At 38.0% G+C, this 96,385-nt stretch carries 70 protein-coding genes and 2 tRNA genes; 42 read left to right on the forward strand and 30 right to left on the reverse strand.

What is annotated here, in order from left to right; translation table 11 throughout:
• Positions 1-117: 117 nt before the first annotated feature.
• Positions 118-3,249, forward strand: a complete 3,132-nt coding sequence (rne, locus tag I6E85_RS04905) for a ribonuclease E (RefSeq protein ID WP_024590363.1) — start codon at positions 118-120, stop codon at positions 3,247-3,249.
• 1,071 nt (positions 3,250-4,320) lie between these two features.
• Here the strand turns inward: rne and yejK are convergent.
• A complete protein-coding gene (gene yejK, locus I6E85_RS04910; RefSeq protein WP_024599121.1) occupies positions 4,321-5,337 on the reverse strand; it encodes a nucleoid-associated protein YejK in 1,017 nt (338 codons plus the stop codon).
• A 62-nt stretch (positions 5,338-5,399) separates the two neighbouring features.
• Here yejK and I6E85_RS04915 point away from each other — a divergent pair, with 62 nt between their 5' ends.
• The 8 genes from I6E85_RS04915 (at position 5,400) to I6E85_RS04950 (ending at position 13,248) form a co-directional block, all read left to right on the forward strand.
• A complete protein-coding gene (locus I6E85_RS04915; RefSeq protein ID WP_002961475.1) occupies positions 5,400-5,612 on the forward strand; it encodes a DUF1414 domain-containing protein in 213 nt (70 codons plus the stop codon).
• Positions 5,613-5,617: 5 nt separating this feature from the next.
• Entirely contained in the window at positions 5,618-7,114 is a 1,497-nt protein-coding gene (locus I6E85_RS04920; RefSeq protein ID WP_024590451.1) for a DUF3413 domain-containing protein, read from the forward strand.
• Positions 7,115-7,200: 86 nt separating this feature from the next.
• Positions 7,201-7,680 carry a DUF4124 domain-containing protein gene (locus I6E85_RS04925; RefSeq protein WP_024590452.1) on the forward strand — a complete coding sequence of 160 codons (480 nt, stop codon included), beginning with the start codon at positions 7,201-7,203 and terminating at the stop codon, positions 7,678-7,680.
• A gap of 103 nt (positions 7,681-7,783) precedes the next feature.
• Positions 7,784-9,502 (forward strand): bifunctional isocitrate dehydrogenase kinase/phosphatase, encoded by a 1,719-nt coding sequence (aceK, locus tag I6E85_RS04930; RefSeq protein ID WP_024590453.1) that lies wholly within the window; start codon positions 7,784-7,786, stop codon positions 9,500-9,502.
• Positions 9,503-9,521: 19 nt separating this feature from the next.
• Entirely contained in the window at positions 9,522-10,460 is a 939-nt protein-coding gene (locus I6E85_RS04935) for a LysR family transcriptional regulator (RefSeq protein ID WP_002961484.1), read from the forward strand.
• Between the two features lie 177 nt (positions 10,461-10,637).
• Positions 10,638-11,081 (forward strand): PA2169 family four-helix-bundle protein, encoded by a 444-nt coding sequence (locus tag I6E85_RS04940; RefSeq protein ID WP_002961486.1) that lies wholly within the window; start codon positions 10,638-10,640, stop codon positions 11,079-11,081.
• A 314-nt stretch (positions 11,082-11,395) separates the two neighbouring features.
• The gene (locus tag I6E85_RS04945) at positions 11,396-11,791 is read left to right on the forward strand and encodes a biopolymer transporter ExbD (protein ID WP_024590454.1); all 396 of its coding nucleotides are present in this window, start codon (positions 11,396-11,398) and stop codon (positions 11,789-11,791) included.
• A 134-nt stretch (positions 11,792-11,925) separates the two neighbouring features.
• A complete protein-coding gene (locus I6E85_RS04950; RefSeq protein WP_101162806.1) occupies positions 11,926-13,248 on the forward strand; it encodes an IS4 family transposase in 1,323 nt (440 codons plus the stop codon).
• A 53-nt stretch (positions 13,249-13,301) separates the two neighbouring features.
• Here I6E85_RS04950 and I6E85_RS04955 read toward each other — a convergent pair whose 3' ends face one another.
• Genes I6E85_RS04955 through I6E85_RS04965 form a run of 3 tightly spaced genes read right to left on the reverse strand, consistent with a single transcriptional unit; the run spans position 13,302 to position 17,989 of the window.
• Positions 13,302-16,337, reverse strand: a complete 3,036-nt coding sequence (locus tag I6E85_RS04955; RefSeq protein WP_101163967.1) for a TonB-dependent siderophore receptor — start codon at positions 16,335-16,337, stop codon at positions 13,302-13,304.
• A gap of 9 nt (positions 16,338-16,346) precedes the next feature.
• Complete coding sequence (locus tag I6E85_RS04960; protein ID WP_007585689.1) at positions 16,347-17,426, reverse strand: FecR family protein; 1,080 nt, start codon at positions 17,424-17,426, stop codon at positions 16,347-16,349.
• Positions 17,423-17,989, reverse strand: coding sequence for an RNA polymerase sigma factor (locus I6E85_RS04965; protein WP_007585687.1), 567 nt, complete (start codon positions 17,987-17,989; stop codon positions 17,423-17,425). The genes I6E85_RS04960 and I6E85_RS04965 overlap by 4 nt, the downstream gene beginning before the upstream one ends.
• 108 nt (positions 17,990-18,097) lie before the next feature.
• Between I6E85_RS04965 and I6E85_RS04970 the strand changes: the two genes are divergently transcribed.
• Positions 18,098-18,613 carry a DUF2937 family protein gene (locus I6E85_RS04970; RefSeq protein ID WP_024590457.1) on the forward strand — a complete coding sequence of 172 codons (516 nt, stop codon included), beginning with the start codon at positions 18,098-18,100 and terminating at the stop codon, positions 18,611-18,613.
• On the opposite strand, the gene I6E85_RS04975 is transcribed toward I6E85_RS04970, so the two are convergent.
• Positions 18,593-19,480, reverse strand: a complete 888-nt coding sequence (locus I6E85_RS04975; protein WP_197236670.1) for a LysR family transcriptional regulator — start codon at positions 19,478-19,480, stop codon at positions 18,593-18,595. The two genes, I6E85_RS04970 and I6E85_RS04975, sit on opposite strands and share 21 nt — an antisense overlap.
• Before the next feature lie 122 nt (positions 19,481-19,602).
• On the opposite strand from I6E85_RS04975, the gene I6E85_RS04980 reads away from it, so the two are divergent.
• From I6E85_RS04980 to I6E85_RS05015, 8 genes are all read left to right on the forward strand, one after another.
• Entirely contained in the window at positions 19,603-20,253 is a 651-nt protein-coding gene (locus I6E85_RS04980) for a peroxiredoxin-like family protein (protein WP_007585680.1), read from the forward strand.
• Complete coding sequence (locus I6E85_RS04985; protein WP_024590458.1) at positions 20,253-21,020, forward strand: haloacid dehalogenase type II; 768 nt, start codon at positions 20,253-20,255, stop codon at positions 21,018-21,020. Before I6E85_RS04980 ends, I6E85_RS04985 begins: the two co-directional genes overlap by 1 nt.
• Positions 21,021-21,240: 220 nt before the next feature.
• Complete coding sequence (locus tag I6E85_RS04990) at positions 21,241-21,849, forward strand: PilZ domain-containing protein (protein ID WP_007585675.1); 609 nt, start codon at positions 21,241-21,243, stop codon at positions 21,847-21,849.
• Between the two features lie 57 nt (positions 21,850-21,906).
• Positions 21,907-22,962 (forward strand): agmatine/peptidylarginine deiminase, encoded by a 1,056-nt coding sequence (locus I6E85_RS04995; RefSeq protein WP_197236671.1) that lies wholly within the window; start codon positions 21,907-21,909, stop codon positions 22,960-22,962.
• Positions 22,959-23,852 carry a carbon-nitrogen hydrolase gene (locus I6E85_RS05000; protein ID WP_024608294.1) on the forward strand — a complete coding sequence of 298 codons (894 nt, stop codon included), beginning with the start codon at positions 22,959-22,961 and terminating at the stop codon, positions 23,850-23,852. Before I6E85_RS04995 ends, I6E85_RS05000 begins: the two co-directional genes overlap by 4 nt.
• 59 nt (positions 23,853-23,911) lie before the next feature.
• Entirely contained in the window at positions 23,912-27,385 is a 3,474-nt protein-coding gene (gene mfd / locus I6E85_RS05005) for a transcription-repair coupling factor (RefSeq protein ID WP_197236672.1), read from the forward strand.
• Complete coding sequence (locus tag I6E85_RS05010) at positions 27,385-28,221, forward strand: peptidoglycan binding protein CsiV (protein ID WP_024608292.1); 837 nt, start codon at positions 27,385-27,387, stop codon at positions 28,219-28,221. Before mfd ends, I6E85_RS05010 begins: the two co-directional genes overlap by 1 nt.
• A gap of 19 nt (positions 28,222-28,240) precedes the next feature.
• Positions 28,241-28,495, forward strand: coding sequence for a hypothetical protein (locus I6E85_RS05015; RefSeq protein ID WP_007585664.1), 255 nt, complete (start codon positions 28,241-28,243; stop codon positions 28,493-28,495).
• Between the two features lie 49 nt (positions 28,496-28,544).
• Here I6E85_RS05015 and I6E85_RS05020 read toward each other — a convergent pair whose 3' ends face one another.
• The 3 genes from I6E85_RS05020 to I6E85_RS05030 all read right to left on the reverse strand — a co-directional run bounded on the left by I6E85_RS05020 (position 28,545) and on the right by I6E85_RS05030 (position 33,493).
• Positions 28,545-29,897 (reverse strand): hypothetical protein, encoded by a 1,353-nt coding sequence (locus tag I6E85_RS05020; protein WP_007585662.1) that lies wholly within the window; start codon positions 29,895-29,897, stop codon positions 28,545-28,547.
• A 104-nt stretch (positions 29,898-30,001) separates the two neighbouring features.
• Positions 30,002-32,452 carry a TonB-dependent receptor gene (locus I6E85_RS05025; RefSeq protein ID WP_007585660.1) on the reverse strand — a complete coding sequence of 817 codons (2,451 nt, stop codon included), beginning with the start codon at positions 32,450-32,452 and terminating at the stop codon, positions 30,002-30,004.
• Between the two features lie 615 nt (positions 32,453-33,067).
• Positions 33,068-33,493, reverse strand: a complete 426-nt coding sequence (locus tag I6E85_RS05030) for a hypothetical protein (RefSeq protein WP_007585651.1) — start codon at positions 33,491-33,493, stop codon at positions 33,068-33,070.
• Positions 33,494-33,831: 338 nt separating this feature from the next.
• Between I6E85_RS05030 and ccoN the strand changes: the two genes are divergently transcribed.
• From ccoN to ttcA, 12 genes are all read left to right on the forward strand, one after another.
• Complete coding sequence (gene ccoN, locus I6E85_RS05035; protein WP_007585649.1) at positions 33,832-35,265, forward strand: cytochrome-c oxidase, cbb3-type subunit I; 1,434 nt, start codon at positions 33,832-33,834, stop codon at positions 35,263-35,265.
• Between the two features lie 12 nt (positions 35,266-35,277).
• Complete coding sequence (ccoO, locus tag I6E85_RS05040; RefSeq protein ID WP_010554062.1) at positions 35,278-35,952, forward strand: cytochrome-c oxidase, cbb3-type subunit II; 675 nt, start codon at positions 35,278-35,280, stop codon at positions 35,950-35,952.
• 6 nt (positions 35,953-35,958) lie between these two features.
• Positions 35,959-36,144, forward strand: a complete 186-nt coding sequence (locus I6E85_RS05045; protein WP_010554061.1) for a cbb3-type cytochrome c oxidase subunit 3 — start codon at positions 35,959-35,961, stop codon at positions 36,142-36,144.
• Positions 36,141-37,175, forward strand: coding sequence for a cytochrome-c oxidase, cbb3-type subunit III (gene ccoP, locus I6E85_RS05050; RefSeq protein ID WP_024590464.1), 1,035 nt, complete (start codon positions 36,141-36,143; stop codon positions 37,173-37,175). The genes I6E85_RS05045 and ccoP overlap by 4 nt, the downstream gene beginning before the upstream one ends.
• 149 nt (positions 37,176-37,324) lie before the next feature.
• Positions 37,325-37,816 carry a FixH family protein gene (locus tag I6E85_RS05055; protein WP_010554059.1) on the forward strand — a complete coding sequence of 164 codons (492 nt, stop codon included), beginning with the start codon at positions 37,325-37,327 and terminating at the stop codon, positions 37,814-37,816.
• An 8-nt stretch (positions 37,817-37,824) separates the two neighbouring features.
• Positions 37,825-40,200, forward strand: coding sequence for a heavy metal translocating P-type ATPase (locus I6E85_RS05060; RefSeq protein WP_024590465.1), 2,376 nt, complete (start codon positions 37,825-37,827; stop codon positions 40,198-40,200).
• Positions 40,197-40,364, forward strand: coding sequence for a cbb3-type cytochrome oxidase assembly protein CcoS (gene ccoS / locus I6E85_RS05065; protein ID WP_002963071.1), 168 nt, complete (start codon positions 40,197-40,199; stop codon positions 40,362-40,364). The genes I6E85_RS05060 and ccoS overlap by 4 nt, the downstream gene beginning before the upstream one ends.
• On the forward strand, positions 40,357-41,028 hold the full coding sequence (locus I6E85_RS05070) for a sulfite exporter TauE/SafE family protein (RefSeq protein WP_007585638.1): 672 nt from the start codon (positions 40,357-40,359) through the stop codon (positions 41,026-41,028). The genes ccoS and I6E85_RS05070 overlap by 8 nt, the downstream gene beginning before the upstream one ends.
• A gap of 67 nt (positions 41,029-41,095) precedes the next feature.
• Entirely contained in the window at positions 41,096-41,833 is a 738-nt protein-coding gene (locus I6E85_RS05075) for an FNR family transcription factor (protein WP_007585636.1), read from the forward strand.
• A gap of 237 nt (positions 41,834-42,070) precedes the next feature.
• A complete protein-coding gene (locus I6E85_RS05080; protein WP_024590466.1) occupies positions 42,071-43,222 on the forward strand; it encodes a right-handed parallel beta-helix repeat-containing protein in 1,152 nt (383 codons plus the stop codon).
• Between the two features lie 356 nt (positions 43,223-43,578).
• Positions 43,579-44,505 carry a universal stress protein UspE gene (gene uspE, locus I6E85_RS05085; protein WP_007585634.1) on the forward strand — a complete coding sequence of 309 codons (927 nt, stop codon included), beginning with the start codon at positions 43,579-43,581 and terminating at the stop codon, positions 44,503-44,505.
• A gap of 170 nt (positions 44,506-44,675) precedes the next feature.
• The gene (gene ttcA, locus I6E85_RS05090; protein ID WP_007585631.1) at positions 44,676-45,590 is read left to right on the forward strand and encodes a tRNA 2-thiocytidine(32) synthetase TtcA; all 915 of its coding nucleotides are present in this window, start codon (positions 44,676-44,678) and stop codon (positions 45,588-45,590) included.
• A 68-nt stretch (positions 45,591-45,658) separates the two neighbouring features.
• On the opposite strand, the gene I6E85_RS05095 is transcribed toward ttcA, so the two are convergent.
• The 10 genes from I6E85_RS05095 to I6E85_RS05140 form a co-directional block, all read right to left on the reverse strand.
• Positions 45,659-46,720 carry a hypothetical protein gene (locus tag I6E85_RS05095; protein ID WP_024590467.1) on the reverse strand — a complete coding sequence of 354 codons (1,062 nt, stop codon included), beginning with the start codon at positions 46,718-46,720 and terminating at the stop codon, positions 45,659-45,661.
• 55 nt (positions 46,721-46,775) lie between these two features.
• Positions 46,776-47,846, reverse strand: a complete 1,071-nt coding sequence (locus I6E85_RS05100) for a hypothetical protein (protein ID WP_024590468.1) — start codon at positions 47,844-47,846, stop codon at positions 46,776-46,778.
• Between the two features lie 562 nt (positions 47,847-48,408).
• Positions 48,409-49,734, reverse strand: coding sequence for a PAS domain-containing methyl-accepting chemotaxis protein (locus I6E85_RS05105; protein ID WP_007585625.1), 1,326 nt, complete (start codon positions 49,732-49,734; stop codon positions 48,409-48,411).
• Positions 49,735-49,922: 188 nt separating this feature from the next.
• The gene (gene recD / locus I6E85_RS05110; protein WP_024590469.1) at positions 49,923-51,977 is read right to left on the reverse strand and encodes an exodeoxyribonuclease V subunit alpha; all 2,055 of its coding nucleotides are present in this window, start codon (positions 51,975-51,977) and stop codon (positions 49,923-49,925) included.
• A complete protein-coding gene (recB, locus tag I6E85_RS05115; RefSeq protein WP_197236673.1) occupies positions 51,974-55,552 on the reverse strand; it encodes an exodeoxyribonuclease V subunit beta in 3,579 nt (1,192 codons plus the stop codon). Before recB ends, recD begins: the two co-directional genes overlap by 4 nt.
• Positions 55,539-58,838: an exodeoxyribonuclease V subunit gamma gene (gene recC, locus I6E85_RS05120; RefSeq protein WP_197236674.1), complete on the reverse strand. Its 3,300-nt coding sequence runs from the start codon at positions 58,836-58,838 to the stop codon at positions 55,539-55,541. The genes recB and recC overlap by 14 nt, the downstream gene beginning before the upstream one ends.
• A 160-nt stretch (positions 58,839-58,998) precedes the next feature.
• Positions 58,999-60,060, reverse strand: a complete 1,062-nt coding sequence (locus I6E85_RS05125) for an alkaline phosphatase D family protein (protein ID WP_197236675.1) — start codon at positions 60,058-60,060, stop codon at positions 58,999-59,001.
• Positions 60,057-61,184 (reverse strand): alkaline phosphatase family protein, encoded by a 1,128-nt coding sequence (locus I6E85_RS05130; RefSeq protein ID WP_024590473.1) that lies wholly within the window; start codon positions 61,182-61,184, stop codon positions 60,057-60,059. The genes I6E85_RS05125 and I6E85_RS05130 overlap by 4 nt, the downstream gene beginning before the upstream one ends.
• A 73-nt stretch (positions 61,185-61,257) precedes the next feature.
• Positions 61,258-63,627: a TonB-dependent receptor gene (locus tag I6E85_RS05135; RefSeq protein WP_024590474.1), complete on the reverse strand. Its 2,370-nt coding sequence runs from the start codon at positions 63,625-63,627 to the stop codon at positions 61,258-61,260.
• Positions 63,628-63,829: 202 nt separating this feature from the next.
• Positions 63,830-64,873 carry an alkene reductase gene (locus I6E85_RS05140; RefSeq protein ID WP_101216168.1) on the reverse strand — a complete coding sequence of 348 codons (1,044 nt, stop codon included), beginning with the start codon at positions 64,871-64,873 and terminating at the stop codon, positions 63,830-63,832.
• A 238-nt stretch (positions 64,874-65,111) separates the two neighbouring features.
• Between I6E85_RS05140 and I6E85_RS05145 the strand changes: the two genes are divergently transcribed.
• Positions 65,112-65,501, forward strand: coding sequence for a DUF2750 domain-containing protein (locus tag I6E85_RS05145; RefSeq protein ID WP_007585609.1), 390 nt, complete (start codon positions 65,112-65,114; stop codon positions 65,499-65,501).
• A 68-nt stretch (positions 65,502-65,569) separates the two neighbouring features.
• On the opposite strand, the gene I6E85_RS05150 is transcribed toward I6E85_RS05145, so the two are convergent.
• Positions 65,570-66,439, reverse strand: coding sequence for an alpha/beta fold hydrolase (locus tag I6E85_RS05150; protein WP_024590476.1), 870 nt, complete (start codon positions 66,437-66,439; stop codon positions 65,570-65,572).
• Positions 66,440-66,544: 105 nt separating this feature from the next.
• A complete protein-coding gene (locus I6E85_RS05155; RefSeq protein ID WP_024590477.1) occupies positions 66,545-67,870 on the reverse strand; it encodes an OprD family outer membrane porin in 1,326 nt (441 codons plus the stop codon).
• 658 nt (positions 67,871-68,528) lie between these two features.
• On the opposite strand from I6E85_RS05155, the gene I6E85_RS05160 reads away from it, so the two are divergent.
• Entirely contained in the window at positions 68,529-71,207 is a 2,679-nt protein-coding gene (locus I6E85_RS05160) for a CHASE domain-containing protein (protein WP_024590478.1), read from the forward strand.
• Positions 71,208-71,447: 240 nt separating this feature from the next.
• Here I6E85_RS05160 and I6E85_RS05165 read toward each other — a convergent pair whose 3' ends face one another.
• The gene (locus tag I6E85_RS05165) at positions 71,448-71,978 is read right to left on the reverse strand and encodes a hypothetical protein (RefSeq protein ID WP_182721299.1); all 531 of its coding nucleotides are present in this window, start codon (positions 71,976-71,978) and stop codon (positions 71,448-71,450) included.
• 279 nt (positions 71,979-72,257) lie between these two features.
• On the opposite strand from I6E85_RS05165, the gene I6E85_RS05170 reads away from it, so the two are divergent.
• Together I6E85_RS05170 and I6E85_RS05175 are read left to right on the forward strand one after the other, a co-directional pair.
• The gene (locus I6E85_RS05170; RefSeq protein WP_197236676.1) at positions 72,258-73,640 is read left to right on the forward strand and encodes a hypothetical protein; all 1,383 of its coding nucleotides are present in this window, start codon (positions 72,258-72,260) and stop codon (positions 73,638-73,640) included.
• Positions 73,641-73,835: 195 nt separating this feature from the next.
• On the forward strand, positions 73,836-74,492 hold the full coding sequence (locus tag I6E85_RS05175; RefSeq protein ID WP_197236677.1) for an inovirus Gp2 family protein: 657 nt from the start codon (positions 73,836-73,838) through the stop codon (positions 74,490-74,492).
• Positions 74,493-74,682: 190 nt separating this feature from the next.
• Here I6E85_RS05175 and I6E85_RS05180 read toward each other — a convergent pair whose 3' ends face one another.
• Genes I6E85_RS05180 through radC form a run of 4 tightly spaced genes read right to left on the reverse strand, consistent with a single transcriptional unit; the run spans position 74,683 to position 76,430 of the window.
• Complete coding sequence (locus I6E85_RS05180; RefSeq protein ID WP_197236678.1) at positions 74,683-74,922, reverse strand: hypothetical protein; 240 nt, start codon at positions 74,920-74,922, stop codon at positions 74,683-74,685.
• 31 nt (positions 74,923-74,953) lie between these two features.
• Positions 74,954-75,514, reverse strand: a complete 561-nt coding sequence (locus tag I6E85_RS05185) for a tyrosine-type recombinase/integrase (RefSeq protein WP_197236679.1) — start codon at positions 75,512-75,514, stop codon at positions 74,954-74,956.
• Positions 75,515-75,524: 10 nt separating this feature from the next.
• Positions 75,525-75,944 (reverse strand): DUF2787 family protein, encoded by a 420-nt coding sequence (locus I6E85_RS05190; protein WP_197236680.1) that lies wholly within the window; start codon positions 75,942-75,944, stop codon positions 75,525-75,527.
• Positions 75,945-75,956: 12 nt separating this feature from the next.
• Positions 75,957-76,430: a DNA repair protein RadC gene (gene radC, locus I6E85_RS05195; RefSeq protein WP_197236681.1), complete on the reverse strand. Its 474-nt coding sequence runs from the start codon at positions 76,428-76,430 to the stop codon at positions 75,957-75,959.
• Between the two features lie 125 nt (positions 76,431-76,555).
• Here radC and I6E85_RS05200 point away from each other — a divergent pair, with 125 nt between their 5' ends.
• Entirely contained in the window at positions 76,556-76,753 is a 198-nt protein-coding gene (locus I6E85_RS05200) for an AlpA family transcriptional regulator (protein ID WP_055015691.1), read from the forward strand.
• 35 nt (positions 76,754-76,788) lie between these two features.
• On the opposite strand, the gene I6E85_RS05205 is transcribed toward I6E85_RS05200, so the two are convergent.
• Complete coding sequence (locus I6E85_RS05205) at positions 76,789-78,708, reverse strand: hypothetical protein (protein WP_197236682.1); 1,920 nt, start codon at positions 78,706-78,708, stop codon at positions 76,789-76,791.
• A 306-nt stretch (positions 78,709-79,014) separates the two neighbouring features.
• Between I6E85_RS05205 and I6E85_RS05210 the strand changes: the two genes are divergently transcribed.
• From I6E85_RS05210 to brxL, 7 genes are read left to right on the forward strand one after another with little or no spacing between them, the layout of a single operon-like run.
• The gene (locus I6E85_RS05210) at positions 79,015-79,899 is read left to right on the forward strand and encodes a WYL domain-containing protein (protein WP_197236683.1); all 885 of its coding nucleotides are present in this window, start codon (positions 79,015-79,017) and stop codon (positions 79,897-79,899) included.
• Entirely contained in the window at positions 79,892-80,680 is a 789-nt protein-coding gene (locus tag I6E85_RS05215; RefSeq protein WP_197236684.1) for a BrxA family protein, read from the forward strand. The genes I6E85_RS05210 and I6E85_RS05215 overlap by 8 nt, the downstream gene beginning before the upstream one ends.
• A complete protein-coding gene (locus I6E85_RS05220) occupies positions 80,658-81,206 on the forward strand; it encodes a hypothetical protein (protein ID WP_197236685.1) in 549 nt (182 codons plus the stop codon). The genes I6E85_RS05215 and I6E85_RS05220 overlap by 23 nt, the downstream gene beginning before the upstream one ends.
• Before the next feature lie 9 nt (positions 81,207-81,215).
• Positions 81,216-84,920: a BREX system P-loop protein BrxC gene (gene brxC / locus I6E85_RS05225; protein WP_197236686.1), complete on the forward strand. Its 3,705-nt coding sequence runs from the start codon at positions 81,216-81,218 to the stop codon at positions 84,918-84,920.
• A 2-nt stretch (positions 84,921-84,922) separates the two neighbouring features.
• Positions 84,923-88,603 (forward strand): BREX-1 system adenine-specific DNA-methyltransferase PglX, encoded by a 3,681-nt coding sequence (gene pglX, locus I6E85_RS05230; protein ID WP_197236687.1) that lies wholly within the window; start codon positions 84,923-84,925, stop codon positions 88,601-88,603.
• Between the two features lie 12 nt (positions 88,604-88,615).
• A complete protein-coding gene (locus tag I6E85_RS05235) occupies positions 88,616-90,868 on the forward strand; it encodes a PglZ domain-containing protein (protein ID WP_197236688.1) in 2,253 nt (750 codons plus the stop codon).
• 17 nt (positions 90,869-90,885) lie between these two features.
• Positions 90,886-92,937, forward strand: coding sequence for a protease Lon-related BREX system protein BrxL (gene brxL / locus I6E85_RS05240; protein WP_197236689.1), 2,052 nt, complete (start codon positions 90,886-90,888; stop codon positions 92,935-92,937).
• A 363-nt stretch (positions 92,938-93,300) separates the two neighbouring features.
• Here the strand turns inward: brxL and I6E85_RS05245 are convergent, their stop codons facing one another.
• From I6E85_RS05245 to I6E85_RS05260, 4 genes are all read right to left on the reverse strand, one after another.
• Positions 93,301-94,542 (reverse strand): integrase domain-containing protein, encoded by a 1,242-nt coding sequence (locus tag I6E85_RS05245; protein ID WP_197236690.1) that lies wholly within the window; start codon positions 94,540-94,542, stop codon positions 93,301-93,303.
• Between the two features lie 186 nt (positions 94,543-94,728).
• Positions 94,729-94,818 (reverse strand) — tRNA-Ser (locus tag I6E85_RS05250).
• A gap of 175 nt (positions 94,819-94,993) precedes the next feature.
• Positions 94,994-96,034 (reverse strand): quinolinate synthase NadA, encoded by a 1,041-nt coding sequence (nadA, locus tag I6E85_RS05255; protein WP_010554042.1) that lies wholly within the window; start codon positions 96,032-96,034, stop codon positions 94,994-94,996.
• Positions 96,035-96,175: 141 nt separating this feature from the next.
• Positions 96,176-96,251: transfer RNA gene (locus I6E85_RS05260), tRNA-Lys, on the reverse strand.
• Positions 96,252-96,385 lie beyond the last annotated feature (134 nt).

The raw sequence follows: 96,385 nt of genomic DNA on the forward strand, positions 1-96,385 counted from the left end.
AACAGAGCCGTTCCGTTAAAGACCCAGTCGTGAGGCTGCACATTCTAAAAATAGGGACAACTGAACAGGCGAGAAAAACATCGTCATGTCAGCGACATAAATAAGTAGAGTAACAATATGAAACGTATGCTAATCAATGCAACGCAGCAAGAAGAAATGCGCGTAGCACTGGTTGATGGCCAGCGCCTTTATGATTTAGATATCGAAAGCCCAGGTCACGAACAGAAAAAAGCCAATATTTATAAAGGCAAAATCACTCGCATTGAACCATCTCTTGAAGCAGCATTTGTTGATTACGGTGCTGACCGCCATGGTTTCCTTCCTTTAAAAGAAATTGCCCGTACTTACTTCCCTGCAGGTTACACTTTTCATGGTCGCCCTAACATCCGCGACGTAATAAAAGAAGGTCAAGAAGTTATAGTACAAGTTGATAAAGAAGAGCGTGGCCAAAAAGGCGCTGCGTTAACTACTTTTATCAGTGTTGCTGGTAGCTACTTAGTGCTTATGCCTAACAACCCTCGTGCTGGCGGTATTTCTCGTCGCATTGAAGGTGATGAACGTACTGAACTTAAAGAAGCATTGGGTCGTTTAGAACTTCCTAAAGGTATGGGCTTAATTGTTCGTACAGCGGGTGTTGGTAAATCGTTTGAAGAATTAAACTACGATTTAAAAGCATTATTAGTACATTGGGAAGCAATTAGACAAGCAGCCGATAGTGCTAAAGCGCCATTTTTAATACACCAAGAAAGCAATGTAATATTCCGTGCGATACGCGATTATTTACGTCGTGATATTGGCGAAATTTTAATTGATAAACCACGTGTTTTTGAAGAAGCTAAAGCGCACATTGAGCGTTTTCGTCCTGACTTTATGAGCCGTGTTAAGCTTTATCAAGGTGACACTCCTTTATTTACGCATTACCAAATTGAAAGCCAAATTGAGTCTGCGTTCCAGCGTGAAGTACGCTTGCCTTCTGGTGGTTCAATTGTAATTGACCCAACTGAAGCACTAACGTCTATCGATATCAACTCGTCTAAAGCAACTAAAGGCGGCGATATTGAAGAAACAGCACTTAATACTAACTTAGAAGCGGCCGATGAAATTGCACGTCAATTACGTCTTCGTGACTTAGGTGGTTTAATTGTTATCGACTTTATCGATATGACGCCTCCACGCCATCAACGTGAAGTAGAGAATCGTTTAAAAGATGCTGCTCGCCCAGATCGTGCTCGTGTTCAAATTGGTAAAATCTCACGCTTTGGTTTACTTGAAATGTCGCGTCAGCGTTTGCGTCCTTCATTAGGTGAAGCAAGCCAAGGCCCATGTCCACGTTGTAGTGGCCAAGGTACTATTCGTTCAAACGAATCAATTGCGCTTTCTATTCTTCGTTTAATTGAAGAAGAAGCAATTAAAGACAACACAGCACAAGTAAATGCACAAGTGCCTGTTGCCGTTGCTGCTTATTTATTAAATGAGCAACGTCGAAGTGTTCACCGTATTGAAAAGCATCACAAATGTGACGTAGTGATTATTCCTAATCAACATATGGAAACACCACATTACGAAGTTATGCGTTTACGTAAAGACGAAACACTTGAAACGGTAAGTTACGGACAAGTTGTTGCGCCAGAACCTGAAGCATTTGAGATGTCAAAATCACCAAGTGCACCAGTACGTGAAGAGCCAATGCTAAAAGGTGTTGTAATGCCTTCTACACCGGCTCCACAAGCAGCGCCTACACCAGTAGCTCAGCCTGTAGTAACAGAGACTAAAACTGAAGGTGGCTTGTTTGAAGCAATCACTAAATGGTTTAAATCGTTATTTGCAAGCGAAACAGTAGAAGAGAAAAAAGAAGCTGTAGAAAAAGAGCAGCAAGAAGCGCGTAATAACGCTCGCCGTGGTAACGATAATCGTCGTCGTAATAACAACCAACGTCGTCGTAATAATAACCCGCGCACTAATAAACCACGCAATGAGCGCCCTGCAGCTGAAGAGGAAGTTAAAACAGACTCAGCAGCAACAAGTACCGAGACTCAAGAGAGAAACGAGAACCGCAATAAGCGTCGTCGTAACCCTAACTCTCGTAAGCGCCCAGAGCATAAAAGCGAAGAAAAAGATCAAGTTAAAACTGAAGCCCCTGTAAAAGCAGAAGTAGAAGTAGAAACTGATTCTAAGCCAGCTCAAGCTGTAGAGCCTAAAGAGCAAAAGCCTAAAGTTCGCCGTCAACGTCGTAACATACGTAAAAAAGTACGTCTGCAAGATGAAAACGCTGAGCAAGCTAACTCAACAGAGCAAACACCTGAACAAGCGGTAGTTACTGACACTCCACAAGTTCAAGAGCAAGCACCTGTTGTAGAAAAGCAAACACAAGCTCCGGCAGAAAAAACAGCTCACATTAAAGAAGAGAAAGTTGACGTTGTTGATTCTAACGATGAAGCAGCAACTACTGAAGACGAGCAAGAGCAAACACGTACGCGTTCACGCCGTTCTCCTCGTCATCTTCGTGCATCAGGTCAACGTCGTCGACGTCCTGAAGGTGAAGCAGAAGTTAAATCTGACGAAGCCCCTGCATTTGTTCCAGTAGCTGATCAAGCTGCTGCAGAATATGAAGCAGAACTTAAAGCTAAATCTGAAGAAACACCTGTGGATGCAGCGCAGCAAATTGAACAAGCCGTTGCAGTTGAAGACTTAGCAAAAGTTGAAGCTGTAGAAGAGCCAGCTAAAGTTGGAGCGCCTGTAGTAACTGAAGAGCCAGCTAAAGTTGAAACTCCAGTAGCAACTGAAGAGCCAGCTAAAGTTGAAACTCCAGTAGCAACTGAAGAGCCAGCTAAAGTTGAAACTCCAGTAGCAACTGAAGAGCCAGCTAAAGTTGAAACTCCTGTAGTAACTGAAGAGCCAGCTAAAGTTGAAGCGCCAGTAGCAACTGAAGAGCCAGCTAAAGTTGAAACGCCAGTAGTAACTGAAGAGCCAGCTAAAGTTGAAACGCCAGTCGTAACTGAAGCTCCAGCAAAAACTGAAACTCCTGTTGTGACTAAAGCACCGCATGTTAAAACAGCGGTTACTCAAGGGTCTGCAAGTGCGCCAATGGCACAGCCTACTCCTGTAGCTGATAGCGAAGTAAAACATACATCTGTAGCAATGGCTCACGATAAACGTGAACTAGTACCAGACAGTGGTTTACGTGCGGGTTCTATCAAACCTGCTGGTCGTGCAAGTTCTGCAATGACTAAAACATTGAGTGTTGATTAATTACTAACACTTATTTAAAAGCCCCGCTATTTAATAAATAGCGGGGCTTTTTTGTTTACATACTTTGAATAATTATTAAAGTTTCTTCACGCCCATAATAAGCGATTTATTCACAAAGAGATTAAGAGACGCTGCGCTTTTAGAGGTAGTAATAAGGCTAAGTCTTGCTAATAAAGCATGGCTTGTGTTTTCTCATTTACTCCTCTTTCACTTCTCTTTGTGAAATAGATCTTTAAGTGGTTTTGTTAGCAAAGAAATTAAATAAACAGAAGCGGTGCTTCTTGCGTAAGCAAGCTTCACGCCTACAGCCGGAATTAAATATCCAGTACAAATTAACCTGTAGAAGCACAACTTATTGTCGTGACGAGTAACGTCCGTAATAAGCGATTTGTTCACAAAGAGGTTAAAAGACGCTGCGCTTTTAGAGGTAACAATAAAGCTAAATTGAAAAAGCTCCGCTAATAAACCATCGCTTGTGTTTTCTCATTTACTCCTCTTTCACTTCTCTTTGTGAAATAGATCTTTAAGTGGTTTTGTTAGCAAAGAAATTAAATAAACAGAAGCGGTGCTTTTTGCGTAAGCAAACTTCACGCCTACAGCCGGAATTAAATATCCAGTACAAATTAACCTGTAGAAGCACAACTTATTGTCGTGACGAGTAACGTCCGTAATAAGCGATTTGTTCACAAAGAGGTTAAAAGACGCTGCGCTTTTAGAGGTAACAATAAAGCTAAATTGAAAGAGCTCCGCTAATAAACCATCGCTTGTTTTTTCTCATTTACTCCTCTTTCACTTCTCTTTGTGAAATAGATCTTTAAGTGGTTTTGTTAGCAAAGAAATTAAGTAAACAGAAGCGGTGCTTTTTGCGTAAGCAAGCTTCACGCCTACAGCCGAAATTTAACACCGTGAATAAGATTAGCTTGTGTTTCTCACTTACTCTTCTTTCACTTCTCTTTGTTCAATAGATATTTTAGTGGCTCTGTTCCGATTCAATGAATTTCGATACCAGTAAAAAAAAGCGCAATATAAATATCGCGCTCTTGAATCAACTTTCAACTCGCTCAAATGAGTTTACTCTTTTTCATTTTCCATAAAACGTTGTAGCTGATCTTTTAAGTTTGGCGGAATACCTTTAATCACTAGTGTATCGGTTGCTTCGTTGTACGTTACGCGCTCACCTAAGTGTTTACGTTCAAAACTTACACTTACACCACCACCAAGACCTGAAAACTTAACCATACTGGTTACTGTTTTTTTATCAACGGGGAAAGTTTCTTCCAAGTCATAGCTTTGCTCTTTGCAAAAACTATCAAACGGGCTGTCATCGCCTTTTGTAAGCGTTGCAGATAGATCGCTCACACTTGCATCTTCGCCTGTGGTTACGCAATCATTACAGTAATCAAATACTTGTTTACGTAAATCGTCTTTTTCTGATTTATCAAACTGTTGCTCTGATAAATAATCCTCTACTGCGCTAAGCATTACTTGGCTTTGCTGTTTTGAATCAATACCCTCTTCACAGCCTAAAAAGTCTAAGAAAAAGTCAGCAACTTTACGACCCGCACGTCCTTTGATAAACGAAATATAACGATTATCTTCTGCTTGCGTATCCCACGCTGTTAAATCGATACGAGCAGCGAGTTGCATGCGAGATATGTCTAAATGGCGAGAAGCCGCTAAATCAAGCTCAGACGTCATAGAGTAATGCTCTTTAATGTTAATCATCGCAATTAACATGTAATCGGTAGCAACATACTGATAATGACAAAATACTAAATAGCCTGTTTCACTAAATGCATACTTATCAAGTTCTTCTTTTAAAACCGTTGAGGCTTGCTCGGTCATATGCCAAAAGCCTAGCTCATCGTTACGGTAGCTTTGCATTGCAGATGCTACAACACTGTTTTTATCACCACTGAAAGCACAGTAACCTTTACCTGGCTTACCATTGTATGCATGATGTAATTGTTCGATAAAAACGGCTACTTTATCGTTAATTACCATCTCATCATTTCGAAGGTGAATTTGCGTATCGCCGTCTTTTTTGTCTACATAATGAACGACTAATTTTTTAACGTCTGTTGTCATCTTTGTTTTTCACGCCTCTAGTGTTAAAATACGAGAATATAACTATTCTATTGAACCAACTAATGCCAATCTTATCAAAATACTCTAATGAAGAAGTAGAACAAATCGTCGATCAGCTTATTGATGTGCTAACTAAACACAATGCGCCGGTTGATTTAAGTCTTATGTGTTTAGGAAATTCTATCACGCATATCTTAAAAGAGCATGTACCAACAGGGAAAAGACAAGCTGTAACCGAGAACTTTGCAAAAGCGCTCGCGCAGTCGGTTAAGTAAAATTTATGAATTTATCGCAGCACAATCAATTTTCATCAAAAGCGAGTCAGCTGCTAAGTTGGGGGCATTGGTTTACCTTTGCCAATATCGGCTTAGCCCTACTTATTAGCTTAAGTTATTTATTTGCAGACTCGCCACCTACAAGCTTTTTAGGCATTACTTATATGCTAGTTACTTGGCTAAGCCACACTAGTTTTATAGCCTTTTTAGCGTTTGTGCTGACGGTATTTCCGCTTAGTTTAATATTTCCCTACCCACGGCACATTCGTGGCATGGCCGCTGTTATAGCCACTGTAGGTGCTTCATTGCTTACTCTTGATGCTTATGTTTATGTTAATTTAGGTTATCACCTAAGTATATCTGCCTTACCTGAAATCATTTCATTGTTGTGGCATCGTTTAACAAGCTCTCCTGCTTTAACAACCATTTTAGCCAGTGGGATTGTTATTGTTATTTTAGGCTTTCAGCTACTTGTCAGTAATTACACATGGCACCACCTTGAGCGTTTAAAGCAATATAAATTTGCACGTTACGCAATTTCTTTCTTAATCGTGTGTTTTTCGCTTAGCCACAGTATTCATATTTGGGCTGACGCCAATTTAAACTTTGACGTAACAAAACAAGATAATGTTTTGCCACTTTCATACCCTACTACCGCTAAAAGCTTGTTAGCTAAAAATGATCTGCTAGATATAGAAAGCTACGAGCAAGCACACAACGTAAAAATTAACAACCAAAATATTAGTTATCAAATGCCAAGCCCGCTTGAAAAATGCGAGGACTACACACAAGCCAATGTAGATATATTTGTATTTGAAACCCAACAACAACTCGAAAAGTTTGTTGCCGAGAATAAAAACATGCACAAAACAGAGCAGTTTTTACAGCCAACAAATCATGACGATACGTTATTTAGCTTAGTGTATGGTTTACCCGCTTTTTATAAAGCAGCAATTTTAACCGAGCAGACACTCCCAGTTTGGCAAAGTCAGCGCCGTAGCATTGAAGTAACTGGCATTGAAGAACTAAGCTTTATTAATGATCAAGCACATAGCTCTAGTGCTATTCGAGTAATTAAAGCGAGTGATACCCCTACTGTTCGAGATGATGAAACACAGGTTTTTGCTTTTAGTCTTGCCAATAACAAGCAAGAAGTAGTAACCACCTCAACTTTATACAGCTCTGACAAACGTATTTCTAAAGTAGATGGGCTAATTCAACCTAGCGATTTAATTGCAACAAGCGTTGGGCAATATTTAAATTGCAAAGCTATTGCCAAGCAAACAATGCTAGGCGTTAATCTATACAAGAAAAAAGACGATATGGGCGTGAACTACTCTCAGGGTGTTGTTATAGCCTATAAAAAAGATAGGATTACCTTAATAGATTCAGATGGTAACTTTAAAAACATTTCCGCCGCTGAAGGTTTTTCTATTGAACAAGGTTTAGATATACCATTTTTAGTACAGAGTATTAAAAAGCTCAAAACCTTTACCCAATAACAGTTATCCTAACCTAGCTTGATATACCACCAAGCTAGGTTATAGTTTTATATTGTTGTTAGATATAAAAACCAAGGATGACATGTATGTTTAAAACTTCTCGTTATATTCTCCATTCTAGCTTTTTACTTATCAGTTTTTTTAGCTTTAGCGATACCACTTACTACAAATGTGTAACAGAAAAAGGCACTGTCTTTTCTCAACTCCCCTGTGACGACGAAGCAACGACTTATAAAGTTAACACAACGGGTAATCAGTATTCTGGTCCTAAGGTTGACTACACTAAACAACTAAACGAACTTGAGCGTGAAAGGCTTCTATCTGGCTTAGAGGCAGAGCTTCGCAGTAATAACCATAAACTAACAATACTTGATCGTAATAAAGAGCGTGCTGAATACAAACAACAAGAGCGGTTAAATCATATCTTAGCCATTGATGATAAAAAGCGTATTACTAAAGACATTACTAAGAAACTAAAAATAATCAATAAAACATATAAGAAAAACGTATCGGCTGTGACTAAACAAATTAAAATTCTCGAAAAAAAGATAGCTCAATTCCAATAAGTTACTCTTAGTTAGTAAGTAACATTTATCTTGGTTTTAAACTTAAAATAACATACCCTTAACACAATAGAGTATAAACTCTAGGGACTTTTAAGGAGTGCAAATGCAACCTCGCCATATTGCTGAATTAATTTTAACGGGTTTTAAAAGGCACTATCAGTTATTTCAAAAAACAACAGCCAAAGCCCCTCTTGCCTTTGCAAAAAAAGATTGGCAAGCAATTAATGATATCAGCCGTTTGCGTATCAGCTATTATGATGATCGTGTTAACGAAACCACGCAAGCGCTAAAAAAAGAAACCCCAACCGAACAACTCGATGAAAGCATATGGCTTGAAGTTAAAAAGATATATCAGCATTTTTTATGTTTTCATCCCCAAGCAGAGCTCGCCGAAACTTTTTATAACTCTGTATTTTGCCGGCTGTACCATAGGCGCTATTTTCATAATGACTTTATATTTGTAGAAGCAACCTTAAAAGATGCTCCTTCAGTGCCTGTTGAGGCCGAATATAGAACATACTTTCCAGTAGTTGATGGCCTCAAACCAACAATAAAACGCATTATTAGTCATTTTGATTTTAAGGCCCCATTTGTAAATTTAGAGCGTGATATTCGCCTCCTTGTTAAAGCTTTTTATAAACAAGCCCCCGATACACATCACCAACCTTGGCAAATGCGCTTTGATATTTTACACACGCCTTTTTATCGAAATAAAGCAGCCTATATTGTTGGTCGTGTTGTTTCAAAAAGTGGGGTTCAGCCCTTTATAATCGCTGTATTACACGATGAAGATAACGGATTATATTTAGACGCACTTTTAACTAAGTCATCTCAAATGCGTGTTATTTTTGGCTTTGCCCGCGCTTATTTTATGGTAGAAACTCACGCACCGTCAGCACTTGTCCGGTTTTTAAATCAACTTATGCCAAACAAAACACTTGCTGAGCTCTATAACGCAGTGGGTTTTCATAAGCAGGGGAAAACTGAGTTTTACCGAGAGTTTTTAAATCACTTATCTCACTCTAGTGATGAGTTTACAATTGCACCGGGGACTCCCGGTATGGTGATGATGGTATTTACTCTCCCCTCATTTGGTTATGTTTTTAAAGTAATAAAAGACAAATTTGGTGAGAGTAAACCCTTCGGCCGTGATACCGTATTAAAGCGCTATCAACTGGTAAAAAACCATGATCGCGTTGGGAGAATGGCCGATACCATAGAGTATTCTAACGTCGTATTTCCTTTGGCGCGTTTTGATAGTAATTTACTTGCGCAATTACATAAAACAATTGGCTCATCAATGGTAATTGAGGGCGATTGGTTGATCATCAAGCATTTGTATATTGAACGGCGAATGACACCTCTTAACTTGTTTTTAGAAAATGCTGATGAAGAAAGTGTCGCCGACGCGATTGAAGAATATGGGCAAGCCCTAAAAGAAATGATTGCTGTTAATATATTCCCTGGTGATATGCTCTTAAAAAACTTTGGTGTAAGTAAGCACAAACGTATTATTTTTTACGATTACGATGAAGTTCAATATCTAACCGATATGAACTTTAGAGCATTACCAAAAGCAAAGAGCTATGACGACTATTTAATGGATGAACAAAGTTACTCTGTTGCACCACAGGACGTATTTCCTGAGCAACTTTGTACATTTGTAATGCCAAACCCTATGTATAAGAAGTTTTTACTCAGCACTCATCCTGAGCTTATAGATGTTAGCTTTTGGAAGCAGGCACAACAAAATATAAAAAATGGTCAGGTAAGTCATATTTACCCATACCCGACAGCACAGCGCTTTATTCACCACTGGTAAGCGCTAAAGGACACACACAATGAATATAAGTAAAATAGATTTAAATTTACTCGTTTACCTCGATACATTGCTTCGAGAATGCAACGTAACACGCGCTGCTAATCAATTGAGTATAACTCAACCTGCAATGAGTAATGGCCTTAAACGTCTTCGTAACTTATTTAACGACCCTATTTTAGTTCGTACCAGCGATGGTATGGTGCCTACCGAGCGTGCTTTGGAGTTACAACCCGTTATTCGTGGCATATTAATGACCCTTGAAGAAACTCTAGCTCCTAATCGAGAATTTGAGGCAAGCCAGAGTAAGCGTGTGTTTAGAATAATGGCCAGTGATTACGCTGCAAGTACATTAGCACCAAAGCTTTTAAGTAAATTGCACGAAGAAGCCCCCGATACTACTTTAGATATACTCACACCAAGTGATGTCACCTTTCATGATGTAGAAAACGGTAAAGTAGATATGGCAATCAACCGTTTTGAAAACTTACCGCAGTCTTTTCATCATAAACGTATTTGGAAAGATAGTTTTTGCTGCTTAGTAAAAGCCGATAATCCTATAATTGAAAACTTTAGTCTCGACAGCTATTTAAAAGCGCGCCATATATGGGTAAGCAAAACAGGTTTTGGTGTAGGTGTAGGCATGGACCCTAAAGATGTGCAAAAACTTGGCTGGGTTGACGAAGCACTTGCGCACTTTGGTAAGCATCGTAATATTGCCACTTTTACGCGTAACTACCATGTGGCAATTCATTTAGCTAAAGAGAAAAATTTAATTGCGACCCTTCCTTCAAAAGCCGCAAATATATATTTAGATGATCCGGGGCTTAAAATTTTAGAGCCACCATTTCCAATCCCTCCTTTTGAGCTTGATATGATTTGGAGCCCACTGTTACATCGCGATGCGAGTCACATTTGGTTACGTCAAAAAGTAGCTGAAGTAGCTGAAGAGCTAAAATAACTTTATTACACAATATAATGTAAAAATTGCTAGGTTAATTTTTTGCCTGTTAACTTAGCATCTTACTGAAACAAAATTAAACCAATAAAATCAAATAACTACACAACCATTGAAACGTGGAACATACATTGCTTTTATTAAATTGAACTATACATTCATTTAATTAAAGAGGTCATTATGAACACCCATCAAGGATCAGAAGTAAATCATATTACTGACATCATTCAAGTTATGAACAGCGGCATCGATTTTTATCAAAAAGCACAGGAAAAAGTTGAAGACCCTGCTATTGGTGCACTTTTTCAGCGTATGATAGATGCCCGAAAAGTGAGTGTTGAGCGCTTGCAGCCATATGCAATTAATGAAAAAGGCGAACGCGAAGATGGCTCATCTTTCGCAGTTGAAGCACGACGTGCGTACACAGCCCTATTGACTACTTTCACCTCACACAACGACAGCACGTATGTAAAAGAGCTTGAAGAGGTAGAAGATAAAACCCTTGAAGAAATTAAAGCAGCAATGGATAAACCGCAACCAGCTGACTGCGAAGCTGCACTGGCTAAAACATTATTAACAATGCAAAGCTGCCATGCAGAAATGAGCCGTATGCAAAAGCATTAAGCTGACATAGTGCATAACTAGAACCCAGCCTCGAGCTGGGTTTTTTATTGCCTCTAATACCAATCTACATAGTTTTTTAAGCAATTTAACAAATTGCATTACATTATAACGATACTAAATAGACCCCATATATAAGCAGAACGGTATAAACACCACCTTATTTCACCACATTTTAAATACATAATTAATACAAATATTTAATGTTATTAGAATATTTATTTAACCACGCTTTATTTTTGCTGTGCTAATTTTGTTAATATGTACCTAAAACCTTGCTGTGGCGCCGCAGCATTTAATTAAAAGTAAGGTCCAATATAAAAAACAAACTAACCAAACTACAAAATAATGCTGATGTAGATATGACCCCGATGTTAGACATAGTGTTCATTTTACTAATTTTCTTTATTGTAACTACATCTTTTGTAAAACCTGTGGCTATTGAATTAAACCGACCACTCGACAGCCCTCAAATAGATAAGCCTGTTAAAAATGCTTTATTTAGAATTGATGAAAGTAACGGAATATATTTTTCGGGGAGGTTAATTGATTTAGAGCAAGTTGCGACTAATTTAGCGATGTTCGCGGCTAAATATGAAATAAGTTCGGTACTTATAACCGCAGACGAAAACAGTACACATAATACTTTAATGAGTGTAATGAATAATATTAAGCAATACGATGATTATTCAATAAGTTTGATTTCTAAATAAAACAGCCCAATATAAAACCAAAAAAAGGGCCTTACGGCCTAATGCCGATCAGTTAAGAAAATGACCGATTGACCGATCCAAACGATCATGCAAAATCCGTAGTTAGGAAACTAACTACGGATTTTTTTGTGAATATAGAACAAGCACTGCAAGCAACACTTGAAGAAAGCAGCCGATACCATACCTTTGAAAAATTATCAGAAATTCTTGACCCTGAAATCATTGAACAAGGTTTTCAACAAGCTGGGATTGCAACCGTTCGTAAGCGAAGGTTACCGCTTGAGGCCGTTTTGTGGTCAGTTATTGGCATGGCATTGTTTCGAAAAGAATCGGTTTGGAATATCGCTAATAAGCTAGATATCATGTTACCTGGCAAGAACCAACTCGTTGCTCCAAGTGCGATGGTACAAGCGAGACAAAGGTTAGGTGATGATTCCGTTAAACACGTTTTCAATAAATCTGCTCAATCAATGTATAAGCAACAGTCATTCGAAACATGGAATGGCTTGAACCTATTAGCTGTTGACGGTGTTGTGTGGCGAACAGCCGACACGCCTGATAATCGTAAAGCCTTCTCTTCTGGTAGCAACCAATACGGTGATACAGCCTTTCCTCAAATACGCATGGTCTGTCATATGGAATTGACCAGCCATCAACTGCTCAGTAGCGAGTTTGATAACTATAAAACCAACGAGATGAAATTAGCTGAGCGTTTAATTGAACGTACACCAGATAATTCACTGACTATGTTTGATAAAGGATATTATTCTTTAGGCCTGTTAAATCGTTGGCACCAAACTGGGAAGATGAGGCACTGGCTGATACCAGCAAGGCCCGACTTACAGTATGAAATCATCTCCAGCGCGGGTAAAAATGACCATATCATTGAATTGAAAACAACAAAGCATGCACAAAAAAACTTTCCCGATGTTCCTGAAACGATTAAAGCGAGATTAATCAGTAAAACAATAAAGGGCAAAAGCTACCGTATATTAACCTCGATGACGGATAGATTGCGTTATCCAGGTAATGAAATTGTTGAATTATATTGTCATCGTTGGGAGATAGAACTTGGGTTTAGAGAAATCAAACAAACCATGCTTGATAGCGCATACCATTTAAGAAGCAAGCGTCCAGACATGGTGCGTCAGGAGCTATGGGGCGTGTTACTCGCCTATAATTTAATACGAAGAATAATGACGATGGCGGCGACAGTTACAGGGATATGGCCTAACCAGCTTAGTTTCTCTAGCAGTTCGATGGCTGTCATTCAGTATTTCTCGTCAGTATCTATAATGAGTCCAGGGAACATTCCAATACACTGGCAGCACTTACTCAATACACTGGTCTTATTTAAGCTTCCAGCTAGACGAGAGGATAGAAGATACCCCCGATGGGTTAAGCCAAAACCATCTAAGTATCCCCATAAAAAGAAAAATGCCAGTCAGCTTAACTGACTGGCATTAGCCTTACGGCCCTTTGAGTTAAATAACGAAAGGGAGGTTATTAATTAAAAACGGTATTCTGCGCCTATGTAGTAGTAAGCACCGTTAAATCCAAATGGAGCAGAACGACGTGAGTAGTCAAACACACCTGAGCTACTTATTACTGTGTTGCCACTAGCATCCACAATAGTACCTGAGCGAGAGTTACCTATTTCATTTTTATCTGGGTAAACATCGAACAAGTTATTTGCACCAATGTTTACCGACAAATCTTCAGTAACGAAGTAGTTAACTTTAACGTCAGTTAAAATTTCTGCGCCATACGTTTGACGACCACCATCTTCTACTGTGTACTCACCAAAGCGATTAAGTGACAGGTTAACTGTCCAATCATCACGTTGATAAAGTGCACTTAAGTTAATACGATCCTCTGGTTGCCACTCTTCAATAATAGAGATGTCTTCAGCTGAAAATATATCTTCTACGTTTACTGTCTCAAGGCTTGAGCCAGCAGGCGAAAATAACGATACAACATCTGTTTTAGTAAAGTTAGCTGCAAGTGTAAAATCAAGCGTGCCGCCTAAACCTTCAGTGTTCCACGTTGCTACAAAATCAACACCACGAGTTTCTGTATCAGCACCATTTAAGAAGAACTGACCTACGCCAGCACCCGCACTATTTAGTGCAGCATCAAGGCTTGTAGATAAACCTTTACCTAAGCGGTCACTAATTACAATACGGTCGTCAATATCAATTGAGTAGTAATCAACGGTTACATTAATATTATCTGTAACGTTATATACAATACCTAAACTACGGTTTTGTGATTTTTCTTCTTTAAGCTTTGGAATACCTAAGCTTTGCGCAAGTGTTGAATCATTTCTAAATGTACCAACCTCTTCTGCAACTAAATTACCATTAGTACCAACAACAAATTGCGTACTTACGTTATTAAAGTAAAGCTGTTGCATAGAAGGCGCTCTAAAACCTGAGCTTAATGCACCACGTAGTGAAATATCGTCGGTTACAGACCAGTTACCAGCAAGCTTAAAGTTTACTGTATCACCGAAGCCTTTGTAGTTATCGTAGCGAAGTGCACCCGATAAAATTACATCTTCAATCACATAAGCTTCTGCATCTATGTAAAATGAAATTACATCACGCGATTCATCAACTGATGACGCAGGAGCTGAACCACCAAAACCTTGTGAACCACCTGATGCATTTTCAGAACCAACACCACCACTTAAGCCGTTGTAAATACTTACACCGTTGGTTGTATCGTAATCGCGGTATGCGTACTCATTACCTTCTAAAATGCGATATTCGTCAGTACGGATTTCAGCGCCCATTGCTAAAGAATAATCATCAAAGTTTTGCGTAAAATCAATATTGATTGTTTGCAGTGATAATTCCATGCCGTAAGCGTACGCTTCACGTGGGATTGTTGTACGAATATCAGCAGCACTTAAACCTTGGTCATAACGTAAAAAGTTAGCGTATGAGGCATTGATAGTGTCACTTGTCGTGTAATCAATGCTGTTTTCACCATAGGTGTATGATAAATCAAGGCTTGCATCGTTATCAAACTCAGTTTTATAACCAAAGTTGTACGAGATATCGTCGATAGTTGTATTAATTTTTGGTAAGAAACCTAGCGGAATCGTCGCATCATTATCTTGTAGTACTGGGTTACCACCTGCATTTGCATTATGACGGAAAAATGCAGCCGACTCATTTTCACGTGTTGAGTAAGTAATAAAGCCGTAAAGCTCGCCATCACCTAACTCGTAACCGGTATTAATTGTTAAACCAAACTGCTGAGAATCAGCATCACCAATTCTGAATGTATCACGATCGGCTGTCAGCTCACGCGGATCGCCAGCAAGTAAAGTGCCGTCACTTAGTTCTGTACAACCATAAAACTGACAAGAGCCATGTAAACCTGCACGGTTAGTCGGTGCACGGTCACGGTAATTAATCGTTGTATTTAAATAACCGTCATCACCTAGCGCAAAGCCTTTATTAAAATCAAGGTTAATGGTTTCGCCATCGCCTTCAGAATATTGACCGTAGTTAATAGCCGCTTTGCCACCTTCGCTACCATCTTTAAGCACAATATTAATAACACCTGCAATTGCATCAGAACCATACTGAGCAGCAGCGCCATCACGTAATACTTCAATGCGTTTAATTGCAGAGGCTGGAATTGCATTCATGTCAGTACCTGCGGTACCACGCCCAACAGAGCCATTAATATGAATAATACTTGCTTGGTGACGACGTTTGCCGTTAATTAAAACCAATGTTTGATCGGGGCCCAAACCGCGAAGTGTCGCAGGTCTTAAAGCATCAGTACCGTCACTAATTGCAGAGCTTGAAAAGTTAAATGAAGGGGCGATAGACTGTAGCATACGACCAACTTCTGTTTGGCCTGTATTTTCAAGCGCTTCTGCACTTAAGATATCTACTGGAACGGGTAAATCTTCAACTGAACGTCCTGCTACACGGCTACCGACAATAGCAATTTTTTCAATTTTTTCTTGAGCGACTTCTTCTGCTGCGTTTACACCTTGCGAATTTACTGCAAGTAAAGCTGGTAATACTGCTGCACTGACCGCTGAAAGCTTCATCATGTTGTTATCATTCCTGTTGATTTGTTTGAGTTTTATACTCAGTAAACCATTTTGATCAACAACCGCATCGAGCTCAGTCCCACCTAATAATGCCTCTAGAGCATCTAGCTGAGTGTAAAATCCATAAACTGAATTTGCGTCATACTGCTTTGCCAACTCATAAGAAAACACCACGGTTTGCTCTGTTTGTTTAGCATATTCAATTAAGGCTTTGTCTGCTCGCTGCGCTTTTATATCAAATTGCACCATTTGCCCAGTGGTTTGAGTTGCTGCTTGCACACTCAAGCTAAAAATAGCCGGTACAAGCACACTAAATCCACTCAATAAATGCGTTTGGTTACTGCGCAACTTATATAAACAGCTGACAAACAAAAATCCTCTATGGTTTTGTTTCTTTTTTTTAATGTTTTTTTTACGTTCAATCTTTATTGATGCAACTTTATCTAACATTAGTTTGATTTGCATAACGTCTACTTATGATTCTGTATGGTGTTTTAGCGTTACTACATGCTCACCTAAACGCTCATGATCAATCGAAAAATTAGTTTGTAAACTCTCAAGTAAACCTTCAACGTCACCCGCTTTAAATACCCCAGCTACTTTAATACTGGCAAGCTCGGCTGATGAAAGCTCAAAACGTGTGGCGGTATAGCGACTTACTTCATTTAAAGCATCGCTTAGCTCTTCTCCATTAAAAATAAGCATGCCATTTTGCCATGCCAAATCGCGTTGTACGTCGTTCATTGAAAGCTGGGTAATTGGCTTTGTAACACTCTGCTCTATAATTACTTTTTCGCCTGAGGTAACAATATTGGCATTAATTTGACGAATTTTTTGCGTGCTGTTATCTGCAAGCTGATAATCTTTAAAGTCATTTGCATCAACCGCTACACTAGGGTCGGTGATCATCACTTTGCCTTCGGTAACAACAAGCTCTAAATCTGATGAGGTATTACGCTGTACATTAAACACGGTACCGAGTGCGGTAAAGCTTTTGTCGCCGGCCATAACACTAAACGGACGCGTGGCATCTTTTGCTACATTAAAACGCCCTTCTCCACGACTAAGTAATAACTGCCTGCGGCCTTTGCTATAAGCAACTTCTAGCAAGCTATTAGTATTAAGCTGCACTATGGTGCCATCTGGCAACACATACGTTGCTTGCTCGCCTACTTTTGTTTTGTAAATTTTAGTGTAATTAACTTTTGCAAGCTCTTGGTTATAGCCATTTTCTAAATTAATTAATAAGTAGCTGCATACCATTAGTGCTGCAAATAAACTCGCTGCAATTGAGTAAGAAAACATCCACTTATTTTTTGATGCTTTAGTATTGTTACGCTGAGGAAATAAATGACTTAATTCATTTAATACCGAAAGCTCATCCCAAAGCTGAGCAAGCTCGTATATAGAGTCTTGATGGGCGATGCTTTGCATCATCCATAATTTAAATTGCTCTTTTTCATCATCAGTTAAACCACGATCAATCGCGCTTATCCAATCACATGACTTTTCTAAAATTAAATCTTTTGAATTAAATTGATGAACATTACTCATTCTGCGACCCTCTTAACTGAGATAGGGTGTGCTTGAGCTTTAGGGTTTGTTTGAGGGCTTTGCTCATGTTCACGCATGTACGACATGGTTTGTAACAACCCTTTGGCAATGTGTTTTTCAACAGTGCTTTGGCTTAACTGCATTTGGTCTGCGATCTCTTTTTGGCTCATGCCGTAAACTTTTTTTAATATAAAGCATTTACGAATCGATGAGCTTAGTTGCTCAGTAGCTCTACAAAAAAGTAAAAAGCGCTCTTTAGATGTGTATTCATCCTCAAGCTTCATTGATTTGAGTAATACCGGTAATTCGTTATCGTTTTCTAACGAATCATTAAATTTGTTGTCCCACTTAGCTATATGGTTAAGTGCTAAGTGTTTTGCTGTTTTAAGCATGTAACTGCGGGTAAACTGTATATCTTGCTTTAAATCAGCTTCGTAGCTTTTTACAAAGGTTTCTTGCACAATATCTTCTACATCGTCGGGTTGAACAATGCGCGATACAAAACGTTTGAGCTGTTTAGATATATCAACAAATGTTGACGTGAATTTTACTTTTTTCGTCATCCTTAACATCCACCTGTTGTTATTTTTATTACCGACAGGTTACGAGTTTTTGATATAAAAACAAGCTCAAATGTTAATTCTGGGTTATTTAAATGGATAGAAAGATAAATGAGTAAATTTTTAGATTACATCCGGCTTAGTTTCTTTGCATTCGGTTTACTACTTGGAGTGCAAATTCCTGCATTTGTAAGCGATTTTGGCCAAGCATTATCAGCCCAATTAATTGAAGCTAATAATGCTATTGCGCCTTTTAAAAGCGATGCAGCTAAGTATTTTAATAATGATTTAAATAAGCTAATTAAACACTATAAAAATATTGATGATGGGATTGTGAATAAAGGTGCAAGTAATATCAGTACACTTTACACACGACAACAAGACTTACAAATCGCTGTAAATAGGTTTGCGCAATCTCCATATATTTTTACTATGATCAGTGGCATGAGTGATGTAAAGCAACAAGTGTGGCAACGCTTCGAAGGTCAAATCATTTTAAAAAAAGACTCTATTATAGCCGCCATTGTTGCAGCTATTATAGTTGCCTTACTTGCCGAACTTACTGGTTATTTGTTTTTAACTGGAGTAAAACGCTCATTTAAACGCTTATTCGCAGCTCAAAAATAGTGATTTCATAAAGTCATAAAATACATCGGTTTTGCGGGTAGTTAAGCTATTTTGCGGACGCAAAAACCAAACTGGTGCATCATCTTGTGCCATGACACCGGGCATAACTTTAACTAAAATGCCATTTTTAATATCTTCATGAATAGCTATCATTGATTTAATTGCAATGCCATGACCTGCAATGGCTGCTTGAGTCATATTATCGGAATTAGAAATAGTAAAGCGTGTTCTTGCATTAAAAGTATGTGTTTTACCTTGTTCATCAAAAAGCTTTAATTGGCGCTGCCACGGCAGGCAAACCCAATAGTGTTCGCTCAATTGAGCTAAGCTTTTAGGCATGCCATATTTTTTTATGTAGCTAGGAGCTGCGCAAAGTATACGTTTGTTGTTTACTATTTTTCGTGACAGTAAACCGGAATCATTTAATTGTCCTACACGAATTGCCACATCTTGTGCGTCATCAACCACATTTACAAAATGATCAGTAATTAAAAAATCAAGTTTTAGTTCAGGATAGGCCTGCTCTAACTCATTAAGTCTTGGCATTACGTATTTTGAAAAAATCCAAGGGGGCATAGTCACGCGTAATAAACCACTCACAGATGAACTACGCGCACCAATACTATGCTCAGCGTCGTGCAGCGCCTCCATTATAGCGCCAACTCGCGTATAAAATATTTCACCTGCGGGAGATAACCGTACTCGTCGGCTATCTCTAAAAACAAGTACTGTTGCAAGCTCACGTTCTAATTTACTTAAGCGATGGCTTACCGTTGCAGGCGATAAACGCTGCTCGCGCGCAGCAGCAAGCACCCCTTTATTTTCAACTACTGCTATAAATGTTTCTAGGTCGCTTAAATTATACATAAAGATGCCATTGTGCACTTTTCAATGTTTAACATTTTCGAATGAAGCTTTCAGTTTTGCAATGTTTATTTAAATATGTAAAACACTATAATTGCAAATAGTCTAATTATTGAGGTTCAATCATGAGTTTAAAAGCGCAAATAGATGCCTATAACGTACAAAAAGATGCCAAGTTACCGGCTGACGTTTTAGCATTAATGAACACTACAAACGAAGAGCTTATTGCACAGCATATTAAAGACAATGCGTTGCAAATTGGTCAAAAGGTAGAAAACTTCAGCCTAGCCAACCATAACGGCGAAAACATTGAGCTTGCGGATTTATTAAAAAAAGGCCCGGTAATTATTAGCTTTTATCGTGGTGGCTGGTGCCCATATTGTAATTTAGAGCTAAAAGCACTTAATGACTACTTACCGCAATTTAAAACTCAAAATGCTCAGTTAGTCGCAATATCACCACAACTGCCTGATGAAACTCTCTCAACTGCACAAAAAAACGATCTTGAGTTTGACGTGCTTTCAGATGTTAGTAATAAAGTAGCTGAGCAATTTGGTTTATTGTTTACACTTGATGAGCGTATTCAAGCGTTATACACACAATTTGGTATTGATTTTGAACACTACTACGGCGATAAAAGCTTTAAATTGCCGCTACCGGCTACTTATGTGATAAACCAAGAAGGTGTTATTACATACGCATTTTTAAACGAAGACTACACCCTACGCGCAGAACCTACTGATATTATGGCAGCACTTGAATCGGAGAATAACTAATGTCTATTTTAAAATCGTTAAAAACACTTACTCTTTCACTACTTGTAGGCACAAGCCTTGTATCTGGTTATGCAGTCGCTGATGAACCAAAAGAACAAGTAAAGCCCAAAGTGCTTATTTTTGATGTAAACGAAACCCTACTTGATTTAACGTCAATGCGTACCTCTATTGGTAAAGCACTAGGCGGGCGTGAAGATTTATTACCACTATGGTTTTCGACTATGCTGCACCATTCATTAGTAGATACAGTAAGCGGTAGTTATCACGACTTTGGGCAAATTGGGGTGGCATCACTTCTTATGGTTGCTCAAAACAACAATATTGATATTACAAGTGAACAAGCTAAAACAGCTATTGTTACGCCTCTTTTAACGCTTCCTCCACACAGCGATGTTAAAGAAGGACTGGCAAAACTTAGAGCTCAGGGCTATAAATTAGTAAGCCTTACAAATTCTTCAAACAAAGGTGTAAAGGCACAGTTTGAAAGCGCTGGTTTAATGTCTTACTTTGATGCACGTTACAGCATTGAAGATATTAAAATTTACAAACCAGACTTACGTGCTTATGAATGGGTACTTAAAAAGCTAAATGTAGCACCAAATGAAGCTATGATGGTTGCAGCCCATGGCTGGGATGTTGCTGGCGCAAAAGAAGCAGGCTTACAAACCACTTTCATTGCACGCCCAGGTAAAGCACTTTACCCATTAGCTAAAAAACCAGATCACGTTGTGAAAGATTTACATGAATTAGCCGCTCTACTTAAATAAGTATGCGCTGATGAATCAATACCCAAGCGGCCAATGTTAGGATGACATTGGCCGCTTTTTTATAACTACCCCTAAATATGTCTTAGTGTATTTATTTTCATAATCAGTATGTTAAAAATTGAATGTAAACAAAGCATTTAGCCCACTATGAGTTATTTTATCTGCTAGCAATTTAGTACTCACAACGCTACTATTAAATAAATACGTGGTGGAGAACATAATGAATAGTGAAAGATTAGGTGAGTTTGAACAGTACTTTCAAATTAATGAAAGTATAAGAGTGAATTTATTCGCCGTATCGAACGGACAAGTTCCTAAATCGCAGCTTGAGCTAGAAGACGATATCCCCCCACTATTTAGATTAGCAAATGAAGTAAGTGAACTTGAGCAAAGCTCGTTACGACCACTGCGTAACTTGGGCGATATAGCACAAGAGCTAGCTACATTTTTACAAGCGCAGTCACGTAAAATAGATTTAATAATGAGCCATATTTTGGCCTCAGAACAAGCCCAAGATAATGCAATACAATGTGATAGCTACGGCGGTGGCGGTATTCGCTTTACATCACCCGAAGTACACTCAATTGGCCAAGCGTTTAGAACAAAACTGTTTTTGCACCACGAAGCCTCTGCGGTTTATTGTTACACCGAAGTTGTGGCAGTAGAAAAACAAGATAGCGAGCATTATCAATACACCATGCTCTTTACCGCAATTAGAACCACTGACCAAGAACTTATTGTTAGAGCAAGTTTACATGCTCAAACCCGCCAACTTAAAAAACGTCAAGAACTTGATCAAAACCAAGCCGATCTAAACAGTGATAATTAGCTGACATCTTTATGTAAAATGCTAAACTAGCGTCATCTTAATTAGTATATAAAATTCATGAACTTTAGACTTTTACCAGAATGGGCCGAGCAAGACGCTGTTATGCTTACATGGCCTCATAAAGACACAGATTGGGCTGATAATTTAGCACGTGTAGAACCTGTATATATTGAGCTTGCTAAGCATATAACAATGCAGCAACAGCTTGTTATTGTGGCGCATAACAGTGCCTTAAAAATGCATATTACAGCATTGCTAAATAGCGCTAACATCTCTCTTAATCGTGTTCATTTTGTAGTAACGCCTACCAACGATACCTGGGCGCGCGATCATGGTCCGCTTACTTGCGCCGCTATTGATTCACCAGAGCAGTTAAAAGTATACGATTTTACTTTCAATGGTTGGGGCAATAAATTTGAAAGCGCATTAGACAATCAAATTAATCGTACTTTGGTAAAAGAGCTAAGTAGCACAAACAACCAATATCAAGCGCTCGATATGGTACTTGAAGGTGGCGGTATTGAAATAAACGAGCATGGTGTGTTGCTAACAACCAGCGAATGTTTGCTTAACAAAAACCGTAACCCAGATTTAAACCCTGCTGACATAGAAATACTTTTAAAAGAGCACTTGGGAGCAACACGTTTTTTATGGGTTGATCATGGCTATTTAGCGGGTGATGACACCGACAGCCACATTGATACCTTAGTGCGCTTTGCTCCAAATAATACCCTTGTATATGTGCAGTGTGACGATAAAACTGATGAGCACTTTAGCGCACTTGATGCAATGGAAAAACAACTAAAAGCCTTTAAAACTGCCGATAACACCCCATATAACTTAATTGAGTTACCGTGGCCAAAAGCCGCGTATGACGATGAGCAAACACGCTTACCGGCTACCTACGCTAACTACTTAATTATTAATAATGCTGTGCTTGTGCCAACGTATAATGATGCCAATGATGAACGTGCTCTAGCACAAGTTCAAAAAGCATACCCACAACACACTATTATTGGCGTTAATTGCCAACCAATTATTGAACAATTTGGCAGCCTGCACTGTATTACAATGCAATTACCTCGTGGATTTTTAGCTGGAGCAGCACAATGACAAGCCCTGCAAAATTAACCGTTGCGTTAGTGCAACAAAGCAATACCGATAACGCTCAGCACAATATGGCAAAATCAATGAGTGCCATTCGTGAAGCCGCTCAAAAAGGTGCAAAACTGGTTGTACTTCAAGAGCTACACCGAAGCCTCTATTTTTGCCAAACCGAAAATGTTGACGTATTTGATTTAGCCGAAACCATTCCAGGCCCTAGCAGTAACGCCTTAGGTGAGCTTGCTAAAGAGCTAAGCATTGTTATTGTGGCCTCTTTATTTGAAAAACGCGCTACGGGCCTTTATCACAACACCGCGGTTGTATTAGAACAAGATGGCAGTATTGCGGGTAAATACCGCAAAATGCATATTCCTGATGATCCAGGTTTTTACGAAAAATTCTACTTTACCCCTGGTGATATCGGTTTTGAGCCTATTCAAACCTCGGTGGGTAAATTAGGCGTGCTAGTATGTTGGGATCAATGGTTTCCTGAAGCTGCCCGCTTAATGGCAATGGCAGGCGCTGAAGTGTTAATTTACCCAACCGCTATTGGTTGGGATCCTAACGACGACATTGCTGAGCAAACTCGTCAAAAAGATGCGTGGGTTATTAGTCAGCGTGCCCATGCTGTTGCCAATGGTGTACCGGTAATTAGCTGTAACCGCGTAGGTCATGAAAGTGACCCAAGTGCGCAAAGCGATGGTATTGCGTTTTGGGGGAATTCGTTCATTGCAGGCCCACAAGGTGAATTATTAGCTGAGGCTAATAATACTGATGAGCAAATTTTAGTGGTTGAAATTGATCAAAAACGCTCAGAAAACGTAAGACGTATCTGGCCGTTCTTGCGTGACCGACGAATTGATCACTATAAAGACCTAACAAAAATATACCGAGACTAAGTAAACTTAACTCAAGATGGCTCTTACTTGCTAAGAGCCAACTATAAATGGAGTAATAAATGGCGTTTGAGCAATGGGCAGCCTTGCCTTGGGTAAAATCTCAAAAAGATAAAATTCAATGGGGCCAGCTAAGCGGAAGTGGTTTAAGTATTGCCATTGCTGAAGGCGTTAAACAACAAGACAACTTAGTCTTGATTGTTACGCCTGATACACCAAGCGCACTGCGCCTTGAAACAGAATTAGAATATTTATTACCCGATAACCCAGTAATGGTATTTCCTGATTGGGAAACTCTGCCATACGATCACTTTTCTCCCCATCAAGATATTATTTCAGCCCGTTTAGCCACTTTAAACACCTTAAAAAAAGAACAACAAAGTGTGTTAATTGTGCCTGTATCTACCTTAATGTTGCGCACAGCCCCGGCCTCGTTTATTTACGGTTCAACAATAAATTTTAAAGTGGGCGACAAGCTAGACACACATAACTTTCGTGACAACTTAGAACAAGCCGGTTATTTAAATGTTCAACAAGTAATGGAGCACGGCGAATACGCTATACGCGGCTCTATCGTTGACTTATATCCAATGGGCAGCCCGCATCCATTTAGACTCGATTTTTTTGATGACGAACTCGACACAATTCGCTTATTTGATGTAGAAACGCAGCGTTCTGATGAAAAAGTAGATAAAATTGAGCTACTTCCAGCGCATGAATTTCCTACTAACGACGCTGATATTGAACGTTTTAGAATAAGCTACCGCGAAAAATTTGGTGCAAGCTCGCAGCAAGATTCTGTATACATGCAAGTAAGCAAAGGTAACTGGCCTGCCGGTATCGAATACTACATGCCGTTGTTTTTTGAAAAGCTAGCAACTATTTTTGACTACTTGCCAGATACGACAACTGTTATGCAGCTGGGTGATTTAGAGCACGCGGCAGACACCTTTTGGCACGATGTAAATGTACGCTATGAGAACCGCAGAGTTGACCCACTTCGTCCATTACTTGAACCCAATGCGCTTTATCAGCCTATTGAAGAGCTGTTTTCTAATTTAGGCAATTTTGCACGTATTCGTTTATCTCTTGCAAAGCTTGGTACTAAAGCGGGCAATAAAAACTTAAGCGTTAGCGAGCTACCAGCGATTAGAATTGATCATAAGCAGCATGAACCTTATGCCGCGTTTATAAATTATGTAGCAGAGCAAAAAAAGAAAAAAGGCCGCATATTACTCAGTGTTGAATCCGATGGTCGTCGCGAATCATTACTGAGCATTCTAAAACCAAGCGGTTTAAAATTTAAAGAATTTGAAACACTCGAACAATTTACAAAAAGCGCGAGTGATGTAGGTTTAATAGTAAGCCCGCTTGAACAAAGTGTAGTACTTGGTACTAAACCAAGCCTTTCTATTATTACCGAGCAAGAACTGCTAGGTATTAAAGTATCTCAACGCAGACGCCGCAAGCACAAGTACGAAGCCAGCCAAGATGCGCTAATCCGTAATTTAGCTGAGCTTAAAGAAGGCCAACCTGTTGTGCATCTCGATCATGGTGTTGGCCGTTACCAAGGTTTGCAAACAATTGATGCCGCAGGTGTAATTACTGAGTTTGTTACGATTACTTACGCAAGTGAAGCTAAACTTTACGTGCCAGTGTCTGCATTGCATATGCTGAGCCGTTACTCTGGCGGTGAAGAAGCTAGCGCCCCGCTGCATAAGCTTGGCTCAGATGCATGGGAAAAAGCAAAAAAACGTGCGGCTGAAAAAGTTCGCGATGTAGCAGCCGAATTACTCGACATTTATGCACAGCGCCAAGCAAAACCCGGTAATAAGTTTACTCTAGACGCCCCTGCATATCGCCAATTTAGCGATAGCTTCCCGTTTGAAGAAACTGACGATCAGCGCAACGCCATAGAAGCGGTGTTAGGTGATATGCAATCAAAGCAAGCCATGGACCGCTTAGTGTGTGGTGACGTGGGCTTTGGTAAAACAGAAGTGGCCATGCGCGCTGCTTTTGTAGCGGTTAACGATGATAAGCAAGTGGCAATTTTAGTGCCTACCACCTTGCTAGCTCAGCAGCACTATGAAAACTTTAAAGATCGTTTTGCTGATTTTCCTATTGAAGTTGGTGTACTTTCGCGCTTTAACTCCACTAAAGAGCAAAAAGACACGCTTGAAAAAATGGCAAACGGTAAGCTCGATATAGTTATTGGCACACATAAACTTATTCAGCATGACATTAAATTTAACGATTTAGGCTTACTCATTGTTGATGAAGAGCATCGCTTTGGTGTTCGTCAAAAAGAGAAAATTAAAGCCCTGCGTGCCGATGTAGACATACTCACACTAACTGCAACGCCAATACCGCGTACACTTAACATGGCCATGAGCGGCATGCGCGATTTATCAATAATCGCAACGCCACCGGCTAAACGTTTAGCGGTAAAAACCTTTGTACGCCAACGCGATGTAGAACTAATACGCGAAGCTGTACTACGTGAAATTAAACGTGGTGGCCAAGTTTACTTTTTGCATAACAATGTGGAAACTATTGACCGTGTTGCGCAAGAAATTAGTGAATGGGTGCCTGAAGCAAGCGTCACCTCAGCCCATGGTCAAATGCGCGAGCAAGAGCTTGAGCAAATAATGACTGACTTTTATCATCAAAAATACAACGTGCTGGTATGTACCACGATTATTGAGACCGGTATTGATGTACCAACAGCCAATACCATTATTATGGATAGAGCAGATAAACTTGGCCTTGCGCAATTACACCAATTACGTGGACGAGTTGGTCGAAGCCATCATCAAGCGTATGCCTATTTACTCACAGGTGACCCAAAAGCACTTTCTAAAGATGCGAGTAAACGCTTACAAGCAATCGAATCGTTAGAAGATTTAGGCGCAGGTTTTGCCCTCGCTACACACGATTTAGAAATTCGTGGTGCGGGTGAGTTACTTGGCGACGATCAATCAGGTCAAATGCAAACTATCGGTTTTAGCTTGTACATGGAAATGCTCGAGCAAGCTGTAAATGCGCTACGTGAAGGTAAAGAACCAACACTTGAAAACCTACTTCAAAAACAAACCGAAGTGGATTTAAAATTAGCTGCATTATTACCAGATGACTACATACACGATGTAAATGCACGCTTAGGCATGTACAAGCGCGTTGCAAGTTGTGCTAACCTTGATGACATGGATGAACTGCAGGTAGAACTTATAGACCGTTTTGGTTTGCTGCCTGATGCTGCTAAAAACTTATTTAGCCTGCAACAACTTAAAATGCAAGCCAGTAATTTAGGCATCACAAAAATTGAAGCAAACCCTAAGGGCGGTTACTTTGAGTTTAGCCAAGATACCAAGGTTAACCCTAGCTTCATCATTGGTTTGATACAAAGTGCGCCTAAGGTGTACAAAATGGATGGCGCAAATAAACTGCGCTTTGCAATTAGTGAAGCTAACGCTCGCGAACGCTTAAAAATGGTCACTGCAATGATTGCAGATTTCGAAAAAAAGGTTAGCCATTAATGTTGCTAAAAAAATCGCTAGTTATTTTATGCTGCTTGTTTAGCAGCACTGCATTTGCAGAACGCTGGTTTGAGGTTGAGGTGCTTGTATTTAAGCAGCGCCCTGCTCCGTATTTGCAAGAAGATTTTACACTTAAGCACAAAGCTATTGAGGATAAAAACTCTCTAGATTTAATGACACCTCTTTATACAGAGCAAGCAATGCAAGCATGTATAGATGGTGATGAGCGTTTTCAAAAACGCTCTTTTACCGACTCATTAGTTAATTCAAACCCACAATCGGGTGTATGCGGTGACAGTACAAACTACCTACAAAGCTACGATGAGCTACCTATAACACCTCTAGCACCCGCTAAAGATGATATGCAGCAAACTTATTTATTAGCGCCAGAACAACTGCAATTTAAAGCGCAGTACCGACAGCTAGATCGCAAAGGATTAACACCTATTCTACATACTGGCTGGCGCTTTGAAGGCGCAAGTAAATCGCGTGCTCCAAGTATGCATTTAATAGCAGGTAAACACCTTAAAAGTGATTCCAACGTAACCCCTAGCTATTCAAATCCTGATTTTGTAAGTTTATTAAACTCACAACCTGAACTGTTTAACGACCCAAACCAATCAAAAGCAGAATGGGAACTAGACGGTTTATTTAAAATACACTTACGACATTATTTATACATTACAGCTAATTTTGATATTAGCCAAAAACTAGAAAATGGCGATATAGAGTCAGCCCGCTTTTCTCAGTTTAGACGTGTAATAAGTGGTGAAGTACATTACTTTGACCACCCACGAATGGGCATGATCGTCCAAATCAGAAAATTCAAACATTAATACTAAGTAGGATATAACAATGAAAAAACTCCTTATCATCGCAGCTACACTAAGCCTTGCGGCTTGTTCTAAAGTAAGTCTTGAGAGTTACGAAAAAATCAAAGTAGGTATGGACAAGACTGAAGTTGAAACCATTTTGGGAAGTGCAGATAATTGTGTTGAAAAAACACTGCATACTAATTGTGTGTGGGGCGACGAAGCAAAAAATATCGAGATCACGCTAGTATCAAACAAAGTAACTTTATATAGTAAACATGGTTTAGCTAATAAATAAATTTAAAAAAGGGACTGATTTTATCAGTCCCTTTTTTAATTACTAAAATTCATTTTTTGGAGTAGATAAGCTCAATATTAACGATTTTACTACGATTTAACGTTATTTTATAGCGTTGGTAGAGTGTTCTATCTTCCTCAGTTAGCACAAGCACCATGTTAAGTTGATAGCGCCGTTCAACCGCCTGCTTAGAAATTTTATTACTATCTAAATGATATAACTTCCCTTCACCACGCTTTAAATAACGCGCAAATGGTGCAAGACTAAATTGCAGTGTTTGTTGCAGTGTATCGTAACCGGGTAAAAATTCTTTTGCACTAACACGTGTCTCACTTGCAAAGTGTAACCACTGCGCGGCTTGTTTATTTTGCTGACGACGCTTTGAAAAAATAGATCTAACTTCTTTAGGTATTTTTTTAAAGCGTGTGTATTCAAGCCAAATTAGCTGACTCGCTATTTTGTCTTTGGTAATACTATTTTTAAAACTAAATCGCCACTTAGGTCGCCCTTGTACAATAGCTCGCCAGATCATACGTGTAATGTCTTCTTTAAATATTTCACGTAGTCCGTAAATGACCCCCAAAATTAAAATAAGCGTCGCGGTGACTTCAGTAAACGTTGAGCGGGCATTAAGTATCACAACCATCACAAATGCCATGATAACAGCTGTTACAGTGCCTTTAACTAATCGTTTAAGGTAGCTGTTAAGAAAACGCGTTTGGCGCTGTAATATAACGCCATGCTCAATTAAACGTTGTAACAAGCGCATTTTATTTGTTATTCGATTTGCGTCTTGCATGGTGGTTTCAGAATTGTAGCTTTTCTCTGCTCGGTACGTATTTTCGTTTTTACAAAACTGCAGTAAATCGTTACGCTCTTTAGCATAATCGCTACTACGTGGGCCTTCATCTAAAAGCTTTAAAAATGATTGTTCGACATGCCAACTTAAATAGTTATCAGCATTGGTAAAAAATGGAAGTAGTTTTTCGTCATCTGGCGTGTAGCGACGCAGCTTTTTTAAAAGTCCTTCACTTTGTTCATATACTTCGTTAGCGCGTTTATAAAAGTCTTCTGCTTCATCAATTTTTAACGCGTCTTTAATGTCGGCATCAAGGGCTAAACGCACTTGGTAACAAAATAAATTAAGGTTTTGACGGTAATCTTGCTGCTCACCTTTGTTTTTACTAACAAAACGGCTTCGTACTAATGGCAAGTGTATATTGTTAGCATTGTAGGCTAAATGCGATTTAAAGTGGTTATTAAAGTAAGATTCTTCGGTAAGCGTTTGCGGATTAATCCCCATTTCATTAGGGATAGAAAAATACAGATCTATGCGCTGTTCAGAACGAGGAGTTAGCTCTGGTTCAATGACAAAAGATAAGTTTTCATCTTGTTTTAACAATCAGTTCTCCTTCTAAAATATCGTTTTAGTGTACTTGTCTCCTTCGTTTTGTTCAATAAAAAAGGCTCAGTAAATACTGAGCCTTAATACGATTAATGTGCTAGTTAAAACTTGTAGTTTACACTTGCAAAAACACGTGAACCAATTACATCATAAACTTCTGGAACAGTACCCATATCGTTACCACCTAATACTTTCTCAGGCTCTTTATCGAAAATGTTGTTCATGCCACCAGTAAATCGTAATGCATCATTCAAGTTGTAGCTCATTGAAATATCGTGGTAAATAACGTTGTCAGTACTAAAGTTTTCACCGTAGTAGTCACCATCCATTCCACGAAGGAATCTTGCGTTATAAAGGATATTTAATGAATCAGTTAGATCGTAATTAACTGAAAGGTTAGACTTTATTTTAGAGTAACCACCGATGTTGCCATCAATAGTACCTGTGTAATTAATGTCATCTTCTTCAAACTTAATTAAATAAGTTGTATCAAGGTTTATACGGTAGTTATCTGCAGAGTAGCTAATATTCCAATCAACACCTGACGTTTCTTGAGAACCTACGTTAGTAAGTGCTGAACTTAGGTTAGATAAGTCACCAGATTGTGTAATGTTTACTGATGAACATGATTCTGAGTCACCTGCAAAACAGCTATTCATTTCGTTTTGAACATCTAAGCGAGTAATCGCATTAGTAATATCAAACTTCCAGTAATCTAGAGTTGTTGATAAACCGTCAGCTACTTCCCAAACCATACCAAAAGTGAAAGAGCGACTTTCTTCGGCTTTAAGATCGTTATCACTTGTGTAGTTTACAAGTATTTGAGCATCTTGTTCGTTGCCCCATGGATCAGCTAGGTAATCGTACGAACCTGAGTTACCACCAAACAGTTCTGATACGTTTGGTGCTCTAAAGCCAGTAGCTAATACAGAACGAACCATAAACTCTTCAGTTACATTCCACGTTGCACCAAGTTTCCACGTTGTTTCGCCACCAAAGGTAGAGTAGTTATCGTAGCGAGCAGCACCTTCAAGGGTAACAGTCTCTAATACCGGCATAGATGTTTCAAAGTAGATAGACTGTACTGAGAAATCACCTTCAGTTGGATCTTGTTGTGCAGCTGTGCTCTCACCAAGCTGAGTAATTAGATCTGGTGTGTAGTAACCACTTTCAAAGCGGTTTTCTACACCGATTGCGTAACCAATATCACTTTCTGTTACTGCGCTATAACCAGCTGAAAGAATAAATTGCTCGTTACCACCTTCGTTTGACTCAGTATAAATTGAATCGTTAGATGTTAATAAGCTACGATCTAAAGAATCACCGCTGAACCAAAGAGCTTGGTTTGCATAAATGCTTTCTTCAACTCGACTTGCATTAATTGAGTTTTGAACTTTATCTTTTGAGTCATTACGACCGTAAGTTGCACTTACATCCCAGCTTGCATCGTTATCTAATAAACCTTGTAATGCAACAGATACACGGTAAGTGTCAGTTTCTTGCTCATAAATACGAGGACCAGCATCAACCATTCTTCTTCTGTACTCTAAAGAGTCAGCAAGATCGCCTGTATCTGCGTCACGGAAGCTATCTGTGTAAGTTGAATCCAAGCTAGAAGTACTTAAATCAATACTTGCTGGTTGTGGTGCAAGTTGTTGATTAGATTCACGACGTGTATACATCAAATCAACATTAAATGTAGTGTCTGAGTCTAGCTCTTTGTCAAAACTAGTAAATAAGCTGTATAGCTCATTAGGTGTTTGAGCATAGCTTGATGTTGTGAAGTCGTATGAAGTAGTTCTATCTGCAAAAACACCATTACCCTGGTAAGTTCTGCCGCCCAGTGTTCCTTCAGGGATAAATGAAGACTCGCCAGGCTCTACAAAACGACGATCCGACTGAATTACTTCACCACGGTTTGAGTATTGAGCACCAACAACTAAGTTGCCATCGGCAATATTCATTCCGTGTAATAAACTAACACCGTAGTTATTGCCATCACCTTTTGTAGTGCGGCTTCCTTCAACGTTTAGCTCTGAACCTTCAAAATCTTTCTTTGTTATAATGTTAACAACACCAGCAATAGCATCAGAGCCATATACTGCAGACGCGCCGTCTTTTAAGATTTCGATAGATTTGATCATTGCTACAGGAATGGTATTTAAATCAACAGAAGAATCTGCGCCGGTACCTGAAGAAACCATACGACGACCATTTAATAATACCAGTGTACGTTGCGAACCCATACCACGTAAGTTAACTGTCGCAGAACCACCTGAACCATTATTACTTGAAGCGCCTAAGCTAATACCAGCAGCTGATGGCTGAGTAGAAAGTATGTCAGCAACAGATGTGAAACCACTTTTTGCAATGAAGTCATCACCGATAACTGTGATTGGGCTTGCTGTTTCCATATCAGTACGGTTAATACGAGAGCCCGTCACCTGAATTTTTTCAATTGATGTAGCTGCTTCGTCAGCCGCTAAAACTTGCACACTTGAGAACATTGGTATTGCTGCAATTACAGCTAAGCCAAGAGTTGATTTTTTCATGAAAGAACCCTACTTGTTGAAGTTTACCTTTATTGGTAATGCTCACTTGTTATAAGAATAGTGAGTCAGATGGGCAACTTAGGCGCTTTTAACTGAACGAAAACTTAACGCCAGTACGCTTTTTATCAATCAACAAAATAGAACAACTCTTTTGGGGACATACGTTACAACTTGTTTCATTGTTAACGAATAAATACACTTAAATATCAATAGCATAAACAATTTAAGATACTTAAATAACACAGTTGAAACCAAACTGGTCAACTTTGTAATTCAATGTAACTAATCGAATTGTGTACCAAATTCAGATAAATTAACAAGTTAATCACAGCAAATTATTAAAACCGCAAAACTAAATGTTAATTACTAACCGAATTTACGCATGTTTGGTGCTTAAATAGCTTTATCTGACTACTTTGCGGTTTTTTTGATTAGACTTTTTGTTCAGCCACAATTAAAACTGTGTCTTTATTGAATTAGTTTCATATTATAAAAACTTATATTGGCTACTTGATTCAAATAGCAGTTTTAGTGATCTTCTCGCTTAAATAATCGTATGGATAACAATGCAAATTGCTAATGGTAAATGGATTGCATGAAAGTTAGGTATTAAGCCTAATACGTTACATAAAAAGAGTAATTTAGTGTTTGTATTAAAGAGGTTGTATTATCTTTGACTGTTAGCTCTAAATTCCAGAGCATATTTTGCTCAGAACAAATGCCAACCATGGTATTACTCTGCCACAGGCCATTATGTTTTTTAAATTGCTGAGGAATGTAACCCATATACATAGTAATGCCTTTAAGCTTGGCATCTTCAATTGTAAGGTTTGTTGGCAAATCACTAAAAATAGTAAATGGAGTTTCGGGAGAAAGAGTTTTCTCGCTTAACCATACTTTAACATCATTTGAAAAAGTACAAGGCAAATTGGCTGTGCATGTGGCATTTTCTAGAAACTTTTCATCTGTATTTTTGGAAAAATCACATGCTGTTAATAAAAAAAATACCGCCGTGAATAAACTTAATCTATATATAAGCATAACAATTTCGCACTAAAGAAAAACAAATACTAATAATCGCGACTGCAAATAACAAGTGCGAGTGTTACTATTAAGCCAAATTAGGCACAAACTGTATCAAAAAATAAACAACAAGCTCACAAACATTGATTGATGTCATAATTTTATGTAATTGACCTATCTTTTTTAGGCCAAAAAATTTATCATTTCACCCGCAAAAAATAAGGGTTTCTCAAGTTTTTTTCTGAAGCTTTCATGTATTGAAAGTTTTAGATAACACGCTTGAGAAAATAGTAGGCCCCACTTTTAAAGGTGGGTAATTCATTTCTAAACGCATTTATTGCAGCGGAAGCCAGAAAATGAGCCAAACAGTAGCATCACAAACTGAGTATAACTATAAGGTTGTACGCCAATTCGCTATTATGACAGTGATTTGGGGCATCGTTGGCATGAGTATTGGGGTTCTGATTGCTGCCCAATTAGCTTGGCCAGCACTTAACTTTGATACACCATGGTTAACTTACTCTCGACTACGTCCGTTACACACGAACGCAGTAATTTTCGCATTTGGTACCAGTGCACTTTTTGCGACGTCTTATTACGTCGTACAACGTACTTGTCAAACGCGTCTTTTCTCAGACAAACTCGCCGCCTTTTCTTTTTGGGGCTGGCAGCTAGTTATTGTATTAGCAGTAATTACATTACCACTTGGTATTACTAGCTCAAAAGAATACGCAGAACTTGAATGGCCAATCGATATTTTAATCGCTGTGGTTTGGATTGTTTACGCTATTGTATTCTTTGGTACTTTAATCAAGCGTAAAGTGTCGCACATTTATGTTGCTAACTGGTTCTATGCTGGCTTTATTATTACTGTTGCAGTACTACACATTGTAAACAGCATGGCAGTGCCTGTATCGTTAACTAAATCATATTCAATCTACGCTGGTGCGGTAGATGCTATGGTTCAGTGGTGGTACGGTCATAACGCTGTAGGTTTCCTACTTACTGCTGGTTTCTTGGGTATGATGTATTACTTTGTACCTAAACAAGCAGGTCGTCCAGTGTACTCATACCGTTTATCGGTAGTTCACTTTTGGGCTCTAATTTCATTATATATCTGGGCTGGTCCTCATCACCTTCACTACACAGCGCTTCCTGATTGGACGCAAAGTTTAGGTATGGTTATGTCTATTATCCTATTCGTACCGTCTTGGGGTGGTATGATTAACGGTATTATGACGCTATCTGGCGCGTGGCATAAACTACGTACTGATCCAGTACTACGCTTCTTAGTTGTTTCGTTGTCTTTCTACGGTATGTCTACGTTTGAAGGTCCAATGATGGCAATTAAATCTGTAAATGCGTTATCTCACTACACAGATTGGACAATCGGCCACGTACACTCAGGTGCACTAGGTTGGGTTGCTATGATTTCAATTGGTGCTATTTACCACTTAATTCCTGCGTTATTCGCGCAAGGTCGTATGTATAGCGTTAAATTGGTTAATACCCACTTCTGGTTACACACTGTAGGTGTTGTTTTATACATTGTTGCAATGTGGATTTCAGGTGTAATGCAAGGTCTAATGTGGCGTGCAGTAAATGCTGACGGTACATTAATGTACAGCTTTGTGCAGTCTTTAGAAGCGTCGCATCCTTTCTATATCATGCGCTTTGTAGGCGGTGTATTCATCGTAACGGGTATGTTAGTTATGGCTTATAACGTTTACCGCACTATTTCAGCTGAGAAAGAATCTCTGAAACTAGACGCGCAAGCACAATTAGCATAACGGAGTGAGATGATGAGCAAGAAAAATTCACAAAACAAACATGAGATAGTAGAAAAGAACGTTGGCCTTATGGCTATTCTGACTGTTTTTGCTATTAGCTTTGGCGCGTTAGTTGAGATCACTCCGCTAATGTTTCAAGACGATACAACTAAACCAGTGGAGGGTTTACGCCCTCTTAACGCTTTAGAAATGGAAGGCCGCGACCTTTACGTGCGTGAAGGTTGTTCTAACTGTCACTCACAAATGATTCGTCCTTTTCGTGATGAAGTTGAGCGTTATGGTCACTACTCTGTAGCAGGCGAATCAGTATGGGATCATCCGTTTTTATGGGGTTCTAAACGTACTGGTCCTGACTTGGCTCGTGTTGGTAAGCGCTACTCGGACGATTGGCATTATGCTCACTTAGTTGATCCACGTGCTGTGGTTCCTGAGTCAAACATGCCAGGCTTTCCTTGGTTAGCAGAGAATACGGTTGATACAAGCCTTACTCTGAAAAAACTACAACTTTTCCGTGATACTTTTGCTATTAACCCAGAAAACCCAAAACATCCGGGTTTAGGTTATGGCGATGATGCAGAGCTTCAAGCAGATGTTGATAAAGTTAATGCTATGAATGATGGCAAAGGCGCAACAGAAATCCAAGCTCTCATCGCGTATTTACAGCAACTTGGTACCCACTTGAAGTAAAAAATTATGGATTACGGAACATACAGAGGTATTTTGACTCTGGTAATTTTAGTATTGTTTATTGTGATTGTTGCATGGGCATATAGCAAGCGAAGCAAAACTCGTTTCGACAGCGCAGCTAATGCCATTTTTGAAGATGAAAAAAAACATGACAACACGCTCTCTAACGAGGAAAAGGAGTCTGAAAAATGACTAGCTTTTGGAGTATTTGGGTTATTGTATTAACCCTTGCATGCTTATGCATCATCTTTGGCTTATTAGTTTGGAACTTAAAAAACTATGCAGGCGTAGAAGAAGGTGAAAGCTGTGGACATGAATTTGACGGTATTGAAGAGCTAAATAATCCACTACCAAAATGGTGGACTTACATGTTTTTCGCAACTTTTGCTTGGTCGGTATATTACCTTGCAGCTTTCCCAGGTTTAGGTAACTGGGAAGGTTTTGGTAAATGGACTAGCTCTAACCAAGGTATTACGTCTTTAGCTGAATCTAAAAAAGCAGTTGCAGAGGCAAAAGCGGATGGTCGCTTTGTAAAACTTGATAAAGAGTACGAAGCTGCAGAAGAGCGCTTTGGTCCTATTTTTAATAAACTTGCACAAGTACCCGTTTTAGATTTAGTTAGTTCTAAATTTGAAGGTGATGCAGCGCAGCAAATAGCACTTGATAATGATAATAAACATGAGCAAACAGATGGCCAAGTCGCCATTGAAATTGGTCAGCGTTTATTCTCACAAAACTGCGCGCAATGCCATGGCTCTGATGCACGTGGTGGTACTGGCTTCCCTAACCTAACTGATAAAGATTGGTTATATGGCGGAACACCTGACAAAATTAAAGAAACACTTCTTTATGGTCGTATTGCAGCAATGCCAGCTTGGGGTCCTGCTCTTGGCGAACAAGGCGTTAAAGAAATGACAGCACATGTGCTGAGCCTTTCTGGTCGTACTGTTAACCAAAAAGACGCAGACGCAGGTGCCGCTAAGTTTGCAATGTGTGCCGCATGTCATGGTGCTGACGGTAAAGGGTCGGTTGCACATAACCTACCATTTGGCGCGCCTAACCTGACTGATAACATTTGGTTATATGGTGGTTCTCAACGTGCTGTTGAAGAAACTCTTAACCACGGCCGTGCCGGTGTAATGCCTGCATGGAAAGACATTTTAGGTGAAGATAAGATTCACTTATTAACTGCCTATGTTTACAGTTTATCGCAAGATAAATAAGCACGCGGTTAATAAAATGTTTATAAATTAATTTATTTAATTCAATAGATTAATCCAGATCAAAAAAGCCTCCACTGTGAGGCTTTTTTTTAGTCTTTTACGTATAATTCCTATAAAATAACGCTTCCTAAACTAATTTTAGAGACACTATGCAACCTACTCCGTGGTATAAAAATTTTTGGCCTTGGTTTTTAATCTTTTTTCCGTTAGTTGCCATTATTGGCTGTATTAGCTTATTTATTACGGCAATAGGTAACGGTCCAGATATGGTTGTTGACGACTACTACAAAAAAGGTAAAGCAATAAACTTAGAACTGACTAAGTTTGAAAAAGCAAAAGCACTTTATTTACATGGCGAATTGAATGTAACCAACGAGCGTGTAAGCTTTAAGTTTACAAAAGGCGACAGCAGTAACGTGCATGTATTAAAGCTCTCGTTTTACCATCGCACCATTAAAGCGCATGACTTTGAAGCAACACTTACTCCTAATGCCAATCAGGAATTTACTGCATTACTTAATGAGTATACACAAGGCGCCTACTCAGTATTTATTGAGCCAATAGATGGCAGTTGGAAAATGAAAGAAAATATAACGTTACCAACTGAACAAACCGTTTTAGTTACTCCTAATTATAAGTAGTAATAACTATGTCTAACTCTTGCTTTCATTGCCTTGAAAGTGTGCCAAACGGATTTAGCGCAAACGTTATAATTGACGATATTGCCCAGCCAATGTGTTGCATTGGCTGCCAAGCTGTTGCGCAAAATATTGTTGTTCAAGGTATGACCGATTATTATAAATACCGAACGGTTCGTGCTGGAAAGGTCGAACAGCTGGTACCTGAGCAACTCGCATTTATAAAAAGTTATGACAACGAAGACATTCAAGACGAATTTATAGCCACTAGCGATAATATCTCAGAGGTATTATTAAGCGTTGAAGGTATAACCTGCGCCGCTTGTGCATGGCTTATCGAAAAACAACTCTTAAATTTAACCTCAGTTAAGCGTGTTGATGTAAATACATCTACCAACCGCGCGATGATTCAATGGGATAAAACCAGCACCCCGTTGAGTGAGGTTATTACTTCCTTAGCTAAAATTGGTTATAAAGCCTACCCATTTCAATCAGATATTGAAGCTAAGCAAAAACAACAAACTGCCAAAGCCTATATTCGCCGTTTAGGTGTTGCAGGCTTAATGACCATGCAAGTAATGATGTTTGCGTTCGCCATGTACTTTGGCATGTTTTCAGGCATGGACAGTAACTTTGAGCAGTATTTTAGATGGATCAGCTTGGTACTGGCCTCTCCGGTTATTTTATATAGCGCACTGCCCTTTTTAACCAATGCTATAAATGGCTTAAAAGCAAAACAGCTCAATATGGATTTACCCGTATCGCTGGCTATTTTTGGTGCGTTTGGCGCAAGTTGTTACGCCACATTTATGCAAGTCGGCGAAGTGTATTTTGAATCTGTGTGCATGTTTACCTTTTTACTTTTATTAGGTAAGTACCTTGAATTTAGAGCGCGTTTAAAAGCGAGCGAATTTACTGCCAACTTACAAAAATTATTGCCATTAACAGCCCGCACTATTAACGAAAGTGGCGAAGAGCTTATAATAGCAGCCAAAAAACTAAAACTTAATGACGTAGTACTCATTAAAGCCGGCGAAACAATTCCTGCCGATGGCGAATTAATTAAAGGTAAAACTACGGTTGATGAATCAATGATGACGGGGGAACATCAACCCGTTACAAAATTTATTGGCCACAATGTCTACGCCGGCTGCGTTAACCACGACGGCGTTATTGAAATAAAAATTAATAAAATTGGCCAAAATACGCTTTTAAATCAAATTATACGCTTGCAACATAATGCATTAACTAAACGCCCTAAACTGGTTGAAATTACAGATAAAGTTGCGCAATGGTTTATAGCGTGCCTGCTTATATTTGCTTCACTTACAGCCATTGGCTGGTACCAAATTGATCCTGAACACGCATTTTGGATTACCATTTCGGTTTTAGTTGCTACCTGCCCGTGTGCCCTGAGCTTAGCTATACCTACCGCGCTTACATGTGCGGTGGCAACGCTTACTCGCAAAGGTGTATTGATAAAACAAGCGCATGTGCTCGAAACCCTCTCTCAAATTACTTTATTTGCATTTGATAAAACGGGCACGCTTACGCAAGGTAAATTTAGCCTTGATGAAGTAGATATAATCGATAAACAGTATACAAAAGCGCAAGTGCTAGATATGGCAGCCATGCTAGAGCGTTATTCTGAGCACCCTATCGCCAGTGCATTTGATGAGTTTACGCCAGCTCACCGCAGTCTTAATAACGTTGAAGTACATCCAGGGCTGGGAATTAGCGCACAAGATGCAACTAATCATTACGCAATTGGTAAAAGTGGTTGGTTTAATAGCAAAAAATCAAATGCACAAGCGAGCTTGTATATAAATAAGCAAGTTGTTGCACGTTTTTACTTTGTTGATAAAGTGAAAAGCGATGCTAAAAAGCTTATAGACTCACTTCAATCGCAAAACTTAACGTGTCACATGTTAACCGGTGACGCGTCAGATGCTGGGCAAAAAGTAGCTAAGCAACTTAAACTTGAAAGTGTGCAATTTGGATGTTCTCCACAAGATAAACAAACCGCCGTTGAGCAATGGTCTTCACAAAATGAAGTCGTTGCAATGGTAGGTGATGGTGTAAACGACAGCCCGGTATTTGCTAGTGCGCACTTATCTATTGCTATGGAAACCGGTGCAGACATATCAAAAAATAGCGCCGATGTAGTACTTCTTAATAGCGATTTAGCCTCCATTGGTCACTTACTTAATGTAGCAAAACAAACCAGACGTATTATTAAGCAAAATCTTGCGCTGTCTTTATTGTATAATGCTTCAATATTACCACTGGCAGCGTTGGGCTTAGTTGCTCCTTGGATGGCTGTTATTGGCATGTCTGCCAGCTCAATTATTGTGATTAGTAATTCACTAAGGCTATTAAAGTTATGAGCATAATTTACATTTTGATCCCTATCGCCATTTTGTTCGTCATTATTGCTATTGGTGTTTTCTTTTGGGCAGTGAAAAGCGAGCAGTTTTCTGACTTAAACAAGCAAGGTCATAGTATTTTGTTTGAAGATGACAAAGAGCAACATAACAAAAGTAATGATTGACCCTCTTTATACCAGCGCTTTTTTAATGGGGCTAATAGGTAGCGGTCATTGCATTGCTATGTGTGGCGGTATTGCAAGCTCATTACAACTAGCAAGTGACAAACGCAAAACATTTACCTATTCATTTGCTTATAATATTGGACGTGCTCTGAGCTACATGGCAGCAGGCGCACTTGTTGCTGGTATTAGCAGCCAATTTGCAAGGCAAAACACCTCCTTCTCTTTAGTACTTTCGTTCATTGCAGCTATTTTTATGCTCCTCGTTGGTGTGTATATAATGCGCTTGGGCCCTACTTTGCAATGGTTAGAGAAAATTGGTAAAACCTTGGTGTGGCAACATATTGTTAAGCTAAATAAATATTTAATGCCTATTAACTCTCCTTTTAAAGCCCTAGGTTACGGTGCGTTGTGGGGATGGCTACCTTGTGGGCTTGTATACTCAGCGCTTACATGGGCGATGACTAGCCCAAGTGCCCTAGACGGTGCCTTAGTTATGCTTTGCTTCGCTTTGGGTACTTTTCCCGCGATGATCACATTAGGCATTACCGCGCAAAAACTAAATACTATTATTAACCATCCATGGACCCGAATTGTATTAGGCAGTGTTATAATTTGGTATGGTATCTACTTATTGATTATTGCAACTGACAAACTGGTACATTAATCTATTCGCATTATTAACCTTTATGGTTATTTTGCAGTCGTGTATAAAAATTTAAACGGATTAAATTATGGATTTCTCTCAAAGTCGCGCTAAAGGTAATTGTGCTATTAGCTGTAATAACTGCAGTATTAGTCAATTGTGTTTGCCATTTTCACTTAATGGCCAAGAAATGGACAAGCTTGACGAAATTATTGAGCGAAAAAAACCACTCCATAAAGGCGACTATCTATTTGAATCAGGTGCACCTTTACAGGCTATTTATGCGGTTCGTTCTGGTTCATTTAAATCGTACACGCTATCGGAGCGAGGTGATGAGCAAATTACCGGCTTTCATTTAGCGGGCGACCTAGTTGGTTTTGACGCAATAAGTAAAATGACTCATCCCAGTTTTTCGCAAGCACTTGAAACGTCAATGGTGTGCGAAATCCCATTCGATACTCTTGATGAACTATCAGGAAAATTACCAAAGCTTCGCCAACAAATAATGCGCTTAATGAGCAGTGAAATTACATACGATCAAGAAATGCTGCTATTACTCAATAAAAAATCAGCAGAGGAACGCTTAGCTAGTTTCATTTATAACCTGTCAGAGCGTTTTGGTGAGCGTGGTTTTTCGCGTAAAGAATTTAGATTTACAATGACTCGTGGCGAAATAGGCAATTACTTAGGCCTAACAGTAGAAACCATTAGCCGTTTATTAAGTCGTTTTCAAAAAGCTGACTTAATTAAAGTAGAGGGTAAATTTATTACAATTTTAGATAATGATGCCTTGGCTAAAACCGCAGCAATAGTAAAACCTCGTTAGTACCTGCCTCGAATAACAATCCTTTACTCGTAATTGTTATGTAAATAAAGTGTAATTATTGCAATTACACTTACCTTCGACTAATACTTTAGAAGTGGGCTTAATTAAAGTTCTACAAATAAAGAACTTCATTTAACTCAGTACCATTATTTGGCGCAGCGCATTTTACAAAAGCAATAATGCAATTTTATCATCGTTAAAAACTTCTATTTTATTCACTAAATGAAAGGAAATATTATGCGTAATATTTTATGTCTCTTGTTTATTTTTTCTTTAGGTATATTCAGTGCTCAAGCATTAAGTTTCATGATTCCAGATGATGGGGCCGATGACTCTCAATCGTTAAAAGAATTAATTTTGAACACTGAGGAGAATGGTGAATTAATTATTGAACAACCAGGCGTTTATGATATTTGCTCAGCTATAATTTTTAAAAACATCAGTAATGTTGTTATCTCTGCAAAAAAGGGAGTAGTGCTGAGAAAGTGTGATAGATTTGAAGGTGAATATATTTTAGCTTTCTATAACTCACATTTTGTAACTATTGAAGGCTTCATCTTTGAAGGGCTAACAAAAGATAAGGTTAATTACGCTTGGGGCGAGCAAGGTTTACTTTTAGCTGGTTCTTCTGATATTTCAGTGCATCATAATCAATTTTTTAACTTCGGAGATGCAGCAATTAGAGCTACTTCTTCTCACTTATCTTCTTTCGAAGGACCTATTAATTCTTTCAGAATCAAGATTAGTAATAATTACTTTGAAAATATCACGCAAGTTACGACAACTCACCCTTGGAATAATAACTTTGGTGGTACGCATGATATTAGAGTTGAAAATAATACTTTCGAAGGCATGAAAGGCTCTTTAAAATTCGCCTCTGTAAAGCCAGTGTCTAAGGCTTTAGTAAGATATAATACGTTTAGAAATACAAAAGGTACTGCTATCGAGCTGACCTATTATTCAAATGTTAAAATCATTGCGAATACTTTTTTAGACACAAAAAAATTTATACTCAATGCTTATCCAAACAAGCCAAAAAGTGTGACAATTCCTTTTAATTGGGGGAGTATTTATTTTACGCATAACAGTATTATACGTTCGAAAGGGGGTATTAGAATACAATCTGATGTGACGGGAGAGCTCATTGACGATAATTACGTAAGAGGCATTTATATCAATAATAATCACTTTCTTGATATTGATATGACCGTTTACCCAGAAAAAAAATACTGGGATCTAATTAACTTATTTACTCGCGGTGGGAAAAATTATTTATTTTCTACAATTAAAGACAATACCTATAACCTACTCCCAGGGGTAAGCTTTGTAAAAGAAACTTACGGATTTTCCCAAGAAAATAATATATTACTGGAATCTAAGAATAATTAAAAAGTATAATTTTTTAGTTTAAAGTAACTTTTCAGTATATTTCACAGCCTTTGAGTTACTAAATTTTAGATATCCTTATGAGTTAAGGCTTCTTCAGTCTATTTTGGCCTTAGGTGAGACTGAGTCGATGCAACTTACGTACTACCAATGAATAGGAAATGGAAATCTATAAAAGGCAAACATGCACCGCAATTAAATCGCTATAAATTAAAAAAGAGCAAAAAAACATCAAGTATATTTAAAACTTGGAACGAAAATATTTTTTGATTTAGAACAACAATTTATATGCTACCCCTTTAACTGTTTTATATTTACGTTACACTAAATGTACACCCGTTAGGTAAATGGAGTAGCATATGAACACTATTAAACGCATTATTGCGGTTATTGACCCCACCAAAGATGATCAACACGGTTTAGCACGTTCAATAGATTTAGCTAAAAAATCTGGCGCAAGTATTACCGCCTTTATGACGGTTTACGACTTCTCTTACGAAATGACGACTATGCTATCTGGCGATGAACGCGAAGCAATGCGCGATGCCGTACTAAAAGATCGCCAGCTATGGCTAAACGATTTAGTTTCCCCTTACAAAGATATAAATATTGAAACCCAAGTGGTTTGGCATAACCGCCCTTACGAAGCCATAATCGATACTGTAATTGATGAAAAGTACGATTTAGTAATTAAAGGCACACATCAACATGGTGCACTTAAATCAGTTATTTTTACCCCGACCGATTGGCACTTAGTACGCAAATGCCCCGCTCCGGTATTATTTGTAAAAGAAATGGCATGGCCAGCAAACGGTAATATTTTAGCTGCTGTAAATGCGGTTAGTGAAAATGAAGAACATGTAGCACTTAATAAACGCGTTATTAAAGACGCACAATATTTATGTGAACTTGCCAACGCAAAACTTAATTTAGTTAATGCCTACCCTGCAACTCCTATTAATATTGCCATCGAAATTCCTGAGTTTAACCCAGGACTTTATAACGAATCAGTTAAAAAGCATCATCATGAATCAACCAATGCACTTGCTGCAGAGTTTAATTTAAACCCAGAGCAATGTTTTATTGAAGAAGGCCTGCCGGAGGATGTAATCCCTGATGTAGCGAAGCGGTTAAATAGCGAATTAGTTGTTATTGGTACTGTAGGCCGCACGGGCTTAAGTGCCGCTCTTGTAGGTAATACAGCAGAGCATGTAATTGATAGCCTAGACTGTGATGTACTGGCACTCAAACCCGATGGTTACGTGAGCCCTATGGCAAAGGATTAATTTTAAGCTTTATGTGCAAGTTATAAGCGAGTTATTTTTACGTGTTAATAAGGCACGTTTAAATCAATTTTAATTACATCCTAAACTCGCATATTCAGGTGGTTTGGGTATAATACGCCCCTTTATTTTTAGCAAATAACTTTGCTGTATTGTTTTACTAGGGGGCGTAATTGTCACACTCAGATCAAGCTAAAGCTCAATTTAACTTAAATAAGCTGCAAAAGCGTTTACGTCGCCAAACTGGTCAAGCCGTTATGGACTTCAATATGATTGAAGAAGGTGACCGTATAATGGTATGCCTTTCTGGCGGCAAAGATAGCTACACAATGCTTGAAATGCTTCAACATTTAAAACGTGTAGCACCTATAAAGTTTGACCTAGTTGTTGTAAATCTTGATCAAAAACAACCTGATTTTCCTGAGCATGTTTTACCCCAGTATCTTGATAAATTAAATGTTGAATACAAAATTGTAGAAGAAGATACTTACAGTATTGTTACCGATATTATCCCTGAAGGTAAAACAACGTGTTCACTTTGCTCACGCTTACGTCGTGGTATTTTATACCGCACAGCAAAAGAGCTAGGCGCTACTAAAATAGCCCTTGGTCATCACCGTGACGACATGATTGAAACATTGTTTTTAAATATGTTTTACGGCGGAAAGCTAAAAAGTATGCCGGCTAAATTAATGAGTGATAACGGCGAGCATATGGTTATTCGCCCACTTGCATACTGTAAAGAAAGCGACATAAGCCAATACGCATTTGTACAAGGTTACCCTATCATTCCGTGTAACCTATGTGGCTCGCAAGAAAACTTACAGCGTAAACATACAAAAACAATGCTCGCTAAATGGGATGCGGAGCACCCAGGTCGTATTGAAAGCATTTTTACGGCAATGCAAAACATAGTGCCTTCACATTTAGCTGACGCCGACTTGTTTGATTTTAAAAACTTACAAACCGGTGAAGTAATTGATGGTGGCGATATAGCCCTTGATAAACCAGATATTCCTAAAGTGCCTGTTGCTAATGAGCTTGATGAACAAGAAGCGCCAAGTGTAGTTACTATAAATCTAAGCTAACAAATTTAAGGGGGTTGTATTTATGTACAACCCCCTTAAATTTACCAATTCAGCATTGCGTTCTATTTTTAACTCTCAGCTAAGCCTTGTAAAAATTCCAAACTTAACTTTTCTTGTGCATTAGCCTGATATGGTAATTGCTGCAAGCTATCGTACGAAAAATCGTTAATATCAAAGTGACTTATTTCACTATTCCCAAAGCTATTTCGCTCACCTGGGCTTGGCGACATTCTCTCAATAACAAAGTCGCTTAAGCGCATATCTGTAATGCCTTGTGGTAGCACCGACCAATGAGCTTTCAAATTAAGAGTTTGGCTTCCCTTCGTTAACCGCTCTTTAGATACTAAATGAGCAAGTGGTGTATCGCCACTGTATAAATTAGCCCTAACACGATACAAACCACTTTTTACTACCACTATGTTAGCTGGCAAAATCATGTTTTCGTTTTGTGCATAAGCAGTTTCAAAACCTGTTAAAGTTGCACTCGGCGGCATATATTGAATTTGCGCAACTACGGGAACTTTTTTACCCGCAACATCACCCTCTACAAACACTTGTAAGCTACGAGGGTAATCTTCATCCTCTTCAAATGTAATAATTGCTTCACCGTCACGCGCATTGCCTGTATGGGTATTTAACACTTCTTTTGTATCAGTATTTGCAAGCTCAACGACCACTTTTCCAAGCCCTTGGGCGCTTATCTTTATTGTTATTTCTTCTGGGTATACAAAACGATATTGTTTAAGACTTAACGTTAAAGCATCGCCACTTTCATCAATAGGGCTCGATACCGGGTAGAATTGATTTGGCTTTAATCGATCTTCATCTAATGGACTCAATGGCTGAGAATAAGGAGGAAATTTAAGTGCACTTTCATATTGCATAACCACTTGCTGCGCTGCTTTTGTTAAGTCTTCATTAAACGCGATTTGTTTTTTTGATTGTGTTTTTTTTGCTGTAGGTACGTCTATAGGGATCACTTTTACAGGCGATAAATCAGCTACGCTCGCACTGTGTTTAACCTGAGGTGTTATTGGCTCAACAACTTTATGAGCATCATTTTTACCTGTAAACCATAGCGAGAATAAAATAGTGCTAATAATTAAAGCAACGGCATAAAATTTTTTCATTTTTATATTTCAATCTTTTATAAGGCGTATAGTTTTTAACTACACGCCTTGTATGTTATGGAATCACATTATAAATAAGTGCTGATGCGCTTAAATTATTTGAATCCTTAATATAACGATATTGTTTTTTCCAAAACCAACTACCTGTAGTTTTATCAAACGTATTAAAACCTACATTGTCACCTTCCACATTTACGTTATTCATGGCTATTGTTACATTACCTTTTCGCTGCGCGTTATGTATTTCGTTATGGCTATAACTGTCACTCATCATCATTGGATAATGGTTTGGCATAAAGCTACTTACTGCATCACCTTGCGATTTTAAATGGCCATTTGTATCAATACTGCTGCTACAACTTCCAAACGAGCCAGCCGAACTGGCACCACATGAAGAGTGCGATGCAACAACCGAATCATCATTGCCTTTTAAAAAACCACCCGTTAAACCCAAATATGCATTTCCATCGGCAACAAAGCGTAAACGAGGTGTACGTGCATCAGGAAATGGAGATATTTTACGTGCATTATTCACTTTTAAATCGTGTAATACACCAACGGCCTCGGTTACATCACTTCCTAGCCACCATTTGAGTGCTGCATCGACCGCAAAGTTCCATGATGCGCCAGTTAAAGCACTAACAGCTACGTCAGCCAGCTCACTTCCACCACCCGCGCCTGCTAAATCAAACGTAGCAACAATATTAAGCGGCTCTAAGCCTTCGTTTTCTAACCAGTTTTCTTGATTATCAATAATATGGCGTGCAACTAAGTCTCCTGTTGAATGTGTTACAAATACACAGCCATCACTGCATAAATTAGAGCGTGAAATTTGCTTTAGCTTTGGCCACACCCAATCGGTAGCAATTTTACCTTCAATACGCTCATAAGCAGGCCAATCAATTCGCTCATCTGCACGATTATTCCAGTACGATTGCCAATATGTTTCACCATCATTGATTACATCACTACCCGACTTATTTGTTATTTGCGAAGTTTGTAACCCATGAATTAATATAATTTTGTAGTCTTTACTCGCTGCAGAAAAGCTCATTAACATAGCTAACCCCGCACCAATTAGGTGGCTTGGCTTAATTAATTTGTGTGTACGCTTTGTGTTGTTCATACAATTCCTTAATGTTGTGTACTTAATATTTTATTATCATTTAAGGTATTCATGTTGGTTTACATAAGCTTGTCAGCTTAGGTGTTCACTAGGGTCTGTTGTTCTTTGCGGATTAAAATTTGTTCAAACTAGAGGCTATTTAATCACGGCGCGAGATTTGTAACCTAGTGGGCTAAGTAAAAACCGAGCAACAAAGAGTAAATAGCCTCTAGGAAGTATCCTTTGGGCAGCGTCTGTTTGGCATTAATGCTACGTTATCGCCTATTTATGGGGAACAACCACACTACTTAGGCTCTGCCTTGCCTAAATACCAAACAGACTGCTGCAAATTTAACCTTGAAAGATCAACAGACTCTAGTATTAGGAACAACGAACAAAAATGCAACAACTTATTATCATTTAGAGAAGAGAAGAAACTTATTTCATACTGATTAATGAGTTAATAGAGGTATAGTTGTTATATTTGAAATTATTAGATGGGTTTCAAGGGGTATATTGAGGGTAGTAAGATTAAAGCGGATACCATTGAAAGTGCCCGCTTTAGAATAAGGACGAAGCTAATCTAACCGTTAGCTTTAAGTTCACTGGTAAATTGCCCAATCGCATTTACAACTTCTTGTGCACCTTGTTGGATCTCTTGCATCACTTCACCAGATTCTTTAGATAACGCCAAGCCTTGCTCTGCCTTCTCTTTACCTTTTTCTATTACAGCCACCGTATTTTGGGTTTGTGATTGGTTGCGCTGTACAACTTCTACAATTTCTTCTGTTGCTTTTGAGGTACGCGATGCAAGCAATCGGACCTCGTCTGCAACCACAGCAAAGCCTCGCCCCTGCTCGCCAGCTCTTGCCGCTTCAATTGCGGCATTTAATGCTAATAAATTTGTTTGCTCAGCAATACTACTAATGCTTTGTACAATACTCGATATTTGTTGCGACTGCTGATCAAGCGCTGAAATTTCATTTGCAGCTTGCTCCATGTTAATAGCCAGCTCAGTCATTACTGCGACTGTATCTTGTATAACGCTCGCGCCTTGCTCTGCTTTTTTATCAGTTTGGGTTGAAGTGCTATAAGCAATTTCGGCAGCTTGTGATATCGCAATTTCTTGATTTACTTGATCAGTGATAACAGTTGCAAACTTCATCACTTTATAAAGCTCATTCGCGTCATTTGAGATTGGGTTATATGACGCTTCTAGCCAAACAATGTTGCCATGTTTATCTACGCGCTTAAAACGCTCAGCAATAAACTTACCTTCTCTTAATTTAGCCCAAAATTGCAGATACTCTTGAGAGTTATACTCTGAAGCCTCACAAAACGTACGGTGATGTTTACCTAGTATTTCACTTTCTTGATAACCCATTGCAGCTAAAAACTGATCATTTGCTTTTAAGACATGGCCCTCTAAATCAAATTCAATTACCGCCATAGAGCGATATATCGCTTTAATAGTATCGCTTTGCTCGCGAGAAGCCGTAATTGTTTTTGTAAGTACACTTCCGAATATAGAAAAATAGAGCAACTGATCTTGCTCCCCTTTTACTGGATGTACTATTAAACGTAACCATTCAGCTTTACCATCGCTGCGCATAACTTGCAATGCACCGCCCCAATGCCCTTCTTTTTTAATAGCTTGCTGTAGGCTTTTAAATTCTGAAGATTGACGAGACGAATCTGTAATAAAATCGTCAAAAGAATTATTAGTTAGATCGTCTTCACTGTAGCCTAGGTTTTCTAAAAACTTATCATTGGCGTGCGAAATTCGGCCATCATAAAGAATGTTTAGTACTAACATCTCTCGGTAAAGCCCTTCCCACACTTGTTGTAATGGGTAAAGTTCAGCTTTTAGAGAAGCTATTTCGTTTTGTTTATTTTTAGAAAAAAACATTAATATCCCTACTAATACATTCAATATATAATTAATTTTATTATAGAAGATATTATTTATAACGCGATAAATAATAAGAGCTTTAATTACTAGATTCAGAAAGTTTTAAAATAGCCAATACATAAACACTGGTATCTACAAATATGTGGATACATCAATAAAATAACTTCTATGTCCCAGCAGAACCTTTAATTCTCAAACTTTAATCTTTCATACAATCCAGACGCTCTCGATACGCTTTTATTCATTGCTAATTGCAGTACTTTTTTGTCAGCCACCAGCTCAAACTTATTTTTAGCGCGGGTTATTCCCGTATACACTAATTGCCTGTTAATACCCATGCGCGCTTGTTTTAGCGGTGGCAGTACCATGGCTGTGTAGCTAAACTCTGAGCCTTGTGATTTATGAATAGTCATTACATATACTTTATCGTGTGCAGGGAGTCGTGCTGGCGAAAATGCTCGTTGATTACCTTGCTCGTCAATAAATATGGCTTTGAGCTGATTACTTTCATCGGGCATTAAAATACCAATATCACCGTTAAATAACTTAAGTTGATAATCGTTTTGGCTCACCATAATAGGCATACCCGTGTAGTGGTGAGTATTAGGACTTACGGTAATTAAACCTTGCTGTTGCAACACGCGCTCTATTCGTTGATTTAAGCTATTAACGCCGTAATCGCCCTCTCGCACTGCAGCTAAAAGCTGATAACTAGCAAAAGCAGTATGCACCTGTGCAACATCTGCACCTTGGGCTATTAAGTTAAGGTATTTTGCATAATGACTTGCTGCACTTTTAACGAGCTTTTCAATCGGTTTTGCTACAAAGTCGTAATCTAAAATTACATCGTTAAAACGCCCTTCACTACTTTCTTGCTCTACGTAATTTAAAATACCGGTGTTATTGGTGTTTACCGCAAGTGCTAGTTGACCAATACCGCTTTGTGCGTCAAATCGATAACTGTGCTGTAAAAAGGCAATGCAATCTGCAAGTTTAAATTCACTCACGCTTTGCGATACGAGTTTAGGTTTATTATTAAAACATAAACTATTTAGCTCATCACAACGTGCTTGCGAGTAGCTTGGCGTTTGCCCAAGTGTTAAACCTTGGCATAAATCGCTCATTACACTGCCGGTATCTACCGAGGCAAGCTGATCTTTATCACCTAGGAGTATTAATCGCGCGTGCGCGGGCAGTGCTTCTATTAATTTAGCCATCAGCGATAAATCGACCATACTGGCTTCATCAATAATTAGTACATCTAAATGCAGCGGATTGCTTTTGTTATGCCTAAATTTATTAGTAAACGGTTTTACGCCCAATAAGCGATGAATAGTTTGAGCGTTTTGTGGTATCAGCGTTTTAATATTATCAGGAATAATTGTTAGTTTATTTTTAGCACCTAAGACTGACTCACTCAAGCGTGCAGCGGCTTTACCTGTAGGGGCCACAAGTTTAATGCTAAGGGGTGCTGTTTCATAAAGTGACTGTAAAATAGCCAACAACTTAGTCACTGTAGTGGTTTTACCTGTGCCAGGCCCACCCGTGATCACACTAAAGCCTTTGGTGGCGGCAATCGCACACGCCACTTTTTGCCAATCAGTTTCAATTGTTGAATCAGCAGGAAAATAGGTATTTAAAAGTTCAGCCAATACTTCATTATTAATATTGAGCTTTCGCTCGCTCATGCTTAATAGTCTATCCGCGAGTGTTTGCTCATAACCGGCAAGGCGCGCAAAATAAAGTCGCTCGTTAAACAGCTGCAGTGGTTTATTTTCGCCCACGCTTTCATGGCTTTGTAAATAATTAAGCGCCGTATGTACGTTAAAATCATCACTAAACGGGCTTAGCGTACTGGGTACATTGCCATCGAGTTTATTAAAGTCGCTTTTGCGCAAATTAAAAGGATTACTCCAATCAACTTCACTTAAGGTTAGGCAGCTATGCTGGCTTTGCTGCGATAAGCACAGCAATAAAATAATATAAAACAGTTCATTGTGAGTTTTCTCAATGTCATTAGCACACAGTAATTCTGCGAGTTTAACATCAACTACACGCAGTCGGTTTTGCGCTAATAAATACTCAAGTAACGGGACTTCGGTAATCGTATTATTTAACACAATGTCCTCTAATGGGGCATCTTGTGCTACATTTTTTAAAGTAAGAGGCTCTGCGGCTTCGTTATTAAGTGTCTCGTCTATATCGTCAAACAAGCCAGGTTGCTCATTTAAATCGCTCATAGCATAGCTCCTTGGCTAAATAAGCCATCTAAAATAATCACTTGTTCTTCAGTTAGCTTTTTAAAGTACACGCCTTGCCCTGTCGGCATTCCACGTAAAAACGTGTAATACACGCCGCCTAAATGGGTTTCTATCGAGTAATCAGCTATACGTTGTTTTAATAAACGATGCAGCGCTACCGTGTAGATTAAATACTGTAAATGATACTGATGACTGCTCATCGCTTGCTCAAGCATATCGCCTTCGTAATCAGCTGGTGTACTGCCTAAATAATTAGACTTATAATCTAAAATATAATATTTACCTTGGTAGCAAAATATTAAATCGACGAAGCCTTTTAACAAGCCTTTTACTTGTGAAAATTCAAGCTTACTTTGCGTAAAGCCAAAATGTTTCACCAGCATTTCGTTTAGCTTAGGTGCACTTAAGCTCTCAAGGGGTAAATTAAATTCCATTTCGACTAGGCAATCATTGGGTGTAAGCACACCCAATGAAAGAAGGCTGTTTTCTAGAGAGCTTTTATCTAGGGGGCACGCAAGAACATCGAGTACCCACTTTTCAGCCACTTCTCGCCATTGCTCACCTATGTGGTACTTTTCAAGACTGCGCTTAACTACCTCAGATAAGTTTTGCTCGGTATTAGTTGGGTGAACTATTGGGCTAATAAAATCTATTTGTTCAAATATTTCATGCAAACAGCTACCCGGCTTTGGCCCTTTAGGAAAACTATAAGGTGATGGCAGTTCGTCCTCTTGCACTGCAAACTCGTCTTTTTCGTGATCTTCATCACTTCGCCCTGGGGCTAATTGGTCGCTGTGCTTTTTAAAGCTCAACGCACTAAAGCTGGTTGCTCGCCAGTTACGCTCAATATTTGCCGTTACTCTATTAACACTTAATGTTTGCTGCGCAATTTTACTATTACTAAAACAAAGCTTTCCCTGTTCTAATAACGTTTGCGAGGTAAATTGCTGATAGCTCATCGCGCTATTAGCGTCGCAAAACTCACTTAAATGCGTGCGCCATGTTTGGCTACTGGCAAGCTCAAGCCCTGCAAATAAAACATGCCCTAGTGCACTACTTTGCATTGCTAAGCGGCTACTTTGCCCTTGCCCAATGTTATAAACACCAAGCGCACAAAAATGCACAGCGCGAGTAAGTGCTACATACAGCAGGCGTAAATCTTCAGCTAAGCGCTCTTGCTCTGCTTTTTGAAGGGCATCTTCGTCTTTACTTAAATCGTAAACTAGCTTGCCGTTATTGTGATAAAGCGCTTCTTTTGTTTCGCGATAGCCACTAGCAAACGGCATAAATACCAGTGGGTATTCAAGCCCCTTTGAGGCATGCATAGTGACAATTTTAACTAAGTTGGCGTCACTTTCTAGGCGCACTTGTACTGTTTCACCGTCTTGTTGGCTTACCTTTTGTGCAAACCATCGCAGTAAACGCAGCGTGCCTTCAAGCTCTATTTGTTTTTGCTGAAGTATTTCGCCCAAATGCCTAAAGTCAGTCAGCCAACGCTCAACGTTATATCCCAATCCTTGCCATTTAGCGCTAAGCTGGTTATGGCTCATTAAGCGCTCAAGCATTGCCATAGCGCCTTGCTTGTTCCAAATGTGGCTAAGTTGAGCAAAAAAGTTTAAATGCTCTTGCCATTTATTTTCATCATCGGCGAGTGCATGTATTTCGTTATAACTTAAACAAAATAATGGACCAGCTAAAACACCGCGCAGCAATGACTCATCATATTGTCCATGCAGCGCTGTTAAAAAGTTAAGTAGGTGATGACTAAGCTCTTGGCTAAAAACGCTTTCTCGCGATAAATACACGCTGGCTATTTTGGCTTCGCTAAGCGCTTTTTTCATTATTTGCGCTTCAACACGGTCGCGCACTAATATACAAATATCGGCAGCGCTTACAGGGGTACTGCCAATGCACGCGTCCCCTTGTTTTGCTTTTTCAAGCAGGGTCACTATTTTATTAGCAAAGTGAGTGGCTAAATGCGCTTGCCCTACACCTTTGTTAGTTGGTTTGTTTTTTTCATCGGCGGCTTCATCTACAAATACATTAAATTCGAATGCGGTCGCGGGTTTGCCATCAATTAAAAAAGAGTCATCCGCTTTTTTACCTTTAGCAGCTACTGCGTTAAACGGTATGGCGTCGTTATAAATAAAGCTGTTAGCGTGTTTGCCAAATAAACTATTAACGCTATTTACTATATCGGTGCTTGAGCGAAAGTTAGTACCCAGCGTAAATTGCTGATCAGTCTGTACTGCCTCTTTTGCGCCAATATACGTAAAAATATCCGCGCCCCTAAAGCCATAAATAGCCTGTTTAGGGTCGCCTATCATGGCAAGCGTGGTATTTTGTTGCCCATAAATTTTACTAAAAATACCGTACTGAATCGGATCGGTATCCTGGAACTCATCAATCATGGCAACCGGAAACAACTGCGCAATTTTTTGCGCCAGTACGTCGCCTTGCTCGTTATTAAGCGCACTGTGTAAATTGGTCAGTAAGTCATCTGGGGTGATCACGCTTTGCTCTTGCTTGCGCTTAACTATTGCAGCTTTTACCCAGCGTGCTGCATGTTGTATAACTGCTATTTTGAGCCCTTGGTTTATGGTGTTATTAAGGGCGGCAAGCTCGTCAAATTGACTCAGCAATGGATGCACAAATAATGGCTGATTTTTTTTATAGTTGCCTGCATCGCTTAGGCTTTCTGTACTCCACACTTCAAACGAATACTTGCTAGTGCCAAATTCAAAAAACAAATCACCGCCTAAACAAAATGCCTCAAGCGCACCAAGGCTGCCTTTTCGTGCTGGCGTTTTAGACCCGCTTAAACCCGAGCCTTTTATAGCACCTATAAACTCTTGCTCTAACACCGCTTTTTTAAATGCAGGTACACGGGTTATGTACTCATCACGCGCCTTCCATACATCGTCTAATTTTATTTGTGGCGTAATGTGCGCATTAGCTTTGTTTAAAATGCTCGCCACTTGAGCGAATAAAGCCTCGGGTGCGGCAAATACATCTAAAATAGCATCGGTGCGTTCTTTGTTAAGTGGGTATACAAACGCACGCCAAAAATCTTTAATGGTTTCGAGTAATATGTCGCGCTCATCTAAAATAAATTCGAGATTAAACGCCACACCCGACTCAAACGCATGTTGTTTTAGCATCCGCTGACAAAAGCCATGAATAGTAAAAATAGCGGCTTCGTCCATTGATTTAGCAGCTGCATCGAGTAAATCAAACGCGCGGTGTTTATCGTCAATTTTGGCAATTACGCCTTCGATGAGTTCGTCGTTTGGGTTTTGCCCAAGCAGTGCGTCGCGTGCAGCAATAATTCGGCTGCGCACGCGGTCTTTAATTTCTTGGGTGGCAGCGTCGGTAAAGGTTACTACCAAAATTTGCTCAACACTGAGCGGCGTATTTAACTCACCTTCTATTTGCATACCTAGTAAGTAGCGTAAATACAGTCCCGTAATTGTATAAGTTTTACCAGTACCCGCACTGGCTTCTATTAAACTTTGACCAATGAGCGGCATAGTAAGAGGATTAAGCGCTTGCATGGTCACTCTCCTTTGCGTGTTCAAATAAAGGCGTGAGCAATTTATCACTCCATTTTATAAATTCGTCTTGGCAATCGTTTAGCGATTGCACCGTTAAGCGAATATACGGATTTTCGCCCTCGCCTCGCCCTATGTATTGCGGGCTAAATTTGCTCATTGCTTTTGTTATATCGCCGCCGCTTTTAACGTACTCATAACCACTTACCGGAAAAAACGGCACAGGCTCTGCGCGCAGCGCTTTGTATAACTCAAACCAATCGGCTAATAGTGCATCGGCATCGGCTTTGCTTATGGGCGCAAAGGTAATTTGCTTATCAAGCCCAAGTAACAATGTTTCTACTTGTTGATCCATACTTTGCGCTGCAAGGTGATAAATAAAGCCTTTAATTAAATCTTTCGCTTTAATACTGGCGCTGCGATAAAACACTTGTTTTTGCAAATAAACATGATTTAGCCAGCCCTCTATTTTGGTGCCTTCAATGGTAAGCAAAACTTCTATCGGCTCACTTTTCCCGCCTTTAATGTGCTCTTTTACTTGCCCTGCAAGCGCGTCAACTCGGTGCTCCATACTTTCAAATATGAGGCTGCCTACATTGGCTTGAGGTAACTCACCCCGCTGCAGTATTTGCTCGGTACTCAGTGGTTGCTCGTTTATATTGGCTTTAAGTATTTCATCAAGGTAAAAATAACGGCGCAGTGCATCTAGGCTAAATGGTTCTTCGTCTTTTGCTACTTCGTTAAATTGTGGCAGGCGTAAACCTAATGTTTGCTGATAAAAGCTCTCTTGTGCGCTGCACACACTTCTAATAAACACATCGAGATCTAGCTGCTCTGGCACAGTCACATCAAGTGCAATAACTGGCTCTGGTTTAATTGACTCACTTGGCAGCCAAATTGGGTTGTAACTGTGGTTACTCAGCACAGTATTAGCTTGCTCATCGGCTAAATAATAATGGCTATTAAAGGGCTGTAAATGCTGCTGATTGATTAGACATGCGGGCAGCGTTTTTTCACTCTTTTCGTTTAATACAAAACTACGGCCAATATATTCTAACAGCTCACTTACAAGCGTTGATGGCATGCGCGGTTGGTTATCAAAACACGAGCGACCAATGTAACTCATGTATAAGTTGTCGCGGGCACTCAGTAGCGCTTCTAAAAATAAGTAGCGGTCATCTAATTTACGTGATCGGTCACCTTTTTGCTTTTTAGAATAAGGCACTAAGTCAAAACCAATGGGTTGTACGTTACGCGGGTAGTCAGCATCGTTTAAGCCCAGCATGCATACCACTTTAAATGGTACGGCGCGCATGGGCATAAGCGTACAAAAGTTTACTTGCCCAACCAAAAACCGCTGCCCTACGCCTTTTTCTTGAATGCCTTGTTTAACTAAGTAACTAACAATACGCTGCGAAACAGCTTTGCTGTAATCGCCGTTTTCGTGGTGTTTTTGTAACTCTTCGAGCACGTTTTGAAGTACTAATAAATCCCAGCTGTCGTCGCTTTCACTTTCGTATATGGCGTTTAATAGCTCGCTTAAAATATGCGCTTTATTAGTGAGCGTGTCATCAGGCGTTAGCTGCTCTTTAAAGCTTTGCAGTACATCAATAAAGTGCACGAGCTTGTTGAGTGTATCAAGCGCCATGCCTTCTACTTCATCAGCGCTGTAAATACCGTTAAACGGGCATTGTTCGTCGCGCATGGCAATGCCAAGCAATAAACGGTTGAGCCCGTGTTGCCAGGTATTTAAATCGATAGCGGGTAAATCAAAGCTGCTTTTATGCGCTGCGTTTATACCCCATTTAACCCCAACACGTTCTAGCCAGTATTGAATTTGCTCGTATTCGTGCGCTTCAAGCCCAAATTTTTCGGCTATTTGCGTAACTTGTAATAAATCGAGAATATCCGACACACCAAAGCGCGAAAACGGTAAGTTAGCTAAACTCGCAAATGAGCTAAGGACAGGCTTTTCTTGCTCTATGGCTAAATCGGCCAATGCGTAAGGAATAAAGCGGCTGCCTTGTGCCCCGCCAAATACGGCTTCAATGTAAGGGCTGTAAGTGCCTACATCGGGCATCATGACAATTATGTCTTTGGGGGTAAGCGCTGGGTTTTGATTAAATAAGTTAAGTAAGTAGTCGTGCAAGCGCTCAACTTCTCTGAGCGGTGTATGGCAATCGCTGAGCGTAATGCTGGTGTCGGTTGCGCTGATTGGTAATTTACCTTCGTCGTTTATAAACCACTCTTTGTTATCGGTCAGCGATTCACCTTTAAACGCAAGCTGATAAATCTCGCTTTGTACTTGCCCTAGTAAGGTGTCGTCAAACACATCAATAAAACCATCAATCCAACGGGCATCTAACTGTACGAGTTGCTCAAAATAGTCGCGACCTAATTTACCCCACGACGATAACAACGGATTACCTATAAAGTAGTATTCTTCATCTGGGTTGGTGTGTTTTTTTTGTTGCGCTTCCACCAGCGGCATTTTAGCGTATTTAGCGCTTATTTTAGCTGCTGTTTTTTCATCTATAATATCGCCCCAGTAATGCTCACTCGGGTTAAAAAAGAATAATATAACCTCGGTTTTTTTACTCAGCGCTTCAAATACGTCTAGCTGGGAGCTGGCAATCGCCGATATACCAAATAAACTAATGCGTTGTGGCAGTAAGCTATTATCCATAGTCTCAAGTGCAGCAAGTAATTGCCCTTGCATGTTAGCGCGATGAAATTGGCTTTGCCCAAGTTCTTGGCTTAGTTTTACAATGCGTCGCCATAAGTCAGGCTGCCATGGGGCAATGGTTACATCTACGTCATCAAGCTCATCTTTGCCGCTATCCCATGTGGCTATCCAGTGCGGTCGGTACATTAAATATTGGTCGTACACATCGGCTATTTTTTCGCACAGTGCAAAGGTTTTTTGCCCGTCTATATCGCCCTCTAAATAAGTTTTTAGCGGCAAATACAGCGGTTCATCAATGCAGATTGGTAAAATTGCGAACAGTTTCCAAGCAAGGTTAGGTTTATTAAACGCCGACTCTTTAGGGACATTTGGCAGTAATTGCTGATACAACTGCCAAATAAAGCTCGACGGCAGCGGAAAATCTACCTGCGCTGCGACCCCTAAGTTTTCGCTCAAACCTATTTTTAACCACTGCGACATACCCGGCGATTGCACTAGCACCACCTCTTTGTCGAACGGACTTTGCAATGGGTTTATTTTTAATAGCTGGTGGAACTGCGCTTGCAGGGCTTCCATCCGGTTTGATTGAATAATATTTAGCATATAGCACTGACCTTGCTTGAGATAAAACCAGTGTAAGATATTTTCAATATTAGGGGTAGCGCAAACGGGTAATTGGCTCTAATAAATCAGAGAGTTAAGAACTAACTTACAGATTTTATACGCACAGCATCTATTTTATATACTGTGCGTAGTAGTGAGTTTATTTATAAGGGCTAATACTTGATAAACTAAAGTCACTTTGCATTATTACTTCGCCATCAATGCCTTTTAATTTAAGTGAAATAGTGGGGTCAATTTGCTGCCAGTCTATGCTTAAATCACCATAATTTACGTTATGAGTAAAATTCCCTACTCGGTGTTTGTTAGGGCTTACATCTTTCCACTTTTCAGTTAAGCCAGAGCTGGTCATCTCAATTAATGGGTAATCAAGGTTTTGCTGATACTTTGATATTTCACCCCAGTGCGTATCGCCGCTGATGATCACTACCCCATTTACCTTATGCTTTTTAATCAATGCAAATAAACGGTTTCTATCTTCAGGAAAGTTTGCCCATGACTCCCAACCTGTAAAATCGGGTAAAAGCTGTAAGCTTGAGGCAATCAATTTTATTGCAGCAGGCTTTTTAAGCTCTTGTTCAAGCCATTGCCACTGGGCTTCACCTAGCATTGATGCGCCTTTAACATGACTTGGACTATACGGGCCTTGGTTATTTAACTTACGCTTAGTGTAGTATTCAAGCTCACCTACATGGTTTAGCGCATCACGGTTCCAACGTAAATCAGGCATTATTACTTGTATGGTTTGCTCATTTTCACCATACATGTACGAGGTATAAATTCCATCAGGACGAGTGCGACGCGCTGAGTTTGCAGGTTCATCCCAAAAATTAAGCATAATTTGGCGTGATTGCTCTTTATGCGGATACTCTTTACCTGCATCGTTTTGACCATAATCGTGGTCATCCCACATAGCAATAATAGGCGTTTGCGCTTTCAACGTTTTAAAACCAGCCTTTGCCCCTAAACGTTGGTATTTATCGGCAAGTACATCCATATCGTTGGTATCGCCGTAAATATTATCACCCAAAAATATAAACAAATCCCCCTGCTCTTTGTTAATTGCATTAAATATGGGTATTTTTTTATCTTGATGCCCACACGAACCAAACAGGATTTTAGATGGCGCAGCAGTAACACTTGCGCTAATAACCAAACTCAGCACCAAGGCAGATAGGGTTAATGGTTTTAATAGGTTCTTCATTTTAAAATCTCGCTAATAGCAGGCGCCATATTTGAATTTATTTCATTTGGGTTCTGCCCAAGAGCCTTTAAAACGGTAGCCGCTATTTGCGCTTGTTTAAGCTCATTTTTAGTTTTAATTAAGCCACGTCCTTTTATTGCGGGGCCAATGGCTGCAAGCCAAATATGTTCAGAGCCAACAATTCCTTCTGGGTAGGTATTTTCACCTAACTCTAGTTCAGCAAGTGCACGTTTAGAGCTGTGATGTTGCCAATCATTGGCCTTATTGCCACGGCCGTGATCAGTAGTAATAATTAGTGTGGTGTTATTTTTATAACCCGCTGTAGTTTGAATGGTTGCCCATAAGTCTTTTATAAAGGCGTCACTTTGCCTTGCCGATTTAAGGTATTGATCGTAATGACCATCATGCGCAAAGTCATCGGTTTCGCCTAAACTTATTACTAACAACTTAGGCTTTTTAGCCAACATATACGCTTTAGCAAAGCGATATGTAAAACTATCTAGTCGTACGTTATACCAAGGACTGGGAATTTCATTTTGTAGCGCATTTAACAGCGGCGCATCGGTGAATAAATTCTCTTCAATTGACATAAAACCTGCATTTACATACACGTTACTGCGCTTAGTATTTACAATGTATGGGAATACATCCCAACTACCAAATAAGGCTGTGCTACCTTTAAACTCAGGTAAATTATCTAAACGCTCTAAAATAGTTTTATTTGGGTTGAGCACTTTGTTGTTACTATTTATATTTTCGTCAACTTCACCGGTGAGTATTTCGTTATAACCAGGGTATGAAAAATACCACGGGTTACTTACCGACATAGTAGAGCCGTTAGTCCTATCGCCAATAATTACGCCTTGTTTAGCCACTACTTGCGTTAAAAAAGGCATAAGTAATTGCTGGCGCTCATTTGCTGTTTTTGCCCAAAATTGGGTCTTTAAATGCTCAGGCTTTTCAACAAAATCAGTATTATTAATTAAGCTATTATCAGCCCCATTAAATACTTCTTGCCAGCGTACTCCGTCAAGCGTTATCAGCACTACATTTTGCGCTGCTGTTGCAAAGTTGCTCGCTAATACACTTAAGCTAAATAGTATTACTTTTATAATTGTTTTCATCGCGTTTGCGCCCTTTCATATAATAAAGCCCATCAATGATGGGCTTTATTTTAATTCAATTACTAAAACCTAATTAAAAGTCAGCGGTAAATGTAACTGCTGCGGTGCGAGGCGCACCAATGTAATAAGTAGCGCCGTTACCGGTACCACCTGCTAAGTAGCTTTTGTCAGTAACGTTATAAACAACAAACGATACGTCAATGGCTTTAAACGGGCCTGCATCTACGTCAGTTGAATAACCTGCATTAAAATCAAGTACGGTGTAGCCGTCTACTTTATTACGCGTGCGAGTGTCTTCGTCTTGCCATGCGCCTAAGCGCTCACCGGTGTATTTAGCCGATAAACCAACACGAAAGCCATCGCTAAAGTAATCGGTAGATACCACAAATAAATCCTCTGATGAATCTATTATGCTGTCGCCTTTTCTAAAGCTTGGTGCTACCTCATTACCACTTTCGTCTTTTAATATTACGCCCTGTGAATCGTATGCATTTGGATCATCGGATGAATACTCAGAACTGCTATTAGTATACGACGAGTACACGCTCCAGCTCGGTGTTAACATATAGCTTGCTGCAAGCTCGAGCCCATTTGAGTCAATGCCTCCTACATTTACGTACGAGCCATTTGTACCAATCGTGTAATCAATGCCGTCTGTGCCACTACCAGGGGCAATAAAGGTAATGCGATTATCAAACTTAACACTGTAAGCCGTTGCTGTAAGGGTTAATCTGTCGGCTTGGTAACGTACACCAAAGTCGATATTGTCGGCAGTTTCTGGCTCTATGTTTGTAAGTGTTGAGCTGTCTCGCTCAAGCACACCGTCTTTTATTGCGGAAAAATTCTCGCTGTAACTGGCAAATAATTCTGTGCTGTTATTTAGCTGATACAATACACCCCCGCTAAATAACACGTCTGAGTCGCTATCTACTTTATCTGATCTTTCGTTAGCAAAGTGGTCGTACTTTTGTAATTCAACTAAATACTGTTTTGCACCAATATTTAATGTTAAGTCACCAAAATTAATCGAGTCTTGTAGGTACCATTTGAATGTATCGGTATCAAAAGTGTTTTTGTATTGTGTCCAGTAAGGCGTGCTATCAAAGTGATGATAAATACGCGCATCAATTACTTTGTGCCAATCACGCGACTCGTCACGCTCGCTTTGCTCATACCAAAAGCCCGCTTCTATATCGTGATCACCAAATGTAGCTTGGTAATTTGCCGTTACACCTAAGCGATCTTTGTTGTAATGCGTATGGCGGTAAGACATAACCGGCGTTGCTGTTGCATCGTAACACGCAGGATTTAAACCAGGACCCGACTCCCATGGCCAGCTCAAACTTTGCGTACAATCGGCATTTGGTGCAAGCGGATTGCCTTCACTATCAGCAAAACCATAAGAGCCTGCATTAGTACCGCCCTCGGTTGTTGGGTCGCCATTTTCATCAACGGGCGTTGTTAAGTAAGGTGGGATCCAATCGCCACGACCTGAATTTTTATGGTAATAAGGGCTGACGGTTAATAATGAAGTTGGCGAAATCGCATATTCAAATTTTAAATAGCCTAAGGTATTTTCACGGAGCGTCCCCCAACCTTCTGCAAACATTTGGTCAAAGTGCGGAACTCCCGTCCAATTCCATGTTAGCTGATCCCAATCGGGTGTTTGTTCAAACTGCTCAAGGCTTACGCTGTTATAGTTTGTCTCGCTTACATCATCGTAAGATAAACGACCAGTAAGTGTTAAGTCGTTAAAATTAGATACAAACTTAAGCTCAGCGTGTTGGTTGTCTTTACCCCCATTACTGCCAGAACCAATCCAGCGGCTTGTATCTGTTTGCGAGTAACTTACGTACGCTTGTGTGTTATCAAAAACAGTGCCTGTTTCGTGTCTAAAGTAATAACGCGTGGCATCGTGGCTGCCTGAGGTATAAGCAAAGGTAGTGCCTTTTTCAAGGCTTGGGTCTTTACTTACAAAGTTAAATGTCCCGCCTAGTGCTTCAAGTGAAGCCGACTTAATATCAGACGTACCTTGACCAACTTCAACCGTTGCCAGGTTTTCGCTATCTAGGTAACGGTTAGCTTTAGCACCACCGCCATAATTAGAGCCACCATTGGGAATGCCATCAACGGTCATACCTAATTGTTGTTGGTTCCCATCAATACTAAAACCACGCATGGTGATTGTAGTAGACCAATCGTCGCCACCAAATGCATCACCTTCATTTATGCTAATACCTGGTAAGTTATCAATAACCGATAATATGCTCGATACCGAACTTTGTTGCTCAAGCATTGCAGGCTCAATAACATTGTTAGCGTAGCTGGTTGGTTTAGCAACCACGGTTACTTCTTCTATGGTGTTGTCGTTAGCATAAGTAGATGTTGATACCGCCATGGCAATTGCCATGCTCAAAAGCGATTTGTTTTTTAAAGCGTACATTGTTGTCCCGTTTGATTTTAATTATGAAATATGAAAACGCGGACAGTATGAATTTTAAATATGACAACGAGGATGAACTTTATTTACATAAAAATTAAACAAATATGGAAGATTTATGGCGGGAATATGTACAAAAAAAGACACCCAAAGGTTTAACTTTGGGTGTCTTAATTATTTTCTAGAACTTATTACAAATAGTAATTTATTTCAATTCAGCTAGCATTTCATCGCTGTATGGTACTAACTCTTCACCGTTTGCAATTTTGCTAATGTAATCTGGGTTTGCAATAAGTGGGCGACCAATAGCGATTAAGTCAAACTTAGCATCGTTAATAGCCTCTTTTGCTGACTCAAAACTATAACTACCTACGCCTACTAATGTACCTTTGTAGCCTGCACGTAAAAATTCAGAGATGCTTTTGCCTTCAAGCGAGTCAAAGCGCATGCTGTCGTCAAAAATACCGCCGTGTAAGTACGCTAATTCTCTGCTTTCAAGTTCTGTTAATAAGTAATCAAATACCGCTTTATCGCGGCTATCTTCGCTCATATTAAAGTAAGCACCCGGTGTTAATCTAAGTGCAGTACGATCACTGCCTACAGCTGCAATAACCGCATCGGTTACTTCTAGTGCAAAACGCGACATATTTTCAGGCGTTTGCCCGTACTCGTCGCTGCGTGTATTTGCAGCGTAATGTAAAAATTGGTCAACTAAATAACCGTTAGCACCGTGAATCTCTACCCCATCAAAACCCGCTTCAATTGCATTTTCAGCAGCTTTTGCGAAATCAGCAACTAGACTTTTAATATCATCAGTAGTGGCTGCTTTTGGTGTTATGTATGTAAGCTCACGCATACGAGGAACAGAACCTTCAACGCCAATTGCCGATGGAGCAAGTACATCGCCATCAAAAAAGTGAGGGTGTGCAACACGGCCAACATGCCAAAGTTGTGCAAACATTTTGCCGCCATTAGCGTGCACAGCGTCAGTTACTTTTTTCCAACCTTGAATTTGCTCGCTGGTAAATAAACCCGGAGTATTTGGGTAACCTTGTCCGTCTGGACGAATAATAGTTGCTTCGCTAATAATTAAACCGGTTTCGGCACGGCGAGCATAATATTCAACCATATCTTGTGTTGGCACTAAGTTATCATCAGCCATGCATCGTGTTAGTGGCGCCATAAGTACGCGGTTTTTAAGCTCAATCGTGTTATTTAATTTAAACGGAGCAAGTAGATCAGTTGTCATTTTTCAATCCTTCATTAAGTATATGCTTACTACAATGTGGCCTTTTTGCAAACATTCAAGTTTATTTTTGAATGATCGCTCAAATTAGTGAGAAATTATACTGATCAATCTACAAATTAGATCTGCATTGCTGAAATTAAATAGCAACTTTTCAACACTCTGTCATATATCTAAATTATACTTGTGTGCATATAATTTAGATATATTAATATCAATAGTAATTAAGAGTGAGCTAATTATGACAACGCCAAATTTAAGCGAAGAACACGCAGTAATTTTAGGACTTGGAGCAAAAAAACGCCTAGCCTATATGTTCGAAACCGTACAACAGTTCAAGCAAGTATGGATTTTAAACGATGATGATGGCTGCGTTATGCTTGCCAACGAAGATGACGACTGTGTGCCAGTTTGGCCAACTCGTGAATTTGCAGAAGCATGGGCAACTGGCGAATGGGCTGGCTGCAGCGCTAAAGCAATCCCACTTGCTGACTGGTTTAGTCGCTGGACACCGGGTCTTGAGGAAGATGACTTACTTATTGCTGCCTTCCCTACAGAGGAAGATGATGGCACGATATTGTTTTCAGATGAGTTTGAAAAACAATTAAAAGCGCCAAAGCAAAAATATTAAGGCTCAGAGACCAAATACTCAGAGTTCTAAAATTTATAAACGCGGCACTTAATTTAGTAGCCGCGTTTTCATTTGCAATATCTAAAATTCAAATAAGCCTGCGTAATTGCATCTGGATTTTCTACTTGCGGATAATGCCCAAGCTCTACAAACTCTTGTACGCGCGCATTGGGAATAAGCTTTTTATAATGCTCAATCATGTACTTACCAGAGATGGGGTCTTCTGCGCCTGCTATAAACGTAAGTGGTATATTGCTATTTATGATGGCACCAACCCAGCGTTCTCGGTTTTGCTGCCTCTGCTTTATATAACTAATGAGTTTGGGCATTACGGCTAAGCCATCTTTATAAATTAGCAGCTCCCAAAGTGTGTCTACCACTTGTTTTGAAGGCGGTGTACTCTTACCAAAAATAGTAAGTAGATTATTGCCAAATTTTTGTTTATTCATTAATTTTGGCACTATCCAACCTAGCTTTGAAAGTAAAAGCTTTTGTATAAATAATGGTTTGTGCACTTCTGGAAACAGTCCACCATTTAAAAAGCAAACACTATTGATCGTTATGGCACTTTGATTATGTACTTGCCTTGCTAATAACTCTTGAGCCACTGTATCGCCATAGTCATGAGCTAAAATATGTACGTCATTAATATTTAACGTTTTTAAAAATTGAGTATATAAGTCGGCTTGTTCGGTAATTTTATAAGTAGCGTTTATTGGTTTATCTGACAAACCAAAACCTAGCATATCGAGCGTAATTACAAAATAATGTTCACTAAGCGTTTGCCACATACCTTCCCAATCCCAGCTAGCACTTGGAAAGCCATGTATCAAAAGCAGCGCAGGCTTACTTATATCGCCAGCTGTTTTAGTAAAAATTTGATGGCCACTAATTTGAGTAAATTGACCCTGTGATTGCCACTGTTGAAGAGAAAACATATATTAGCTTTATTTTTATTATTTATTTGTTAGTTTTATCATAAAGGTAATTAAAAAAGGAAATAAAACCAATGTATAATTTGCATTGGCTTATTAAACGTTATTTTAAAATTTAATAGTGTAATCTACATAAACTCGGTGGTCGGCTCTGTCGCCTTTAACACCATCAACACTGCCTAACTTTTCGGTTGTATAATCTACAAATAACCAGCGCAAACTTAAGCCTTTTATTTTCTCAACTTTATAGCGCGTATCTACAGCCCAATATTTTTCGTCAGCTGTGCCAGCTAACTTACCCAGCGCAGAGTTTTCAGCATCGCTACCGCTTGTGTAGTAAAACTTTGTTGTTAAACCTGGCGATACTGCTTTTAAATCAATACCAAAACGTGCCTGCCACGTTACCTCGTTTTGATTTGTTAAATCGGCACCAATCAATGAGCGAGTTGGAAATGGGTTTGTACCATGGTCGCCACTGAAATTATCTTCAATCCAAGCATCACTTACTTTAGTAAATGCCGCACCTACACTCCAAATATCTTTTTTCCAATCAGCATCTAAGTAATAGGCAAATCCATCGTTTTCACTTTTAGTTAAACCTGTTAAAGCGCCAGTTGCATCTTCATCATCTAAATCGCCGCCCTCTGCGCCTGTTACAAATAAATCACCATCATCTTGTGAGGTAAATATGCCAGTTGAAAGGGTTAACTTACTTTGCTCAAGTTTAATGTCGTAACTGATTTTTAATCCCATTTTACTTAGATAATTGTGAGAATTTAAATATTCAGCCTCTAATATTAGATTGTCTTTTTTATGCGTAGCACCTACGCCCCAAATTACGTTAATGGCGCCTGTTGCCGATTGATCGGTAGAAAAGTCTTCCCATCTATCATCGTGTCGACGGCTCCATTTGTCGTAAACGTAACCGTATAATTTAGTGTTGCCAATTTTGTAATCACCAAAAACACCTCTAAAAGTATTAGGAATAGCCCGGCTCCCAGAGCTTTTAAGCAACATACTTTTGGTTTTTTGCCCGCCCACTTTAACGTGACCGTTGTTGCCCAATTTAAAATCTAAAAAATATTGACCAAATTTAGAAAAGCTATCGTCAACTCCACCGCTCTCATTACCCGCTGGTAAAATATTACCTGCGGCTGAACCCGTAGAATTAATATCCATCACGGTGTAAGTCGATACACCCACACTCACTAAATCGTTTATATAACCCGATGTGTAATTGAGCTCTATACCTTGAGCAAAAGTTGAATCGTCACTTGCGTCGTTATCGTAGTCACGGTCAAAATAAATTGATCTAAGTTTTATATTAAATTCATCTTGTTCTGTCAGCCCATTAAGAGCGGCATACGAAGGAATAGAAATACATGTTAATACTGCGCCTGTTGCCGCAAGTAATTTAGATACTCGGTGAGCCATAGTTATCTCCGTTACCTTGTTTTTTTTAAGTTTTCACTGTGCAGTGCATAGCAGCGTGTATTTTTTCGACCTACACGGCAAACATGTCATAAGGTAATTACATTTTAAGTAATCACGTTTTCTTTCATGCTAGTAAATATAGAACAATATAAATTTATAATGTTTTAATTTCTATATTATAAAATATTAAGAGTTTGTTTTGTTTCGGATGAATTGTAAAAGTAGGTAAAGATTACCTCTTGCTCACTCGTATCTAAGTCGCTAATTTTATTTAAAAAAACATCATAATATTAATTGAATTTTACTTGATTTAAACTTACCAAAGTAAAGTTATGAGCAAAAACTAAAAGCTATCCGTTGTTTTTTGAGCACCTAATATCTACTAAAAAATCGATTAATATAAAAACCAGCACCTTTAGCTAATACTTTTGTTGTTCGCTATAAAGTAGCAAAGAACATAAAAATTATTATATTTATATACATGTTCGTCTTAACTTGGTGAGTAAAATCAACTTTTTATATTACATCCACTCTAAACCTTTATAAAATATATATATTCTAATTAATAACAAAGTTGTATCCTGAATAATAAGTGCTATATTTATTTCGATGATAAAATAGATATACTGTCAGTATATTAATAATAAAGGATGAGTTAATGTTTTCAGGACGACCGGTTAGTAAAAGGTTATTAATCTCGGTGCTTACTCATGCTATTTTTTTCATCAGTGGTGTTGTATTAACTTACTTTGCCCACGCTGCACATCAAGATGCTGTTAATAACAAAATAAATGAAGCCCTCAACAACCGCCTTTCTTCACTCTCAACAGGCGTTACTAGCAGATTCGACTTGTATAAATATGGGCTATACGGTTTAAAAGGATTTATACACGGCATTGGCGTTAATAATTTAAGCTACCAAACAATTTCTAATTACTCTAACAGTCGTAACTACGCCCAAGAATTCCCTGGAGCAAATGGTATTGGTTTTATAAGAAAAGTGAATGCCGAAAACTTAGCTCAATTCTTAAAAACTGCAAAATCCGATCGACCTAACCAAATATTCAAACTAAATAAACTAGCTAACGAAAGTGATGAGCACTTTATTATTCAGTATATATTTCCTGAGCAAAGTAATTCACGGGCTCTAGGACTCGATATTGCATCGGAAAGTACACGTAAAAAAGCAGCATTAAACTCTGCAATTAATAACCAAGTTCAATTATCAGCGCCTATTACTTTAATCCAAGCGGATAACAAATCGAAACAAGGCTTTTTAATTTTACTACCAGTTTATAAAAATATTATTATTCCAACTGATAAAATCCAGCGTTTAGAGCAATTAATTGGATGGACTTACTCCCCTTTATTAATAAACAATATTTTAGACTCTCTTTCCCAAGCTGATGAAAATAAGTTAGTCATTAGCGACATAAGTAACAACGTTAAAACTGACTTTTTTAGCTACGGCATTAAAAGCAACACGGCTGATTATCAGTTAAATAAAGTAATTAAAGTGATGGGAAGAACATGGGAAATCACACTTAGTGCTTCAGACACATTTATTGAATCACTACACTTACCGAGTAAATATCAAGCTATTGTCAATGGTGTTTTTTATACCCTTATTTGTATGTTTATAACTTTAATAATTCAGCTGTTTTTTTATCGTAGAGCACAAAGAACACAGCGAAGAATTATCAAAGCTAAACAAAATAAGCATATGCTGCAGCAAACAAATTTAAAATTAGAAAAAGAAGTAAAATTACGTACTAAAGAAATTGCCGATATAAGTATGCTTCAACAAAGTATTTTAAACAGTGCCAGTTACTCTATTATTGCGACCGACATAAATGGCTTAATTACTTTGTTTAATCCCGCCTCTGAAAAGTTATTAGGCTATAAAGCGCAAGACGTTATTGGAATTGAAAATCCGGGTATTTTTCATTTAAAAGAAGAAATTATAAAAAAAGCCAAACAGCTTAGTGCAGAGTTAAATGAACCTGTTTTCCCTGGTTTTGAAGTGTTTATCTTAAAAGCAACGGCTACAGAGCCTGATATCAATCAGTGGACATACATTTCTTCTACAGGCGAGCACATACAAGTTAATATAAGTGTCACCTCTTTATTAAATAACGAAAATGAAATTGTTGGCTATTTGGGTGTAGCATACGATTTGACCGAACAAATTAATCACGAACAAGCTCTCGGACATGCTAAAGAATTAGCTGAACAGGCATCACAAGCTAAATCTGAATTTTTAGCAAATATGAGTCACGAAATACGCACACCTATGAACGGCATACTAGGTACATTACAGTTACTGCAAGAGCAGCCATTGAATGAAAAATCAAAAGAGTATTTAAAAAAATCACTTTATTCGACCCGCTCACTCACCACTATTATTAATGATATCCTCGACTTTTCTAAAATTGAAGCTGGGAAGCTTTCATTAGAATATAAATCATTCGACCTTTTTGAACTTATTCACCACTTAGAGTCTGATCTTGGCCTGCAAGCCAGTGATAAAAATATATATCTCAAATTTATAATTAATATTGAGCATAAGTATTGGGTAGGCGACCCCGTTAGACTCAGACAGATATTTTTAAACTTAATATCTAATGCGATTAAGTTTACCTCGCAAGGTGGCGTTACAGTAACGTTTAGGCTAACCGACGAAAACAAAATATGTTGTTGTATATCAGACACCGGAATTGGAATTTCTGAGCAGGCTATAGAGCGATTGTTTGAGCGCTTTGAACAAGCAGAGCAATCAACTACGCGTGAATATGGCGGTACAGGTCTTGGTTTACCTATTACTAAATCATTAATAGGTTTAATGAATGGCGAAATTAAAGTAACAAGCCAATTAGATTCAGGTAGTCAGTTTTATGTGTACTTACCATTAAAACAAGCACAGATTGATGAAAGCACATTAATAACAAAAAATGTTGAGCTTCCTGACCTATCTGGAAAAACTATTTTATTAGCTGAAGATAATAAAATAAATCAGCTTGTTGCATCTGCGATGCTTGAGCCTACAAAAGCCACCATTATTATTGCTAACAATGGTTTAGAAGCAATCTCATTATACGAGTCACACAAGCCAGACATTATTTTTATGGACATTCAAATGCCTAAAATGGATGGTCTTCAGGCATGTAAAAAAATTAAGGCGCTTAATAACGAACAAATTGTTATCGCGTTAACCGCTAATGTTTTTACAGAGCAAAAAGAAATATACAGGCAGTTATTTGATGGTTACGTTTCAAAGCCAATTGAAAAACATGAGCTTGTCGGCATGTTATCAACACTCTATTTAGTTAATAGTTAGTCATTGCGAAGGCATTAAAAAACCCAGTTACTAATACCTTTCGATATTAGTAACTGGGCTCTAAGAATAATGGGGGAGAGGGATTCATAGAAAGCCAATAAACCATTGTTTATAAAAAATAATACCTTTAAAAATAAAATAAAGGAATACTAATAGGTATACTAAAAGCTATTTATCTTTAAAAATAACCATGACTGCCACAAAATTCTGAACACCCTCAACGCCCTCGCTGAGCTTGCTCTACCCTTCCCAAGCATCTAATAACCTAGTAACCTTAGCATCTATAGATGATATGTCTTCCTTCATAGCTTTAATCTCACTGATATCATCAAAAGTTCTCTTTTTAAGTTCGTATTGCTCTTGCACTTTTGTATCTTTAGAAATCAACTTAGGATTTTTCCTAGCGTAATTTATTAGCTTTTCAATATATTTAGATTGGGATATTTCATCCGCGTCACTAAGCGCCTTTAGTTTATCACGCGCTGATCTAGACACCTCCAGCTGAAGTTTACACACTTTATTAGATGTATTTTTTAAGCCTCTTTCATAGCTTTTCCATGCTTTATAGAGCTTATCAAGGTTAACTTTTTGACTATCTTGATTATCACTTATACGTTTTATTTCATCTCTAATAAAGCTATCTAATGTGGCATCTGGAAATTTAAAATAATTACTGTAACTGTCATAGCGGCATGCTAGCCAGTTACGCAAGTCTTCGTTATCTTCCTTGACCCAAGTCAAAATTTTCTTGTTATAAATCCAACCTGTCATTAGTTCTTCCTTGTGTTTGGTGTTTGTAGATTTCATCCAAGACAATAATTTAATACCTATTAGTTAGCAAATATTTCTTTGAATTTTTGCATTTCAATTAGATTCTAACTTACGCATTAATTAGCGTTTAAATACAGTACCAGTTAGTGACTTACTTTAACTCCAATTAAACACTAATTAGATGTTTTATTTATTCAATAAAATAACACCCTGTTATTGTGTTTATTCAAATGATTTGCTCTACTACTAGGTATCAACATCCCAAATAGAAGCAGTCAAATGAATGAGTTTTTTAGTTTAACAACTAATTTATCTCCACATACAAAGTGGATATTAATCCGCTTAATTACAGGGAGAATAATTGGAGACGAAGTATCTAAAAATGACTTAATCAAATTAGGGTGTCCACACAATAAATTTAAAAAAGTGCTAGAAGAGCTACAAGAAATTAATGCAATATCAAAACTCGGATCTGAGCATTTTAAGCGTGGAAGACCAACACTTTCATATAGTTTTATCTACGATAAACCCAACGATGTTAGTAAATTAATATCTAGCGAAATGCTGGCAAAGCTCGAGAAATTTAAACTAAGGGTGCCTGTTAGATTAGTATGGTCTTTCTTTGCATTAAACCAAGATGAACATGGGTACATAGAAGGCTTTACAATGGCAAGTATAGCTAAAGCATGTGGGTTAGAATCGCCCCAGCTAAAAACGGCTATAAAGCTACTTAAAAATGGAAACTTAATAAGCCAGCCAGTAACAGGATGTACGATCAAAAAATATCACAGTTTAAAGCCAAAAGTAAGAAAAGGCTTAGTTGGTAGTGAAGCTAATAATTTAAAACGTAGTTCTGTATTTAAAATAAAAAAAGGCAATAAAGCATCTAATATATACCTGATGGTTATCCCTTTAATAATCTCACAAATTAAGAATAAAAAACCTAATTTATACACAGCGGTATTTTTACCATTATTACTCGATTCACCTCATAGAAGAGAATCTCTTTTTATGGAGTTACTTCGTCTTGAAAATAAGTGGTTAGATAGTGATACCAAGCAAAAAGATGAAATTCAATTTTTGAAACAACAGCCGACTCAAGTTTTCGATTACTTCGACGATGTTCTATTCAGGTTAGCTTCTTACGGTTTATTACGCTTACTGAATAAGACGGGACATGTACTTAAGCCTATTTCAGAAGAAGATGCTTTCAATCAGATTTTAAGTCCTGCAAACTTTGAGTTCATGGCAGCTATTCATGGCCGTTTAACCTCTGTGCTAATAGGAAGTTTCGCGAACCTACTCATTCATTATATTTTATTCAACTTATATCAGAATAAATGTGATAGCACCCTCCCTACTATCCCTAGCAAACAAGAATACTTATCATGGGTAACTAGCTTGGGTTGTACAGATAAAAATATAGATATAGAACTCATAAAAACCCCGACTAAAGCTGTATATCCAGATATAAGTTCAATTGAAAATTTAGTTATCTCTTCTAGTATCGACTTTAGTGATAAAGTTAATATTACCAATATGGACGTAGATTTTAGAGACCCAAAATCCAATTTAGAATCTGGTCAACACCCCGTATTTCAATGCGTCCCTGATTCCTTTGCACACTTTTATAGAGCAGTCATAACTTCAGAGCGATTATAAACACGTTAAACAGCACCCCAGTAGCACATTATTAAAAATAGGTATAACAAATCTGATTGATCTTTTTTCTTTAAATTTCGGTTTGGTAATATTTATAAGAGTTACTAGTAACGAAGTCATTATCACAACAAATACCAATTAAAAAACTACGACTCATACACCTGATATGAACCAATACATAACAGGAGAAAGATAATGACTAACCCAACCCAATACCCAGTAACAACAAACCCTACATACAAGCAATATCAAACACTCGCTAGAGTAGATCAGCGACTAGTTATTCCCTACTTAAATGCTATTGAGAAAGTAATGCATGCTGCATGTAGTGAACATAAAAGAACGTTTGCAGTCAGAATTGATTTAAGGCTACCTGCTTATTCAAATACAGTTGATTTAGATAGCAATAAAATTATTACACGATTTATTGCTTCTCTTGAGGCGCAGATTAAAGCAGATACAAAACGTAAAGTTCGTGATGGTAAAACTCCACATCCATGTAATATTAGATATATTTGGACTAGAGAGAAGGACGAAGCTCACCATCAGCATTATCATCTTGTGCTTTTCTTTAATAAAGATAGGTATCACTGTACGGGTAAAATAAATATAGAGAGTGATAACTTGTTTACTCGAATAGCTAAGGCCTGGGCAAGTGCGTTGACCTTAACGCTGAATGAAACGATGGAATTAGTTCATTTGCCTGATAATGCACACTATTACCTTGACGCTAATAACCCTAATTTCGCTCAAAACTTCCATGCTCTTTATTGTCGAGTAAGTTACTTCGCCAAACTTAATACTAAGCATTACGGCTTAGGGCAGCGTTGTTTTGGTTATAGTCAGAGGTGATACTTTAACTAAGACCTGTGCTTCTCATAAATTGTTCTAACGCGCTTTTGAGACCTTCAACTAGCTAAATAAGCTCAAACCCTTAGTATATAAGGGATGGCAAGTTCCCAAAATAGCATTACGAGAAGCGCTATTTACACTAAAAAAGCAAAAAAAGAACGCACTGCATAAATGCGTTCTTTTTTTACTTCTAATCAAATAAACTCGCCACTCCAGCCAACAAGCCACTAGCAAGAGCTAATGGCACCGTAACAGGTGCAGATGCCATACCTAACCCAACTACTATCGCACCAGATACAGCAGCTCCTGCTACAGCACCAGAGCTTACAGCAATAGCCGTTCGTCCGAGTGACGGCTCACTACTACCGGTTATCTGTTTAGATACTTCATTTCCTACTACACCGCATGTAACGGCTTTTTCTAACGACATAACAAACTTACTCCTATTATATGTAATAAATTTATAGCTCTAACTCTTCAAAGTCTTTATCGATTTCCTCCTGGGTTATTCCAATGTAACGCAGTGTTGTTGCTTCAGAGCTATGGCGAAGCATTTTCATTACACGGGCGATGTCTTGGGTTTTATGATAGAGGTGGTAACCTCGTGTTTTACGCATTGAGTGAGTACCTAGCTTTAAGTTAAGCTCTTCACCCACCAGCGCAAATGCTCTTGTAACAGCCCTGCGTGACAAGGGTCGTATTATTGAACTTTTAGATTGTTGATTACGATAGGATTGAAATAGGTAAACATGGTTGGGGTGAGTTACGCGTACTTCATGGATAAACGCTAATGCTTTCTGATTAAGCTTAATCTCTGCTAGCTTTCCTGTTTTACTCTCAAATATAATTAACCTGTCGTTTTGTATATCTGTAAACTTAACAGACAACAAATCAGATATACGCAATGCTAGGTTCAATCCTATATTCCAAATATGGCTCATCTGCTTAGAGCAACGTTTTTCGAGCAAGTAACTAATTAACTTAACTGTATCAAGGTCCTTAATCGCTTGTACTTCAGCCATAACAAACTCCTTAATCAGTTGTAATACTGACCTGGTAGCAACCCGTTTTGTAATACTCAACAAAGTTAGTCACAAACAAGATTAAAAGGTCCTTCCCCTCTCGTTCACTCAACCAGCCCACAAGCATGTGATATACCCGCTTAATCACAAAGCACACATCAATCTCTTTTACTAATGCAGAATCAGGTCGGCCCTGGTATGAAAAATCGGTAATGTATATAAGCTCCCAACTAATACCCCGTTTTTCTAGCCTGACCTCGACTGGATGAAAGCCACCGGCTTTAGCGCTGTAATCTTTATCACGGAAATTAATAATTAGCGCCTTAGCACATCCTACCGACTCCCCTGCTTTAGCAACTGCATTAACGATCACACCAAACAATGATTCTGGTACGTTTAATCCTGGCACTTGCTCTATTTTAATAGCCATACCCTACTCCCTTTAAATTAAGCCATGCTCAGCGAATGAATAACTGGTTTCACCAATGATGATGTGATCAACTATCGAAACGTCAATTAAGTTAAGTGCTTGCTGTAATTTGGTAGTAATAAGCTTGTCAGCTTGTGAAGGCGTGCTCACACCCGAAGGATGGTTATGAGCCAATATAACGGAGGCTGCATTAAGCTTCAGTACCTCTTTAACGACTTCTCTAGGATAAACACTCGCTGCGTTGATGGTGCCCCTAAATAACTCTTTGTATTCAAGTATGCGGTTTTGGCTATCCAAAAACAGTACAGCAAACACCTCATGCTCGATTAACGCCAGCTTATGTATTAAATATTCTTCACTGTCTTTCGGACATTTTAAAGCCCCATGCCTAAATTGCTTCTGAGCGATTATGTAAGCAGCAGCTTCAAGTATCTGTTCATCACTTACTGGATGATCAAATTCGTATAGTGACTTGTTATTTTGCATTGTTATGCCCTCTTAATGGTTTATGCAAAATAGTGATGTATATGTTTAACGCTTTTGTTTCGTTTCAGTAAAAAATAACTACCCCCGGAAAGGATATGTACTACTTACCTAACCGGAGAAATCCTATGCGTTTAATCAAATTAAAAGAAGTTTTACATATCACAGGCTTAAGCCGCTCAACTGTTTATCGCTTTATGAGTGCTGGTGGATTTCCAATGAAAGTTGAGCTAGGTGGTAACTCTGTAGCCTGGGTAGAAAGTGAAGTTGAAGAATGGATAAGTGAAAAAATAGGGAAAAGGGACACTATAAATACAGCAGCTTAAAATGCTACCCCATAGCGGGGTAGCTTTAATAAAGCCTACTGGTTTAATTCATAGCAAAGTCTAAAGCCGGTTTTTACTCCTTTATATTTGCCAGTACAATCTCGTGGTCCAGATGCTCTCAATACATGATCATCACCATAAAAGGAGGTTAAACTTGCTGAGCGAATACTTACACCTTCCAATAACCATTCTGCGAAAAAGTTTGAGTCTATAAATTCCAACCCATTTTTTTCAAAATTAGTTAAATCTTCAGGAAACCGTAATGTTAATGCATCAAAGTCACTTTGACTCATATAAGGCGGATGATTTGGGTATTGCTTGCCGTTAGGTGTATAAAAGGTCATATAGCCACCGCTTTTAAAGCTGGCATTTGTCCCTAAGTCGTTATCCCTAACAGCTAAGTACTCGTCGTATGCTAGTAATCTTAGTGGTACGTTTGTTTCTTTTTCTGCCCAGCTAATATAAGCCAGCACATCATAAAAAGTACATGTAGCCGCTAAATCTTTATCACACTCACTATTTAATGGGGGTAACGAGTCGCCTTTTCTGGTAGCAAAATACTCATGATTTTTATGTAAAAAATCATTCAGTTCATCTATGGATATAAGCTCTGAAACCATTAGCTCTTTCTCGGCTAGCTTAATCTTTTTAAAGCCATGTAAGCGCTTATTCGAGCTGCGACTTTCAGTAATATAATCACCAGAGGTTTCATAATAATTTTGTAATATTACATGTTGCCCTGGATAGTTTTTAGTTAAACCGCCATTAGCATAGTAATGCTGTTCTGCTAAGTGACTATCTAACTCACGATTACCTTTATAATTAAAGTACTCCCAACGCTTAAATCGATAGTCTTCAATAAAGCTTGGTATATCAGCTCGCTTTAGATAATCACCGTATATCTGATGTGAGAACACTTTATCTCTTTGGTTTTTAATGACAAAGTCAAAGTTACCATTTTCATCAGACAAAAATATAAGGTTGTCGTTATATGGAATGACCTGTACCCACCCCTTAACCGACTGTTGAAACCTTTGATTTAATACCTTTTGTAAAAATTGCGCTGATTTTATATATACGTCAGATTCATCTGGGGAGGTGTTTTTTTCGTAATAAACCTCAACTTCAGAGCCAAGACTTGGGTCGTAGAGTTCTGTGAGGTTGTTACCAAGTAAATTATAGCAACCACCAATCTCAAACATATTACTAATAATTATAAGATCTAAAATGCTTACCATCACTTCTTCGTATTCAGCGGTTTGAGTGGAAGCTTCATCTAAATTATTCGTAGCAGAGTCAAAAATAGAGGGAAGATTTCCTGTTCGCCTTTTTGTAAGTGGGATTTTTGTATTAAGCTCTAAAGATAATAGTTCCTTAAAGCGCTCTTCATTAAAATCTACAAAATAAAATTCCCTAATATCCTCAATATATTCGTCAAGATCAAAGCCATTATCGCAGAAGAGCTTTATATGCAATTTTTTAATGAAAATGCTCTCTAAATATTTATCCTTTGCAAATACTTCAGAAAGATCATGCATATCCCAAGCTAGAACGCCTGAAAAATCGAAGTCGTGCCCAGTAAATAACTTACTCGGCATCTGCTCTTTTGAGTAAAACAGTCTCTCTGATACTTGCTGGTGGGTAAATTGCGTGTAGCCTAATTGCATTCCACGGTATTTATGCTCAAGTAAATTAACTCGTTTGTGCAGGTTATGCTTTGCCATAAATGGTTTAAGCTTTTCTTCATACTCTTTTTCGTAGTTAGCAAACCCACCCTTAATACCGAGGCTTTTCGCTAGTATATTAAGCTTTGTGGTATGAGGGATTTTTTCTCTGTCTCTGATAGTTTTTTTAGCTGAGTATTTTAAGCTTTCTGTTGTTAAACCAGTAATAGGTACAATGTGAAATTTTTCTAGAGGGATATATGTAGTTGGAACTGTAGTATTGTTTTTCATTCTATAACCTTAAAAAATAGTTAAAGCCCCGTTGTGTTTTTTAAACGGCGTACTTCTGGCTACTAAGTCCAAGAATGAAGTGTATATCGTAGGTGTGATGTAAAACGATTCGAGTGCTTTGTTTTGTAAGAAGTACATTACAAACCGCAGGTAAGCCTCTGCCCTTGACACGCACATTAATTGCAAAAACTTTTAATGTCAAATACTTATTGTAGTAATTTAAGAAACAAAACACATTAACTCATTTTGATTGCATCTTTAACTTTGCCTGATATAGTTACTACAAAATAATGACTTAGTATATCTATGGCTAATACCGCATTGGATGCACTTACATATGCGCAGAAGGAACGCCTAGCGTTCATAGACTTTAATCTGCAGTACTTTGGCCAGGTAGCAAGAGCTGATTTAATTCAGCGCTTTCAAACAGGCCTAGCAGCGTGCACCCGTGATTTAGCGTCCTATAAAGAACTTGCCCCTCAAAATCTAGTATTAAGTCACACAACCAAAAGCTACCACCGGTTAGAAAGTTTTAAACCTTTGTTTAAACATAACGCTGAGTATATTCTCAGCGCTTTATGCCGTGGTTTTGGTGATGGCTTGTCTAGCGGCAATCAGCCCAGCAGTTACTGCCAAGATGCAACGCGCTTAATACATCCAAATAGCGAAATAATCGCTACAATAATGCGTGCTATAACTTCTAAATTCGCAATAGAGTGCCTATATACATCTTTAACTTCAGGCACTACTTCAAAGGTGTTAGTGCCCCACTCTATTGTAAATAATGGCACTCGCTGGCATATACGCGCTTTTGATAGAACCAAGAAACAATTTAGAGACTTTGTGACAACGCGTATCGAATACCCAAAAATACTTCAACACTCTATTAATTCTGAAGAATCAGCAGATAAAGACACCCAATGGCATACCATTTACGATATAATTTTAGCCCCGCACCCAAAGCTACAATACCCAAAAGCAATTGAGCTTGATTACGCAATGGAAGCCGGAGAGTTACAGATAGAAGTAAGATCCGCTTTATTAGGTTATTTACTTAAACAATGGAATGTAGACTGTACTGAGGAAGCAAGCTTGAAATGCGATGAATATCAACTTTGGCTCAGAAACAGGCAAACGCTATACGGAGCGGAAAATTTAGCTATTGCACCAGGATACACAGCGAATGAATAATTTAAATCCAGCCTCCGAGCTACAAAAATACGATACGACTATAAACGTCATTGGTAGTATAAAAGATTGTGACCCTATTTTTAAAACGATTGAATCATATTTTGATGTTGAGTCAGCAAGTGATAATGAATTTGATTTAAGAACAGAGAAAAGCCGAAGCCGTATCGAAAGAGGTGTTGAAGTTGCCTTTTTACAATTTAGAAACCAAGACCACCAAGATTTAATTCAGTCTGTTTTTGCTAGTGATTTAACACTACAAACCAAAGAAGTCATTTTGTTTTGGCAGTTTGCGCTAACAAACAGATTATTTAGAGATTTATCTATTCGAATTTTTTCTAAAGAATATTCATCTGGAAAAACCTTCATATCTAAAGAGATATTAATAGGTTATTTAAAAGACTTTGTTAGCAATAATGAAGAGCTAAAATCCAAATGGTCAGAAGCCACCACAACAACATTAGCCACAAAATACCTTACGTTTTTAACCAAAATTAATTTTGTTGAAGGTTTAAGAAAAAAATCATTTAAACGAATTTTAATGTCATCAGATTTACTGGTTTTATTTTTATACATATTAAAAATAAATGAACCAGAAAATCGTGATGTTTTATCAAATGAAATATTCCCTCTGGTATTTATTGATAAAAGCGATATACAAGAAAGATTAAAAAAATTATCACTCAAAGATTACTTCAACATGGATTTTAATGGCGTTGAATTGAACATTGAATTAACACATAGCTATAAAGGAATTTGCGATGTCTTATCTGCTAGAACATAAGCAAAAATTTGAAGCATTAAAGTTTCAAATAACCAACCAAGACCAGCTTCGAAAGCAAGCTAATGGTGGTAATAGTATCTTATTTACTTACCCACCTAATCAAGAGCAAGAATATTTAGATAAAGCCCAAGAGCTATATCATCAACAAGCTGAATTCATCGATGTCAGTAAGTTACTTGTTCAAGCTATTGATGAAGATGGTTGGGATGCTTTTGAAGAATATTACAAAGATTTTATCAGTACACCTAGCAAGCTGTTTAAATCTGATGATCCTGAAACAGACCTGTTTGATTTAATTATTCAAGCAATTGAAAAAGCGGTAGTTAACGACAAAATTCCAATGATTATGCGCTCTGGTTGCCTATATGGTACAGGTATAGAAAACGTCAATATTATGGAGCATTCTTCTGTTATGAATCTTTCTCACCCATTAGTTATATTTTATCCAGCAAAAGTAACTGACGATAATGTGTTTTTCTTAAATTTTAAACCAGCGTCTAAATATCGCTGTATCTTGCTGAAGTAAGGGCAACTAATGACAACAATAAATGAAATTTTAACCTTAGATCTTCAAGAAGATATTAAAAACGTAATAGATTTAGAAGATCGCAGTGAAAACGAAATACAGCAAGAAATTGAATCTTATATCGTTACAGAAGGCATAGGTCGTCACCTTGACAGTTTTACTAATACATTTACTTCTAACCTAAAAGAAACGGGTGTTTGGTTATCTGGTTTCTATGGTTCAGGTAAATCATATTTTGGTAAAATGCTCGGATATATTATCGATAATCCAAGCATAAATGGTACTCCAGCAAGAGAGCGTTTTATTGCTCAACTTAAAGGTATACCAAATGAAGGGTTAATAGAGAATGCACTGCGTAATTTAGACAGTATAAACAGTCGTGTAGTTTTTCTTGATGTTGCGAAACAAAACACTGACCAAGGTTTATCGTTTACTTTATTTTCTAATTTGCTTAAAAACCTTGGTTTCAGAGATGATGTTTATGGTTATATGGAGTTCGAGCTTTTCATTGATGGAAAATATGATGAATTTAAAGCAAAAGCTATGGAGCTGGAAGGCAAAGAGTGGGAAGAGTTAAAGAAAAGTAACAGACAAGTTGCGCGAGTTATGCGTAAAATTTTTACTAGTATGGGATATTCTGAAGTTGAATACCAAGAAACCAAAGATGTTTATTCTAAAGCTATTGATAGCTTCTCAGCGGTTAAGTTTAAAGATGAGTTAGAGCGTTATCTTAAATTTCGAACAGATGAAACATTAGTCTTTGTATTTGATGAAGCCAGTGAAGCAATTAGTCAAAACAAGTTCTCATTACTAGACCTTGAAGCTATCAGTGAAGCATTATCGAGTATTTCTAGTAAAGTTTGGACAATCGCAATTGCTCAAGAAAAATTAGATAGTGTCATCAATAATTCAAATGTTACTCGAAGCAGTTTGACTAAAGTAACAGACCGATTTAAAACTAAAATTCATCTCGAATCGACTGAAGTTGATGTCATTATTCGTAATCGATTATTGAAAAAGAAAGACAGTTATTTCGACCAACTTGTCGAATATTATAATAAAAACGAGGGACTGATTTCTGATGCAACAAACTTAAAATCATCATTTCCTACAAAAACAGAATCTGCACATGATTTTGCTACTTACTATCCGTTTCATAAGTATCAATTTGATATTTTACAAAAGTTCTTATTTAGCTCTAACGCATTAGTTGCAACACAAATTGCAGCGCGTGGCATGATCATCACCACCTTTGATGTACTGCGAAAACAAATGCGTGAACAGAGCTTGTTTTCTTTTACTACAGGCCATGCACTTTGTAGTGAAGCGCAAACAGCCCCACCTGTAGATTTAGTTAATAAATACCACACAGCTAAAAAAACACTGGATGGAAGTGATTTAGGTATTGATGGTGAGAAGTTACTTAAAACCATTCACCTATTAGCTGATTCAGAAGTTGTCGCACCAACGATTGAAAATATTACTAAAAGTTATATTGCAGACGTAAATGACTATTACGGCATCAAGCCAAAAATTGAAAAATCTCTAGCGATATTGTTAGAAGCTAAAGTTCTTTTATTATCAAATAACAACTATAAGATCACTTCAGATCTTGAAGGTAAATTACTTGATGAAATGAAAGAATTTGACGTTGAATTATTTACTAAAAAACGTGATCTAATTAATTTTATTAAAAACTACAAAACATTTAATCCAATAGCCTCATTCAACGATGGTCATACAAGTTTTAAATTCAGTGTGCTATCAGATCAAGAAGATGAGTTATGTGGTACTGGTGGTAATAGAAACCTTAAAGTTACCGCTTATAGTTTATTTAATATCAGTGATGACAGACAAGATTTTATTGAGAACATCAAATTAGAAACGCAATACAATAAAGACTTAATTACCTTAATTCCTGACAACAAAGACTTTGCCAAAATAGATAAGCTAATTGCTGACATTCATCGTTATCAGTTGATGGAAGAGAAGTACTCAACGGAGTCAGATATTGATAAACGCAGAATTATTGGTGAATTTAAAACAATTAAAGAAGAAAAAGAAAAAGACCTTCGAGCTTTAATCGAAAGAGCTTACAAACACTCTACGCTAGTGTATTTATTTGATGAATACTTACTTAACGAAGATACATTCAAAGGCACTATTACTGAGAACCAACGAAAGCTAATTAAAAATATTTATTTCAAACAGCTTAAAACACAATTGTCAGAAAGCTTGGTCACTAAAATATTCAGTAATAGAAAAGAAGATCTACATAAACTCTTTTCTGGTGATGATTTTAAATTTTTCGACTCTAATGGTAACTTTACAGGCGAACACCTTAAAGTAGTTGAGGAATTAACTGCAAAAATAAAGTCACGTCACGTTGATGGGCGTTCAATGGAAGCAGATTTTTCAAATGACCCTTGGGGATATTCTTTCGGTACATTAGTTTCTACGTTAGCTGTTTTACTTAGAGCTGGTAAATTAGCGGTTAAGTATAATGGCGACCCGTATATGTCGCACGACCAAAAAGCAGTGCATGAAGCTTTTACAAATACCACTAAATTTAAATCAGCCTCTTTTAAGTCTGTCACAGAATCTCTATCGACCGCTCAAAAAAATCAAGCGGTTCAGTTGTTGATGGAAATTGACATTGAAAAGCACACAAATAAAAAAGTGGATTGGAGCACTAACGATTATGAACTAGCTGAAGCGACTCGCTATATGGCTGAGCATTTTATTACGGCTATTTCAACATTAAACAGCTCAGTAAATAACTTTGAAACATTGTTTAGTAATGTAGCTCTTCAAAAAGATACATTATTAAACTTTTCTAGCAAAGTAACCGAAAACAATTACAAAGAAAAAGTAGAGTTTTTATTAACCAATGCTGATGTTTATAAAACTGCTATTCAAACAGTACTAAAAGCGCAGAAATTCATTAAGAAAAACTATACAAAAGTTAATGAGTTTAAACATTTTGCTGAAACAGTTACGGCTGAATTAATAAAAGCCAATATCGTTGATGAAACAATTAAATCGGCAAGCGAAGAGCTATTAAGCTTATACAAGCAAGACATGGTAAAAAACTTTGCAGCAATTCAACAGCAAGCGCAAAAGATAAAAGATGCTTATTATAAGCTAATGAATGCAGCCAGCAAAAATTTAACAACACAATGCGAAGCGTTATCTTTCAAAATAAGCAAAGCGATAATTGAGCTTAATGCTAATTACCCTAACGAATTAAATGCACATAACCTTTCTCAGTTAAATGTAATTAAAAAATATTGCCAAGATAGAGTGCTAGCAGAGCCAGAGTTAAGCTTTTCTATCTCTTGTAAAAATAGTGGCTTTTCGTTATCTGAGATATTAACAAGTACTGAGTTAGTTCCTTCAAAAGAAAACGACTTACTAATTATTGAAAATAGCTTTGTCAGTGAACCACCTCCACAACCTGAGCCAATACCTGCACCAGTTCCACCACAAGGAATAAAACCTAGTGCTGGAAAACCTGTTCCTGCACCTAAGCATGTGCAAGCTAAAGCACCTCGTAAAATGAAGCTTTCTATACCAAGCGGTAATATGACAGTACAAGAATATAAAGACATTTTAACCGCCCAATTACGAGCATTAGCATCGGCACAACCAGATGAAAAAATAGAGCTAGACCTTAGCTCAATTAACACTAATTCAAGCAAGGGAACCGCTTAATAATGAAACTTTCAGATCATGTAAATAGAATTCGAAACCTAATTACCGCCTCTTTTGATAAGCAATTTGCAAGACTAGGAATTGGTGCAAATAAACAAATAGAACTTGAAAAATTACCAGAACAAGTGCGCGGAAAACGTCAACACCTTGAAGTAATGCTTGAAAACCATATTGGTGAAACAGGTTGTTATCAAGACGCTAGAGAAAAGTTACTTGATGAGTTGAGCTTTACTTTATTTAACCGTCTAGCAGCGGTAAAAGTAATGGAATCAGCTAATTTATTCCCTCCAGTTATCACAAAACAAGCTGAACATGGTGGTCGTTCATTCGGTCATAAAGCGTGGTTGGAAGAGTATCCTGAAAACCGAGAAAGTGAACTAGAAGGTATTCGAGATTATTTTAAACATGCCTTTAATGAATTAGGTGATTCTTTACCGCTTTATAGTAAAGAGTACCCCTATGCATTATTACCTGACGCTATTTCGTTAAATGAAATAATAGAAGCCTTTAATGTAATCGCAGAAGACTCAAATGTTGAAGATGATATTTGGCAAAGTGATGATGTACTAGGTTGGTTATACGAAAGTTATAATAATGCCAAGAAGCAAGCCTTTAAAGATAGTAAAGCTAAAACAGAATACGACAAAGTTTCTCTGCAATCGCAAGTTTATACACCTCGTTGGGTAGTGCAGTTTTTGGTAGAAAATTCACTTGGTAAGCTTTACCTTGAAATGTATCCAGAATCGGAAATTAAAAATCAATTCAAAATAGCTAATGCGCCCAAAATTCAAGAACGAGATTTGAAGCCTTTACATGAAATTAAATTAATCGACCCTGCATCTGGCTCAGGTAATTTTTTATTATATGCCTTTGATTTTTTCTATGAACTATATATTGATCAAATTGAAAATTATGATGCAGACTATGATGAAGATGATATTCCAAAGCTCATAATTGAGAACAACCTATATGGTATTGATTTAGATGATCGTGCAATTCAACTAGCACAATTAGGCTTATATATAAAAGCCCGTAAGAAGCGCAGGTTTATTAAAGATAGTTTTAATTTCAAGGTGGTTTCTTCAGACTTTTATTTACCTGAATATGATGAAGCACGTCATATTTTTGAAGACGGTGGTAATTTAGATATTACTCAAAAAGAACTGATTGAAGATATTTGGAATGATCTTCGTTACGCCTATAAATTTGGTTCACTCATTCGTTTAGATGAAAAACTAAAAGCGAAATTAAAAGAATTAGAATCAAAACAAGGTGAAAAAGTTCTCGATTTATTTGCCGATGCAGATATCCGAGAACAAAAGGACTTTACAGAACTTTTTTTAAATAACTTAAAAGCTGCTGTCGAAAAATTTGCCTGCAAAGATGCTGATACTTTTATTGCCAGCAAAACAAGGGATGCAATTACTTTTTTAGAGTTGCTAACCACTGAATATGATGTTGCTTGTGCTAACCCTCCTTATACCGATAGTGGTGACTTTGGAGTAGAGCTTAAAAACTTTTCAGAACTCAATTATAAAAAACCAATTAAATTTAGCTCAAACCTTTACTCTATTTTTTTAAAGCGTTGTTGTGAATTAACAAGTAACGATGGGATGGTCGCTATGATTCATCCTGATACCATCATGTTTATTAAATCCTTTGAAAATGTTAGAAATTTTATACTTAAAAATCACCAAATAAATACATTAATACATTACCCTCAGACTGGCGGGGTTTTTGGAATAGGTCTTATTTATCCTGTTTTTTATGTCATAGACAAAAGTCAGGATAAATCGAAAAAAAGCTTATTTGTAAATTTGAAAAATAGCAAGGGAACAAAAGAAGAAGCAGAATCACTTGCACGTAGGTTGAATGACTATATAAAACAAAATGAAAACTTAAACAATTACAGTTTTTTCCAAGACGAATTAAAGAAAGTACAGTCCTCCCCATTCATTTACTGGATTTCCGATGAATTTAGAAAGAAATTTAACGGTAAAAATCTAGGTAACTATTTTGATATAAGTTTTGGATTAAAGACCGCCGATAACCTAAAATACCTTAAATATTCTTGGGAAGTGTCAGATTTTTCTAAAAGAAAATACGATAGCTTGTATAAAGCTGGCCCGTATAATCGATGGTTTGGAAATTTGTGGTTAACTTTAGATTATGATTACCAAGAAGCAAACATTTCAAGAGAAAAGTCTAGCGGTTTTTCTGGAAAAGCAAACTATAAGAAATTAGGCATAATCTGTCCAACCGTAGCAGCTAAAGCTACAACTTTTAGAATGAATTATGATTCTATTTTTAGCAATGCTGATTTAGGGATTTACCAATCTGATAAGAGCAAAAACATTCCTATTTTATCTGTTCTAGCTTACTTAAATTCTAAGGTTGTTCAGTATATAAATAATATGCTCAACCCAACAGTAAATATTATGCCTAATGATTTGAAACGAATCCCTTTTGTTAGGCCTAATCGTGAAAGTGAAAGAATGCTTGGTGCTTTATCTCAAAAATGTATCGATATAAAAATGGAACTTTGTACTTTTGAGATCATAAATAATCCCTATGAAGGTAATCCAATATGTAGATTCAAAGGGGTTACATTCGAACAAAGAATTAAAGAGTATTTAACTTATGAGAACTTTAGCAATAGCTTAATTCTAATTGCTGAGTCGATGATAGACGATATAATTTTTGATACCTATGAACTTACCCCTAATGACAAAGAACTTATTTTAGAAAAAGAGGGGAAAGGGGTTGCTAACCTACCTGTTTGTAAGGAAGCTAAGAGTTTATTCTTACAAGAGTGCAATAATGGTAGCTTGTCAGTTGAAGTGTTAAAACCTTATATTGAATCCCTTCAAGAGGTAGAATTTGAATCAGACTATAGAGCTAGGGTAATTGAATCTCTATCATCATTATATCAAGTAAATAAAAGCTTAGAGGAGTTTTGCATTGAATACCAATTAAACCCTATAACCATTTGGTATTGGTTTAAAAATGTTAATGCACTTCCTAAAAAACGATTTAAGTCTATTTGTGTCGATTTTATATCAAGTATAGTCAGAGATCTTTTGTTGAAAGATGAAGACGGAATAATACCCCTAGTATCAAACTCAGGCGAGAAAATATTAATAGAACGGATTCAGGTACAATTTAATGATGAAGGATATTCTAATACAGATTTTTCTAACATGGACTCAATGTTAGAAATGCCTTTCAAAAAATATTTGAATTCTTTCTTTTTTAAGGATTTAACAGAGCATTTAAATCTATTTCAATATTTACCAAAGACTCCTTTTATTTGGCATTTAACTAGTGGGCCTATGCAAGGTTTTGACTGTTATATTTCCATCTATAAATGGAGTCGAGATAATTTAATGCGAATCCGATCTGTATATGTTGAACATCGAGAACGAGCATTAATGAATCGGCAAAGTGATTTAGCTAATAATGAATCTGTCGATGCTCAAAATGAAAAAGACAAGATATTTAAACAATTAAAAGAAATTGAAGCATTTAAAGTTAAGATTGATGAGTTACTCGAAGAAGGCTATAACCCTATTCTTGAAAATGGAGTTGGGAGAAATATTGCGCCTTTACAGAAAAAGAAAATACTTGCTTATGATGTGTTAAATGCAGGGCAACTTAAAAAATACTTAAATGCAGACTGGTAGACGGAACTCATTATGATTGATTTATGGTTAAAAGAAGATCTCGAAAATATCTTTAGTAAAAACATTGTTGCGGTATTTATTGATGAGCACACGGATGCTGATTTTATATTAGATATACTAGATAGAACCTTTAATGTACATCAGGCAAATTCAGAAATTGAAGAGCTGCATGTAAAGTATTTAATTGAAAAAGAGCAACCGTCAGCAACTAAACATGTAATTTATACAAATTTAGCTAAAGACGAATTAAAGTACATTCGAGAGTATTGTGAAGTAAACGGTTGTTTAGATATTCGTCATTTAGAAAATTATATTAAAGGCAAAGTGCATAAAGCATTAAACCTAAATATCAATTTACCAAAAGATGAATTAATAACCGCAGCTAAAGTAAGTATTGGAAAAGACTTAACGTATTGGATGGACTTATGTCATAAAGGCTCATCTGAAATATTTGATTTAAAAATAGAACTTTTGCCTTTTATTCATGATCCAGTTCTTTTCACTAAAAAATATGATGACCAGTTACTAACAACGTTTTATCAGAAAGTGAATGAATTATTAGGACAAGAATACATAGTTAAACCAGCACAAACTTTAGCGGATGAAATAGTGGCTAAAATGTTTGATGGATTAGCCTGTAATGATTGTGAACCCGTTTTAGAGTCTGTTTATGTTCAATGGCTAAATTCTAAAGAGCATGACGGCTCATTTGATAAATACCTCACCAACTACTTAAGCAAAAATAGTAATGCTAATTTATTAAATAGCAATCAGGATATTTGGAACATCAATGTAAACCATCCTTTCAAATTGATTGATGAACAGTGGTTAAAAGCTATCGGCAGGGATATTAATAATAAAGCAGTATTGCCTAATTACTTGGCTAAAATTAGCCAGCGTAATCAGTCTAAACAGGCGCAATCTGTAAACATTAAGTTTTGGGCTGATATAAAAGTACTCCTAGAGTTTGATGATAAAAACATAGGCTATTTAAGTAATAGAGAACAGTGTATTGAGTTTTATACTAAGCATTTTCATAAGCTTGATACCGCCATCAGAAATTTATATACAGAGTTTTTAAATAACCCTGAAATACTTGCGCCTTATCAAGATTATTATAAGCACTTTGTCGATGTGTTTTTTGATAAGTGGTTTAAATATATTGAAGGTTATCAAGAGAATCAAACAGGCATATTGCAACGTATTATTGATGAGAACAGTCAAAAAACTGCAATTATTGTTGGTGATGGTGTTGCTTATGAACTTGCTTGTGAAGTATCTAAAAAGGTAAGTAATAACTTCAAGTTTACTAATGACATTATTATGGCTGATTTACCTTCATTAACGGTAAACAATATGAGCCGTATATACATGGCTAATGGCATGGTAGATAAAGTACAAAATAAACGTGAAAAATACCTTACTAAGCAAAACCCAAGTGCCGAAATTGATTATGTTAGGTTAGACGAAGTTAACTCTGAAGCTCGCTCTGGTCAGTATCTTATTTGTACTTACAAAGATATTGATGATATGGGTGATAAGCTTAATAACAAAGCCTTAAAGTATTTCCCTGAAAGTGTCGATTTTTTTGCTCAACAAATAGCTGTATTGCTACATAGTGGTTATCAAAAAGTATTTTTAATTACAGATCATGGATTTGTTTTAACTGGCATGTTAACTGATGCAGATAAAATAACACCTACATTAAATGGTCAAAGCTATGCTGCTGAACGTTATATACGAACAGTAGATAAGCAGCATTCAGCTACCTCATATGTTGAAATTGAAAAGCAATATGAAGAATTTAATTACCATTACTTCTCAAGAACAATGAATCCATTTAAAACGCCAAGCGTTTATGGCTTTGCTCACGGTGGTGCCGCACCTCAAGAATTAATAACACCTTACTTTTGTTGGGAGAGAACAGCAGAAACAGGTGGTTCTCTTATTGCTAAATTTATTAATAAAGCGGATCTTAAAAATGTATCTGGCGAATTGTATTTATTAAAAATTAAAGCCGATGATTCAGAAGATAATATTTTTGAAATGGAACGAAAAGTTTATTTAGTTAAGTTTTTTGGAAAGGAACAAATTGGTAAGAGTGATGTTTTTACCCTTAAACAAGGGGAAACAATCAACAAAGAATATACGTTTGATGGTAATAATGAAATTGAAATTCAGTTGCTTGATGCCTTAACTAAAGAGCAATTAGACAAGGCTGTTGTAAAGAAAAACAATGACCGCGATTTAGGTGGCTTGTTTTAGCCCAAAAGGATAAGTAAATGCCAGTATTAAATGAATTAGATGAAAAGTTATTAGAGCATTTCCGAGGCTTAGTAGTTAAAAAAAATCTTGTTGGTTCTATAAAAATTGGAGCAAATGTTCCCGTATTTGTTTTGGAATATTTAATAGCCAATTCATGTTCAACTGATGATGATGAACAAATAAAAAAAGGAATGGATAATGTTAAAAAAATCCTTTCTGAACATTACGTAAATCCTGAAGAAAGCACATTAATTCACTCTAAAATTAGAGAATTAGGTCGTTATAAAATTATCGATAAAATATCTGTTGAACTAGATTCTAAAAAGGATATTTATTGGGCTAAATTACAAAATAGTAATATTAAAAACGGCAACATTAGCGATAAATTAGTAAAAGATCATGAAAAGATATTGATGGGTGGCATTTGGGCAATCATTGATGTTGAATATGATCCAGACATTAAGATTGGCTCCAATATCTATCCATTTGTTATAACAGACATAAAGCCTATTCAATTATCTACATTTGATAACAGTAAAATAGTTAATAAGCGTAGTGAGTTTAATAAAGAAGAATGGCTAAACCTGTTACTGAGAAGTTGTGGTTATGAACCTACGTCTGAAGGTGTAACTGACAGGGTTAAGATGTTATTGCTTTCACGTTTATTGCCAATGGTAGAATCTAATTTTAACTTTATTGAACTTGGTCCTCGCTCAACAGGTAAGTCATTTGTTTATAAAGAATTAACGCCTTATGCGGTGCTGATTTCTGGTGGGCAAGGCACTATAGCAAAGTTATTTGTCCATGGTTCAACGGGTAAAGTAGGTTCTGTAGGTCAGTGGGATGCTATTTGTTTCGATGAAGCTACAGATAAAATATTTAAAGACCGTGATGCAATCCCTCTGATGAAAGATTACATGGAATCAGGATCATTCTCTCGTGCTGGTGCTGGTGGAGAAATAACAGGAAGTGCTTCTATAATACTTAACGGTAATATTAACCAACCTGTAGAAACGGTATTACAAACATCTCATTTGTTTAGCCCATTATCTGATGAAGTAAGTAATGACACTGCATTTCTTGATCGTATTCATTTTTATTTACCGGGGTGGGAAATGATAAAATTCGCACCTAAGCATTTTACTTCCAACTTTGGTTTTAGTACTGATTACTTTTCTGAGGTATTAAAATCATTCAGACGAATTACTTATACCGATGTTATTGAAGAGTTTTTCTCACTTGGTGCTCATTTAAAAACCCGTGATACTAAACCTGTTAAAAAGACAGTTTCAGGTTTTATTAAACTAATGCATCCTGACGGTAAATACACCAAAGATGATGTTCGAGAGTACCTAGTAATTGCTTTAGAAATGCGTAGGCGTGTAAAAGAACAATTAAAACGCATTGGTGGCATGGAATTTTGGGACACTAATTTTTCATATATTGATAAAGAAACCCAAGAAGAACACTTTGTTGGTTTACCTGAAGAAAAAGGATCTCATTTAATTGAGAATACCCCACTGCCGCCTGGCGTTTGCTATACCAGTACTAGCGATGGTGATAATGTTGCATTAGTGAGGGTTGAAGCTATTGCTGTAGGTGGTTCAGGTAAGCTGAATATAACAGGTGTAAGCAATACAGCAGTTAAAGAAAACATTAAAAACACTTACCAATACATTAAAGGTAATGAAAAAACGATTTTAAGTGAACAACACTCGCTGAAAAACTTTGATATTACGATACAGGTAACAAATCTCCTAGGAGCTTCTATATCGTCTGGTATTGGCTCTGCGGTTTATATCTCTATAGTTTCAGCATTATATAAAAAGAACCTTAAAGCGGGTCTTGCAGTGCTTGGAAACATATCTGTTGGTGGTGCTATTGAGCGCGCAATTAACTTTGAAGATAAAGTAACCATGCTTTCAGAAAATGGCGCGAAAGTTGTTATTGTTCCAATGGACAATTTAACTGAACTAGCCAATATTCCAGCAACAATATTGGGTGATACAGATGTTCCATTTTATCAAAATAACCAACTGCTAATGCAAAAAGCTATTTTGTTAGATTAGTATCAAGCTACACTGAGAAAGAGGTTTATTAAACATAGTAAATTTCTTTCTTAGTAAGTGGCTGATTTTATTATATTGCTACGGGGTTACTTAAAGCTTATATAACCGCCTATATGCAGCCTAGAGGCCTTTTTAACTTATATGCTATCCACTTGATGCCATACTCGCCTGATTGACCTCTGTTGCCATACGTCCATTTGTTATAAGTGCGGCATACAGCTCCCCTATTCTACCGGTTAAATGTCTAAGCTCTGTTGCAGGTACATCTCAACTTAACTCCCTTTCTAACCAGCTCATTGCTTCACCAAGTGATTGAATGATTTGCATTTGTGTTAAAGCCATTTTATATCCTTATTTTATTTTCTAACCAATTTTTAAAAGGTGCTTAATCCCTGATACCGACAGTGTACCCTGAGATGCTCGGCCTATATGGTCGCTCCACCAATTCATTAGCTCTCTGCGTTTTTCTATGTACTCAGCTCTATTATAAGCAGAACGAACTTGATTTTTATCTACATGCGCAAGTGCGGCTTCTATCACATCTGGGTTAAACTCATGCTCATTTAATGTTGTACTCCCAAGCGAACGTAAGCCATGGCTTACTAATCTACCTTCAAACCCCATACGTTTTAGAGCCATATTAGCTGTTTCATTGTTGATATGATTTCTAGGGTTTCTGTCTGACGGAAAAACAAACTCTCTGTGCCCTGAAATTGGTTTTATTGCCTCCAATAACTCTAAAGCCTGTTTTGATAAAGGAATAACATGCTCTCTGCGCTTTTTCATGCGTTCAGGGGGTATAGTCCAAAGTTTATTACCAAAATCGATTTCATCCCATCGAGTACCGGCAGCTTCACCAGGGCGCGTAAGTGTATGTAACTGCCATTCAATTAAAAAACGAGTTACGCGCTTAATTGATGCTATAGCAAGTGTTTGCATTAATTCAGGCAGCTCCTCTGGTTTTAGCGAAGGCATGTTTTGTTTTTGCGGCTTTTTGAAAACCTCACTAATCCCTGCAAGTGGATTAGCATTAATGTAGCCACTATTAACTGCGTGTATCATGATCTTTCTTAAATACAGGCATAGCCGCTTAACTGTCTCTAAGGTTCCTTTTGCTTCTATGGGTTTTAAAATCTTAATCACTTGTGGTGCATTAATTTTACCAATGGGGTATTTGCCAATAACCGATAAAATATGCTTGTTTAACGATCGCCAAATATCTTCACCATAGTCTTTGGTTAAACTTTGTTTTTTAACCTCAAACCACTCTAAAGCGACTTTATTTAGCGTTAACTCTTCTTGTGCTCGTTTAAAAGCTAAGGTTTCGTCTCTATGTTCTTTAGGGTCAGTCCCTAGAGCAACCAACTCCCTGGCTTCTTGCGCTAGCTTTCTTGCATTAACAATTGATATATCGGGATACTTACCTAACCCCATGTTAATACGCTTTTTTGTAATTGGATGATAGTAGTTAAAGTTCCAGAGCTTAGAGCCACTCTTTCTAACTTTTACTTGTAGGCCATTCCCATCAGATAAAATTATATCTTTATCCTCTGCTTTTACTTTCTTTAGCGCTGTATCGGTAAGTTGCTTCGCTGATCTTGCCATAAAAAATGAACCCTACTCCAATTTAGTATTCTTTATTATGGCAGTTTATTAAAGGAATACCATATTAGATACTAAAGCTTTGGGCTTGGGTGAAACTGGATGGGACGAGATGATACACTAAGTCATTGATTTTATTTTATTACAGGCACAAAAAAGGACGTCCTGAGACGTCCTGATATTGAATGATGGTGGAGGGAGAGGGATTCGAACCCTCGTTAGGGATAAACCTAAACACACTTTCCAGGCGTGCGCCTTCAGCCACTCAGCCATCCCTCCACAGTGCTGCAATTGTGTAATGCAACAGCGCGCTATAGTATGAAATAGACCCTTAAGGTGCAAGGCATTTTTAAATATGAGCCTTTAAATGCTTACTTATCAAGCAATAGCTTATCTATAGGCACAAAAAACGGCTAAATCTAAGACCTAACCGTTTTAATTTATACTTTTAAAATTACTTAGCCATGCTCGCAGTAAATTCAAGCATGCGATTAAGCGACTTAAGTGCGCCTTCGCGTAAACCCATATCAACGAATACTTCTTTACCTTTAGGGCTTATGAGGGCTTCCTCAATCGCTTTTAAGCCATTCATTGCCATCCAAGGGCAATGTGCGCAACTTTTACATGAAGCGCCCTCACCTGCCGTTGGAGCCGCAAAAAACTCTTTATCTGGACATAGTTGCTGCATTTTATAAAAGATGCCGCGATCGGTTGCTACAATAAACTTTTTATTGTCCATTGTTTGCGCTGCTTTAATTAATTGGCTCGTAGATCCAACCGAATCGGCAAGTGCAACAATTTCTGCTGGTGACTCAGGATGAACTAATACGCCTGCATCTGGGTGTAGCGCCTTCATATCTTTTAAGGCTTTAGTTTTAAATTCGTCATGTACGATACATGCACCATTCCACATAAGCATATCAGCACCGGTATTTTTTTGAATATAACTACCAAGGTGCTTATCTGGGCCCCAAATGATTTTTTCGCCTTGCTCATCAAGGTGCTCTACTATTTCAAGTGCACATGATGAGGTTACAATCCAATCTGCACGTGCTTTAACAGCCGTAGAGGTGTTTGCATACACAACCACTTTACGGTCAGGGTGCTCATCACAAAACGCTGAGAACTCGTCTATCGGGCAACCAATATCTAGCGAACACGTCGCTTCAAGCGTTGGCATTACAACCGTTTTATTTGGCGTTAAAATTTTGGCTGTTTCGCCCATAAATTTCACGCCCGCGACGATGATCATATCTGCATCGTGACGTGCACCAAAACGTGCCATTTCTAGCGAATCGGCAACGCAGCCGCCGGTTTCTTCTGCAAGTGCTTGAATTTCAGGATCGGTATAATAATGTGCAACAAGTACTGCATTTTTATCTTTTAGTAATTGTTTTATACGCGCTTTATATTCGCCTTGCTCGTCATTTGTTAACGGTGCTGGCTTAGGGGGGAAAATATAACCTTCAGGCATAATAGTTTGAGCTAGACTCATGTTCTCGACCACTTATCTACAGTGCATTAATTAGGGCGAATTATACGAGAATATAAACATAAATAACAGCAAACTAGTTAAGCTGTTTATAAAAAATAGAATGGGAATTTAAAAAAGAATATAAAGGAAAGTATTAGAGAGTGGTGGGTCATGATGGATTTGAACCATCGACCAATTGATTAAAAGTCAACTGCTCTACCAACTGAGCTAATGACCCGCTCTAATATAAATCTGCTTTGTAAAAAGCTGCGTAAATCCGCCGATTAAAACTTTCATAGAATGGTGGGTTATGATGGATTTGAACCATCGACCAATTGATTAAAAGTCAACTGCTCTACCAACTGAGCTAAT

Origin of the sequence: Pseudoalteromonas sp. NZS71 (genome assembly GCF_015864715.1) — a bacterium.
Lineage (GTDB): Bacteria > Pseudomonadota > Gammaproteobacteria > Enterobacterales > Alteromonadaceae > Pseudoalteromonas > Pseudoalteromonas arctica.

Bases quoted from the DNA above. Each gene is read 5' to 3' on its own strand.
- rne (WP_024590363.1), top strand. From the start codon at position 118: ATGAAACGTATGCTAATCAATGCAACGCAGCAAGAAGAAATGCGCGTA.
- yejK (WP_024599121.1), bottom strand. From the start codon at position 5,337: ATGACAACAGACGTTAAAAAATTAGTCGTTCATTATGTAGACAAAAAA.
- I6E85_RS04915 (WP_002961475.1), top strand. From the start codon at position 5,400: ATGCCAATCTTATCAAAATACTCTAATGAAGAAGTAGAACAAATCGTC.
- I6E85_RS04920 (WP_024590451.1), top strand. From the start codon at position 5,618: ATGAATTTATCGCAGCACAATCAATTTTCATCAAAAGCGAGTCAGCTG.
- I6E85_RS04925 (WP_024590452.1), top strand. From the start codon at position 7,201: ATGTTTAAAACTTCTCGTTATATTCTCCATTCTAGCTTTTTACTTATC.
- aceK (WP_024590453.1), top strand. From the start codon at position 7,784: ATGCAACCTCGCCATATTGCTGAATTAATTTTAACGGGTTTTAAAAGG.
- I6E85_RS04935 (WP_002961484.1), top strand. From the start codon at position 9,522: ATGAATATAAGTAAAATAGATTTAAATTTACTCGTTTACCTCGATACA.
- I6E85_RS04940 (WP_002961486.1), top strand. From the start codon at position 10,638: ATGAACACCCATCAAGGATCAGAAGTAAATCATATTACTGACATCATT.
- I6E85_RS04955 (WP_101163967.1), bottom strand. From the start codon at position 16,337: ATGCAAATCAAACTAATGTTAGATAAAGTTGCATCAATAAAGATTGAA.
- I6E85_RS04960 (WP_007585689.1), bottom strand. From the start codon at position 17,426: ATGAGTAATGTTCATCAATTTAATTCAAAAGATTTAATTTTAGAAAAG.
- I6E85_RS04965 (WP_007585687.1), bottom strand. From the start codon at position 17,989: ATGACGAAAAAAGTAAAATTCACGTCAACATTTGTTGATATATCTAAA.
- I6E85_RS04970 (WP_024590457.1), top strand. From the start codon at position 18,098: ATGAGTAAATTTTTAGATTACATCCGGCTTAGTTTCTTTGCATTCGGT.
- I6E85_RS04975 (WP_197236670.1), bottom strand. From the start codon at position 19,480: ATGTATAATTTAAGCGACCTAGAAACATTTATAGCAGTAGTTGAAAAT.
- I6E85_RS04980 (WP_007585680.1), top strand. From the start codon at position 19,603: ATGAGTTTAAAAGCGCAAATAGATGCCTATAACGTACAAAAAGATGCC.
- I6E85_RS04985 (WP_024590458.1), top strand. From the start codon at position 20,253: ATGTCTATTTTAAAATCGTTAAAAACACTTACTCTTTCACTACTTGTA.
- I6E85_RS04990 (WP_007585675.1), top strand. From the start codon at position 21,241: ATGAATAGTGAAAGATTAGGTGAGTTTGAACAGTACTTTCAAATTAAT.
- I6E85_RS04995 (WP_197236671.1), top strand. From the start codon at position 21,907: ATGAACTTTAGACTTTTACCAGAATGGGCCGAGCAAGACGCTGTTATG.
- I6E85_RS05000 (WP_024608294.1), top strand. From the start codon at position 22,959: ATGACAAGCCCTGCAAAATTAACCGTTGCGTTAGTGCAACAAAGCAAT.
- mfd (WP_197236672.1), top strand. From the start codon at position 23,912: ATGGCGTTTGAGCAATGGGCAGCCTTGCCTTGGGTAAAATCTCAAAAA.
- I6E85_RS05010 (WP_024608292.1), top strand. From the start codon at position 27,385: ATGTTGCTAAAAAAATCGCTAGTTATTTTATGCTGCTTGTTTAGCAGC.
- I6E85_RS05015 (WP_007585664.1), top strand. From the start codon at position 28,241: ATGAAAAAACTCCTTATCATCGCAGCTACACTAAGCCTTGCGGCTTGT.
- I6E85_RS05025 (WP_007585660.1), bottom strand. From the start codon at position 32,452: ATGAAAAAATCAACTCTTGGCTTAGCTGTAATTGCAGCAATACCAATG.
- I6E85_RS05030 (WP_007585651.1), bottom strand. From the start codon at position 33,493: ATGCTTATATATAGATTAAGTTTATTCACGGCGGTATTTTTTTTATTA.
- ccoN (WP_007585649.1), top strand. From the start codon at position 33,832: ATGAGCCAAACAGTAGCATCACAAACTGAGTATAACTATAAGGTTGTA.
- ccoO (WP_010554062.1), top strand. From the start codon at position 35,278: ATGAGCAAGAAAAATTCACAAAACAAACATGAGATAGTAGAAAAGAAC.
- I6E85_RS05045 (WP_010554061.1), top strand. From the start codon at position 35,959: ATGGATTACGGAACATACAGAGGTATTTTGACTCTGGTAATTTTAGTA.
- ccoP (WP_024590464.1), top strand. From the start codon at position 36,141: ATGACTAGCTTTTGGAGTATTTGGGTTATTGTATTAACCCTTGCATGC.
- I6E85_RS05055 (WP_010554059.1), top strand. From the start codon at position 37,325: ATGCAACCTACTCCGTGGTATAAAAATTTTTGGCCTTGGTTTTTAATC.
- I6E85_RS05060 (WP_024590465.1), top strand. From the start codon at position 37,825: ATGTCTAACTCTTGCTTTCATTGCCTTGAAAGTGTGCCAAACGGATTT.
- ccoS (WP_002963071.1), top strand. From the start codon at position 40,197: ATGAGCATAATTTACATTTTGATCCCTATCGCCATTTTGTTCGTCATT.
- I6E85_RS05070 (WP_007585638.1), top strand. From the start codon at position 40,357: ATGATTGACCCTCTTTATACCAGCGCTTTTTTAATGGGGCTAATAGGT.
- I6E85_RS05075 (WP_007585636.1), top strand. From the start codon at position 41,096: ATGGATTTCTCTCAAAGTCGCGCTAAAGGTAATTGTGCTATTAGCTGT.
- I6E85_RS05080 (WP_024590466.1), top strand. From the start codon at position 42,071: ATGCGTAATATTTTATGTCTCTTGTTTATTTTTTCTTTAGGTATATTC.
- uspE (WP_007585634.1), top strand. From the start codon at position 43,579: ATGAACACTATTAAACGCATTATTGCGGTTATTGACCCCACCAAAGAT.
- I6E85_RS05095 (WP_024590467.1), bottom strand. From the start codon at position 46,720: ATGAAAAAATTTTATGCCGTTGCTTTAATTATTAGCACTATTTTATTC.
- I6E85_RS05100 (WP_024590468.1), bottom strand. From the start codon at position 47,846: ATGAACAACACAAAGCGTACACACAAATTAATTAAGCCAAGCCACCTA.
- I6E85_RS05105 (WP_007585625.1), bottom strand. From the start codon at position 49,734: ATGTTTTTTTCTAAAAATAAACAAAACGAAATAGCTTCTCTAAAAGCT.
- recD (WP_024590469.1), bottom strand. From the start codon at position 51,977: ATGAGCGATTTAAATGAGCAACCTGGCTTGTTTGACGATATAGACGAG.
- recB (WP_197236673.1), bottom strand. From the start codon at position 55,552: ATGCAAGCGCTTAATCCTCTTACTATGCCGCTCATTGGTCAAAGTTTA.
- recC (WP_197236674.1), bottom strand. From the start codon at position 58,838: ATGCTAAATATTATTCAATCAAACCGGATGGAAGCCCTGCAAGCGCAG.
- I6E85_RS05125 (WP_197236675.1), bottom strand. From the start codon at position 60,060: ATGAAGAACCTATTAAAACCATTAACCCTATCTGCCTTGGTGCTGAGT.
- I6E85_RS05130 (WP_024590473.1), bottom strand. From the start codon at position 61,184: ATGAAAACAATTATAAAAGTAATACTATTTAGCTTAAGTGTATTAGCG.
- I6E85_RS05135 (WP_024590474.1), bottom strand. From the start codon at position 63,627: ATGTACGCTTTAAAAAACAAATCGCTTTTGAGCATGGCAATTGCCATG.
- I6E85_RS05140 (WP_101216168.1), bottom strand. From the start codon at position 64,873: ATGACAACTGATCTACTTGCTCCGTTTAAATTAAATAACACGATTGAG.
- I6E85_RS05145 (WP_007585609.1), top strand. From the start codon at position 65,112: ATGACAACGCCAAATTTAAGCGAAGAACACGCAGTAATTTTAGGACTT.
- I6E85_RS05150 (WP_024590476.1), bottom strand. From the start codon at position 66,439: ATGTTTTCTCTTCAACAGTGGCAATCACAGGGTCAATTTACTCAAATT.
- I6E85_RS05155 (WP_024590477.1), bottom strand. From the start codon at position 67,870: ATGGCTCACCGAGTATCTAAATTACTTGCGGCAACAGGCGCAGTATTA.
- I6E85_RS05160 (WP_024590478.1), top strand. From the start codon at position 68,529: ATGTTTTCAGGACGACCGGTTAGTAAAAGGTTATTAATCTCGGTGCTT.
- I6E85_RS05165 (WP_182721299.1), bottom strand. From the start codon at position 71,978: ATGACAGGTTGGATTTATAACAAGAAAATTTTGACTTGGGTCAAGGAA.
- I6E85_RS05170 (WP_197236676.1), top strand. From the start codon at position 72,258: ATGAATGAGTTTTTTAGTTTAACAACTAATTTATCTCCACATACAAAG.
- I6E85_RS05175 (WP_197236677.1), top strand. From the start codon at position 73,836: ATGACTAACCCAACCCAATACCCAGTAACAACAAACCCTACATACAAG.
- I6E85_RS05180 (WP_197236678.1), bottom strand. From the start codon at position 74,922: ATGTCGTTAGAAAAAGCCGTTACATGCGGTGTAGTAGGAAATGAAGTA.
- I6E85_RS05185 (WP_197236679.1), bottom strand. From the start codon at position 75,514: ATGGCTGAAGTACAAGCGATTAAGGACCTTGATACAGTTAAGTTAATT.
- I6E85_RS05190 (WP_197236680.1), bottom strand. From the start codon at position 75,944: ATGGCTATTAAAATAGAGCAAGTGCCAGGATTAAACGTACCAGAATCA.
- radC (WP_197236681.1), bottom strand. From the start codon at position 76,430: ATGCAAAATAACAAGTCACTATACGAATTTGATCATCCAGTAAGTGAT.
- I6E85_RS05200 (WP_055015691.1), top strand. From the start codon at position 76,556: ATGCGTTTAATCAAATTAAAAGAAGTTTTACATATCACAGGCTTAAGC.
- I6E85_RS05205 (WP_197236682.1), bottom strand. From the start codon at position 78,708: ATGAAAAACAATACTACAGTTCCAACTACATATATCCCTCTAGAAAAA.
- I6E85_RS05210 (WP_197236683.1), top strand. From the start codon at position 79,015: ATGGCTAATACCGCATTGGATGCACTTACATATGCGCAGAAGGAACGC.
- I6E85_RS05215 (WP_197236684.1), top strand. From the start codon at position 79,892: ATGAATAATTTAAATCCAGCCTCCGAGCTACAAAAATACGATACGACT.
- I6E85_RS05220 (WP_197236685.1), top strand. From the start codon at position 80,658: ATGTCTTATCTGCTAGAACATAAGCAAAAATTTGAAGCATTAAAGTTT.
- brxC (WP_197236686.1), top strand. From the start codon at position 81,216: ATGACAACAATAAATGAAATTTTAACCTTAGATCTTCAAGAAGATATT.
- pglX (WP_197236687.1), top strand. From the start codon at position 84,923: ATGAAACTTTCAGATCATGTAAATAGAATTCGAAACCTAATTACCGCC.
- I6E85_RS05235 (WP_197236688.1), top strand. From the start codon at position 88,616: ATGATTGATTTATGGTTAAAAGAAGATCTCGAAAATATCTTTAGTAAA.
- brxL (WP_197236689.1), top strand. From the start codon at position 90,886: ATGCCAGTATTAAATGAATTAGATGAAAAGTTATTAGAGCATTTCCGA.
- I6E85_RS05245 (WP_197236690.1), bottom strand. From the start codon at position 94,542: ATGGCAAGATCAGCGAAGCAACTTACCGATACAGCGCTAAAGAAAGTA.
- nadA (WP_010554042.1), bottom strand. From the start codon at position 96,034: ATGAGTCTAGCTCAAACTATTATGCCTGAAGGTTATATTTTCCCCCCT.